This window comes from Phenylobacterium sp., assembly GCF_016124325.1.
Lineage (GTDB): Bacteria > Pseudomonadota > Alphaproteobacteria > Caulobacterales > Caulobacteraceae > Phenylobacterium.
Genome location: NZ_WGNY01000019.1, coordinates 111,546 through 225,330, shown reverse-complemented (window position 1 = coordinate 225,330; position 113,785 = coordinate 111,546). Strand labels below are relative to the sequence as shown.

The window sequence follows — 113,785 nt, the reverse complement described above, 5'->3', positions numbered from 1 at the left end:
CCGGGTCACCTCGGGCCGGGCGAGCCTGGCCGCCTCGGCCGCTTCGGGGCGCTCGCCGCGGGCCGCCTTCTCCGCCGCGGCCCGGGCCCGCCTGGCCTCCTTGTCGGTGAGCCAGCCCTCGTGGACCTCGACCTCGCCCTTCAGGCCCACGGCGATGAACACCTTGCCGCCCTGGGTCCTGGGCGTCTTCACGTGCTTCCAGCTGTAGAACGGCTGGCCGGCCTCCAGCACCTCGACCTCGCCCCAGCCCGCCGCCAGCAGGGCTTCGCGCCGGGCGGCCACGGCCTCGTTCTGGCAGCGCCAGAAGAGGCCGGCGTCCACGAAGTAGCTGTCCTCGCCGAACAGGTCGGCGCGGATCTGGCCGGGGTAGTCGTCGAGCGAGAAGAGCGCGTTCTTGGTCGGGATCGAGGCCCCGCCGAACAGCCAGGCCTTCAGCGACGAACCGGTGGGCGCCCGCTGCTCCGGATCGTCGAACAGCGCCAGCCAGGCCTTCTGCTGGGCCTTGCTGGCCAAGGTCAGGGCGCGGACCGTGGCCACGTCGATCGCCTCGCGGCGGTAGAGGTTGCGGAGCCGCGGCAGGAGCTGGCCCAGCGCCAGGGTGCGCTTCACCACCGCCTCCGACATCCCGAAGACCGCCGCGATCTGCTCGGCCGTCCGCCCGGACCTGACGAGGCGCGCGAAGGTCTCCCAGCAGGTCACCTCGTCGGGCGGCAGCCGGCCGAGGTTCTCGATCAGCGAGGCCTCGATCGCGGCCGCGTCGTCGCCCGCCTCGAGGATGCCGATCGGGACGGGATCGATCTCGACGCCCTCGGCGAGGGCGGCGAGCGCGGCCTTCCAGCGCCGCCGCCCCGCGACGATCTCGAAGCGGTCCTCGACGACGGCGCCCTCGGCGCGGACCTCCCGCACGAGCAGGGTCAGCAGCACGCCGCGCCGGCGGATCGACGGCAGGATGTCGGAGACGTCCGGATCGGGCCGGCCGTAGTGCATGTTGAGCGGCGAGAGGGTGAGGTTGCGGGGATCGGCGAATGCGAGTCTCATGGTCTAGCTCCTCATCTACGGGGGTGTGATCCGGTCCCGTCCGCGCTGTTGTGGAGACGGCGGACGGGCCGGGTTGCGCCAGGGCGGCGCGGGGTCCCGGACCAGGCCGGGGTCGTCCGCCGGCGGCCGCGGCCGCCGGCGAAAGGCGTGGGGGTCAGCGACCGCCGTCCGGCGTCCGGGCGAGGGTCCGCACGATGGCCTCGGCCTCGCGGATCGAGCCGCAGCGCCGGGCGATGTCGGCCCAGCGGGAGATCGGCAGCCGGCCTTCGAACGCGACGTCGCGTTCGAGGGTCAGGCCGAACGGCAGCGTGACCGCGGCGAGCTCGCCCAGGCTGACCGAGCCCAGCTCCGGGCAGCCCATGTCGAGGTCGCAGAGCCCGAACATCGTGTCGCCGTCGGCGTCGAGCTCGGTGATCAGCCAGGTCCCCGGCCCCACGGGATTGAAGAGCTTCAGCACGGGAACCGGGTCGCCGTCCGGCCGGGCGGCGTTGGCGCGCAGGGCCGGCAGGAGGGCCGCCGGCAGCAGGACCAGGCCGTCGTCGCGGGGCGCCTGGGATGGCGGGAAGGTCATGGAACAGGTCTCCGGGCCGACGGCCCGGACCTCCCGTCCGCCGCGCCCGCCCCGCCGGACCCTTCCTCCCCCTCCGTCCCGCGCGCCGCCGGAACCTCGTTCCAGTCCTGCCAGGGCGGCGGCGGCGGCCGCACCTCGGCGCCCACCCCCTGCCGCCGCAGGCCCGCGGCGAGCTCCGCCGCCGCCGCCTCGCCGGGGCGGCCGCGATCGGCGGCGATCACGACCGACGTCACGCCCTGAGGCGCCCGCCAGGCCCGCAGGCTGCGCGCGGAGAGCAGCGCCCAGGCCGGCAGGCCGAAGCGGTCCGCCGCCGAGAGGCAGCTGAAGACGCCCTCGCCGACCAGCAGCCGCGGCGCGGCGGGCCACAGCCGCACCGCCGCGCCGGACGGCGCCTGCCCGATGGTCTTGCGCGGGACGCGCAGGCGCGCGCGCTCGCCGTTCGGCGCGAGATAGGTCACCTCCACCCCGACCAGCGCGCCCGCGGCGTCCTCGATCGCCGCCAGCAGCGCCGGGCGCCGCGCTCCGGCGTCCGCGTAGACGGCGGCGGCGACGCCAGGGTGGTGGCGCAGCCCGCCCGGGGGGACGGCGACACCGCGACGGGCGAGATGCCGCTCGGCCAGCGTCGCCGCCACCGGCCGGGCCTCGGCCCACAGCCGCCGCGCGGCCTCGACCCGGACGCGGACGGGCAGCGTCGGCGGGGCCTCGGCGCGCCCCGAAGGGGCGCCCGAAGCGGCGCCCGGGAGGCGGCCGTCCGGCGCGACCAGCCCCCGCGCCGCCAGGTCGGCCAGCACGTCGCGCCAGTCGTCGCCGGCGAAGGCGTGGACGACGACCCGCCCGCCGGTCAGCAGCAGCGAGACCGAGCGGTCGTTCGGCCCATGTCCCGGGCCCGGCACATTGGCGCGCCGCCCGCCGGCGTAGAGGTCGCCACCGAGCGCGCGGACGATCGCCGCGAGGGTCCCGCCGCCGCTCACAGGAGCCCGAGCCCCCGGAGGCTGACCACCTTCCGGTCGGCGACCAGGAAATGGTCGTGGACCGCGATGCGCAGCACGCGTCCGGCGTCGATCACCTGGCGGGTGGCGGCGACGTCGGCGGCGCTCGGGACCTCCAGTCCGCCGGGATGGTTGTGCGCCAGCACCACCGCCGCGGCGTCGAGCTCAAGCGCCCGGCGAACGATCTCGCGGGGATACACCGGGACGTGGTCGATGGTCCCCTCGCCCAGGATCTCGTCCCGGATCAGGCGGTTGCGCTTGTCGAGGAAGAGGCCGCGCAGCTGCTCGCGGCCGCGCCCGGCCAGGACCGCGCGCAGGTAGTCGGCGACAGCCTGCGCGCCGCTCAGCACCGGCCGGGCGCGCAGCGGCGCGGCGAGCAGCCGCCGGGCCACGTCCGTCAGCAGCGCGATCCGGGCCGCCTGCGCCGCCGGGACGATCCGCGCCAGGGCCGCCGGCGCGGCGGCCAGCACCTGCGGCAGGGACCCGAATTCGGCGATCAGCGCGGCCGCCTCGGCCGGGCCGAGGCCGGCGGCCGCCTGCAGGGCCTCGGGATCGTCCAGCGCCTCCGGCCCGGACGCCAGAAGGCGCCCGGCAAGATCCGGATCCAGGGAAGGAGGTCGGGGCATGGCGGCGCTCTCCAGGGACATCGACCCCCGGCGCGGGGCCGCCCCGCCCGGCCCCCACTCCTCCCCTCCCTCGGCGCTCGCCGGCCCCCGCGGCCGGCGGTCCCGACGCGGGCCAGCCGGCCGGCGACGGTCGCGATGCCTGGCGCCGGGAGTTCGCCGACCCGCCGCCGCAGGAGGCCTGGGGGCGCATTGGCCCTCCGCGAGCCGGCTTGGCGGCGGCTCACCGGCGCCGACGGGCGCGCGGCCGTGGCCCCGGTCGCGGCGTCGCCGACGCAAGGCGGAGCGGCGGGACCGGGACGGCGGAGGACAGCGCCGGGATCAGGCCATGCGGCGCTTCAGCAGAGCCTCGAGGGAATCCAGCACGATCCGGCGGCCTTCGTCCTCGGCGGCGGGGCCGTCGCCGCGACGTACGGCCCTGGCGATCCTGCGCCAGGCGGCGGAGGAGGTCTTCTGGCGGGGCTTGTCGAACACGCCCGCCCAGGGGACGGCGATCTCGCGCTCGAACTCCAGCATGATGCGGCCGACATAGTCGTTGCCCGAGAGGCGGCTGACGAGTTCCCCAAGGCGCCGGCGCACCTGGATATAGTCCGAGACCGAGGCCTCGCTGGACCCCGCGATCGCCGCCAGCACCGAGGCGCCGGCCTGCAGGGCGTCGAGTTGGGCGGCGGACCGGTTCGGCGCTTCGGCCGCGCGGCGGATGTTGTAGGCGCTGAGCTCGGCGCGAATCTCGAAGATCGCCCGCAGGTCGTCGACCGAAAGGTTCCGGACGATCGCCCCCGCACGACCCTCGATCGAGATGATCCGGTCCCGCTCGAGAATCCGCAATGCGTCGCGGACCGGGCCGCGGCTGACGTCGAATTCGGCCGCCGTCGGGACCTCGCGGATCCGGTCGCCCGGCTTCAGGTCCCCGAACTGGATGCGTTCGCGCAGCGCCGCGGCGATCTGGGAGGGCAGGTCCGTGTCCCGGGCCGGTCGTCCCGAACCGACCAGCGGCGCCGACGCCCGGAGAAACGCCTCGGCCTCCGGGTTCATCGGCCGCCGCTCCGCACGATCTCGTGCTGGAGGGCCACCCGCTTGAGCAGATGCGCCAGCCGCGCGTTGCCGCCCTTGGCCGTGAGGCGGTCGATCTCCGCGCGCACGGCTGTCAGCCTGAGATAGGCGGTCTCGCCCGATGCGGCGGCGAAGGGTTCGCCGGACTTCCGTTCGAGCAGGCGTGCGAGAACCGCCCAGGTCTCGCCGACCTGGTCCGGATCGGCGTCGGCCGGACTGATGACCCGCGCGCCCCGGCGCGAGTCGAACCGCACGGCGCCGAGACTCTGCAGGGTCTGGATCACGTTCCGCGCGAAGGCGTGGGTGCAGGCGCACGCCTCGGTGATGTCGCGCTCGGTGAGGCGAGCGCCGGGCTCGAGCCTCCCCGCAAGGATCTCGCGCACGAAGAATTCCGCCGCCGTGTCGAAGTCCACCGGGGGTCCCGCCTAGGCCGCCAGGGGCCCCGCGCCCCTCGGCGCTCCGGCTGTGGTTCGAATCAAGAGGCCCCCTCCTGGCTGTGCTCCCGACCGAGCATCGAAACGAACCGGGGAAATGTCCAGCGAGCCGGGGGCGGCTCCAGCCGTGGAATGTTTATTATTGACATTCCGACCCGATCCACCTCTTTTCGCGGCCAATTCAAAAAAGGGGGAAACACAGAATGGATACGCGTCTCCTGACCGGCGCCGCGCTCGGCGTCCTGTGCGTCGCGGCCGTGGCGCAGCCGGCGATCGCCGAGGGCGTCGAGGACGCCACCCAGCTCGATGAGCTGGTGGTCACGGCCCGCCGACGCGAGGAAAGCCTCAAGGACGTGCCCGCCTCGGTGAGCGCGATCACCAGCGAGTCGATCACGCGCCGCGGCGGGATCCGCGACGTCACGGACCTGTCCTACATGCTGCCGGGCGTCGGGCTCGCCAACACCCACACGATCAACGCGGAGAACAACATCCGCGGCGCGGGCGCGGGCACGACGCGGACCAACAACGCCGACTCGCCGGTCGCCGTGCTCCGGGACGGCGCGAGCATCACGGGCGGAAACCTCGGCGGCCGGGTCTACACGCGCGCCGACCTGTTCGACCTGCAGCGGGTGGAGGTCATCCGCGGCCCGCAGGGCTCGCTGTACGGGGTCAACGCCGTCGGCGGCGTCATGCAGGCGATCAGCACCCGGCCGCGCCCGGACCTGGGCGGCAGCATCCGCGCATCCTATTCGCCGAAGATCGAGCGCACGCAGATCGATGCGATCGGAAACCTGCCGATCACAGACACCCTGGCGATGCGCTTCGGCGTCCAGGTGGTCGACAAGGACAAGGGCTACTTCTTCAACAAGGTCACCGACAGCTATGGCGACAAGGAGAAATACCAGGGCTTCCGCGCCTCGGCCCTCTGGACGCCGTCGGACCGGATCTCGGTCTTCACGGTCTACGACCGCTCCGACGAGCGGTCGTCGTCGAACTTCGTCAACACGACGAGCCAGGTGAACGACGTCACCATCCCCGCCAGCCAAATCTATCCGGCGGACACCGACGGGCCCTTCGTCTACGCGAACAACGCCTCCAACGACGTCAACCGCGACGTCAGCAACTGGCTGACCGAGATCAAGGTGGACCTGGGCGCCGGCAAGCTCACCTCGACGAGCCTCTACCGGCTGCGCGACACCAACTGGTCGCAGGACGCCGACCGCTCGGCCCCCGGGTTCGGCCCCGTGTTCCCGGCCAGCTGCGGCACGCAGTCGTGCTCGCTCTATTTCTACGACCGCACCAAGATCGAGAGCGAGGACCTCCGCTACCAGTGGCCGCTCACTGATCGGATCGACATGCAGGTCGGCGGCAACGCGACCTACAAGCAGTCGCTCGGAAACTTCATCTCCGATGGCCGGACCGTCTCGGCGACCAACCTCAATCCCAGCGCCGTTGCCAACACCGCCTCGGTGGGCAACGAGACGGAACACAGCTGGGGCGTCTTCGCCAGCGCCAGCGTCCGCGTCACCGACCGGCTGACCGTCGACGCCGCCGCGCGCTACGGCGAGGCCCACAAGGACTTCCTGAGCTATGTCACCAACCGGCAGGTCGGCGCCGTCCTCTGCCCCTACGAGACGCCCTTCGACGCGCTGGACGTCGGCGGGGTCTGCACCGCGGGCCTGGCCAGGCTGAGCGACACCTTCACCAGCTTCACGCCCTCGGTCTCGGTCCGCTACGCCATCGCGCCCGACTTCCGGGTCTTCGCGAGCGTCGCGAAGGGCGATCGCGCGGGGGGCTTCAACGGCAACACCGGCTTCGACGCCGGGATACCCGCCACCTTCGAACCCGAGACCACGCTGGCCTACGAGGCCGGCGCGAAGTGGGAGCTCCTGCACACCGCGTTCTCGGCGAGCGCCTTCTACAACGACTACCGGAAGCTCCTCGTCGGGCAGGTCAACTTCGGGCCCGACCTCGTCCCGCGTTCGTACCGGCTGAACGCCGGGGACGCGCACACCCAGGGCGTGGATTTCGAGGCCTTCGGGTCCGCCAGCTGGCCGGACGGCGGGCTGCTGTCCTACAGCCTCGGCGTCAACTACATCCACGGCAAGGTGGACAACGGCCCCTACAAGGGGCTCACCGTCGAGAACATCCCGGAGTGGATGGTGACGGCGTCGCTCTACTACGAGCGCCCCCTCTTCGCCGACTGGCGGGGCTTCGCGTCCCTGAACTACCGCGGAGAGCAGGGGGGCTATACCGGCTTCATCGGCTTCAACAACCAGGTCTCGGCGGCGCGGATCAACCTGTTCCGCGGCGGCGTGGGCGTGACCAACGACGCCCTGCGCTTCGAACTGTCGGCCGAGAACCTGTTCAACGACACCTACGAGGCCATTCGCGACACCAACCGTTCGATCTGGGGCGACAGGCGCGAGGTGAGGTTCACGATGAGCTACGCCCTGGGCAGCGAGCGGCGCGCCCGCTGACGCCGCGACAGACCGACAGACAGAACCCTCCGCTTTGGGGCGCCGGTTCGCGCCGGCGCCCCGATTTTTCGCGCCGCGCAGCCGGCCCGGCCGGCTCAGTCCAGCTCGGAGTAGACGGCGGCCTTGAGCCAGTCGCGGAGGGGGTAGGTTCCGGAGGGGCTGAGCTGGGTCATGAAGACCACCGCGAGGTCGCGGCTCGGCGCGGCCCAGAAGGTGGTGCTCGCCGCCCCGCCCCAGCTGTATTCGCCGACGACGCCCTCTTCGTGCGAACGGCCCACGTCGGTGACCACCGCGCCCAGCAGCCCGAAGCCCATGCCCGATCCGACGCCGCCCAGCCCGAAGGCGGCATGCCGCGCCAGGCCGGGCGCTGCGATTTCGGGAGCGACCTGATCCGACATCATCAGGCGCGCGCCGGCCGGGCTGAGGATCCTGACGCCCTCCGCCCGGCCGCCGCCGGCGAGCATGCGGGCGAACCGCCCGTAGTCGGGGAGCGACGAGACCAGACCCGAGGCGCCGGAGTCGGCGATGGGCGCCGCCAGATAGGGCGATCGCGCGCCCGTCTCAAGCGCCACCAGTCCGGACGCGCCGCGGCCGTAGAGCGTCGTCAGCCGCGCCGCCGAATCCGGCCGGACGAAGAAGCCGGTGTCGGCCATGCCCAGCGGGGCGAACAGCCGCTCGTGGAGGAAGTCGCCGAACCGCTGGCCCGAGACCCGCTCGACGACGAGACCAAGGACGTCGGGGCCGATCGAGTAGAGCCATCGGGACCCGGGCTGGAACTCCAGCGGAATACGTCCCAGCCGCGCGCAATAGTCCGCCAGGCCTTCGATGCCGGGGTCGCGCGCCCAGGACGCGGCAGCCAGCCCCGCCTGGCTGTAGAGGGGGGACATCGGGGTGCCGTTCCAGGAATTCGTCAGGCCCGAGGTGTGCGTCAGCAGGTGGATCAGGCGCATCGGTTGGGCGGGCGCGGTTTCCAACTCCGCCCCCTGGCCGGCGACGTGGACCCGGAGGTTCGCGAACTCCGGCACGTAGTCCGCCACCGGGTCGGTCAGCAGGAGCCGGCCGTCCTCGTAGAGCATCATCAGCGCCACGGCGACGACCGGCTTGGTCATGGAGAAGAGCCGGTAGAGGCTGTCCTCGGCGAGGGGTCGGCCGCTTTCCACATCGGCCCAGCCGGCCACGTGCTGCAACGCGACCTCGCCGCCCAGCGACACCTGCACGGCCGCGCCCGGCAACCGCTTCTGCGCGACGAGGCGATCGCACAGGGCCGCGACGCGCGCGAACAGCGGCGAAGCCTTGCCGGTCAGAGCCGAGGGCGCCGCGGCCGTTGCGCCCAGCCCGCCAAGCACGTCGCGCCGTCCCATCATGTCCGTCACCTCCCCGGCTGCCCGTTCGGCGGCGGCGTGGCCGTCCGCGGGTTGTATTCGGCCGTCTCGCGGGACGGCGGGCGTCGACAATCCCCGCTGGGAGCGAGCGTTGTCAATAATCGCCAAGACATACATCGGCGACCGACCGGCCGGCGCCTTGTCTTTTGTCGATTATCGACATACTGACCTGCGCATGACGTCCGACCGCAGAGGGTCCAAGGGACCCATGATCCGCCACGCCGCCGATCCGGGCCGCCCCTTCGAACACTTTCGGGCGTCTCGGTTGACCCCGCTGATCGGCGCGGAGATTTCCGGGCTGGACCTGCGCAAGCCGCTCGCCGCGCCGGTCGTCGAGGAGCTCCGCCTCGCCCTGGCCGACCACCTGGTGCTCTTCTTCCGCGACCAGGCGATCTCGCCCGAGCAGCACGTCGCCTTCGGCCGCAACTTCGGCGAACTGCACCGCCACCCGGCCGCGCCGCACGTGGAGGGACGGCCGGAAGTGATGATCATCGCGGCCGACGAGACCTCCGAACGCGCCAACGGCGAGGGGTGGCACACGGACGTCTCGTGCGATCCGGAGCCGCCCATGGGGTCGATCCTGCACATCAAGGCGTGCCCGCCCGAGGGCGGCGACACGCTGTTCGCCAACATGTACGCCGCCTACGACGCCCTGTCGGATCGGATGAAGGCCCATCTGGACGGGCTGGAAGCCGTTCACGACGGCGAGCACGTCTACCGCGGCCTGTATGCGAACCTGGGCGTCGCCGACAAGCCGAGCTACCCGCGGGCGCGTCATCCGGTGGTGCGGACGCATCCCTGGACGGGGCGCAAGTGCCTCTATGTGAACCAGGGCTTCACGACGCATCTGGTGGGCTTGCCGCGCGAGGAAAGCGCCGCGCTCCTCGGATACCTGTTCCGCCACATGGCCCACCCCCTGTTCCAATGCCGGTTCCGCTGGACCCCCGACGCCATCGCCTTCTGGGACAACCGCAGCGCCCAACACCATGCGATCTGGGACTACTGGCCCCACCGGCGGTTCGGCCGTCGCGTGACGATCAAGGGAGAGCGGCCGGTCGGGGGCTGACGGCCGGCGGCCTCGCCGACGCACCCGTTTCGCGGTCCGACCGGCCGGCTCCGGCAAGGTGGCCCAGGCCGGCGATCAGGAAATGATCGCGAATCGTGGATCGCGGATCTCGATGCGCGGCGCCCGCGCCGATTACTTGGCGGGCGGCGGCGATGTCGGCGGCGCTCGGGACCTCCGGTCGCCGGGATGGTTGCGCGCCAGCGCCACCGATGCGGCGTCGAGCTCGAGCGCGCGGCGAACGACCTCGCAGAGATAGCCCCCTCTCCTCGTCCTGCGGCGCTCGGGACCCGCCAGCACATCTCAGCCGGCATGGCGGCCGGACAACCGTTCCGGTGCGGCTCGCGCGGGAGGTGTGGATTTCGCGCATCACGACTTCGCCGTCGCTGCAACTGGCGCTCCCGGCCAAGTTCGACGCCCGCGGCCTGGCGTCACCCTGCTCAGCCGCGGCGTTGGGGGAACTTCATGATTAGCAAGAAGCTGGGTTTGGCCATCGCGGCGGCGTGCGCCGCGCTTTGCGGACCGGCCGACGCGACCACTATGCAGGCAGTCATGTCAGGCACCGTATCGCCGTCGGGGTACTTTGATTGGAATCCATTTCTCGGGAGCCGAAACGACTTCCAAATTGGATTTACGTACACAACAAATGGATATAATTTCTATTCCTCAGAGCTTGAATATTATATCTGGTACGCTCCAGCGCATGCGATGATCACGATTGCAGGTCACTCGAAAGAATTTGACTCTGCCGTAGTATTTAGCTCGGGTCATCTTGATTCACAGACGTACTTTCAGGCAGATATAAACACGACGATGGGGGAATATTTTACTGACCAAGCGAAATCGGATTGTGAAGCATGGGATGGATGTTTCGACTATTTTGGATTTGCAGACGTTCAGGGGACATTCTTCGGCGGCCAGATGCCTGTATCTGCTTTCCTCGATACAGAATTTGAGACAGATTTACTGAGCTCATCAAGCGCGCCAAACGTCGAGGCTCGCATTGTGCTAGTAGATAATCTCGGGTTTCCAGGTTCCAATGGAACTCTATTCCTAATTCCAGACCACTTCGAGGTTCGGGCGGTGCCCGAGCCGGCCACCTGGGCGTTAATGCTTGCTGGGTTTGGTGGGATAGGCGCCGTGCTCCGTACCCGCCGCAGACAGCCACCCGAGGGCGTCGCCTAGAGATTTTCTTCCCGCTGAGCTGCGCCGCGCTCGTCGCCGTGTATTTGAGCCTTGCCCCAACATGCTAGCGCGGAGCGGCGCGATGGGGTGCGGACCCGAAGTCGCGGAGGTCGGCGTCCCGCCGGCCCAACCCTGCTGCTATGTAGCGACCGGCTCCGGCGGATCGGCCTTGAGCGTCCCGGCCGACGGGCCCTTCAGCAGCGGCGCGTAGTCGGCGTCCAGATCCAGCCAGGTCTTCGCGCCGCCGCGGTCGAGGAACACCGGCTGGCGGTTGTGGAAGGGGTGCATGTCGTCGCCCGGCGCGGTGTTGATCATGACCATCGTATAGCTCTCGGTCGTCTCGCCCTCCCAGGCGTGGCGCGCCCAGAGCCCGGCGATGAACAGCGGCGCGCCGTCGGCCCGCGTGAAGAAGTGCTTGGTCTTCCTGCCCTGCGGCCCGGTCCACTCGCAGATCGCCGTCGCCGGCACGAGACAGCGGCGCGACTTCACCGCGTCGCGGAAGCTGGCCTTGGTCGCCATCTCCTCGGAGCGGGCGTTGTTGGTCGGGAACTTCCAGGTCTTGGCCGGGCCCTTGTGGAAGAACGGCACGACCCCCCAGCGGCCCACGGCCGGCTCGTAGCCCGCCGCGAGATTCGCAGCCTCGATGGGCCGGAAGAACAGCCCCTGGTACTTGGGATAGACCGTCGTCGCCCACGGCTGGTTGGCCAAGGTGTCGGGGCCGGCGGACAAGGTCAGGCGCTCGCCCAGGAACCGCTCGAAGTCCTCGGCCCAGGCGTTGAGCGTCTCCTCGATGGTGTAGAGGTTGCACATGGGCCAGAGTTGGCCCCGCAAGCGCGCGGGAGTCGAGCAGCCGCACGTTGCAATCCCGAGGGAGGAGCGGACATGAGACCTGGCGTGATCGTCGCCATCGCGGCGCTGGCGGCGTTCGGGAGCGCGAAGGCGGAAGTCTGCATGAAGTCCGGCGAGGAGACGTCGGGGTTCGGCAAGGTCTGCAGCTACCATTGCACCTTCGGCGAGACCTCGCAGAACGTCTCGGCGGCGCAGATGTGCCCGCTCACCGTACAAGCCAGTCCGACGGCGCCGGCGCCGGCGCGCCGGAGCGGGTCCGCCGGCGTCGCCTGCTTCAAGGTCGGCGAGCAGATGACCCAGATGACCAAGCAGTGCGTCTACGACTGCGGCGGCGCGCGCCGGGTCGAGACCGTCGGCGCCGCGCAGCTCTGCCCCATCACCGTGCGCTAGAGCCATACCCGGGCCTGGCCGGTCCGGCCGCACGCCCCGCACCGGAGCCGTCGGCGCAGGTCGGGCGGCGTCGTATCCGGGCCGCAGCGCGAGAACGCCTCCGGGCGGGTCCAGGCGACCCGCCGGCCGCAGGCGCAGGCGATGTTGAGCACCGCGCTCGGCTCCATCGTCCGCGCCAGGGTCTGGAACATCTTCATCGCCGCCGCCGCGCCGTGTCGCCCTCGGTCTTCGGCCAGACCAGCACCGCGAAGTCGCCGCAGACGCCGATCGGCCGGCCGCTGAACCGGTGCGCCGCCTCGACGGGCGCGACGCCCACCCGATAGTCGTCGCAGAGATCGGCGAGCGCCGCCGGCCGGTCGTCGGCCCGCCAGGCGGCCGCCAGGTCGAGCACCCGCAGGAACGCCGCCCGCGGTACGCCGAGCGCCCTCAGGGTGCGCGCGACGTCGCCACAGCCGCGGGCGCGCCAGGCGTCGCGCGGCGGCGCCGCCGCCTCGAGGCGCGCGCAGCGGGCGCTGTATGATCGGGGCCGGGACACTTCACGAACAGAAGCAGAACATCCGCTCGGACGCGAGTCCCTGTCCGCCCAATCATGATCGCCACAGCTGTAGCGGGGCCTGCCGGGCTCCGGCGTTCGCTGCTAGCATCGCCGCATGGACGACGGGTCGGGCTGGTTGGCTGAGGCGCTGAAGGCGCGCGCGTGCTTCAAGGCGCAGGACGACGACGGCGCGTTGCGGCATCTGGATCAGGCCGCGGCGCTCGGCGCGAACGACAGCGAAGTGACCCTCCTCCGCGGCCTCGCGCTCCTACGCCAGGGCCGCCTGGCCGAGGGTTGGCCTTGCTTCGAAGCCCGCCGCACGCGATGGAATTCGCCGATCGCCCGCAGCGGACTGCGGGAGTGGTCCGGAGAGCCGCTCGAAGGCCGCTCGCTCGTCGTCTGGGGCGAACAGGGGCTTGGCGACGAGATTCAGTTCGCCCGCTTCCTGCCGAAGCTCCGGACGCTCGGGGTCCGTTGGATCACGGCCGGCGTCCTGCCGCAAAACATCCGGCTCTTCCAGGCGCTGGGCGCCGATCTCGTTCTCCCACGCACGGAACGCCAGGACGTGCCCGTCGCCGACTACTGGGTCTGCCTCGCCTCGCTCCCGTACCGGCTCGGCGTTCGCGCGCCGTCCGACGTGCCCTCGGCCGCCTATCTGTCGCCGCGCTGGATCGGCGGAGACGATCGGATCGGGATCGTCTGGCGCGGCAACCCCGGCAACCCGAACGACAAGGCCCGTTCGCTGCCATCGCCCGAACCCCTGCTCGCGTTGCCCGGCGCGGTCGAGCTCGAGCCGGCCGGCGACATGCTGGACAGCCTGGAAGCCATCCGTCGCCTGCGCGCCGTCGTGACCGTCGACACCTCCTGGGCCCATCTCGCGGGCGCCATCGGCGCTCCCTGCATGGTGCTGCTCCCGCACGAACTCACGGACTGGCGCTGGGGTTTGTCCGACGACCGCTCCTACTGGTACGAGAGCCTCCGCCTGTTCCGGCAGTCGTCGCCGGGCGACTGGGCCGAGGTCGTGACGCGGGCCGGGGCGGAAGCGGCCGGGCGATGAGCGCGTCGACGGGTTGGATTCGCGGGCGCCGCCGACCTCTCCTGGCGCCTGCAACGGTCGCGGCCGGCGCGCCGAATGGCCGGACCGATGGAAGTCCTGCTAGGTGTCGCCGGTGACGGACGGACAGCATCCCCCAGGGCTCGACAGCGCCCGGGCGCGATACAGCGCCGGGCTCCAGGCGCTGCGGCTGGGTCGCTTCGAAGAGGGCTGGCCACTGCATGAGGCGCGCTACGACGCCGGCGTGGCGATCGTTCGTCCGACAACAGCGGCGCCGGAATGGATGGGCGAGGACCTGGACGGCAAGACCGTGGCCGTCTGTACGGAACAGGGGTTCGGAGATCACCTGATGTTCGGCCGCTTCCTTGGGCCGCTGCGATCCCGAGGCGCCGACATCGTCGTCCTCTGCCATCCGAAGATGGCCCGCATCTTCGAGCGGATCGGCTATCGGACGCGAATCTTCGCCGCGGAACGGCCGTTTCCACCCTGCGACTACTGGGTCGCGATCGGGTCGCTGCCGCTCCGCCTCGGCGTATTGGCCCCGACTGAGGCCGTCTACCTTCCCTTCGCCCGGGGCCGAGGCGGCGGCGTCGGGGTCGTGCCGACCGGCAACCCCGCTCATCCCAACGACGCCCAGCGCTCACTTCCGGACGGCGAAGCCGGCCGCCTGCTCCGCCTCGGGCGCGATCTGAGACCCGAGTCCACCGGCTGCTATGATTTTTCCGATACGGCCGACGTGATCGCGGACCTTGACCTGATCGTCTCGGTGGACACCTCCGTCGCCCATCTCGCCGCCTCCATGGGCAAGCCGACCTGGATCCTGCTTCCATTCAACGGGATGGATTGGCGCTGGGCCGATGGCGTCGCCTCGCCCTGGTATCCGAAAGCACGCCTCCTGCGGCAGACCAAGCCGGGTGAATGGTCGAAAGTGATCGATCAGGTGGAGGCCGAAATCACCGGGCTCGCGACGCGCTAGGCCCCGTTGCGAGCCGACGCGCAGGCGGCGAATTCCACCAAGGGGCATTGCCCGACCTGCGCCATACGCGGCGGGGTGGCGGGCGTTGGTCGCAGTAGCTCGCCCGACGCCGAACGCCGCGAGTGTGTGGCGATCCGCCGGCCGAATCCGGGGCCGACCGAACCTTGGGAGCCGCTTCCGCCCTTGGCGCGCGCCCGGCCCTCGGCTAGGCGGAGCCATGGCCGCAACACCGCCCGCCAAGGCCGTCATCCGCTTCGAACCCGACGGCTACGATGTTTCCCGCTCGTGGCTCATGGGCCGCCAGGTGGCCGGCCACGGATTCCTGCGCGCGGCGGTGGACGCCCGCGGCGACGCGGCGATGCACTGCTACACCGCCCACGAATCCTCTGCGAAGGCGTTCGCCGACACGGTGCATGGCATCGATCCGAAGGCGGTGTGCGGGTGGATCCGGCCGACGCGGCTCGGCGCCATCGGGGCGGCCGGCGGCATCCTCTACCTCGCCGACCCGAGCCTGCCCAACTTCGCTCGTCCGCGCCTCCGCGCCGGCCCGGCGGCCTATTCGCTCTGCGGCGTCACGCATACGACCGCCACGCCCGGGACGATGCAGCTCATCGCCGACCTGCTCACCAGCCCGGTCGCGCCCTGGGACGCGCTGATCTGCACCTCCCAGGCGGTCGCCGAGACTGTCCGGCGCATACATGAAGCCCACGCGGACTATCTGCGCTGGCGCCTCGGGGACGGCGTCCGCATCGCCGGCCCCCAGTTGCCGGTCATCCCGCTCGGCGTCCACTGCCGCGACTTCGACTTCACCGACGATCAGCGCCACGCCGCCCGGGCCGCGCTGGGCGTCGCGCCGGACGAGGTCGTCGCGCTGTTCGTCGGGCGCTTCACCTTCTCCGGCAAACACCACCCTGCGGCCATGTATCTCGGCCTTGAGGACGCGGCCCGCGAGACCGGCGCGCGGGTCGTGCTCGTGCAGTGCGGCTGGGCCCCGAACGAGGCCATCGACGAAGTGTTCCAGCACAGCCCAGGCCACTTTTGCCCGAGCGTGCGGACGATCACCGTCGATGGCCGCCTCGCGCCCGAGCGCAACCACGCCTGGGCGGCGGCCGACATCTTCGTGTCGCTGTCCGACGGCATTCAGGAGACCTTCGGCCTCACGCCGCTGGAGGCCATGGCCTGCGGCCTGCCGACGGTCGTGTCCGACTGGGACGGCTACAAGGACACGGTCCGCGACGGCGTCGACGGCTTCCGCATCTCGACCTGGGCCCCGGCGGCCGGCGCGGCCGGCGCCGACCTCGCCCGGGAGCTCGAAGTCTCCAAGATCGACTACGACTACTATCTGCTGGCCGCCGCCATGGCGACCTCCATGGACCACGCCCAACTGGTCGACCGGCTGGCCCTGCTGATCCGCGACCCGGCGCTGCGCAAGCGGATGGGCGCGGCCGGGCGCGAGCGCGCGCGAAGCCTGTTCGACTGGAGCCACGTCTTCCACCAGTACCAGGCGCTGTGGGACGAACTGAACGCCCGGCGCCTCGCGGCATCGACCGATCCCGCCGAAGCGGCATGGCTGGCGCGGGCGCCGTGGTCGGGCGCCGGCAATCTCGACCCCTTCCACGCCTTCGGCCACTATCCGACCGACCTCATCACCGGCCAGACCGTCGTCGCGCTGGCGTCGGACGAGGCCGACGCGGTCTACCGGAGGCGGCGGGCCCACGTGCTCTTCGCGGGCGCGCGGTTGCCCGAGGCGCTGGCGCTGGGCATCCTCGAGCGCCTGGCCGCCGGCCCGTCCACCGTCGCCGACCTCGCCGCCGTCGGCGGACTGTCGGCCGATGCCGGCGTCTATATCGTCGGCATGCTCGCGAAGATGAACCTCGTTCGCCTCCTCGCGGGCTGATCGGGCGCCGCTCGGGGGCCGTCAGGGCGACGCGGACGCCGGTTCGCCCGCCCGGACGAGCAGCCTCTAGCGCGTGTAGGGTCCCCGGGTCATGAAGCGGATGTAGAGAACGACCGCCGCCGCCACCGCCGCGGTGGTCATCGGCCGCATCTCGACCAGATCGATCACGTGCCTAATCAACTCCGGCACGACGGACTCCTACCGCAACGTCCCCGGAAAACCGTTATATTTCAGCGTGCTTGACCACGTCTCAAGCATGATCGTTAATTTCCGAGCGCCGCGCCGGTCGCGCGGCTTCCATGAGCCCGTTTCAATTGACCCGACCCACGGGACGTCCGCCGGTAGGCGCATGTCCCGTCGCCACGGCGCGCCGCTGCGCCTCGCCCTGTTCGCCGCCGCCCTCCTGGGCGCCGGCCCGGCCGCGCCGGCGCCCGCCGGCGACATCGCCGCGGGGCCCCCGGCCACCGCGACGGCGGGTGGACTCCAGACCCGCCTGGACGTGGCCCCGGGCGTCTGGGTCCTGGTCGAGACAGGATTCCAGGTCCAGCCGACGGGAAACGTGACGATCGTGGAGCAGGCCGACGGCCTGGTGCTCATCGACGCCGGCGGGTCGCCGGGCGCCGGCCGTCGCATCGTCGCCCAGGTGCGGGCCCTCAGCGCCAAGCCGGTGAAGGCCGTGGTCCTGACTCACTGGCACGGCGACCACGTCCAGGGGCTCTCGGAGATTCTCGCGGCCTGGCCGGCGGCCAGGACCCTGGCCACGGCCGCGACCCAGGCCCACCTGCGCGATCCAGGCGCCATGAATTCCCCGGCGTCGCCCGACCCGGCCGCCAACGCCGCCCTGCAGTCGAAGCTGCGGGGCTATTCGGACTACGCGCGGCGGATGGCCGTCTCGGCCCCGTCCGAGGCCGAACAGACCGGCTGGACCCGCGCCGCGGCGCTGTTCGACAGCTACCGCCGCGACATGGACGGCGCCCTCACCGTGGCCCCGCGCGAGGCGTTTTCGGAGCGGCTCGTCCTGCCCGACCGCGAGCGTCCGGTGGAGCTCGCCTTCCTCGGCCGCGCCAACACCGACGGCGACGCGGTCGCCTGGCTGCCGCGCCAGAAGGTGCTCGTCAGCGGCGACATCGTGGTGACGCCCGTCCCGTTCGGATACGGGAGCTATCCGGGCGCCTGGATCGCGACCCTGCGCAGGCTCGAAGCCTACCCCTTCCGGACGCTCGTCCCCGGACACGGCCCGCCGCAGCACGACGCCGCCGGCCTGCGCCGCCTGATCGACGCCCTGGCGGAGATCCGGGCCAAGGTGGCGCCCCTGGCGGCGACCGGCCTGTCCCCCGGCGAAATCCGCGCCCGGCTCGACGTCTCGGACCAGGCCGAGATGTTCGCCGGCGGCGACCCCTGGCTGCGGCGCTGGGTGGCGGCCTACTGGCTCGACCCGATCGTCGCCTCGGCGGTCCGCGAGGCGCGGGGCGAGCCCATCGTCCAGGGCCTCGGCGGCGGCTGATTTTTCCCCGGACGATATTGACGTCGGGCGCGGCGAAGCCCAGACCCGCCGCGACCGCCATGGACCGACCTTCGACCTTCACCGCCTTCCACGGCGCACGCCGCGTGGCGCACGGCGCCCTGGCCGAGGTGGCCCGCGGGCTCGCCGCCGCCGCCGCCGAACCCGGCGTCGGCGCCGGCCCGGTCGTCCTGCTCGAGGACGCCACCGGCGATGTCGTCGACCTCGACCTGCGCCTGGACCCGGACGCGGCCGCCGCGGCCTGGCGGGCCGCACGGACCCCGCCCCCATCCGCGCCGGCCGGCGCGCGGCCGGCCCGCGGCCGGCCCCGGCTGGGCGTGGTCGCGCGCGAGGTCACGCTCCTGCCGCGGCACTGGACCTGGCTCGCGGCCCAGCCGGGGGGCGCCTCGGCGGCCCTGCGCCGGCTGGTCGAGCAGGCCAGCCGCGAGCAGGCGCCGGCGGACCTGGCGCGCCAGGCCCGCGATGCGCGCTACCGCGCCATGGCCGTGCTGGCCGGCGACCGGCCGGGGTTCGAGGAGGCCGCCCGCGCCCTGTTCGCCGGGGACGCCGCGCGGTTCGCCGAATGCGTCGCCGCCTGGCCGGCGGACGTGGCGGCCTATCTGCTGCGCGACTGAGCGCGGCCGCGCCCCGGCGCGGTCATCGCCCCAGCCACCCCGCCGCGGCGGCCAGCAGGACGAGCAGCAGGAGCAGCGGCACGACGGCGACGCCCCAGCCCGTGGCGTGGGCCTCGAACCAGCGTGCGATGCGCACCGAGAGCATCGTGGATGCGGGTCTTCGTGTCATGGCCGCAGTCTGGCCGCGACCTGCGTCAGATCCGGTCGCGGGACCCGTCCCGGGGAGGGTGTTTCGGCCGCGATTGCGTCTCTGCGCCCGGACAGCTGGGGCGGGGCGCGGCATGGGACACGAAGGGGCGGACGGCGAGCTGTCCGACAGCGACCTCGCCGAAAGCGCCTGGGCGATCTCGGACTTCCTGCGCCTGCGCGGGCCCCACGTCCTGCCGCCGCGCGAGGTCGAGCGCCTGCGCGCCTGGCTCGTCGACCTCTTCTATCGGGGCGGGACCCTGCCCGCCCGGGGGCGGGGCTTTCGCTGGAACGTGATCGCCGAACGCTGCGATATCGACCTGGGCCGGCTGCGCGCGGGCCGCCGGGTGCTGGCCCCGGTGTTCCACGCCCTGCACCGGGCCCTGCGGGCGCGACGCGGCCGCCCGGTCCCGCCGCCGCCCGATCCCCCCGCCTCGCTTCCGCCCCGGCCCGACGGTCTCGGGAGCGCTCGGCTGCGGTCCGGTCCGCCCGCCGACGGCGCCCCGTTCCGCGAGGTGCTCGCCCGCGAGATGGCGCGCCGCGGCGAGACCGGCGCGAGCCTCGCCCGGACCCTGCGGGCGATGGGCTGCGGGGTGGGCGCCAAGGCTATCCGCCGGTGGGCCTTGGGCCTGGCGAGCCCCTCGGCCCCGGCCAGCCGCGCCGCCGTGGCCGGGCTGGAGCGCCACTGGGGCCTCGAGGCCGGCGGGCTGCTTTCGCGGCTGCCGCGGCCCTACCGGACACTGACCGGCTTGGCCCCCGCCCGGCTCGGCGGCCAGGAGCGGGCGCTGATGGCCTGGCACCTGCCCGACGACTTCGACCGTCGGCCGAAGGCCGAGCAGGACGAGATCGTGACCTGGATCCGCGACGTGGTCGTCCGCGGCGCCACCGACTACCGGCGCTTCCTGAGCGCGGCCCAGATCCGGCGCTTCGGCGTCCGCTTCCCGGAGCTGCGGGGCGTCCAGCGGACCTCCCCGCAGGCCCGCGCCCGCGACCGGCGCTTCAGCAACACGGTGCTGGCGCCGCCGGCGCTGGCGGCGGAGATGGCCGCGCTCGTGGCCTTCAAGACCAGCCCGCTCACCGCGCCCAGCCTGCAGCGCGCCACCGCCTGGAACCGGCACACGGCGGGCCTGTCGGTCGAGCACCTCAGCGTGGTGTTCGGGGCCCTGGTCGCCGCGCCCGACAGCCCGGTCGCCGGCGCCGGCGTCGACCCGGAGGCCCTGGGGCTCGGGCTGCTGGTGTTTCCGGCGGTCTGGGACTGGTACCTGGAATGGCGCCGCCGGCGACGGGGGTTCTTCACGACCTGGGAGGTGAGCCTCCTCGGCCTCGCCGCCAGCCTCGCCGCGCCCGAGGCCGGCTGGATCGCCCAGTCCCCGGGACTTTCGGCCCGCCTCGCCCCGGTTCCGGGGCTGGTCGGCGCCGAAGAGGTCGAGGCGGCCCGGGCCGACTGGGCCGGCGCCTGCGGCCGCTTCCATCGCTACGCCGCCGGGCGCCAACGCGACCTGCGCCGGTTGCGCCAGGTCCACCACGACCGCTTCGAGGCGGTCCGCGTCGTCCTGGAGGCCGACAGTCCCGTGGGCGTCTACGCCCGCATCGCCGAGGAGGCGCTGGCGCGACGGCCGAACCGCCGGGCCGATCCGCGCCGGGCGGCCGAGGCCACCCGCGACTTCCTGATGATCCGGCTGGGCCTCCACCTCGGCTTCCGGCAGCGCAATCTGCGCGAGCTGCTGGTCTGTCCCCGGGGCGCGGCGCTCAGCTCGGAACTTCGGCTGGAGCGGCTGGGGCGCGGCGAACTGCGCTGGAACGACCGGCGCCAGGGCTGGGAGGTGTTCGCGCCGGCCTGCGCGTTCAAGAACGCGGGCTCGTCCTTCTTCGAGGGGCGGCCCTTCGAATTGCGGCTGTCCGACGTGGGCGGCCTCTACGCCCAGATCGAGGCCTGGCTGGACCAGGACCGAGCCGTGCTGCTGGACGGCCGGGACGACCCGGGGACCTTCTTCGTGCGCCGTCCGCGCGGCCGCCAGAGCGCGGCCTTCGGCCAGGGCGCCTTCTACGTGGCCTGGCGGACGATCATCCAGCGCCACGGGATCTACAATCCCTACACCGGCCGCGGCGCGGTGGCCGGCCTGCTGCCGCACGGTCCGCACAACGTCCGCGACGTCGTCGCCACCCACGTCCTCAAGCAGACCGGCAGCTACCGCCAGGCGAGCTACGCCATCCAGGACGCGCCCCGGACCATCGCCGAGCACTACGGACGCTACATGCCGCTCGACAAGACCCGGATCGCCGCGGAGGTGCTGGACCGGGTCTGGACCGCGACCTGACCTTCCGTCCGTCGCGATTGGAGGGCAGGATCGCGCCCACGAACCGAATTGTCCGGAGGAGCCGGCGCTGCCCAGCGACGTTCCAGGCGATCCCCGCGCGCCCAAGGAGGGTCCGGCGCGCGATCGCGCCGCGGCGCGCTGGCTGGCGCTCGCCTGCGTCGCGCTCGCGCTTGTCTGTGTCGGCCTCGCGCTCGCCTGGACGCAGATGTCCGATGCGGCGGCGTGCTGGCGCGAGGTCGCCGAGGACGGCGCCTCGGCGGCTCAGCCCTGCCCCTAGGCGGCCGCCGCCCCGGCTACGGCCCGACGCCGCCGCGGCGAGGCGCGGGTCACGCGCTCGCCCCGCCTCCGGCCCGGCGATGGCGGCCAAGCAGCACCACGTTCGGCCCCTCCGGGATCGCCGGCGCGACCGGGGCCGGCCGCGCCAGGGGCGCGCCTGTCCGCCGCGCCCAGGCCTTCAGCTCCTCGGCCGCATAGACCACGCGCCGGCCGATCTTGCGGAACGCCGGCCCCACGCCCATCCAGCGCCAGGTCTGCAGCGTGCCCACCGTATTGCCGAGCTTGGCGGCGGCGGCCGGGGTGTCGAGCCAGCGCGCGCGCCGCACCTCGCCGATCACCGAGCCCGCGCGGGCGCTCGCCTCGGCCTCCCGCGCCTGGGCCTGCTGCGCCGCGCGTTCGGCCGGTTCGGGCAGGTCGGCCATCTCCGCGCCGATCAGCAGGGCGATCTCCTGGGCGATCCGGTCGGCGGCGGCCTTCACCGGATGGTCGGCCAGGTGGGCGTAACGCTGGGTGGTCTTGGCGCTGCGGTGGCCCAGCAGCGCGCCCACCACATAGAGGCTGTCGCCGTTGGCGACGCCGAGGCTGGCGAAGGAATGGCGCAGGTCGTGGATCCGCACGTCCTGAAGCCCCGCGGCCTTGCGGATGCGGTTCCAGGGGGTCTGGAGATTGATGAGGGGCCCTTCCCCGCCGCGACCGGGCAGCAGGTAGGGGTTGCCGGGGACCTCGACCAGGTCCTGGACGATCTTCATCGCCGCCGCGCCGAGATAGACGACCTTCGCGCCGGTCTTGCTGTCGGGCAGGCGCAGGCAGCGGTGGTAGGCGTCGAGCCAGGCCCGCCGGGCGGTCAGGATTTCGTTCTTGCGGCATCCGGTGAGGATCAGGAGGCGGATGGCGGCGAGCGCGTAGGGGCTCTCCACCCCCAGGGCCTCGGCCGCCGCCAGGGCCTCGCCCAGCCGGCCGAGCTCCTGCGGCGAGAGGAACCGTTCCAGCTTGCGCTCGGGGAAGCGGCGCACCCGCCAGGCCGGATTGTCGGGCCGCAGCTGGCGGCCGACCGCAAAGCCCAGGACGGCCGAGAAGGTGCGCACCGCCGAGTTGGCGGCCCCGCGGCCGCCGCGCACCCGCGAGAGCCCGCGCGCGCAGGTCCTGCGCCGGCGGGCGGTCCGGCCGGCGCTGACGTCCAGCAGCAGCCGCTCCACGTCCTGGCGCGCGATGTCGCTCGCCCGCCGGGCCCCGAGGAGGGGCTTGATGTGGTTCTCGATGTCGGACCGGGCCGAGGCGATGGAGGTGGGCTTGCGCGTCGCCAGGCCCTCGGCGAGGTAGAGGTCGCAGAGCCGGGCCACGGTGATGGCGCGGCGGTCGCAGGCCCGGTCGGCCTGCGGATCCTCGCCGGCGGCCACGCGTCCCAGGACGACGCGGGCCTGGTCGCGGGCGCTCTCCACCGTCCAGGGCGCTCCATGCGGCCCGATCCGGTAGCGCCGGGTGCGCCCGCCCACCCGATACTGGACCAAATAGATGCGCTGTCCGCTCGGCCAGATGCGCACGCCGAAGCCCCGGACGGCGGCGTCCCAGACGAAGGCCGCGGCGTCTCCGGCGGGCGCGCCCTCGACGATCCGGCGGGTGAGATTGACGCGGGCGCGGGCCACGGGATTCTCGGCTCCCAATCGCTTCCAGGGGGCCTCCAAAGTAAGCCCATAGGCAGCAGATTGTCAGAAACTCTGGTGTGGAGCTTCGTAGAGGCGGAAAATTAAGTCAATGATTTATCGTATGATTTCGTAGTTCTTCGTAGGTATAGCGGTAGTATATTACCGCTTGGTAAGGCTGAGGTCGGCAGTTCAATCCTGCTCTGACGGCCGCAGCTTCCCGCGAGGCCGCTGCATCGTGCCCGTGGACGCCTTCTACGAGTTCACGGGAGCCAAGGCGCCGAAGTCGAAGTGGCGCTTCACCTCGGCTGACGGTGCATTCCTGGGCGTCGCCGGGCTCGTGCGCGACGACCGGTTCACGCTGCTGACCTGCCCGCCGGGACCGGATATCGCGCCCTACCACGATCGCCAGGTCGTGATCCTCCCACAAGGCGACTGGTCCGCCTGGCTCGACCTCGCGCGCGCGGCCCCTCGCATCGCGCCGGCTCCGGCCGGCGCGCTCGCGGTGCTTCAGGTGCGCTGAACGCGCCTAGGGAAGGTCTTCGGCCAGAATGGCCATCTCGAACATGAACGAGCCATCCTCGTCCTCGTCCTCGAAGACCACGCCGATGAACTCCTCACCGATGTAGACCTCGGCGGAATCCTTCTGCTTGGGGCGCGGCACAAGCGTGATGCGCGCGTTCGCGAAGGTGCCGCGAAGATGGCCCTCGATCTTGCGGATGGTCTTCTCGTCCACGCCTAGGCTCCCTGGGAGTCGAATTCGGCGCGAACCTACAGAAACCGTCGCGCGGGGCAAACCTCAGATCACGTAGTCGTAGACCGCATCGGCCAGAGTGTGATCCATGCTCTTCGCCGGCTCGTCGCAGGTGGGGCAGTTCACGAGGCGCGCGGGCACGCCCGCCGCCGTGCAGTGCGGCGGCACCGGCTTCAGCACCACCGACCCGGACGCGATCTTGGCGTAGTCGCCGATCTGGATGTTTCCCAGCACCTTGGCGCCGGCCCCCAACAGCACGCCCTTGCCGATCTTGGGGTGGCGGTCGCCGCGTTCGGCGCCGGTTCCGCCCAGGGTCACGCCCTGGAGCATCGAGACGTCGTCGCCGATCACCGCGGTCTCGCCGATCACGATGCCGGTGCCGTGGTCGACGAACACGCCCCGCCCGATCCGCGTCGCCGGGTTGACGTCCACCTGGAAGAGTTCGCTCGAGCGGCTCTGCAGATAGAAGGCCAGGGTCTCGCGGCCCTCGTTCCACAGCCAATGGGCCACCCGGTGCGTCTGGAGCGCCAGGAATCCCTTGAAGAACAGGAAGGGCTGCACGTAGCCCCGGCACGCCGGGTCGCGCTCGAACACCGCCTTGAGATCGTCCTCGGCGATGTCGACGATCGACGGGTCGGCCGCATAGGCTTCTTCGATCGTGTCGCGCAGGCTCATGGCCCGCAGCTCCTGGTCGCCCAGCTTGCGTGCGAGCTGGTAGCTCAGCGCATCGCCCAGGGTCTCGTGGTTGAGGATCACCGCCGCCAGCAGGCTGGCAAGGGCGGCTTCGGTCTTGGCCGCGGCATAGGCTTCGTTGCGCAACGCGGCCCAAACGGGCGGCGGCGAAGCGGGGTTCACCACCTCCAGGCGCTGGCTCATCGGTTCCTCCCGGCCCATTAGGCGTCTCCCTAGCCTAACACGGCCCGCGCGAGCGCGGGCTCCAAAAGCCCTTTGGCGGCCATATGGTGAGCCTTCAGCAGCATCGCCACCGTCAGCACGTCTTGAATTTGGCCGTCCATCGCCGCCGCCAGCGCCTCGCCGAACGGCACGCGCGCGAGGGCGATCGCCTCGGTGTCGTCGGCGTGATGCTCTCCCTCGGCAGGCGACAGCCCCAGGGCCAGATAGCCGATCGCCCGCTCGTCGGAGACCGAGTTCGAAAGTTGCGCGCGAAGGATCTCGCGCCATTCGGCCGCCTGCAGTCCGGTCTCCTCGGCCAGTTCGCGGCGCGCGCTCTCCAGCGGATCCTCGTCGAGCGGGCCGCCGCCCTCGGGAATCTCCCAGCTGTAGTCGCCCAGCGGGAACCGGTGCTGGCCCACGAGCAGGGTCGTGCCATCCTCGAAGAGCGGCAGCACCGCCACGGCGTAGTTCTTGTAGCTGACCAACCCGTAGGTCGCCGGCCTGCCGGTCGGCGCGGTGGCGGCGTATTCGGTCACCCGGATCCACGGATTCTCATAGACCGGCCGCGCGGTTCCGCGGGACCAGGCCAGGCCGTGGGGGCGAAGCCAGGAGGGCCTTTCCGGCATCGTCGAAGGGTCCTCGTCTTGCGATCAGCTTTGGGCTCCCCATAAAGAGGTCCCCTATCCCGATCCTTAAAGGCGGTTCCGCGTTGAGCTCAGCCCTGCCCCCCGCGCCCGAGTTCGGCGCGTCGCTCCCCGTCTCATCGGCGCCCGAGGTTCTGCGCTTTCTCGCGCTGCGCCGCTCGACGTCGGCCATGACCCTCGGCGAGCCCGCCCCGGACGCCGCGCAGCTCGACGAACTGCTGCGCCTGGCGGCGCGCGTCCCCGATCACGGCAAGCTCGCGCCCTGGCGGTTCGTCGTCCTCGACCCGCAGGCCAAGCCGGCCTTCGTCGAACGCCTTGAAGCCATCGCACGCGGCCGCGGAGATCCCAGCCTCGTCGCCAAGCTGGCCAAGCTGAAGGCCCCGCCCCTCGCCGTCTTCGTGGTGGCGAGCCCCAGGCCCGCGGCCATTCCCGAATGGGAGCAGATCCTGTCCGCGGCGGCGGTCTGCACCAACCTGCTCTACGCGGCGCTGGCGATGGGCTTCGGCGCCAACTGGATCACCGACTGGTACAGCTACGATGCCGACGCGGGCGCGGTGCTGGGCCTCGGCGAGAATGAGCGGGTGGCAGGATGCATCCTCGTGGGAACCGCGCGCGAGACGCCTCTTGAGCGTGAGCGTCCATCGCTGGAGCCGCTGGTGACCCGTTGGCGGCCCCAGTAGGCCCCGGAAACACAGGCCCCCGAAGCATAGGCCCCGGAAACACAACGGCCGGACGGCGCGCCGCGCCATCCGGCCTGAGGTGACACGCCCGAGGAGAGATGGGCACTTTCACCTATAGGCCCGCACGCCGCTCTTGGAAAGCCCGAACAGTCCGCTCCGGATTGGCCGGGGGGCTCAGCCACGCCCCCGATAGGGCGCCACGCCCTGATCGGGCAGCCAGAGCCCTTCGGGCGGTTGGCCGCTCTGCCAGAACACGTCGATGGGAATGCCACCCCGGGGGTACCAATAGCCCCCGATCCGGATCCAGACCGGCGAAAGCTCTTCGTGCAGGCGTTTGGCGATCGCCAGGGTGCAATCCTCGTGGAAGGCGCCGTGGTTGCGGAACGAGCCCAGGTAGAGCTTCAGCGACTTCGACTCCACCAGCCAGTCGCCGGGGACGTAGTCGATGACCAGGTGGGCGAAATCGGGCTGGCCGGTCACAGGACACAACGACGTGAACTCGGGAGCCGCGAACCGGACGAGATAGGTCGTTCCCGGATGCGGATTGGGCACGCGCTCCAGCACCGCTTCGTCGGGATTCGCATAGCCGCGGACCTCGCGGCCCAGCTGGGTGAGTTGGGTCTCTTCCATATCGGCGGGTTTAGACGCTACTAGGCCTCAAACGACAAGCGAGAGGAACGCTATGGCTCAGGGCGACTATCAGGACTTCGTGGTCGTGGTGACGGGAGCGTCCACGGGGCTCGGGCGCGCCATCGCGGTGGAGACTGCCGCACGCGGCGCCCGCGCGCTCGTGATCAACTACGCGCACAACCGGACCGATGCGGAGGAAACCGCCCGCCTGTGTCAGGCGCACGGCGCCGAAGTCGTGCTCGTCCAGGGCGACGTGGCGAAGGACGCCGACTGTCGCGCCATCGCCCAGGCCGCCGAGCCCTTCGGCCGCATCGACGCCCTCTTCAACAACGCCGGAACGACCAAATTCGCCAATCACGCCGACATGGAAGCCGTGTCCGGCCAGGACTTCCTCGACCTCTACGCCGTCAACGTGGTCGGTGCGTTCCAGATGATCCGCGCCGCGCGGAGCCTCCTCGAGGCCGCGCCCCAGCCCGGCGCGGTGGTCAACACCGCCTCGATCGCCGGCGTGACGGGCATCGGATCGTCGGTGCCCTACGCCGCCTCCAAGGGGGCGCTGAACACCATGACGCTCTCCCTGGCCAGGGCGCTCGCGCCGAAGATCCGCGTCAACGCCATCTGCCCGGGCTTCATCGACACCCCGTGGTTCGGGAAGGGCATGCCCGAGACCGCCGTCGAGCGGATCCGCGCCAACGCCGCGGCGGGCACGCCGCTCAAGGCGGCGTCGAAGCCCGAGGACATCGCGGCGGCGGCCGTGTTCCTCGCTTCCCCCGGCTCGCGTCACGTCACTGGCGAGACGTTGCTCGTCGACGCCGGATCGCACCTGGGATTCGCCCCACTCGTCGCCCGGTGATTGTGACTGGAACACGAAAGTTGCCGACCCCGCGGGCTATTGCTCGGCAAGGCGCCTAAATTTTCAGCACTCACCCCGCACCTTAGCCATGCCCGCCAGCCTGCGTTGATCTGGGGGCCAAGCCCACGACGATGGCTGAGCCCGTCGGCTTCGGCTGGGCGGACGTGAGAGGGGATACTCAATGAGAACGCTGAAACTCGCGCTGGTGGCCGCTATCGGCTCGCTGGCGCTCGCTGGCGCCGCTCAGGCGCAGGACGAAGGACCATCCTTCTCCTTCAACATCGGAGCGAACACCGACTACGTGTTCCGTGGCTTTAGCCAGACCAACGAAGACCCGTCGGTGTTCGGCGGCATCGATGCCAGCCTCGGCATCGGCTACGCCGGCGTCTGGGCTTCCAATGTCGACTTCGGCAACGGCACCGATGCCGAAGTCGACCTGTACGCCGGGATCAAGCCCTCTGCGGGTCCGGTGAGCTTCGATATCGGGGTCATCTACTACGGCTACCTGGGCTCGTGCTGCCACCAGGCGTACTGGGAAGGCAAGGTCGCCGCCTCCGTGCCGGCCGGGCCGGCCACACTGGGCGCCGCGGTCTACTATTCGCCTGAGTTCTTCGGAAAGACCGGCGACGCGGTCTACTATGAGGCGAACGCTGCTGTTTCCATTCCTGAAACGCCGTTCTCGATCAGTGGCGCCGTCGGTCGGCAGAATATCGACAAGGCGGCCGACTACACGACCTGGAACCTGGGCGTGGGCTTCTCGCTGAACGACCACGTCGGCTTCGACGTTCGCTACTTCGACACCAACCTGTCCAAGGCCGCTTCCGGCGGCCTGGCCGACTCCCGGGTCGTGGGCGGAATTAAGCTCACCTGGTGACCCGCGGTTAGCCGCGTCTGTCGTATGAGAGCCGCCGCGCATGTCGCGGCGGCTTTTTCATTGCGTCGTCAGACGCTTGTTCCTAAGTTCCGGCCCTCGCCGCGCGCCTGGCTGACGCGCCCAGGGCGCCGGACCGCAGAAGCGCTCCGCCCGTTAAGTTTTGCTGGCCGCCCGGCCTCCGGGCCCTATGGTTGGGAATCAGATCGTGAGCGGAGTGCGGCGCATGGAGCGGATGGCCGTTCGAGCGCAGACCATCGTTTTCGACGTGGTGCTCGCGGCTCTGGCCTTCACTGTCGCCTTCTTCGTGGCGCCGACCCAGCCTGAACTGGGCCTGGGTCAGGCCGGCGCCCTCAACTTTTTCCAGCTGGTTTCGCTCTACGCCGCCATCGCGGGCGTCTTCGCCCTCATCTTCCGTGGCGAGCTCTCGCCGTGGCGCTACGTCTCGATCCCGGACGCCTTGGTGCTCGCGCGCAGCGCGATCCTGACCGTGGGCGTCTTCCTGCTGGCGGTGTTCGTACTCGACCGGGCCGAGGGCGTGCCGCGCTCCACCCTGGTCATGGCCCCTCTCTTCCAGATGGTGGCGTCCATGGGCGTGCGGATCCTTCGCCGCGCGCTCCATGAGCACGCGCTGGAGAGCATTTCACCGCTCAAGATCATCACCGACCGCGTCACCCAGGCGCCGTCGCTGCTGCTGATCGGTCCCCCGTCGCTTGCCGACACCTACCTGCGCGACGTCGCTCGCACTCACAATCCCACCTATACGCCGGTGGGCATCATCGGCACCGACCGGCGCGACGTCGGCGCCCAGGTGCGCGGCGTCTGCATCCTCGAGACGATCGACCGGCTGAACGAGGCGCTCGCCGATCTGCGCCGGTGGAACCGCTACCCGCGCGCCGTGCTGTTCCTGGAGGAGCCGGGCCGCCTCCGGGGCCTTACCGCCGACCTGCTGGGGCGTCTCAAGACCGATGGCATCCGCCTCCTGCGCTTGCCCTCCATCGTGGAGTTGTCCCAGCACGACGGGCTGACGCTCCTCCCGATGCGCGACATCAACATCGAGGAGCTTCTGGCGCGCGACCCGATCGAACTGGACCGGCGCGCGGTCGGCCGGCTGATCCAGAATCGGCGCGTGCTGATCACCGGCGCTGGCGGCTCGATCGGCGCCGAGCTGTGCCGGCAGGTGGCGGCCTTCGGTTGCGCCCAGCTCACCCTGCTCGACTTCTCCGAGACGGCGCTGTTCGAAATCGAGCGCGAGATGCGCGAAACCTACGCCTACGTCCCGGTGAAGGCCGTCCTCTGCGACGTGCGCGACGCGAAGCGTACGGCGGCGGTGTTCGCCGAAGAAAGGCCCGATCTCGTCTTCCACGCCGCCGCCCTCAAGCATGTCTCGATGGTGGAGCGCCATCCGGCCGAAGGCCTGCTCACCAACGTCGTCGGCACCTGGAACGTCACGGAGGCTTCCAAGGCCTGCGGCGCCGGCCAGATGGTGCTGATCTCGACCGACAAGGCCGTCGACCCCACCAACGCCATGGGCGCGACCAAGCGGCTCGCCGAGGCCGTGATCCAGGCCCAGCAGACCACCGCCGAGGGCACCCGCTTTTCGGCCGTTCGCTTCGGCAACGTCCTGGGCTCCTCGGGCTCGGTGGTGCCGATCTTCAAGTCGCAGATCGAGCGCGGCGGGCCGGTCACCGTGACCCATCCGGAGATGACTCGGTTCTTCATGACCATCCCGGAGGCCGCGCAGCTCGTCCTGCACGCCACGGCCGCCTGCGACGAGGACGACCGCCGCGACTCCCGCCTCTTCCTGCTGGAGATGGGCGAGCCGGTTTCGATCATGGACCTGGCGCGCCAGATGATCGCGCTGTCTGGCCGCAAGGACATCGAGATCGAGATCACCGGGCTACGCGCAGGCGAGAAGCTCACCGAAGCCCTGCTCGACGAGACCGAGCGCGCCCTGCCCGCGGCCCACAAGGTCATGGAGGTCGTCTCCAACTCGGCCCTGCGCGTCACACCGGACCACTTGGCGGCGCTGGCCGCGGTCGCCGAGACTGGCGACACCGAGGCGGTGCGGACGGCGCTCTTCGACCTGGTGTCCCAGGTCCGTGGCGAAAAGCCTGGCCCGGCCCCAAGCCTGCGAGTGGTCGCCGGCGGCTGAGCCCGCCGCCCCCAAAAGAAAAGGCCGCGGGCTTGCCGCGGCCTTGATCCCTTGCGCTGCAGCGGCGGCTTCTACTCCGCCGCCACCACGCGATCCGAGGCGCTCGCCGCTTCGAGACGCGCCACGAGGGCCTTGTACTCGGCCCACAGGCCTTCCGGCAGATGCTCGCCGAACCGCTCATAGAACTCGGGGATCAGCGAGGCTTCCTGCACCCAGATCTGCGGATCGACCGTCAGCAGGAGATCGAGCGCCGCCTCGCTGAGGTTGAGGCCCGAGGTGTCCAGGCTGACCTTGGACGGGACGCGGCCGATCGGCGTGTCGACCGCTTCGGCCTGGCCATCGAGGCGCTCGGCGATCCACTTGAGCACGCGGCTGTTGTCGCCGTAGCCCGGCCAGACGAACTTGCCCCGCTCGTCCTTCCGGAACCAGTTCACGAAGTAGATGCGCGGCAGCTTCGAAACGTCGGCCGCCGTCTCGCCCATCTTCAGCCAGTGGCCGAAGTAGTCGCCCATGTTGTAGCCGCAGAACGGCAGCATGGCGAAGGGGTCGCGGCGCAGCTCGCCGATCTTGTTCTCGGCCGCGGCCGTGCCTTCCGAAGCCACGTTCGAGGCCATGAAGACCCCGTGCTTCCAGTCGAGCGCTTCGGTGACCAGCGGCACCGCCGAGGCGCGCCGCCCGCCGAACAGGATGGCCGAGATCGGCACGCCGGCCGGATCTTCCCACTCCGGCGCGATGACCGGCGTCTGCGAAGCCGGCACGGTGAAGCGGGCGTTGGGATGGGCGGCCGGCGTGTCCGAACCGCGCGTCCACGGATTGCCGCGCCAATCGGTGAGGCGCTCCGGCGCCTCCGGCGTCAGGCCTTCCCACCAGACGTCGCCGTCCTCGGTCAGCGCTACGTTGGTGAAGATCGAATTGCCCCAGAGCGCGTCGATCGCATTCTTGTTCGTTTCGATGCCCGTGCCGGGAGCCACGCCGAAGAACCCCGCTTCGGGGTTGATCGCATACAGCCGCCCGTCGTCGCCGAAGCGCATCCAGCAGATGTCGTCGCCGATGGTCTCGGCCTTCCACCCCTGGAGCGTCGGCTGGAGCATGGCCATGTTGGTCTTGCCGCACGCGCTCGGGAACGCGGCCGCCACGTACTTCACCGCGCCTTCCGGCGAGGTCAGCTTCAGGATCAGCATGTGCTCGGCGAGCCAGCCCTCGTCGCGGGCCATCACCGAGGCGATCCGAAGCGCGAAGCACTTCTTGCCCAGCAGCGCGTTGCCGCCATAGCCCGAGCCGTACGACCAGATCTCCCGCGTCTCGGGGAAGTGGACGATGTACTTCGCTTCGTTGCAGGGCCAGGGCACATCCTTCGCGCCGTCTTCCAGCGGCATGCCCACCGTATGCACCGCCGGCACGAAGAAGCCGTCCTCGCCCAGTTCATCGAGCGCCGCCTGACCCATGCGGGTCATGATCCGCATCGAGACCGCCACATAGGCGCTGTCGGTGATCTCCACGCCGAGGGCGCTGATCTTCGAGCCCAGCGGGCCCATGCAGAACGGAACCACGTACATGGTCCGCCCGCGCATCACGCCCTTGAACAGGTCCTTCAGGTCCGCCCGCATCTCGGTCGGATCGAGCCAGTTGTTGGTCGGGCCGGCGTCCTCGGGATTCTCCGAGCAGATGAACGTGCGGCTCTCCACCCGGGCCACGTCGCGCGGATCCGAGGCGGCATAGAACGAATTGGGCCGCTTTTCGGAATTCAGCGGCTTCAGCGTGCCGGCTGCGACCAGTTCGGCCGTGAGCCGGTTCCACTCCTCTTCGGAGCCGTCGCACCAGACGACACGATCAGGTTCGGTCAGCTCGGCGATTCCACGCACCCATTCCACGAGTTTCGCGTGCTTGGTCGGCGCGGGCTCGAGCCCCTGTACGGTCGCTTGGCTCATAGACGGCAACTCCTTGGGCCTCGAAACGATATGCGGTCGCCCGCTACTCTCCCACCGTGGGTCAATTTCATAGAGGCTGAACGCGCATCTGCATACCGCGGGCCAAGCGATGCGCCTTCCCTATGGCGTGATCGCCTTGCCGGTCTGCGATTCCGGCGCCGCCGAGCCCGATTCGGCGTCGTCGGCGCGCCCGGCGATCGGTGGTCCGTAGCGAATCAGGCAGGCGTGGAGCGTGCGGACCGCTCCCCCGCGGCCCGCACGCGTTGACGCCGCACCCCCCGTCTGCGCCGACGCCGGCGCGACGAACCCTGCGGCATCCTAGTCTAGACGCCGCCCAAGGCCCGCGCCCCCCGCTCCGGCGGGAAGTTGGCGCATCCAACGGAATGAGGCATGTCTTTCGGCGAGCACTCTCCGGCGCACGATCCGTCCATGTATCGCCTTCGTCCGACCTACGTCGCCGACCGCATGGCGGGCCCGCCGGCTTCACGCGTGCCCGCATGACGGGCCGGACGGATCGCAATCCGGGCGACGCGCCCGCGGATCCGTTGCTCGAGCTCTATCTGGAGCGGCGCGGCAACCTCTTGCGGTTCTTCGCCGCCCGTTCGGGATCCCAGGCGACGGCCGAGGACCTGGCCCAGGAACTCTACGTCAAGCTTGCCGCGCGCGATCCCACGATCACGGCGGAGAACCCCGTCGCCCTCCTCTACCGGATCGCCACCAATGTCATGCTGGACCGCGCCCGGGGCGAGGCCCGCGCCGTGGCCCGCGAGACGGCCTGGCGACGGGTGGCGCATATGGAGATCGGCGGGGAGGACGTGGCGGAGGAGGTTCCCGCGGACGACACGGTCGCCTCGCGCCAGCGTCTGCGACAGCTCGTCGAGGCCGCGGCCGAGCTCCCGCCGCAGATGCAACGCGCTTTCCGGCTCCACAAGCTGGAGGGGCGCAGCCACGCCGAAACGGCCCGGATCATGGGAATCTCCGTGAAATCCGTCGAGAAGCACATCTCGGCCGCGCTCAAGGCCCTCACCGCGAGGTTGAGGCGATGAACTACTACAAATTGCATCGGGCGACCGGGGGGTTGGGCGGTTCGGCGCCGTCTATCTGTTCGACAAGCCGTCAGCGTGGCGGCTTCGGCGCGGACTCATGATCGACGCACGGCGACATTCCGACGAGGCGCGGCGCGAAGACGCCGCCCGCTGGGTCGTGCGCCTGGAAGCCGGCGATCTCAACGACGCCGAGGCCATCGCTTTCGACGCCTGGATCGGCGGGCCGGCCAATACAGCGGCCTTCGACGAAGCGCTTGCGGTCTCGCAGGCCTACGCCGCCGCGGCGGCTCCCGTGGCCCGCAACCTCACCGATCGCCCCGCAGGCCGGACGGCCGTGGGGCGGCGCGCCGTTATCGCCGTGGGCGGCCTCGCCGCGGCGGCGGCCGTCGCGGCCGTGGTGGCGCCCGAGCTGCTGCTGGACGCCGAAGCGGTGGACTACGCGACGGCCAAGGGCGAGAGGCGCACCGTCCGGCTGGCCGACGGCTCGACGATCGATCTCAACGCGGCCACCCGGCTGACGGTCGCCCTGACCCGCGACACCCGCAACGTGACGCTTCACGCGGGTCAGGCGGTCTTCGACGTGGCGCACGATTCACGCCGGCCGTTCCTCATCGGGGCCGGCGACCGGACCATCCGGGTCGTGGGCACCCAGTTCGACGTGCGACGGCGCGACGGCCGACTGTCGGTGACCGTCGCAAGGGGCGCCGTCGAGGTGCTGCCGGCGCAGGGCGCGCAGGGCCGCGCCTACCGCCTGCATCCCGGACAACGGCTCGACCATCGAGAGGGCGACGCGTCCGTCAAGGTCGCCGCCGTGAACTCGGACGAAGTCCTGAGCTGGCGTTCCGGCCGCCTGGTCTATCGAGGGCAACCCCTCGCCGAGGTCGTTTCCGACCTCAACCAGCAATTCGAGACCCCGATCCGGATCGAGGACGCCGAACTCGCCGCCACGCCGATATCGGGCGTTCTGGTGCTCGATGATCAGGCCTCGGTCATCCGCCGTCTGGCCTTGCTGGTTCCCATACGAGCGGCGCCTTCCGGCGCGGGCGTGGTCCTGCGGCGCGATACTGCGTCGGACCGCTGACGGGATCGGAAGGTCCTATCCCGGCGCAGCCTGTCTGGACGAGCCGTGGCGGTTGGCGCGACCCCCGGCTGCGCGGCGGGGCGGCTGCATCGACAAGGTCGGCCTGCGCGTCGCTTTCTGAACGAAAAGTAAAGCTTGGCTGGGGGGCGTTTCGTGCGGGCGGCGTCTTATTCCGTGACGGGTCGGGATGGGAGCGGGTCGGCGTGGTCAGGCTGTCGGCGCTTGTCTGTGCGCAAAACCAGGACGCACAACTTTCGGAATGCCTGCGCAAGCTGGCGTTCTGCGATGAGATCGTGGTCGTCGCCGATCGGTGCACCGACCGCTCGCAGGAGATCGCGCGGCGCCACGGCGCGGTGGTGATCGACGGGATCTTCCCTCTGGAAAGCCAACGCAAGGCGGCCGGGGTCGCGGCGTGCTCAGGCGACTGGATCCTCGAGGTCGAGCCGGACGAGATCGTCGACGCCGCCCTGGCATGGGAGATCCGCGCCGTCCTGCAAATCCACAAGGCGGGCGACTGGTACGACCTGCCGATCGACAACTACATCGGCGAGGCGCTGGTCCGCGACGGCTGGACGGGCGACCTCAGCGCCCGCCGCGAGGCCCGCCTCTATCGGCGCGGGCTGAAGGCCTGGGAGCCACGGCGCGTCAACGCCCCTTCGGCCCTGGCCGGACGTCCGGGCGGCGCGCTCAAGGGCGCGATCCGCCGTCGCCTCGGCGCGGACGTCGGCGGGCTCGTCGACCGGCTCAACCGCCTCGCGGCGCTGCGCGCCGAAGATCTCGCCGACAGTCAGGAGGCCGGCGGTCCCGCTCTGGTCGGGCTGTTCCAGGCGGTGGGCGTCTTCCTGGCGGCCTACGTCGTCCACGGCGGATGGCGCGAGGGCCGTCTCGGCTTCCTCTCCGCCAGCCTCGCGGCCATGCTGCCAGTGCTTTCCCAGACGCTGGCCGGCGAGATCGCCGAAGCGCGGCGCGCGGCCGTCGAAGCCGGCGCGCGCACCGCCCAGCCCCGTGCGGTGGTGGGACTGGCCGGCCGCTAGCGGGCGCCGCGGGTCGACTTCCGCCTCGACCCTGGTTACGGAGCGCAGTCGCGCGCTGGTGCGCGGCCAGCTTGGAACGCCGCCTTGACGATCCTGGTGACCGGGTCAGCCGGCTTCATTGGCTTCCATCTGAGCCGCCGCCTGCTCGAGCGCGGCGAGACGGTCGTCGGGCTCGACAATCTGAACCCGTATTACGACCCGACGCTCAAGGCCGCCCGGCTCGCGATCCTCGAAGGGAAAGCGGGGTATCGCCACGTCCATCTCGATCTGGCCGACCGCGACGGCGTCGCGGCCCTCTTCGCCGAGGCCCGGCCTGAAGTCGTCGTCAACCTCGCCGCCCAGGCCGGCGTCCGCTACAGCCTCGAGAGCCCGCGCACCTATGTGGACTCCAACGTCGTGGGCTTCCTCAACATCCTCGAAGGCTGCCGCGCGGTTCAGCCCCGGCACCTGGTCTTCGCCTCCAGCAGCTCGGTCTACGGCGCCAACGCCAAGCTGCCGTTCGACGTCCACGACCAGGCCACCCACCCCATCACCCTCTACGCCGCCACCAAGCTGGCCAACGAAGGCATGGCCCACGCCTACGCCCATCTGTTCGGCGTCCCGGCGACCGGCTTCCGTTTCTTCACGGTGTATGGACCCTGGGGCCGCCCCGACATGGCGCTCTTCAAGTTCACCGACGCGATCCTGAGGGGCGAACCGATCGACGTGTACGGCCAGGGCCGGATGCGTCGCGACTTCACCTACATCGACGACATCGTCGACGGCTTGGCCAAGGCGATGGAAACGCCGCCCGCCGCGAATCCGGACTGGGACGCCCAGGCCGCCGATCCCGCGACAAGCTCGGCGCCCTGGCGGGTGCTCAACCTGGCCGCCAACCGGCCGGTCGACCTGATGCGCTATATCGAGGTCCTGGAGGACAAGCTCGGTCGCAAGGCCCAGATCAACCTGCTGCCGATGCAGCCGGGCGACGTCGCCGCCACCGAAGCCGATGTGGCGGAGACGCGGGCCGTCCTTGGCTACGACCCCAAGGTCACCGTCGAGGAAGGCGTCGGCCGCTTCGTCGACTGGTATCGGGGCTACTACGGCGTCTAGACCGGTTCCTCGATCGACCGCGAAGGCTGACTGAACCACTTCGGGCCGGCTTCCGTCATGTGGAAGCAGTCCTCGAGGCGCACGCCGAACTCCCCGGGGATGTAGATTCCCGGCTCGTCCGAGAAACACATGCCGGGGGCGAGCTTCGTCGCCTCTCCACGCACGAGGTTGACCGGCTCATGGCCGTCGAGGCCGATGCCGTGGCCAGTGCGGTGCGACAGGCCGGGCAGCTTGTAGTCCGGCCCGTAGCCGAGCGAGACGTAGTAGCGGCGCACGGCGTCGTCGACGCTCCCAGCGGCGGCGCCCACCTGAGCGGCCTCGATGGCGATCTGCTGGCCCTTCTGGACCTGGCTCCAGACCGTCCGCTGGCGCGCCGTGGCCTCGCCGAACACGAACGTCCGCGAGATGTCGGACTGGTATCCCTGGACTGTGCAGCCACAGTCCATCAGCACCACCTCGCCGGGCTTCACCACCTGAGGCTTGCCCGAGCCATGGGGGTAGGCCGCCGCCTCTCCAAGCAGAACCAGCGAGAACTCCGGATCGCCGCCGAGCGCCGCCGTCGCGGTGTTCATGATCCGCGCGATATCGATGGGCCGCATCCCGGCCTCGACCTTCGGGATCGTGAGGCGATAGGCGGCCATGGTGATGTCCGAGGCGTGCTGCATCAGCGCGAGTTCGGCTGGCGACTTGATCATCCGGCATCCGCGCACGATCGCCGAGCCGTTGCGCAGCGTGGCCGTCGGCAGGTTCCTTGCGAGGCCATCGACGACGAAATAGCGCGTCGTCTCCTCGAAGCCGACCACGCCCGCCCCGGCCTTGCGGTCCCGCAGCCATCCCGCCACCAGCGCCAGCGGATCCTCGTGTTCTTGCCAGGTCCGAACCTCCGCCGGCACGGCAAGCGTCTCGCGCACCGACGGCTCCTCGAAGAAGGGCGTCACGATTCCGACCTCGCCCTCGGCGGGGATGATCGCGCAGGTCAGCCGCTCGCTGCGTCCCCAGCGGACGCCCGTGAAATAGATCAGGCTTGAGCCCGGTTCGACGATCAGCGCGCTCAGCCCCTGTCGGCGCATGAGTTCCTGGGCCTTGGCAAGGCGCGCCAGCCTCTCCTCCCGTGAGATCGGTGGCGGAGCCGGCATCCGTTGCAAGCGCGGTTGGGCCCCGGCGATCCGCGGACCAGCCAGGCAGCCGGCGGCGGCGAGGGTCAGGAGTCTACGTCTGTCCATGGGCCGAAGCTCGCGCGCCTTCCCGCGCCGCTCAAGGGGGCTTCGTCGCCATATTTCGCCCGCCTGCGGCTCCTACATCGGACCACGGTCGCGAAAGTGGCCCGTTCAGGCCTCCAGAGAGAGGCCCAGATCAAAAGGCGTCGGCGCCAAGCCGCCGGCGCGAGGAAGGAGTGAATTGAGATGAACCCCCTGATGACGACCGCGCTAGCGGCGCTGGCGCTGAGCGCGCCCGCGGCGGCCATGGCCACCCCCAGCCCGACCGCTTCCCGATCGGTCGCGGTGGCGACGGACGATCTGAACGCTCGGGACCCGCTGGCGGCGTCCGTGCTGTCCGGCCGGATCGATGCGGCTGCGGCCCAGGTCTGCGGCGCCGATCGAACGAGCGTCACCGACGTGCAGCGCGCGGCCCGGCGCTCGGCCTGCTACGAGCGCGCCGTCGAGAATGCGCTCGCTCAACTGGACCCGGCGACGGCCGACGCGGTCTCCCGCGCCCGCACGCCGCGCGTTCCGCCGCCCTGAAGCCGGCGTGAGGCCGCAACGGCGCCTCGCACGCCGCTGCGGCCTCGTCGCGACCCGATTTCCGCCTACTTGGCCGGCTTGGCGGCCTGAACCTCGATCTCGACCAGGGCGCCCGGCCGCGCCAGGCCGGCGATCTGCGAGGCGATCCGGGCCGGCTTGTTCTCCAGCGGCCCGAAGAACTGGTTGTAGCCTTCCATCATGCCGGCGAAGTCCATCTTGCCGCCCTTCGCCGGGTCGCCGACCAGCACCACTCGCATCATGACGACATCGCTGAGCGTGTAGCCCTGGGCTTCCAGGATCGCCTTGATCTTGCCCAGCACGCTGATCGTCTGGGTCTTCGTGTCGCCGAGCTCCGCCGTGGCGCCCGAGCCCGACACCGGATCGGCCAGCTGCCCGCTCACATAGATCGTCTCCGATCCCGCCGGCACCTTCACCGCCTGGGAGATGAAGCTCTTCGCCGGATTGATGTGCACGTTCTGCGCGTTCGCGGCCCCTCCCAAGAGGGTGCTGGCGGCGAGGGCGGTGAACAGGATCTTGCGCATGGATATCCCCTTGGTGAGCAATCGGTCCGCCGCAGCGACGGCGCCCGAGTTTGGCACGCGGCCCGTGATGCGGCCTAGGGGGCCGCGCTCACGCAAGTCGACAGACCGAACCCGGCCTTCAGGCCAGGCTCATGCTCAGTTGAACGTCAGTCGTCGCGTGAATTTTAAGCATTCAACATGCACGATGAAATCACCGACCACTTTTCGACGTGTGAGTCAAATTATACTGACGTGCGAATTCAGTCTTCATGACCCAACACTGTGCTTCCGTGGCGAAAATTTGGTCATCCACGTTGAGGACGCCGGCACAAGATTTTGATCTGCATTGACTTGGGGCGGAGGCAGGGCGGTCCTTTCGTCATTCGCGCAGGGTCGGGACAGCGCCTGAAGGACGACACATAGGGACTTGCCTTCAGTCTGCCCCCGGGGATGACGCGACGCGTGGAGTAACCGGCGCCCAAGAGGCGTCCACGCGAAAGGCTTGGAGGGGAACGTTCACGAGGGCCCAACGTCGAAAATGAGGGGGTCCGAAGTGAAGAAATTGAATGAATCCGCGCGCGAAATCGCGCGCAGCCGCGCGCCAGCGTGGCGTGGCCGGCGCGTATGGCTGGCTGGCATCTCCGCCGTCGCCCTGACCGCCATGGGGACCGACGCCGCGCTCGCGGCCGACGCCGATGCGGACGCCGGCACATTGCAGGAACTGATCGTCACGGGCTCGCGCGCCAAGCCCCGTACGGTTCTCGAATCTCCGGTGCCGGTCGACGCCTTCAGCGCCGACGACATCGCCGGCGTCTCGGTGACCGACACCCAGGACCTCCTGAAGACCCTGGTGCCGTCCTACACCCTGACCCGCCAGCCGATCTCCGACGGCGCCACCTTCATCCGCCCCGCTAGCCTGCGCGGCCTGCCGTCCGACAAGACCCTGCTCCTGGTGAACTCTAAGCGCCGCCACCGCGCCGCGCTGGTCGCCACCGGCGGCAGTGGCGTGCAGGCGCAGGACGCCTCGCAGATTCCCGCGGGCGCGCTGAAGTCGGTCGAGGTGCTGCGCGACGGCGCGGGCGCCCAGTACGGCTCGGACGCGATCGCCGGCGTCATCAACTTCATCCTGAAGGACGATCCGGAAAGCGGCAGCCTGTCGGTCCAGGCCGGCCAGTACTACGTGCACGACGGCGAGACCGTCATCGTCAGTGGCGACAAGGGCATCCATCTCGGCGAGAACGGCTTCGCCCACATCTCCTTCGAGTACACCACCGAGCAGCCGACCAGCCGCAACGGGCCGTTCTGCAACCGCAACATCCCCAACCAGAATGCCGGCTTCTGCGTGCCGCTGTTCTCGTCGGAAACCACCGGGCCCGGCACGGCCTACACGGCCAACTACGCCCAGACCGTCGACTACGATCATCTCTTCCAGAAGGTGCCGCAGAAGTGGGGCCAGCCTGAGGGCGAGGCCACCCGCGTGTTCCTCAACACCGGCTACAAGCTGCCGGTTGGCGAGCTCTACGCCTTCGGCAACTACGGCCACAGTCGTCAGAAGGAAGACTTCAACTACCGCAACCCGGTCGACGTCGGCGCCTCCACGAACAACCTCGACGACTATGTGCGGATGGCCAACGGCCAGCTCTTCCGCGCGAACGCGATCTTCCCGCTGGGCTTCACGCCGCAGTACATCGGCAAGATCACCGACTACAGCGCCGTCGGCGGCTACAAGGGCGACGTGGGGCCCTTCGGCTTCGACCTGAGCGCACGCTACGGCTACGACGAACTGTCGTATGACCTGAACGACACGGTGAACTTCTCGCTCGGCGAGAAGAGCCCGACCAACTTCCACCAGGGCGATCTGCGGTCGGACGAATGGGCCCTGAACGCCGACTTCACCTATGCGCTGTCGGGCTTCACGCCCCAGCCGATCGACGTGGCCTTCGGCGTCGAGTACCGCAAGGAAGGCTACAAGATCGTCGCCGGCGACGTGCCGTCCTACATCGCCGGCCCGTACGCCCAGCAGGATCCCTACGACTTCTGCACCAACGAGACCGACATCACCCAGCGCACGCTGCGGCCGACTGCGCCTCAGAACGCCGGCATCGTCTGTAACAGCGCCACCCAGGTGATCGACGGACGGACCTTCACCAACCCCGTCTATGCGATCCTGGGCGTGGGCTCTAACGGCGCCCCTGGCTTCACGCCGGACTACGCGGGTCGCCTGACCCGCAACTCCAAGGCCGCCTATATCGATGCGTCGACGGACCTGACCGACCGGCTCTTCGTTCAGGCGGCGCTGCGGGTGGAGGACTTCTCCGACTTCGGCTCCACGGTCGACTACAAGGTCGCGGGCCGGTTCAAGATCAATGACATCTTCGCCGTCCGCGGCTCGGTCGGCACCGGCTTCCGGGCGCCGACCACCGGCCAGAACTTCACGACCATCGTCTCGACGGTCGTGAACAACGGTCAGCCGGTGGCCCAGGGCCTGTTCCCGGCCACCAACCCGGTGGCCAAGTTCCTCGGCGCCCAGCCGCTGAAGCCGGAAGAGTCGACGAACTTCTCGTTCGGCATGACCGCCGAACCCCTGCCCGGCATGACCCTCTCGATCGATGCGTACTACATCGAGATCAAGGACATGTTCTACGCGATCACCCCGATCACGGTGACGCCCGCCGTCCAGGCGGCGCTGATCGCGGCGAACGTTCCGGGCGCGAACACGATCGGCCAGGTCAACTTCTTCCAGAACGCCTTCGACGCCCAGGTTCAGGGCGTCGACGTGGTCGGCACCTACGTCGCCGACTGGGGCAACGGCCAGACCACCAACTTCAGCCTGGCCTTCAACTGGAACCTGCAGGTCGTCGACAAGGTGAAGGTGGTCGTCGACACCACCGGCACCACCCGCCGCTTCTTCGACGGCGAATACGTCTACGACTTCAAGCACTCCGACCCGCGCTGGCGCGGCACGCTCACGGCGGTGCACAAGATGGGCGACCTGTCCGGCCTGGCCCGGGTGGGCGTCTACGGCCCGTACAAGAACATGTTCAGCGCCACGAACCCGGTGATCCAGAAGTGGGATCCGGAGGTCTTCGTCGACCTCGAGGGCAACTGGGACGTGTCCGACAACACTCGGCTCACGCTCGGGGTGCGCAACGTTTTCGACAACCACCCCGATCCCGACAAGATCGGCGAGTCGGCCACCAATGGGCGGATCTACCGGTCCGACGCCTCCGTCGACTGGCAGGGCGGCTACTACTACGCCCGAATCAACTACACGTTCTGAGGCCCGCAAGGGTTTCGGCGGCGGGCGGCCTGCGAGGGCCGCCCGTTTCCGTTTGGGGCGAACTCGCCGCAAACAAAAAGCCGCGCCGTTGCGGGCGCGGCGAGTTCAGGGAGGAAACGCCCCGAAGGGCGCTTTGACCTTGGCCGTACTCGCGGGCCCCTAGAACCCTTCGACGCCGCGACGGCGCGATCCGCCGGCCGGGCGCCGTGTTTTCGTGCGCCATGCTCAAGACATGGGCGCCGTTGCTAGAGGCGCAGGTCCGACGCGGCCTTGGGAAACATGCCCTTCACGTCGAACAGCACCGCCCCCGGCCGCCCAAGCGCACGGGTCCGCTCCGGCCCGAGATCGACGAACTGGCGGTGGGCCACCGCCGCCACGACGCCATCGTAGGCCCCCTCTTCCGGCCGCTCCGCCAGCTCGAGCCCGTATTCCGCCCGGGCCGTCGCGGGGGCGATCCACGGGTCCCAGACGTCGACCCGCGCGCCGTACTCCGCCAGCTCGCGGACGATATCGATGACGCGCGTGTTGCGCAGGTCGGGCGTGTTTTCCTTGAACGCCAGGCCCATCACCAGCACACGCGCGCCCTTCACCGCGAGGCCCCGCCGGATCATCTCCTTGACCAGTTCGCGCGCCACATAGCCGCCCATCCCGTCGTTGATGCGCCGTCCGGCCAGGATCACTTCGGGGCGATAGCCGGCCGCCTCAGCCTTGTGGGTCAGGTAGTAGGGGTCGACGCCGATGCAGTGGCCGCCCACGAGGCCCGGCCGGAAGTTCAGGAAGTTCCATTTGGTGGCGGCCGCGGCCAGCACCTCCTGGGTGTCGATCCCCAGCCGATGGAAGATCAGGGCGAATTCGTTGATCAGCGCGATGTTCAGGTCGCGCTGGGTGTTCTCGATCACCTTGGCGGCCTCGGCCACGCGGATCGAACTGGCGCGGTGCGTCCCCGCCCGCACGACCGAGGCGTAGAGCGCGTCCACGAAATCGGCGGCCTCCGGGGTCGAGCCGGCGGTGACCTTCACGATGTCGGCGAGCCGATGGCCGGGGTCGCCCGGATTGGCCCGCTCGGGGCTGTAGCCCGCGTGGAAATCACGGTTGAACGCCAGGCCCGAGACCTCGGCCACGACCGGGACGCAGTCGTCTTCCGTCGCGCCGGGATAGACGGTGGACTCATAGATCACCACCCCGCCCGGCCGGATGGCGCCGCCCACGGTGCGGCTGGCGGCCATCAAGGCGCCGAGGTCGGGGCGCTTGTAGGCGTCGATCGGGGTCGGGACGGTCACGATGAAGACGTTGCAGCCGTCGAGAGCCGCGGGATCGGCGCTGAATGTCAGCCGCGTGGCCGCCCTCAACTCGTCGGCCGTCACCTCGAGGGTGGCGTCCCGTCCTCGCTCGAGTTCGGCCACACGATCGGCGTTGATGTCGAACCCGACGACGTCGTGCGCCTGCGCGAACGCCACGGCCAGCGGCAGCCCGACATACCCCAGACCGATGACCGCGATCCTGCTCGGCGAGCGCGTGAAAGGGTTCTGCACCATGGTGTCGCTGACTATCACGGTTCGCGCGCAAGCCGATCGGGTTCCCGCCGTCGACGTCCGCCGTTGCGCCTTGCGATACCGGCCGGCGGCGGCGAGCCAGGGGCGGCGGGACGACCGAGAGACGGCGACGGTCGCATTGACCGCCCCCCTCGTGGACGGTTAAAACGCGCTAAATATTGGGGACGAGTGGGCTTTTCGGCCTGGTGAAGCGAGGGCGCGGGCGCTTCAGGTCAACAGAGCTCGCAAGCCGAGACCGATGCAGGCCCATAGGGCGATGGAAGCACACGCGCCGACGGAAAGGCCGATGCCGATCGGCAGTCGACGGGCCGGTGCGGCTTCCGCCACTGGGCTCGCGATGTCGACGGACAGATCGGACGGCATATTCCCACTCCGGCAACGCCCTTTTCTTGGGCGGTGTCACATTAGGTACCCGCGAACGTGAAAAGTTCGTTTGGGAAATTGGCTAACGAGACGCCAATGGAGACGCGGGAGGACGTCTTCAGGACGCGTGGTCAGTTTGAGGCGTAACTTTTGATGACCGATGTCATCGCCAGACCCGCAACGCCGCCTTCCCCAGCGGAGGCCGTCGAAGACGGCCTGTCGCGCATTGCCGAAATTCCGGGCGCGGAGGCGGCTCAGCCCGCCACCAGCTGGGCCAAGCGGGCGATCGACATCATCGGCGCCAGCCTGGCGATCCTGGTCTTCCTTCCATTGCTGTGCTGCATTGCGCTGGCCATCAAGCTCGAGACCGGCGGCCCGGCCATCTTCAAGCAGCGGCGGACGGGGCACCTCGGCCGCATCTTCACGATCTACAAATTCCGCACCATGACGGTGGCGGAAGACTGCGCCAACGTCCGGCAAGCCACCAGGAACGACAGCCGCGTCACGGTCGTCGGCGCTCTGCTGCGGAAGCTCAGCCTCGACGAACTGCCTCAGTTCTTCAACGTGCTGCAGGGCGACATGTCGATCGTTGGCCCCCGACCGCACGCCCTGGCCCACGACGCCCAGTACAGCACGCAGATCGACGACTACGCCGACCGCTTCCGCGCGAAGCCGGGCCTGACCGGCCTCGCCCAGGTGAACGGCCTGCGCGGCGAAATCCGCGACCTGCGCTGCATGCGCGACCGGATCGCGGCGGACAATCTCTATATCGACAGCTGGTCGCTGGGCCTCGATATCGCGATCCTGGCCAAGACCGTGCTCGTCATTTTCCGCGATCCGCAGGCCTACTGACGGTTCCGCGCCGGCGGATTGAGATTTTATCAACCCTAACTGCAACCGAACCGCCTTCCCGGCCGAATATGGTGAAGGTCACGTGATGTTCCTGGGGCGACCGCGGTGGCGCGGCTCTTGCTTCGAGTGTCACGTGTTCGACGGGACGGTCGGGGATGTCCGGATTTGAAACGCGGTTTGGAGCGGACGACGACGCGGAGCGGATCCGCTCGGCGTTCTACGGTTTCATTACGACGCACGCATCAAGCGTCGATGGCGACGCCCATATACGAACCGAAATCGACCACGGCGGATCCCATCTCCTCGTGCGCCTCTGGAGCGCCGAAGCCATGGCCGCCTTCCTCCGCGAACTCCCCTTCGGCGACGAACGCCCCAACCGCAGGCGCTGCTATGAATAGTCTGGCGGACACTCAGGGCGCCGTGCGGACTCAGCGCTGGAGCGAAGCTGGAGCACCTTCCGTGGCGCCGATCACCGCCTCCGCGCCGCCGGCGGCCGTAGCATCCAGCCGCCGCAAGCGCGCCTTCGACATCGTCTTCGCCTTGGTGGCGCTGACGCTCTTCCTGCCGCTGCTGCTGACGATCGCCGCGCTGGTCCGGCTCGAAACGCCTGGCCCCGCGCTCTTCCGCCAGCGCCGCACGGGCCTTAACGGGCGGATCTTCACCGTCTTCAAGTTCCGCACGATGACTGTCGCCGAGGACGGCGCAAGCATCCGCCAGGCCACCAAGAACGACGCGCGCGTCACGCCGCTCGGCGGCGTCCTGCGCAAATTCAGCATCGACGAACTGCCCCAACTCCTCAATGTGCTCCGCGGTGAGATGTCCCTGATCGGGCCGCGTCCTCACGCCGTCGCCCACGACGAGACCTGGGGCAAGATGGTTCCCGGCTACGACCGCCGCTTTCGCGCCCGGCCGGGCCTTACGGGCTATGCGGCCATCTGCGGCTTCCGCGGCGAGGTCAAGGAGCTCCAGGCGATCATCGACCGCGTCGAATCGGACAACGAGTACATCGACATCTGGTCGTTCGGGCTCGACATGAAGATCGTCTGGCGGACGATCCCGCTGATCTTCGACGACACCCGGGCGTACTGACCCTTCGCCATGCGATCTTAACCGATCGCTCAGGCGTCTGTCCTAGGGTCCCGCCGAAAGGTGGGGATGCCAGAATGGCGGACGATACGGGCGCGCACAGCGCCATCGCGGACATCGAGATCACGGAACCGCAGCACCGTCGCGGACCGCTCCGGCCGGAACGCCTGCAAAGCGTCCGCTCGCGTGTTTCGGGCGCGGGCCTCGCACGGCTGTTCCAGCTGGGCGACCTGACCGGCCTCGCGCTCGCCTCCTTCGTCGCCGGCCAACTGATGCCCCTGCCCGGCGCGATGCTGATCGGGGCGCCGTTGCTCGCGATCACCCTGCTCGTCGCCACGGGCGCCTACTCCATGAGCTCCCGGGAACGCACCCGGCGACGCTTCGGCCGTCTGCTGATCGCCGCGGCCGCCGCCGCCGGCGGCGCCGGCACCGTCTGCGGACTGCTCGACCCGACCTTCCCGGCCATCGGTTGCGCAATGTGGTTCGCGGCCGGCTCGGCGGCGCTGATCGCCACCCACAGCGCGTGGGGACTGGTTCTGGACGGCCTGCGCAAACGCGGGCGCCTCACGCCCAATCTGATCATCGTGGGCGGCACCCCGGCGGCCCAACGCCTGATCCGCCGCGCCATCCGGACGCGCGACGTCAACATACTGGGCGTCTTCGACGACCGTCGCGACCGCGTCGGGCCGGACATCTGCGGCGTCCCGGTGCTCGGCAAGACCTCGGACCTCATCGACCACCGGATCCTGCCGTACGTGGATCGGATCGTGATCACGGTGCCGCCGCGCGCCAGCGCCCGCATTTCGCAACTCCTCGAACGGCTGGCGCCGATCCCCAACCCGATTTCGCTGCTCCTCGAAGACACCGATCTCGACACCGAGGCCCAGGCCGTGGGCCGCATCGCCGACTTCGACCTGATGCAGATTTCCGGCCCGTCCGAACGGTCCGGCTACCTGCTCGCCAAGCGCATTCTCGACGTGACGCTCAGCATCGCGGGCCTCATCGCCCTGGCGCCGCTGATGACCGCGGTGGCGATCGCCATCAAGTTGGACAGCCCTGGGCCCGTCTTCTTCCGCCAACGTCGCCACGGCTACATGAACGAGGAGATCGTGGTCTGGAAGTTCCGCTCCATGCGGAGCGAGGCTTCCGACTTCAAGGCGGCCCGTCAGGTCACGGCCGATGACGATCGCGTCACCCGCGTCGGCCGCTTCATCCGCAAGACCAGCCTCGACGAACTGCCCCAGATCTTCAACGTCCTGTCCGGAGAGATGTCGCTGGTGGGCCCGCGGCCCCATGCGATCGGAATGCTGAGCGGCGGGGCCGAGGCCTCAAAGCTGGTCGAGACCTACGCCCACCGCCACCGGATCAAGCCGGGCCTCACCGGCTGGGCCGCCGTGAACGGCTCGCGCGGTCCCGTCGATACGGCCGAGGATGTGCGCCGGCGCGTCGCGCTCGACCTGGAATACGTCGAGCGGCGCTCGTTCTGGTTGGACGTGTCGATCATCCTGCGAACGGCGCCGTGCCTGCTCGGAGATTCCGGCGCCGTGCGTTGAGGCCCGGTCGGGCGCGCCCGACCGCCGGCCTAGCGGCGGGGGAACTTGAGCCCGAAGGGCTTCAGCACGAGGGCGATGTAGACCAGAACGCCCAGCACGATCAGGAACGAGATCAAGCCCTGGCCCTGGTTGCCCACGTAGTTGGCGACCGCGCAACCGACAGCGGGCGGCAGGTAGTGCAGGATGGTGTCCTGCGGCTCGCCCGGCTGCACCGAGCGGTGCAGGAACAGCACGACCAGCCCGCCGAAGATCGCCACCGTGATCCAATCGTAGACCGTTTCCACGTGGTTGCTCCGTCCCTCGACCGTCCGGCTAACTACCATCCGGGCCACTATCCGCAAGAGCGCGTGATCCACGCGCCCGGCTCAAAACCACACGCATGGTGCGCTACTTCGAGGCGTGGAGCAAAGGTCATGCCGGAACCTTGGCGGACGGTCAGTCGGAGAGCGGCGGCGCTCGCGGGACGCACGAATTGTCCCGCCGGCCCACATCGAGGATGGGCATCTACCGCCCCGCGGGCCTAGACGTCATTCTGACACGCCCGTCGCCGGGCGGAGCGGAAGAGGAGCAGCGCGCGTGCCGATCCGATGGCTGTGGACGATGGCGATCGGCGCCGCCGCCTGCCTCGGCGCCTGCGACAAGGTGTTGTCGTCCGACCTGACCGGCGCCCAGGCCCCGGCCACGGCCGCCCACTGGGTCTCGCTGTCCGACGGACGACGGTTGAACCTCCAGTGTTCCGGACGCGGCGCGCCCACGGTCCTGTTCGAGGCCGGCTATGGCGCCACCGCCGCCGCCTGGACCTCGGTCCGCCTGCGCCTTGCCCGGACCACGCGGCTTTGCGCCTACGATCGGGCCGGATCCGGCCTCAGCGACCCGGGGCCGCTTCCGCGCGACGGGGAAGCGATCGCGCGCGACCTCGACGAAGCGCTGCGCGCGGAGGGGATCGGGGGGCCGTACATCGTGGTCGGCCACTCTGCGGGCGGCCTCTATGGGCGCGTCTTCGCCGCCCGGCGCGCGGGCGAGGTGGACGGGCTGATCCTGCTCGATCCCACCGTGGAGCACCGCGCCGAGCCTTCGGCCGACGGCCTGGACGGCCAGCGGCAGCGCGCGCGGCGTTGCCAGGCCGTCGCCGAGGCCGTCGCGCCCCAAGGCGATCCGCGCTGGAAGGGGTGTATTCCCGACAACCTGACCGCACAGGCCTTCCAGTTCGCCCGGCAGCCGGGCGCTTGGCTCGACCAGCTGTCGGAACTGGACAATCTCTTCGGCCGGACGTCCGAGGAGGTCGCCCGGGCCAGACCCGCCATCGCCGCCATCCCGGCCTACGTGATCACCGCGTCCGACACCGCAGCGGCCAGCTATCAGCCCGATATGCCCCGCTCGATGTGGGAGCTGCAGCACCAGATGCTCGCCGGCTCCTTCCGCACCGGCTGGCAGCAGACGGTCCTCTCCTCGCACCTCATCATTATCGACCGCCCGGAGGTGGTCGCGGCCGCCGTGGAGCAGATGGTGGCCGCCAGCCGCGAGAAGCGGCTGCCCGAACCGCTGCCGCCCAGCGAGGATTGGGGCCCGCAGCGCGACGATCCGTTTGCGCCGCCAGACGCCGGCGACGCCGGCCTGACGTCCTCGCAGCTGTTCCGGCTGGGCCGCGAGCAGGACTGATCTGGCCGCGCCACGTCCGGATGAGCTAAGGTCGCGGCCTCAAGTCGGGGCACATGCATGGCTCGCCAAGGCCGATCGCTTTCCGTTTCCGTCGCGGCTCTCGGCCTGCTCGCCGTGGGCGCCGCTCCCGCGGCGGCGCAGGTGCTCACCATCGGCGACGACGGCAGCGTGACGACTGTTTCCGCCCCCTCGATCTTCACGGACGCGGGCGTCCAGCCCATCGCGCCACCGGCCGAGGCGGCCCGGTTCGCGCCGGCCGAGGTCGCCAGGGCCATCGAGGAATCGGCCGCCCGCCACGCCGTGCCCACCTCGCTGGTCGAGGCGGTCGCCTGGCAGGAGTCACGTTTCAATCAGGCAGCGGTTTCGCGAAAAGGCGCCCGCGGTGTCATGCAACTGTTACCTAAGACCGCTAGCGACCTCGGCGTGGATTCCTCCGACCTCAAGTCCAACGTCGATGGCGGCGCCGCGTACCTGGCCCAGATGATGCGCAGGTTCGGAGACGTGAAGCTGGCCCTGGCGGCCTACAACGCCGGTCCCGACGCCGTCGTGCGCTATGGCGGCGTGCCGCCGTTCGCCGAAACCCAGACCTATGTGCGCGCAATCCTGGCGCGCCTGGCGGCCGCTTCGGCCCTGGGCGCCAGCGCTGAGTGAGAACATGAAGAAAGCCAATCCCTCCGCCCTCCTCGCGCCGCCCCTTCTCGCCGCGCTTTCGGCCGCACCGGCCCACGCCCAGGTCGCCGCCGATCCGGCGGGCTCCTCGCCGCTGCTCGCGGCTCTCAACTGGGTGCAGGGCACTCTGCTCGGCAACGTGGCCACCAGCGCCGCCGTCATCGCCGTGGCGGTCGTCGGCTTCATGATGCTGACCGGTCGCATCGAGTGGAAGCGCGGGCTCACGGTCATCGTCGGCGCCTTCATCATCTTCGGCGCCGTGTCGATCGTCGCCGGCATCCGCTCGCTGGCCCAGGGCTTCTGACCGATGAGCCGCCTCGCCTCCGACCCCGTCTTCGCCGCCCTGACCCGGCCCCAGATGATCGGTGGCGTGACGTATTCCTACATGGTGCTGAACCTGATCGTGACGCTCGAGGCGTTCCTGATCACCCGGTCGTTCTGGACGCTTCTGATCGCGGTGGTGATGCACGCGGTCGGCTACGTCGGCTCATTGCGCGAGCCCCGCTTCTTCGATCTCTGGATGACGAAGCTGCGGACCTGCCCGCGCGTCCGCAACTTCGCCTTCTGGGGCGCCAACTCGTACCGGCCGTGACCGCCAGCTTCCTCACCACCGCCGCGGCCAAGATCCTGGCCCCCCGCGAGGTCGCCATCGGCGACCGCCTGCCCTATGTGGCCCACGTCGACGACGTCACGCTTAGCACGCGCGACGGCCTCCTCGTTCAGACGCTGCACCTCGCCGGCTTCCCGTTCGAGACGGCGCCCGACGAGGAACTGAATTATCGCAAGACCATCCGCGAGACGGTGCTGCGCGGCGCGGCCAGTTCGCGGCTCGCCGTCTATCACCACGTGGTTCGCCGCCGGGTGACGCCCGCATTCCCGCCGCCGCCCGAGGAGCCGTTCTGCTACGGCCTCGACATGCGCTGGCGCGAACAGCTCGCCAGCCGCAGGCTCTACGTCAACGACATCTTCCTGACCGTCGTGCTGCGGCCGACCCAAGGCCGGGCCGGCGTCATCGAACGTATCCTCAAGGGCGCCCGCGCGCGCAGCGCCGACGTCAGCCGCGACCTGCGCGAGCTCCACGCCACCCGCGAGGCCTTCGCCGCGGCCCTGGCGCCCTATGGCGCGCGGACGCTGGGCCTCTACGCCGCAGCCGGCGGCGCGCAGCGCTCGGAACCCGCCGAGTTCCTGGGCCTGCTGCTGAACGGCGAGCTGCGCCCCGTGCTGGCGCCCAGCGGCGACTTCTCGCACGCCATCGCCACCCGTCGCCTCAGCTTCGGCCTCGACGCGCTGGAATTCGGCCCGGGGACCTCGGGCGCCCCGGCCTTCGGGGCGATGATCTCGCTGAAGGACTACCCCGCGCGCACCGCCCCAGGGCTGCTGGACGGCGTGCTGCGCCTGCCCACCGAAATGGTGCTCACCGAGAGCTTCTGCTTCGTCGATCGCCAGGAGGCGCTGGACCGCATGGGGCTGGCGCTGCGCCGGCTGCGGGCCGCCGAGGACGACGCCTTCAGCCTGCGGGGCGAACTGGCCCAGGCGCGCGACGACGTGGGCGCCGGCCGTGCGGCCTACGGCGAACATCACCTGACGATCATGGCCAAGGCCGACACCTTGGACGATCTCGACGCGGCGATGGCGGACGTCCAATCGGCGCTGGCCGAAGCGGGCGGTGTCGCGGTCCGCGAGGACGTCAACACCGAGCCGGCCTTCTGGGCCCAATTCCCTGGCAACTTCAAATATATCTCGCGGAAAGCTCTGATTTCGGCCGGCAACTTCGCGGGCCTCGCCAGCTTCCACAACCACCCGATGGGCCAGGCCGACGGCAACCATTGGGGGCCGGCCATCGCCGTGCTCGAGACCACGGCGTTCGGCCCCTACCACTTCAACTTCCATCACGGGGATCTCGGCAACTTCACGGTCATCGGGCCGTCGGGCTCGGGCAAGACCGTGCTGCTGACCTTCCTGCTGGCCCAGGCCGAGCGCCTGAAGCCGCGCATCGCCTATTTCGACAAGGATCGCGGCGCCGAGCCGTTCATCCGCGCGGTGGGCGGGCGCTACGACGTGCTCTCGCCGGGCGAGCCCACCGGCTTCAACCCGCTGGCGCTGCCCGACACGCCAGCGAACCGCGCCTTCCTGGCCGAATGGGTCGCCCAGCTGCTCACCACCGAAGGCGAGACGCTCGATTCCGAAGACCGGGCGATGATCGCCGACGCGATCGACGCCAACTTCGCCCAGGACCCGGCCCACCGCCGCCTGCGCTATCTGCGCGAACTGTTCCGGGGTGCGCGGCGCCCCAGCATGGGCGACCTCTCCGCCCGCCTGGCCGCCTGGTGCGAGGGCGGCGACCACGCCTGGCTGTTCGACAACCCCGAGGACCACCTCGACATCGAGACCCGCATCCTGGGTTTCGACATGACCAAGCTGCTGGACTCCCCGGCCATCCGCATCCCGGCGATGATGTACCTGTTCCACCGTCTGGAGCAGCGGCTGGACGGCAATCCCGCCATGTTCGTCGTCGACGAAGGCTGGAAGGTGCTGGACGACCCCGTCTTCGTCCGCCGGATCAAGGATTGGGAAAAGACCATCCGCAAGCGCAACGGGCTCGTGGGCTTCTGCACCCAGAGCGCCTCGGACGCGCTCGACAGCCGCATCGCCTCGGCGATCATCGAGCAGGCGGCCACGCAGATCTTCTTCCCCAACGCCCGGGCGAAGGCGGCCGACTATGTCGACGGCTTCGGCCTGACCGAGCACGAGTTCGAGCTGGTCCGCAGCCTGCCGGACACCTCGCGCTGCTTCCTGATCAAGCGCGGCGACCACAGTGTGGTGGCGCGCCTCGACCTGACCGGCCTGTCGGGCGAGTTGGCCGTGCTCGCGGGCACCGAGCGGGCGGTCCGCCGGCTCGATGCCCTTCGTCAGCAGTTCGGCGACGAGCCCTCGGCCTGGCTTCCGAGCTTCATGGAGGGGCGGAACGCGGCATGAGCAGCGCCTGCGCCACCCTCGTCGACGCGGGCGTAATCCGGGGCGTCCTGGCTACGGTCGACTGCCAGACGCGAGCCTACGCCCAAGGCGGCTATCTGGCCCTGACCCAGGGGTCTCCGGTCTTCCAGACCGCGCTGACGGCCCTGCTGACCATCTACGTCGCCCTGTTCGGCTACCGGATGCTGTTCGCCCAGGGGAATACGCGGCTGTCCGACGCCCCTCGGATCGCGCTGGCGGTCGGCGCGATTCTCGCGCTGGCGACAAGTTGGTCCACCTTCCAGGCGCTGGTGTTCGACGTCGCCGAGCGCGCGCCGCTCGAGATCGCCGCCATCGCCTCGTCGCCATGGCAGGAAGGCGGCCGCTCGTCGCTCGCCTCGGATCCGGTGGCGGGCCTGGAGACCACCTATCGCGAACTCAGCATGACCGCGGCGAGCTACGGCAAGGTCGCCGGCGTCGACGCCAAGGCCTACGCCAGCCCGCAGGCCGCGGCCGCCGAGGCGGTGTCGCTGGCGAGCGGCCTGCTCTTCTTCTCCAGCGTCGGCGTGATCTCTGCGGCCACGCTGGCCATCGGCATCCTCACCGCCGTCGGCCCGGTGTTCATCGCGCTGGCGCTACTGCCCGCGACGCGCGGCGTGTTCGTAGGCTGGGTGCGGGCCCTGCTCGCCGCGGCCCTCACGCCGCTCGTGGGCTGGTTGCTCCTTGTCATGATGCTGACGGTCATCGAGCCCTGGCTGACCGCGCTGGCCGACCAGCGCGCGGCCCAGCAACTCCAGCCCCAGACCGCCATCAGCACGGCGGCGCTCGTGTTCGTCTTCGGCGCCGCCCAGGCGGCGCTGGTCCTGGGCGCCTGTGTCATGGCGCTGGGTTTCCACCTGCCACGTAGCGCGCAGAGCCGGGGCGGCGGATCCGCCGAGCCGGGCCGCGCCATCCCAGCGCCGGCGCTTGCCGGCGCGGCCGTACAGCCCTCGCGGGCCGAGCGGCTGGCGTTCGACCTCCAGCGCGACGTGGCCCAGAGCGCCGCCCGCACCCGCGCCGCGTCGCTGGCCGCCACGGCCGGCGCCCAGCGCACCGCCGTCTCCGTCAGCCTGGGCGATGCGCCGGCGCGGCTCGGCGACACCTATCGCCGCCCGTCCGTGAACGGACGGCCTGCCGGAGCGGCCCGATAATGCGTATTCCCGCCCTCGCCTCCTCGGTTGTCGTCGCCATCGCGCTCGGGGTCGCCAGCCCCGCGGGCGCCGTGCTTCCGCGTCCGGGCCCTGGCGACCCGCGCATCTATGTGGTCGACTACGAGCCCTCGCAGGTCGTCGAGGTCCACGGCGTCCTCGGCTTCCAGCTATCGCTGGAGTTCGATCCCGCCGAGCGCATCGAGAATGTCGCGATCGGCGATTCCCTCGGCTGGCAGGTGACGCCCAACAGGCGCGCCAACCTCCTGTTCCTCAAGCCGATGTCGCTGCGCCCCGACACCAACATGACGGTGGTGACCAACCTGCGGCGCTACAACTTCCAGCTCAGTGTGGCGCGCAAGGCGCCCAGCCGCGTGATCCCCTTCACCATCCGCTTCATCTATCCGGCGCCGGCCGTGGCCTATGTCGAGCCGCCGCCGCCGCCCGCGCCGCCGATGGAGGCGAACACCGCCTACTCCTACGCTGGCTCGCCCAAGAACCTGCCGGTGAAGGTGTTCGACGACGGCCGCGACACCTATTTCACCTTCGGCGTCCAGGACGACATGCCGGCGATCTTCGCGATCGACGCCGACGGCGGCGAGGCGGTGGTCAATACGCGGCAGCGCGACGGCTATGTGGTGATCGACCGGATCGCTCGCGGCTTCGTGCTGCGGCGGGGCAAGGAAGTGACCCGCATCTATAACGACGGCTTCCGCGTCGAGGAGGCCAGCACGCTCAAGGAGCGCAAGAAGGAACCCTGGTGGCGGCGATGACGCGCAAGGAACCCCCGAAGGAAGTCAGCCCCGTGTTCGCCCGCGCCGCCACGGCGGCGCCGCGCGTGCGGGCCGGCGAGTCGTCGTGGAGCCTGTGGGCCGGCGTGGCGGGCGCGGGCGTCCTGGGCTTCATGGTCTTCAACGGCCTGAACAGCGGCCGCATGGCCAACGCCCAGACGCCGGCCCCTGCGCCGCAACCGACGCCGGCCGCCGCGCCGGCGGCGCCCGTCCCCGCGCCGACCCCGGCTCCGGCCCCGCCGCCGCCCGCGCCGATGCCCATGGCGCCGCTCGCCCCCGCGACCGATCCCAACGAGGCGCACTGGCGCGCCCCGACGGTGGTGGTCGACATGGGTCCGGCCCAGAGCGGCGCGGCCCTGCAGGTCGCCCAGGCCGCGACCACCCCGCCAGGGCCCGTGGCCGCGGCCGCCGGCGGCGCGCCGGAATCTGCGGACGAGCGCTTCGTGGCCCGCCTGACCGGCAACAACAGCGACGTGGCCCGCGCCACCCAGATGTACAATCTCGGGCTGGTGGTCCCGCAGGGCACGGTCATCGACGCCACGCTCGAGACGGCGATCGATTCCGACCTGCCCGGCTCGGTCCGCGGCGTCGTCAGCCGCGACGTCCGCAGCTTCGACGGCTCCCGGGTGCTGATCCCGCGCGGCTCCAAGCTTATCGGCCAGTACAAGAGCGCCGTCGCCGCCGGCCAGACCCGCGCCTTCGTGGTCTGGACGCGGATCATCGACCCCTCCGGCGTAACCATCGACGTCGCGTCGCCGGCTACCGACCGCCTGGGCCGCGGCGGCCTCGACGGCAAGGTCGACACCCACTTCTTCCGCCGGTTCGGGGCCTCCATCCTGCTGTCGGTCGTGAATGCCGGCGCCACCGCGCTGGCCAACAGCGCCTCCGACCGCAACACCACGCTGGTGATCACCTCGCCGACCCAGGCGAACCAGGTGGCCGAGGCCGCTCTGCAGAAGCAGATCGACATCCCCGACACGATCCGGGTCGCCCAGGGCGCGGCCGTCCAGGTGTTCGTCGCCCGCGACCTGGACTTCTCCGGCGTGGCCCGATGACCGCCAACGTCTATCTCAGCGCCTACCTGGCGCCGCTTTCGCCATGGCTTTCGCGGCCCGACGTCACCGACGTCCTGGTGAACCGGCCGGGCGAGGTCTGGGTCGAGACGATCGGTGGCGCCATGCAGCGCGAGGCGGCCGAGCAGCTCGACGAGGTGGCGCTCCAGCGCTTGGCGCGACAGATCGCGGCCGCCAGCCACCAGGGGGTCAACCGCGAACAGCCCCTGCTGTCCGCCACCTTGCCGGATGGCGCGCGGGTCCAGGTGGTGTCGCCGCCGGCCACGCGCGGCGGCCTGGCGCTGGCCGTGCGCAAGCACCAGATCTCCGACCTGTCGGTTGGCGATCTCGCCCGCGACGGCCTCTTCGATGTGGCCCACCGCACCGACGCCAACCGCCAGGCCGCGGCCGACGCCGAGCTCGAAGCCATGCTCGAAGCGGGCGACCTCGAAACCTTCCTCAAGGCGGCGGTGCGCCGGCGCAAGACAATCGTCATCTCGGGCGGCACCGGCAGCGGCAAGACCACGCTGCTCAACGCCCTGGTCAAGGAAATCGATCACGGCGAGCGCTTGCTTGTGATCGAGGACGCCCCCGAAGTCCGTCTCGACCATCCCAACAGCGTGGGTCTGGTGGCCGTGCGCGGCGAACTGGGCGAGGCGCGCGTCGACGCCGACACGCTGCTGGCGGCAGCCCTTCGGATGCGCCCCGACCGCATCATGCTGGGCGAGCTTCGCGGCAAGGAGGCCTTCGCCTTCCTGCGGGCGGTCAACAGCGGCCACCCAGGCTCCCTGACGACGGTGCACGCCGACAGTCCGGCCGGCGCGCTCGACCAGATCGCGCTCCTGGCCCTGACCTCCGGCGTCGACCTCGGCTGGGACAAGGTCCAAGCCTACGTCGACCGCGTGATCGACGTGGTGGTGCAGATCGAGCGCGCCGACGGCGCGCGGAGGGTCACGGAAGTGCGGTTCCGCCCGCGCTGATCTCGGCGACCGGGCGCGGACTCTTTCGTCCAGAGGAACTTCTTATAAATCTCAATAGGCTACGAACAGCGGGATGGCAGACCCCGCACGCCAATACATCGAGAGGCGCTCAGAGCCGCGCGAACCGGTCCGACAGCCGGCGCGGGTGCTGCATGGCCCGAAGCTGGCGCTGTGGGCCGACTGCACCATCCGCGACCTCAGCCGCAGCGGCGCGAAGCTGGAGATCTCGCACTTCTACAAGCTGCCGCCCCGTTTCGTGCTCATCCAGTTCCAGGAAGCGCGCGCAATCGAGGTGGTGCTGAAGTGGCGCCGAAGCGACCTCGCCGGCGTGGCGTTCGAGCGCATCCACCCGCTGCAGGAACTTGAGGACCAGCGCCTGGCGCCCGCGCGCGAAGCCTGGCTCGCGCTGCAGTCGGGCCTGTCGCGCTGAGCTAGCTAGACGAACCCCAGATAGCGCGTCGGGAAATTGCCCAGGCGCGGGAAGATCGCGTCGATCTGCGCTTCCGACGCGCCGAACCACCGGCCGAGCGTCGCGCCGAACTGATCCACCGAGGTGGTCGGGATGAGCGCGCCGCCCACATTGTCGGGGTTGTCGAAGCCGCCCACGTCGACGCCGAGCGTCGGATACTGGCCATAGATGTCGCCGCCGCGAACCGCGCCGCCCAGGATGAAGTGGTGCGAGCCCCAGGCGTGGTCGGTGCCGTCGCCGTTCGTCGTGAAGCCCCGGCCGAAATCCGACGCCGTGAAGGCCGTCACCTGGGCCCGCCGGTCGATCCCGCCCACATTCGAGAGCGCGGCGTCGAGGTAGGAGAGCCCGTGCGCAAGCTTGGCCAGAAGGACCGGCTGGGCCGCGTTCTGGCCGTTGTGCGTGTCCCATCCGCCGATGCCCACGAAGAACACCTGGCGGCGGACCCCGAGCGCCGAGCTTGCCGCGACCATCCGCGCTACGGTCTGAAGCTGTAGCGCCAGGGCGTTGGCCTCGGTCTGGCCGCTCAGCGGATTGACGAAGTCCGGAGGCCCGGCGACGCTGGCCACGACGCCCTCGGCGAAGGCATCGTTCACGGTCGAAGCCGCGTTGATCGAGCGCATCACCACATCCGAGTAGTCAGCCGCCATTTTCCCCGACGACCCGTCGGCGATCAGGGCCTTGAGAAGCGACGGGCCTTCGGTCGAGCCGAAGAGCGATCGTCCCTCGAGGCCCCGGATCGTTTCGGCGGGTTCGATGTCGGTCGACAGCTGGTACTGGACGACCGACCGGCCCGACAGGAACACGGCGTTGCCGCTCGTCGATATGGCGGTGAAGACCGTATTGAGCCCGTTGGAGCCCACGATGGTGTCTGCCAGCCGCCCGCCCCACCCGTACCTTGCGCCCTCCGTGGATAGCGCCTGCCACGTCGACTGCTGGTCGTTGTGGGAGAAGAGGCTCGTCGGAAGCGGGACGGACTTGGCGAGGTATTGCGCCTTGGTCGTGGGCTGGATCAGCGTGCCCACATTGGCCAGGATCGCCAGTCGCTTCTGGGCGAACAGCGTCTGCAAGGGCTCCAAGAAGGGGTGGAGGGCGAAGGTGCGGGCGCCCGCGTTGGTGCCGGCCGGTATCGCCTGGCGGGTGCGTGGCGTGATCGGCAGCACGCCGCCCCATCCCTCCGGCGACGCCGACGAGGCCGCGCGACCGGTGACGAGGTTGGTTTGTCCAGGCGCGGTGGGCGCGACGCCGGGCGGCATCAGGGCGATGGGATCCACACCCGTGTTGCGCGCCGCGAAGTAGCGGCCCCAGGAATCGTTGTCGGTGGCCAGGACGGTGTTGTGCGCGTCGTTGCCGCCGTAGAGGAACACGCAGACCAGCGCCTTGTAGTCGGGCGCGGATTGTCCGGCCGCCGATCCCGCCGCCGCGAGCTGCATGGCGAACGGCGCGGCCGCCCCCAGCGCCGTGAAGGCGCCGCCGAGCCCGAGGAGGCGTCTGCGGTCCATCCCCCGGCTCATCGCTGCACCAGATACTCGGGAGAGGCCATGGTCAGGTAAATACCGACCCAGACGCGGCCACGAAGCGCATTGGTCGCCTTGGGCTCGGCCGCGTTCGGCGGGAGGCGCACATCCTCGACCGCCTCAATGATCTGACGGCGCAGCTGGCTCGACATGCGTCCGCTAAGGAGCAACAGGTTCAGGCGATCCGCCAGCGCCCCCGGATCGCGCGCAAGGTCCAGTTCGGTCGCGTAATCGCTCTTCACGTCGTGGGCCCCGCCGATACCGAAGGCGATGGTCGCTTGCATGGTGTTGAGATAGCCCGCGACCGTCACCTCATCGACGATCTGGAATTCCGGCGCGACCCGCCCATCGGCGCTGAGGCGCGTGCCCGGCGGCGAGTAGCCCGGGCGATAGAAGTTGAACACTGACGGCGACATCAGCGGCGCTTGTCCCAGCGAGGTGTTCGCGCTTGTCGAGGGGATCAGCCATTGGCCCGATTTCGAGGTGGCGTTGAAGGCTCGGGCCCAGTTGGCCAGGCGCACGATGGGCTCGCGGACCTTGCCGAAATCGGGATCCTGCGCGATCGCCTCGTCCCGCGCCTCCGGATCCAGCAGGATCGCGCGCACCACAGCCGCCATGTCGCCCCGCACGCCCTTGCCGTTGTCGTTGAAGACCGCGGCGACCCGGCCGACGTAGGCCGGACTGGGGTTGCTGGTGACCAGCCGCTGGATCAGCTGCTTGCCGATGAACGGCCCGACATTCGGATGATTGAACAGCGTGTCGAGTGCGATCTTCAGGTCGCCCTGCGGATCCGGCGTGTCGGACGCCGAGATGACCACGCCGAGGAAGGCCTTCTCTCCAGTCGAGTGATAGGTCGGATAGGGGATCATGGCGTGCGTCCACGCCTCGGTGTCCCGCAGGCCGCCGCGGAAAGTCACTCTGGACGGGTTCGGCGAATAGTAGCTGTAGCCGGTGAGGACGCGCGACAACCCGCCAATGTCGTCGGCGGAATAGGTAGGGATGGGCTGGCCGGCCTTGTCCAACTTCAGCGTGCCGTCCAAGTTCAGATGATAGAGCCCGATGGTCATCAGCTGCATGATCTCGCGAGCGAAGTTCTCGTCCGGATTTCGCCCGGTGGCGGGATCCTCCTTCTGGTTGCCCAGCCAGGTCAGATAAATCCCCATCATCGGGTGCAGCGTCACGTCTTCGAGCAACGTCCGGAAATTGCCGAACGAGTCGTCGCCCAGCATGTCGTAGTACGAGGCGGCCCCCTGGGCCTGGATGCTCGAGTCCACCAGCGAGATCACGAAGATCTCGGAAAGGGCCAGCTTCATCCGCTGGCGAAGCTGGTCGGGCGCTGTGATCGCCTGGTCCCAGTACGAATAGATGAAATCCTGCGGGTTGAAGTTGGTCTTGCGCTGGGCGATCCGCTGGGTCGTCTCCTCGAGGTGGCTGCGCGACGGCAGCGCCATCTGTTGATCAAGCCACTTGGCGTAGCCGCTGGCGCGGAGTTGGCTGATCGTCGCGTCCGTGGGGCCGTAGGTCGCCTGTGTCAGAAACCGCGAGGCTTCCGGCGCCGTGGGAAGGCGCTCGACCACAAGACCGTCGGCCGCGCGCGGCGCCTTGGCGGCGTCCGGCGCGTCGGAACCGCTGCATGCCGCAAGGCTCGCGGCCACGCAGACCGCGGCGACCGGCCCGGGCCAGCGCGCAAACGCACGAAATAGCGGTCCTATCGTCAGCAAGACCCCCTCCCCACCCGACTCTGGGCGTGCGTCTCCGGAATGTCCACCGGATGCGCGTAAGCCGCGAGTCGCGCCGACCGGCCTATACGTCGGCCAAGCGCTGCAGCTCGGCGATGGCGAGATGGAGGTGGTAGAACGATGTGGCGGGAGCCGCCTCCTCGACGAAGCTGCCGTCGGGACGCATGCGGTCGCGCCAGACGCCGCGGACGGGCGTTTCGAGGTATCGCCGCAGGGCGTTGCAGGCCGTCAGCGCGTCTTCCGTCTCGCCTAGGATCAGCGCCGCCTTCAGGAACTCCGTCTGCGGCCAGAGCCGCGCGACCGCGTCGCGTGGCGTGAAATCCTCCCACACGGCGTTGATCGCGACCCCGCGACGGAGATCGACCCCGCGCCGACCCAATTCGTACAGCCGCCGGGCCGCGCCCAGCGCGCCGCCGTGATCGCGGGCCGCGCCCCATCGGGTCAGCAGCCAGGCCCATTCGAAATGGTGGCCCGGTTCCACCAGGCCGGCGTCGCCCGTCAGCGGCGTCCAGTCCGCGTCGAAGAATTCGCTGAGCATTCCTGTCCGGGAGTCGATGAAGCGCGCGAGCGCGAGCTCGGCGACCTCGTCCGCCAGCGCGTCCCATCCGCCCTCTGGATCGCGCGCCGCCCAGGCCTGCGAGGCCTCCAACAGATGCATGTGCGCATTGGCCTGGAATGGATTCGGCCCGGTCTCCCGGAAGCCGCCGGCGTCGTGACGCCACGCCGAGAGACGGGCCTTGATGTCGCGGGCCTGTTCGAGGACGCCAGGCTCGCCCAGGCCGTGCATGGCGCACAGCGCCTGGAGCGCGAAATCGTGCTCGTAGAGCCGGGGCGTGTCGTCGATCATCGCGTCGTCGGCGCCCAACCGGCTCACGAACAGCCCGTCGGAGCGCCGCGCCCGCGCCTGGAGATGGGCGAAGCCGCGCCGCGCCGTCTCCGCCCACGGTCCCGGCCGTCCCTCCGCGCTCGAAAGGGCGTAGACCATCACCTGCCGGGTGAGGGTCCGTATCCGGCGATAGGGGTCGTGCGCGGCGCCGGCGATCGACAGCCCCTCGCGGAACGCACCGGCTTCGGGATCGACGCCGAGGGTGGCCCACACGGGAAGCGCCGCCGTTTCCAGCCAGCTCCGGAACCAGTCGGCGGCCTCCCGCAGGCTGGTGAGCGTGCGGGCCTCGGGCGCACCGGGCGCCGCGGCCTGGGCCGCGCCCTTCACGGCCTGGGCCTTGTCCAGCGCGCAGACGAGCACGGCGTCCGGCTCGACGACGACCGCGAGGCGCGAGGTCCCGATCACCGCGACTCTCACGCCGGCCGGCGCGCGGACGAGCACGTCGGTCGCGTCGATGGCGTGGGCCGCCGGCGGCAGGCTGTTGCCGTGCGCGTCCTTGGCCGATGCGGACCAGATGGCGTCCCATGCCCCCAGGTCCGACCAGGCGAAGTCGACCGGCAGGACCGCCGCGCGGGTCGTCTTCTCCATGACCGCATAGTCGAACGAGATCTTCGGCGCGGCGCGGAAGGCGTCGCCCAGCCGCATAGCCCCCGCCTCGTCGACGGAATCCGACAGGCCGCTCCGCACGGCCGACAGCACGTCGGGGGCATGCGCCTGTAATTCGTCCAGCAATGTCCGGGCGCTGGCGACGAAATTGCCGCTGTTCCAGAGGAAGCCCTGGGCGACGTACTGCGCCGCGCGCTCGGCGTCCGGCTTTTCCACGAACGCCTCGACCGAACGCACGCCCTCGCCAGGCGTGGGGTGGATATAGCCATAGGCGGTCGCGGGCCCTGCCGGGCGCACGCCCAGCGTCACGATCGCCCCCTCGCGGGCCGCTCCGACCGTCGCCTCGACCGCATCCCGGAAGGCGGCGTGGTCGGGCACATGGTGGTCAGAGGCCACGATGACGGCGACCGCATCGGGATCCTGGCCTCCGATCCAGGCCGCCGCGATGGTGATGGCCGCCGCCGAGTCCCGCGGCTCAGGTTCGAGGATGATCGTGGCGTCCGCGCCGATCTCGGCCAACTGGGCCTGGATGGTCGGGCCGTGCGCCGCGCCCGCGACGATCACCAGCCGCCCGCCGCCCGCCGCCAGTGCGCCAACGCGGGCCACCGTTTCCTGCAGGAGCGACCGCTCGCCAACCAGTGGAATGAACTGCTTGGGGCGCGATGGCCGCGACGCCGGCCAGAGGCGCGTGCCCGAACCGCCGCACATGATCACGGGATAGACCGGCGTCTGACGCATCCCTGTTTCCTAGGCAAAACATGCTACTCAAAGCTTTCGCGCCCGCGGGCTGGGCAGCCGGCTCGCGGTGGCGCGCCGCTTGCTATTCTCGGCTATGGATTGCCCCGGCAATCCTTTAGTAGGGCGCCATCTGCAAAAGAACCCTCTATCTGGCTCCCGACTCGGAGGTTTTTGCGTTGCGAATCCTGATCTACGGCCTCGGCTATGTCGGCTTGACCGCCGCGGGCTGCCTCACGAAAGAAGGCCACGTCGTCACCGGTATCGACGTCAACGAAGACAAGATTCGCGAGATCAACAGCGGCATCTGCCCGATCACCGAGCCGGGCCTCGCCGAGCTGCTGTCGGAAGCGCGGTCGCAGGGCCGCCTCAGCGCCGCCCAGGCCGCAGGCGAAGAGCTGAACAAGGCCGACCTCGCCCTCGTCTGCGTGGGCACGCCCAGCTCGCCCGAGGGCGCGCACAACATGAGCTTCATCGCCGAGGTCTCGCGCCAGATCGCCGTGGGTCTCGGCCGCAACCGCGAGAAGCCGCTTACCGTGGTCTACCGCTCGACCATGCGGCCCGGTTCGATCGAGGAGCTGATCCTGCCGGTTTTCCGCTCGGTCCTGGGCGCCGACGCCGCGCGGCTCGTCGAGATCGTCTACAATCCGGAATTCCTCCGCGAGGCGACCGCGATCAAGGACTACTTCGCCCCGCCCAAGATCGTCGTCGGCACGCGCGACGCCCGCCCGTCCGCGAACGTCGAGGAGATGTACAAGGACATCGAGGCCCCGCGCTTCCACGTCGGCTTCCGCGAGGCCGAGTTCACCAAGTTCGTCGACAACACCTGGCACGCGGTGAAGGTGGCCTTCGCCAACGAGATCGGCCGCATCTGCACCATGCTGGACGTGGACCCCGCCACGGTTCACGACATCTTCGTGTCGGACACCAAGCTGAACATCTCGGCCTACTACATGCGCCCGGGCGGCGCGTTCGGCGGCTCGTGCCTGCCCAAGGACGTGCGGGCCCTGCAGCATCTGGCCAGCGACGTCGGGGCCAACGCCACACTGATCGACTCGGTGCTCCGCTCGAACGCCGCCCACAAGCACTTCATCTACGAGCACTGCGTGCAGGATCTGGCCCCCAATGCGCGCATCCTGCTGGTCGGCCTGGCCTTCAAGCGCAACAGCGACGACCTGCGCGAAAGCCCCAACGTGGACCTGGCGGGGCGGCTGCTGCGCGCCGGTCACCGGCTCGACGTCTTCGACGAGTCCATCGATCCGGCCAAGCTGGTGGGTCAGAACCTGGGCTACGCCTACGCCCACCTGCCCAACATCAACGAGCTTCTGGTCTCACGCGAGGCGGCCGAGAAGACGGCCTACGATCTCGTCATCGACGCCAGCGGCGGCGCGAAGGAGCTGTCGTTGCAGGCGGCGCGGACGGTGAACCTCCAGGCCCTGACGCCCAAGCGCGAGGCCCCAGCCCTGGCGGCGCAATGACGGCCGAGACCAAGCCCCAGGATGGGGCGGCCGAGGCCGAACGGATCGCCAGCGAACTGCTTGCGACCAAGCCGCTGGCCGGCCGCAAGATCCTGATCATCGTCGAGAACCTGCCCGTGCCCTTCGACCGGCGCGTCTGGCAGGAGGCCACGACGCTGGCCGCGGCCGGCGCGGAGGTCAGCGTGATCTGCCCGACGGGCAAGGGCTTCACCGAGCGGCGCGAGACGCTCCAGGGCGTGCACATCTACCGCCACACCCTGCCGATCGACGCCAAGGGCGCGCTGGGGTACCTGCTCGAATATGGGGCCGCGCTGTTCCACCAGACGCGCCTGGCCTGGACCGTGTTCCTGACACGCGGAATCCACGCGATCCACGGCTGCAATCCGCCGGATCTGATCTTCCTCGTCGCCCTGCCGTTCAAGCTGTTCGGCGTGCGCTACCTGTTCGACCACCACGACATCAACCCCGAACTCTACGAGGCCAAGTACGAGAAGCGCGGCTTCTTCTGGTCGCTGATGGTGCTCTTCGAACGGCTGACCTTCGCCTCGGCCCGCGTGGTGATCTCAACCAACAACAGCTATCGCGAGATCGCGCTCACCCGCGGCGGCAAGAAGCCCGAGGATGTCTTCGTGGTGCGCTCGGGCCCCGACCTGCGGCGCCTCAAGATGGTCGAGCCCAACGAGGCGCTGAAGAACGGCCGCAAGCACCTCGTCGGCTATGTCGGCGTCATGGGCGACCAGGAAGGGATCGACCTGCTCCTGGAGGCGATCCGCCATCTCGTCTTCGACCTCGGCCGCGACGACATCCAGTTCTGTCTCGTCGGCGGCGGTCCCAGCCTGCCCGCCCTGCAGGCGCTGGCCACGGAACTCGGGATCGACGACTACGTGACCTTCACCGGCCGGGCGCCCGACGACGTACTGTTCGGCGTCCTGTCGACGTCGGCGGTGTGCGTGAACCCCGACCGGGTCAATCCGATGAACGACAAGTCCACGATGAACAAGATCGTGGAGTACATGGCCTTCGGGAAGCCGATCGTTCAGTTCGACTTGACCGAGGGGCGCGTGTCGGCGGAGGAAGCATCGCTCTACGCGGCCGCCAACGACCCCAAGGATCTCGCCGCGAAGATCGTGCAGCTTGTCGACGACCCGAAGGACGGCGCCCGCCGCGGCGCGCTGGGTCGCGAGCGCGTGCGCAACCACCTGTCCTGGAACCACGAGGTTCCCAAACTGGTCTCGGCCTACCAGCGGCTCTTCGGCAAGCGCTGAGGCTTTCGCGACGTCAGAACTTCTGGCGCCCCAGATCTGACGGATTCGTCAGGCTCCGATGCCGCGTATACTGGGCCAGCAGGTGCATCAGCGACTGGTGGATATCTTCGACCACGCCGTAGTTCTCGCCTGCCACGTGGAGGCTGACGTCCGCGATCTCAGCTGACGCCCCGCCTGAGAATCCGGTCATGGCGAGCGTGCGCAGCCCGTTGTCCTTCGCCCAGGTCAACGCCTTGACGATGTTGGGCGACTGACCCGACGAACTGATGGCGACGAGCAGGTCGCCCGGCTTGGCGAGCGATTCGAGCTGGAAGGCGAAGACGTCATCGTAGCTGATGTCGTTCGCGATCGCCGTGATGAGCTCGACCGTCGTCGACAGGCTGAACACCTTCGGGCGCAGGAGGGTGCCGGTCCGGATTCCCTTGAGGCAGTCGCAAGCCAGGTGGTTGGCGATCGCGGCCGAGCCCCCGTTCCCGCAGGAATAGATCGCGGCACCTTCAGAAATGACCTGCCCGACCAACTCGCCCGCGCGGCGCAAAGCCTCCTGATCCACCGATGCGGCAGCGGTGCGATACTGTTCGAAATACGCCGTCGCATAGGATCCGGCGTCGTCGAAGAGGCGATCGGGAAAGTAGGTCATCTGCGCAACCTCATTGATAGAATACGATGCTGGAGCCCAGGTTTTCGAACCCGAACTCCACATGGCGCATGTGGGACAACGCCCGGATCACGTCGGCGTGTCGAGCTTTGGGGGCCGAGAACACCATGAAGCCGCCGCCGCCCGCGCCAAGGAGCTTTCCGCCCCGTGCGCCGGCCGCCCGCGCTGCTTCGTAGTTGTCATCGATTTGCGCGCTGGAAATCGCGTCCGTCAGGCCCTTCTTCAGCATCCAGTTCTCGTGCAGGATTTCCCCGAGAGCCTCCGCGTTGCCCCGCGATATCTCGTCTCGCAGCACCTCGACCAGCTCGGTCATCCGTCGCATGGCCCGCTTCTTTGCGGGGTCCGCCTCGACTTCCTCGGACTGTTGCTTGAGCACGCCGGACGCTGAACGGACGATGCCCGTATAGAACATCAGGAGTTCCGACTCGATGGTTTCGACCACACCGGCCGGCGCGATCACCGGTTCGACGGTCACGCTGTTGTCCGGAAAGAACTTGATGATGTTCAGCCCTCCAGCGGCGGCCGCATACTGGTCCTGCTTTCCGATCGGCTCTCCGCACAGGTCGATCTCGACCTCACAGGCTTCCTCGCCCAGCGAGAGCTTCGAGCGGTATTGTCCGAGATAGGCGTAGAGTGCGTGAAGCAGACCCACCGTGAACGAGCTCGATGAGCCAAGCCCGCTGCCGCGGGACGGGATGTCGGCGACGGAGGTGATTTCCACACCGCCATCGACACCGAGCTTCTTCAGCGTCGCCTTGACGATCCGATGCTCGATTTCGTCGACCCGCTCGACCTCTTCGGTCTTGGAGTAGCTGAGGCGGATGCCTGGCTCGAACCGCTTGTTGATCGTCACGTAGACGAACTTGTCGATCGACGTGCTCAGAACGGCGCCTACGTTCTCGCGATAATACGATGGGAGGTCGCTGCCACCGCCCACGAAGCTCAGCCGCATCGGCGTCTTACTGATGATCATCGAGCCCCCTGCCCCCAAAGATCGAAGCGACGACGTCCGCAGCTTCGATACGGCCGCCGACTGACGCTAGGCGCTTTCCGTTGCGATCGTCTGAACCCGTTTGCGCTCAATTCGCCCGCGCCTCGGCCGCTCGTGGACCGAGGATGATGTCCACGGCTTCGGACAGATCGCGTGCGGTGAGCGTCGACGCGCCGGGGAACCGGCCGTCGCGGCCGCCATGGCCCGTCTCCACCAGGATGAACTGAAGGCCGCACCGACGGGCCAATTCCATGTCGGTGGTCGTGTCGCCGATCAGCCACGAGCGGCCGAGATCGATCTGAAGCTCCTCGGCCGCCTGCAGCACGAGCCCCGTCGCGGGCTTTCGGCAGTCGCATTCGAACTTCAGGTGCGCGACTTCGCCGGGGAAGCCTTTGTCGGGATGATGCGGACAGTAGTAGAGCGCGTCCACATAGGCGTGGTCCCGCGCAAGCAGCGTGTCGAGACGGGCATGGATCCGTCCCAACTCTTCCACGGTGCAGTCGCCTCGCGCGATGACAGGCTGATTGGTCACCACGACCGACCGAAAGGTCGACCGGTTGATCCGCGCGACCGTCTCGCCGACGCCAGGATAGAGTTCGAGATTCTCCGGCCGCGAGATCAGGCCGACTTCGCGGTTCAGAACGCCGTCCCGGTCGAGGAAGATCGCCGGGGCCTTGCTGCGCAAGGACAGCGCCGAGACTTTTCCTGATGCGATATCGCGGCCGGTCTTGGCCAGTCGCTCCGGCGTGCCCGCGTCCTTGATGTACTCTGGGCTGCGGTAGCCATAGAGGCTCGCTCCCTGATCGAGCATGGCGGCGAAGACGTGCTTGCCGAAGTCGGGCTTGGGCGGCAGGCCCGTCAGCTCCGCGAGCCCCCGACGCTCCAGCACATACAGGCCGGCGTTGACCAGGTTGGGAAGATCCTCGCCCTCCGGGTGCGGATAGCCGCGGATGCGCGTCACCATGCCCTCCGCATCGACCTCAACGATATCCGAATCAAAGGGGTGGTCGTTGGGATGGACGAGGATCGTCCCGCTTGTTGCGTGGGTCCGGTGCGCGTCGACCAGGCGGTCCAGATCGACATCGAGCACCACGTCGCCATACATCACGATGAAGGTGTCTTGCAGTGCGTCCAGGGCGTCCAGGACCGCGCCGGCGGTGCCACGGGGCTGGGCTTCGGCGATGCAGCGGACGCTGAGGCCCCATTTCGAGCCATCGCCGCAGTAGTCGGCGATCAGATCGGCGCGATATCCCGACAGGATCACCACGTCGGTCAGGCTGGACGCTGCGATGAGATCGAGCTGCCGGCCCAGGAGGGTTGACCCAGCGATAGGCGCCAGTGGCTTCGGCAGGTCGCCCGTGATCTCGCGTAGCCGGGTTCCCATGCCCCCGGCCAGAATCACCACTTGCATCATACAAAGCCCCACTGAGCCGCCACTTCCTCGATCGCCCGGCCGACGGCCTGTTCGGACGACATCGTCGGCCGCCATCCCAGCCGCGTGATCTTTTCCACCGAGTAGACGACGCGCGGGACATCCCCGACCCAACCGCGGTCGCCGCCTGTATAGCGGATGCGCGCGCCCGTCTTCGACGCCGCCACGACACCCGCGGCGATCCCGGCGACATCGAAACCGTCGTCATGCGGTCCGATGTTGAAGACCTGCCGCCGGTCGTCGCCGCCGTGGGCGACGATGAACAGCATCGCGTCAATCAGTTCACTGACATGAACATAGGGCTTCTTCTGCCGTCCATCACCCAGAACTTCGAGCTCTTCGGGATCACGCCGGAGCTTGAGGAACAGATCATTGATGACACCATGTGTCGCGCGGCCGCCCACGACGTTCGGGAACCGGAAGATCCAGGCCTGCGCCAGGGCCGACTCGACGGCAGCGCTGATGAGTCCCTCCGCCGCCAGTTTCATCGCCCCGTAGTTCGAGATCGGCAGCATCGGCCCGTGGGTCTCGGAGAGCGGCACCGGGACATCGCCATAGACCGCCGACGTCGACGCGAACGCCAGCCGTCGCGCGCCTGTGGCCTTGGCGATCTCGATGGCGCCGTGGGTGGTCAGGAACGTGTCGCGAATGTCGATCCGGCTGTCGGCGACGCCGGCCGCGATGTCCGAGTTCGCCGCCAGGTGCCACACGATATCGGCGCGTTGCCCGGGACCCAGCACCGCCAGCGTCGCATCGGAATCCGACAGGTCCGCTTCGACCAGACGAAACGCGGGGTTGGCGAACGCCTGTTCAAGGTTTTCCTGAACGCCGCGGCTCATGTTGTCGACGCCCACGACCTCGTGTCCGCCGGAGAGAAGTCGGTCGACCAGGTGACTGCCGATGAAGCCGGCCGCGCCCGTCACGATGATTGCCATACTGCTCCTCGTCGGGGCTCACGCGTCGTCCAAAAGCAGCTTTCGGGATAGCAGTAAAGGAAAGCTCGCCACGAGGGAGGCCGCGAGCATTGACCGGCGCGCCCATCATTGCGATCCAATTGGCGCTCTTTTAATCCTGGGCGCGGACGCCTTAAGGCGGTCGTAGGAGTTCCTCGAAGAGAAGGCTCCAATCCGGAAGACCCGTAAGGCGCTATGAAGACCATTGTCCATGTCACGGCCGACTTTCCCGATCCGATGGCCGGCGCCAAGACGCGGTCCGTCCTCAATCTGATCGACAACACCGGCGAGTACCGGCACGTCGTCTATTCGCTCAACCGCGCCAACTGGAAGACGAGCTTGGTGGCCCTGCCGTTCGCCCCGGACCGCACGGCGCTGGCCTATGGGGCGCCGCCCAAGGGGTTCCTCCACGCGACGCGGCTGAAAGGGGTCGCCGATTGGATCCTGTCGGATCTGGCCGCGAAGGGGATCGTTCCCGACCTGATCCACGCCCACAAGTTTTCGGTCGAGGGCCTTGTCGCGTTGGACATCGGCCGGGAGCTGGGTCGCCCCTTCGTCTGCGACATCTGGGGCGATACGGACCTTAGGATCACGGAGGTCCGCCGCGATCTTGCGCCCAAGTGGCGGGAGATCCTTAGAGAGGCCAGAGCGATCTTTGCCTGCGCCCCCTGGGCGACCGACAAGTTCGAGGCCCGGCTGGGACTGGACCGTGCGAAGACCACGGTGCTGCCGCCGATCGTACAGGACGATAGCTTCACGCCTTCCGCCGCCATCGGGCAGCCGCGGCTGATGACGCTCTTCAACCTGAACGTCCACAAGCGGAAGAACTTCGGCGGCCTCGCCCGCGCGATCATGACGGCGGCGAAGACCGTTCCCGACATTTCGTTGGACGTATGGGGAGTCGGGACGGCCGAGGCCTTCTGCGAGGTCACCGAAATAATCCACGGCGTCCGGGGTGACGACCGAATTCGATTGAAGGGGCGTTTGCCCGAAGGCGAATTCACAAAGACCCTGGGCGGCTACGCTGCGTTCGTGATGCCGACCCTGCGCGAAACCTTCGGCATGGTTTTCGTCGAAGCCCTCTTCAGCGGTTTGCCGATCCTTTACACCAAGGGATGGAGCGTCGACGGCCTGTTCGACCCCTCGGAGGTCGGCTACGCCTGCAACAGTTCCGACGACGAGGACATCCGCCGCGGCCTGCTGCGCCTGGTTTCCGACGAGGCGGAGCTAAAGGCGAGCATCGCCGAGTTGGCCGCGCGTGGCGGCCTAGCGCCCTACACGCGCGCCGGTGTGGTGGCGACCTACCGGCAGGTCATCGAAGCCGCGCTCTAGAGGCCTTCCCACTCACGATGAGGCATCGTGAGCGGATAAGAAGGCCTCAGAACCCAAAGTGGTGCGCACGTTGATCCCGCCCGGCTTGATTCATGCTTGGCGGGACGTGCTCCGGGACTGTCCGAGCAGCCCGAAGCATTCGCGCGAACGCCACAGCCTGGACTTGTAGAGCGTCCTGAGGGCACCCCACCTCGCATCCGAGGTCCGCAACGCCGGACTGAGCAGCGCAAGCGGCGTGTGCACGATGGCCGACGGCGGAAGCGCGAGGGCATACAGCAGCCACCGCAGCTTGCCGAAGGGCTGTTCGAGCATGAGGGCGTAAGTCTCGGACGTCAGGCGGACGAGCTTGCGTTCGAGTTCAGGCCAGCTTCGACGCGCCGGATGGGTGACGATCGCGCCGGCCGCATAACCCAGGCGAAATCCGGCAGCGGTCGCGCGCCGGCACCACTCGACATCTTCCGAGACCTGGCTACGGAAGCCGCCGGTCTTCTCGAACATGTCGCGGCGGCAGATCAGGTTGGCTGTGACCGTGAAGCCCTTGCTGCGGACGTACGCCTTGTTGTGAAACGCGAAGACCAACTCGAAGGCTTCCACCGGCGACGGAGAGCTTGGGTCGGTCACCGAGACACGCATGGCGCCTCCCACGAAGTCGTGGTCGGCCAGCGCAGCGACCCCGGCCGCAAGCCAGGCCGGATCCGGAATGCAGTCGGAGTCGGTGAAGGCCAGCAACTCGCCCGTCGCCCGAGCCACGCCGCCGTTCCGCGCCATCCCGGCGCCCGGTTCGACGACCCGAACCAGTTTCGCACGGCCGGCGACGGCCCGCGCGACCTCCGCCTCGCCGACGGGCGAGTTGTTGTCGGCGACGATGATCTCGAAACGGTCGGCGGGATAGGTCTGCCGCTCAAGCGCCGAAAGGCAGACCTTCAGGCCTTCGAGGTCCTGAAAGTGCGGCACGACGACCGTCACGAACGGGGCCCCGGCCATGGGAATTAATCCAAGACCTGCACAAACTCGACGGTGAGGCCGCGGGTGTAGAGAGGGCTCAGGAAATTGCAGAGGAAATTGCCCGCGCCCTTTACGTGCTGGGGCTCCAGCAGGCGCATGTCCTGCTCGGCCAGTTCCGACGCCAGCGCTTCGAGATCGGGCACCTGAAGCGCAATGTGATGCAGGCCGCCAGCGCCCTTGTTGAACTTCACGAGCGGGCCACCGCTGGGCACGACGAACTCGACGGGCGAGGCACCGCGCGGATGGGTGAAGATGCACAGGGCGTGCCACTCCGGCACGAACCCTCGATAGTCTTCCTCCAGGCCGAGGAGCGCCATCATGGCGGCCGCGTCCTCTTCGGTCGCCTGGACAATCCCGACATGGTGCATCGGCGCGTTGGCTAGGCTTGGCGCCGTCAGATCGGCGATCACGGATTCCCTCCCGGCGCGCCGGCCGCGCCCATCGCAACGAGTTGGCCCGCCAGCCAGTGCGACACGAGCGTCGATCCCGCAGTGTCGACATGCCCGTAGTTGGCGTAAAGCTCCGGCCGATCAACCAGGAATTCGGCCGTCACCACCTCGCCGAGCTGACGATAGAACTGCAAATCCGCCACGTTGCGCGTATCGCTATAGATCGGCAACCGCAGGAAGATGATCCGGATGTGCCGCTTCGCCGCCATCTCGGCGATCTTGCGGGTGTAGGTGCGCTCGATCGGATATTCGTAGTTGGCCAGCGCACGGGGCAGCAGCCGACCCATTCCGCCGTTGATCACTCGCTCGGCGTCGATATCCAGCTTCGGACGCGGCGAGGGTGTGTCCTGATCCACCACCTTGCCACTCGGGAGACGGAAGGTCCGGGTGGTGTCGAGGAGCGGCCCTTGATACCCGGGCGCCAGCGTCCGGCTCACGCCGAACGCCCCCGGCGCAAGCGTCTGAGCGAACAGTGACATCTGGCGATAGGGCAGAACCGCTAGGTCTCTGCCGTAGTCCGGGTTGATAAGGATCGGGGCGGTCGCGACGTCGCCAGCGTCCGCTAGGTCGCGGAACGCCGGATGGCCGATGCGCGGCATCGTCTCGACCAGCGAAACGACGACAGTCTTCACCTCCGGGTGGGCATCCAGCAGCCGCTTGAACACGACGTAGTGGATGTTGCGGCCCTCTTGGGGGAACGCAAGGTTCGCCACATGGACGTCTGATCCCGTCTCAGCTCTGAGCGCCGCCTGCAGCTTGGGCGCGCTCACCCCCGACATCACCCGCGAGTTGCCGATGATGGCGACGTCGATCGGCGTGGGATCGAGGGTGATGCGCTCGTATACCCATTGCGCCCTGAATTGGATCGTGTCGCGGAGCTGCTGAAACCGGATGTACGGATCGTGCGGCAGAAGCACAGCCAGAACGGCAAGGGCCGCCGACGTCGCCAGGAAGAGGCCCAGCATGACGCCCGCCCGGACCGGCCCGAGTTGTTCCTCGGTAGGATCAGGCGGCAGCGGCGTGTCCTGGTTCATCGGCGTCGCCCTAGAAATTGAAGTAGATGAACTCGGTGGTGCCGCGCATGATGAACGCCACCCCCAGGAAGAAGAACGCTGCGGCCGCACAAATCCACGCCGGAGTAGGCCGCCATGCGATCCGGACGGGTGGCGTATCGACCTTGCTCCACTTCGGCCATTCGAGCGCAGGCTCGACGCGCGTCATGAACTGCTGGGTGTTGGGCAGCAGTGAGACGATCGCATAGCCTACGACCGCGGCCGCCACCGCGCCGGTGGCGCCGAACGGAACGGCCGCCTGCCAGTCAAAGGCGCGGTCTGACCGGGTGAACGGCAGCAGCATGTCGCGGAAGAACTCCATGGTGACGCCTACGTTCTTCGCGCGGAACGGCACGGTCGCGAACACGAAGGCCGTCACCGTCAGGATGCGTGCGAAGACGATCTGATACTGCGGTCTCTCGACGCCCTTCTTGCGCTTTCGCCGTCGCAGGTGGGTCCAGAGCTCGGTCGAGCAGACATACGCGCCGTGCAGGACCCCGAAGATGAGGAAGTTCCAACCCGCGCCGTGCCAGACGCCGATGATCACCATCGACAGGAACGTCGGGGCGAGCGTCGAGACGGCGAACATGCCCAGACGCGACCGAGTCCGCTCGGCCGCGAAACGCGTCATCGGCACCTGTATGGGCTGGAAGATGTAGTTCTGGACGAAGCGGCTGAGCGTCATGTGCCATCGACGCCAGAGCTCGGCCATGTTGTTCGAGCGCAGCGGCGAGTGGAAGTTCAACGGCAGCCAGACCCCGAACATGCGGGCAAGGCCGATCGCCATGTCCGAATATCCCGAGAAGTCGAAATAGATCTGCAGCGTGTAGATGAATGCTGCTGTCCAGGCACCGACGAACCCGGGAGAGGTGCCCGCGGCCGATGCATTGAAGATCGGCGAGGCGTAGAGCGCGAAGGTGTCGGCCAGAACCGTCTTCTTGAAGAGGCCGATGCCGAACAGGATCATGCCGATCAGAATGTGCCTGAACGTCGCGTTCAGCTTCGGCGACAGCTTGAGCTGGGGCGCGAGCTCCGAATAGTGCACGATCGGGCCGGCAATCAGCTGCGGGAAGAAGAGCACGAAGGCCGCGTAGTCACCGACCGAACCTAGGGTGACTCGACGCCGGTACAGGTCGAACAGAAAGGCGATCTTCTGGAACGTGAAGAACGAGATCGCCAGCGGCAGCAGGATCTTGCCGACTTCGATCTGGACGCCGGGCAGATGGTTCAGATTGTCGATGAAGAAGTTGAAATACTTGAAATAGAACAACAGACTAAGATTGAATAGGAGTCCAGCCAGCACGGATCCTCGTCGCAAGTGCTCATGCTCGCGGTAATGGCGGATCGCCATCCCCAACAGGTAGTTCACCGTCATCGAGAACAGCAGCAGAAGGACGTACTTGGGCGCCCAATAGCCGTAGAAGAAGAGCGAGGCCGCCGCGAGGAACCACATGCGCACGCGACGGATCGGCGAAGCGCAGATCAGGTAGTAGCCCACCAGCACGGCTGGCAGGTAGGCGAAGATGAAGACGATCGAATTGAACAGCATGCGCTAGCGTCGCCCGCCCGACGGATCCCGGGGTGTCACGCCGGTTCTGCGATGATCGAGCAGGTGACCGCGGTCTTCTGCTTCAGCGCCTTGGAAAGCGTGACGGCCTGGGTGGTGTGAGAGCCGATCTCGAGGACCCTGAAGCCGCCGGCCGACAGCATCTCTTCCGCATCCCGCGGCGCCTCGAGAAGAACGAGGTGGTCCGGCATCGGGGCGTTGAGAGGGACATTCACGTAGAGCAAGCCGCCCTTGGCCAGTAGCGGTTTCAACCGCTTCAGAGCATCAACCGGCTCTTCGAGGTGTTCGAGAAGATGGCTCAGGATGATGAGGTCGAACGAGTCCTGCCCCGGCTCGGCCTTGTGCATGTCCTGGACCGCGAATTTCGCACGGTCGAGCGCTCCGAGGCGCGCCAGAGCATCGCGCGTCTGATCGAGCGACACCTGGCTCAGGTCCCACGCAACCGCCTCGGCCATGCCCAGGTCGCGCAACGCCAGGAACAGAAGCAGGCCGTGGCCCGAACCCACCTCCAGGACGCGTCCGCCTGGCTTCACTCGCGCCGCCAGCCGCTGCGAGAAGAAATACAGGCTGGAAATGTGCATGAACCAGAGGACGTGGCTGTAGAGCAGCCCGTGCATGTAGCGGCGCATGAAATCGCCGTCGGAATAGACGTTGGCGTTGGTCTCGGCGAACCTCGAGTAGCGGTAGTGACCCGTTCGGACGAAGTTGAGCTCCTCCTCGCGGATCTGGTCGCATAGCCAACGATAGTCGCGCGCGTGTTGCGCCACATCGCTTGCGGCGAGCTCCAGTACAGCGGCGGCCATCCGGTCGCTGGTTTCGAGCAGCGCATCGGTGCGGACTTCCATGCTCTTCGAAAGGAAGCCGACGTGCTCGGGCCATACCGCCAGAACGGCGTCGATCAACCGCCCGAGGGCCGGGTAGCGTTCCGCAATGCCCTTGAGGCCCGTCTCATGCGTGGCGCTCGCCATTTTCCTGCCCCTCAGGCCTTAGCTGCTCGTCCGTCGCGCCGCCACGGGCGTGACCGCCGGATCGTCAATGATCATGGGAAGGTCGGGCGATTCGTAGGATGAGAGATCAAGCTCCCATGTCGTTTCGCCGGACGGGTCCTCGCTGACTTTCGCGAACCCCAGCCCCGCGTAGTGATCCTTCACCATCGCGTTCTTGGGCGAGGGGACATAGCGGCCCACCAACGAGCGGGCGCCTTCGGCCAACGCCGCCCTGGCCAGGTGGTCCAGCGCCGCTTCCTGCACGCGACGCCCCAGCACCCGGCAGCTCATCAACCAGGTGTCGATCTCCCAGCGCCGCCCTTCGTGCTTGTCCGCGATGAGCACGCAGATGATGCCGTTGTCGCCGAACTTATCGACAAGCCGGATCTGGACTGCGTGCTTGCGCGGGTCGCTTTCGGCGGCTTCGACCTGGCCCTCGGTGTAGCGACGCGTCGTCAGATTGAACTGGTTCGACTTGTTGATGAGCTGGGCCACCCGCGGCCTGGAAGTCGCGTCGACCTCGCGGATCGTGCAGACCATGTCCAGCGAGGCGAGATAGCTGTCGAGGTCGCCCGAGGCCTGCACCGCCGCGGCGCGCGCCGCGTTCGCCTGATACTGTTCCGCGCGAACCCGGTCGTCATCGGTGAAGGCGACGGACTCGAAGTATCCGGCGGCCATCAGCATCCTTGGGTACAAGGCGGGATCGTCGGGGAGCTCGGGCACCGCCACGAGCGGCAACTCGCGCCTCACCTGTTCGCGCTCGGCCGGGTTGTCGTCCAAGAAGACGAGCGCATCTATGCCGATGTTCAGGGTCGCGGCGATCGCGCGCAGATTGGCGGCCTTGTCCGTCCAGTTCGCCTGGAAGACCGCAATGTGGCTTTCCTTCAGCAGCATGTCCGGATGTTCGCGGAACGGAAGCAGCGCCGCCGCCTCTTCGTTTTTCGAGCAGACCGCTAGCAAAACCCCCCGGCGCCGCAACTCCAGCGCCGTATCCTGGATCGCCAGGAAGGCTTCGCCCGTCCCGGAACCCTGACCCAGCTGTATCCCCGCCACGCCGTCGTCGCCGATCACGCCGCCCCACAGCGTATTGTCCAGGTCCAGGACGAGGCACTTGCGCGAACGTCCCCGAAGCGCCGCAAGCGTCCGCGCCACGACGTCGCCGTAGGCCGGCGCCATGTCCGGCGCGAAGGGGAGCTTCGACGCGTGCCAGTGTCCCGGCGCTTCCCATCGCTCCAAGCCTACTGTCTCAGCGAGACGGGCGATGTCGACAAGTACGATGGCGCCCGTCGCGGCCCAGTCGCGCAGGCGTGCATTCAGCGCCTCGACCATGGCATAGGCCGACGTGCGCTCCACCCGGTCCAGGCTGCCGAACAGGGCGTCCAGGGGTGGTACGACGGTTTGAACGAGCACTGCGGCGGCGACCGAGGGTCTGAAGCCTTCGACGACCATCTTGAGGCCATTGAACGCAGCTTCGATGCGTGCGTCCGCGTCGCTTTGGGACTCGGCCGCGCGGCTGAGTCCGAGGCTCCGGACGTCACTGGAGACCAGCAGCATGTCCAGGCCCGCCGCGTGCAGCGGGCTGGTCGGATCCATCGCCTGCTGTACGGCACTGCCATAGGCGCCCTCGATCACATCGACCGCAAGGCCATGGCGAACTCCGCTGCCCGTGACGACCGGCGCCAGCAGCGACAGCGTTCCGTCGCCTACGAGCCCCAGCCGCAAGGTCGAGAACTGCGCGGGAGCGGCGGCGTCCGAAATCAGTCGCCGGACGATCTTGGCCAGCTGGCCGAGCTGGTTCTCGTCGAGACGCGCCGCGCCCAGCCGCACGAGACGGTCGAAGTAGCCTTCGCCCTGGGCTCCCGCTTCGTCTCGCAGGCTGCGGACCGCTTCACGGAAATCGGCCCGGGGCGCGGGAAGCCACGGCAGATCGGACAACATCGGACAGCCTCCCGAGAACCGCTCAGGCCGCTCGCGCTTCGATCAGATTCACGAGATCGCCGACCGTCTTGAGGCCTTCGATCTCGGAGTTCTTGAACTTGAGTCCGAAGTGGCGCTCGACCGCCACGACCAGGCGCACATGGCTGAGGCTGTCCCACTCCTCCACATCCTCGGCGGTCGTTTCAGGCGTCAGCTCGAGCTCATCGATGTCGAGCACGTCGATCATAATCTCGCGAAGCTGCTGCAGAATCGCGTCAGCGGACATGAAGCTCACCATTCGTCAGAATTGCCGACGCCTTCCAGTTTCTGCGGCGCCCTCGGACCGTTATACTCCCGCCCGTAAATGACAGGTTTCATGCGCCGCCGGATCGGAACTCCAGGTCTCGGCGGTCGGACCGGTCGCGTCAGGTTGCGCACCGCCCCAAAGCGCGAGGCCACTGGTATGCCACAACACCTCGGGCGGACTCTGTCTATAGCATGGCCATCGGCGATCAAGCACCGAGGGGCGACCAGCCCCACGAGGCGGGCATTTTTCCTGCCCTCCAGGCGCTGATCGTTGCACGCATCTTGCAGGCTGCTAGCCTGCCGAAATCCGCGCGAGACAAAGCGAGCTGGGAGTGAGTGCGTGAATGCAACCGGAGCCTCGTCCGAGGCCGTCGCCCTGCCCGCGGCAGGCGAACGCGCCGCGCCCTATCCGGCCCAGATCGACTCGTTGACCTCCCTTCGCTTCCTGGCGGCGTCGTGGGTCGTATTCTTCCATCTCCGCGAATACACCCATTCGATCGCGGTCCTGAACTCCCCGATGATGACGTTCGGCTATCTCGGCGTGGACTTCTTCTTCGTGCTTTCCGGCTTCGTCTTGACGCACGTCTACAAGCGCGACGTCGACGCCGGCCGCTTCAACTATTGGGGCTTCATCTCCAAGCGCTTCGGTCGAATCTACCCCATGCATTTAGCGACGCTCGCCGCCTTCATCGTGCTGGGCGCGGTGTCGAGCAGGCTCGGGTTCGCCTACAGCATCTGGGATCCATCGGCGCCGTTTCAGATGGAGCGCGGCGCGTTCTTTCGCGGCCTCATCACCCATCTCACGCTGATTCAAGCGTGGGGCTCCACCGATGGCCTTTTGTTCAACCTTCCGTCCTGGTCGATCAGTGCGGAATGGTTCGCCTACCTCATCTTCCCCATCTACATGCTGGTGTTCCGCAGGTTCCGCGTCGGGCCGCTGATCCAGCTCGCGGCAGCCGCCCTGATCTTTGTAGTGATGGCTGCCGTATGCAACGTGGGCATGCGCCTCAACCTCACCGCTATGACGTGGAACGTCGGCATCCTCCGCATCTTTCCTGAGTTCCTGTTGGGCGTGGGCCTCTACAATTTCGGTCAGCGTTGGTCGGCGGGCGCCTTGGGCGCGCGGATCGGCTTCGGGCTGAGCGGCGTGCTCGTCCTGCTCGCTTTATTTGCAGCGGGCGCCGATGAGCGCCTTGTAGGCGCCTCGACCGCGGTGGCGGTGCTCGGCCTCGCCGGCCTCGTCCTGTTCGCTGCGGACGCCACCCGCGCCGGCGCCTTCCGAATGATGTCCGCGCCGTTCTTGGTCCTTCTCGGAGAGATCTCCTATTCGGTCTACATGCTTCATCTGCTCGTCGGCATCGTCGTGTTCGACCTCGTGACGCCGGCCTTCCGGCCGGCGAGCGCGGTCGGCGCGATCGCTGCCATCTGCGGCATGCTGGCTCTGATCACCTTCTTGTCGTGGCTGAGCTATCGATTGATCGAGGTGCCGGGGCGGCGTGCGGTCGTCGGCTGGGCCCGCCAGCTGGACCGGCCGGCCGAGTAGTTTCCGCGTTCCGCTGGAGGCCGCACCCGCGGCCCCTACATTCCAGACGCTCCGCGGTCGTTCCGACGCGATTCGCGAAGCGTTCAGCATTCGTCTGAGATCATCCGCCGCGTGCAAAAGGGCATGAAATCCTACTTCGCGGCGTCCGTGGTCAGTCAGATCGCAGCGCTTCTCCGTTTCATCGTGCTGAGTCGCGTGGTGGGGCCGAGCGAGCTCGGCCTGGTCACGCTGCTGATCCTCACCTCGCAGTTCTTCGAGCTGGTCACCGACGCGGCCAGCGACCGGTTCATCATCCAGGACCCTGATGGCGACGCGCCCCGGCTGCAGCAGGTCGTGCAGTCCGCGATGTTCGCGCGCGGGCTTGTGATCGCCGCGGGTCTTGTCCTCAGCGCTCGCATGGTGGCCGGCCTCGTCGACGCGCCGGAGATCGCGCCGGCGCTCATGGCGATGGCTCTGACCCCGCTGATCGGCGGCCTAGTGCATATGGACGTCTATCGGGCCCAGCGCGCTAACGAGTTCCGTCCGGCGAGCATCCTCATCGCCTCCAGCGAGGTTGCCGGGCTGGTCGGTACAGCGGTTGCGGCCCTGCTGCTGCGCGACCATACCGCCATCATCTATGGGCTGGTCCTCAGGGCGGCCACGCTCGTGGGCGTCTCTCATCTCCTGGCCAAGCGCCGGTATGCGTGGGGGTTTTCCCGGGCCGAAGCACACCGCTTCATCGCCTTCGCCGTCCCCTTGTTCTTCAACGGCCTGCTGCTGTTCCTGGGCACCCAGGGAGATCGGATCCTGGTCAGCGGCCTCGGCAAGGAGGTTCTCGGCCGATACAGCGCCAGCCAGCTCCTCATCTTCTATCCGGCGGCGATCCTGCTGCGCTTCATGGTCAACACCCACCTTCCGGGACTGGCGGGCCGAAGGGACGAGCCGGCCGCCTTCTTCCAGGCGACGGAAAAGCTAGCCGGTCGCACCGCCCTGCTTTGCATCGGCATGGCGCTCGGTTTCGCTGTGGTCGGTCCGTTCGCCGCACCGCTGCTCTTCGGCAAGGCGTTCCAGCAGCTGCCGATCGTGTTCGCGTTGCTCGCGACGCTGCAGACGATCCGAACGGTGAGGCTCTGGCCGTCGACCGTGGCCCTCGCGCTCGGCCGCAGCACCTTGGCGGCGGCCGACAACGCAGCGCGGCTGATCGCTCTGCCAGTGGCCTTCGCGGTAAACCAGGCTCACCCTGGCCTCATCTCGATACTGGCCGGCTTTGTCGTGGGCGAGATCACCGCCCTCGTCGCGACGATGTTGCTGGTCAACAGAGCGTCGGGCATGCCGAACAGATCCGGCGTGATCCGCGTGATGCTCTATGTGACGGTTTGCGCGCTGATAATCGGCGTGTCCTGGGCGGCGGAGCAAGGACGCGTCCTTTGGACAGGCCTGACGGCGCTTGGGGCGACGGCGCCGCTCGCAGCGTTGCTCTACAAGGAACGCCTCATCCTATCGGAGGCCGTCGAAGCGGCCAGCAGATTAGTCGCGCGGGGTGGTCGGGCAAACACCGGCGGAAAGTCCCCGTCATGAGCGAGAGGGAGGGCCTGCTTTGCGTGTGAGCGTGGTGATCGTCACATTCCGCAATGCCGATGACCCTTTACGGTGCCTCGAGGCGCTCGCGCGCTCGACCCACCGCGATTTCGACGTCTGCCTGGTCGAGAATGGAGGGCAAGAGGCCCATGCCGCCCTCGCCCAGCGGCTCCCGGCCACATTGCCGGGCGGCCAAAGCGTCCGGCTCGTGCTGGCGCCAGGGAACCTCGGCTTCGCCGCGGGCGTCAATCTCGGCATGGCGTCCACGCCCGACGCGGAAGCGTGGTGGATTCTCAACCCTGACACGCAGCCGGAACCTGAGGCGCTGGCGGCGATGGTCGATCGGCTCGATCGCGGAGATTGCGGCGCGGTGGGCTGCACGCTCTTCCGCGAGGACGGGCGGATCCAGTCTTACGGCGGCGCCTGGCGTCGCTGGTTGGCCCGTCCGATCTCGCTCGGCAAGGGGCGCGACGCCGACGCCGCGATCGACGCGCAATGGGTCGAGCGGTCCCAGAACTATCTGAACGGTGCCTCCATCCTCGTGAGCCGCACGTTCCTCGACGCGGTCGGACCGATGAAGGAGGACTACTTTCTCTACTGCGAGGAATCAGAATGGTTCCTGCGCGAATCTGCGCGCCGCATTGGCATCGGGTTCGCGCCGGGCGCCCGTGTCCAGCATGCGCAGGGCACCACCACAGGCGCAGGCGCGGCCATTCGCGCTCAGCCCCGGATGCCCATCTACCTCAACGAGCGCAACAAGATCCTCCTGACGAAGGACCGGTATCCCCTGCTGCTGCCTATCGCGGCGCTCGCCGTGTTGGCGCATCTGTTCGCGCGGTATGTGCGCCAACGAGCGTGGCTCCAGTTCGGGTACGGGCTCGAGGGGTGGCTGGCCGGCCTCGTCGGCGAGCGCGGACCGCCCTCGCGATTACGCCGTTCCGCCCGCTCGGCACGCTGCGATCCCCGGAATCTCGAGCGCGATCCGCAAGAATAAGCGCCGGCTTTGCGATCAGATCGAGCTCGCGCTCCTGGCTCAGAGCCGTCTTGTCCCGTTCAAACGATTTCATTCGAACGGGAAGTCCTCAGGGTGTTGCGGCGGCTTAATCGGGGCGGGCGGCGCCCCGTCCGGCTCACGCCGTCTTCAATGCGGCTGATAGTGCGCTTCCGATCATCGCCGGGCGCTGAGCGGCCGCCACGTGCTTCATGAACGGCGGAATGAATTGCATCAGCCGTTCGAACGAGCGCTGGCTGTCTCCCAACATCGAAACGCGGACCAGGATGCCGTCGGCCACAAAGCCATGCAGGGCGTTCGAGAACCTGGCCTCCTGCTGCTCCTTCGCGCTCTGGGGCAGTTGCTCGCCCATCCGGGTCCAGTAGACGATGTTTTCGGTCCGGCTCTGCGTGGTCGCGACCACCTGGCGGACTGGTATGAACAGCCCATTGCCGAGGGGCGCCTCTGCGGGCGTCGAGGAAACGACATCGAAGCCCACGGCGGCGTAGCAGATCTCGGGCCGGTGGACCTGGAGCAGGTCGCTTTGGGTGTCGCCATAGGCGGCGAGCAGCATGACCGCATCACCCGCCGCCGTGTCATAGTAGATTCGTGACACGATCTCCTTGTAGAGCGCCCGCGCGAGCTTCCCGGCCTGCTCAGGGGTGACAATCCCTTGTCCGGTATCGGCGACCCAGGATCCGAACTTCTTGGGCATACTGGCGTCGAGCGTGCCGCCCTTCAGGAGGATCAGGCGCCGACGCGGCCGCAGCGCTTCGGCAACCGCTGCGGCGCCCAGGCCCAGGCCGGCGAGCGCGAGGTGACGACGACTGATCATCGCACGACCGCTCGCTCACGGAAGGCAAATCGCCCGATTCCGTTGTCGATGAGGAACATCAGTCCGAGAGAGAGGCCGAACAGGAACAGTCCCGCCGTGATGTGAAGGAAACCCTGCCCGACCGAGTCGCCCATGAAATAGGTCAGCAGGATGAGCGTCACGATCCGTAGGACGTTGGCGAGGATCGCCACGGGAACGATGAGCGCCGTGAGGAACAGTGAATAGCGCCAGCCGGCGCCGCGCAGCAGGTAGACGTAGAACAGGGTCACCGCGATGAGCCCAACAAGCGAGTTCAGCCCGGAGCAGGCGTCCTCCACCAAGAGCTGGTAGGGCCCCACCGTCATCGTCACGCCTTCGCGGATGATGGGCAGCCCAAGCGGATCGACGACTGCCGTCGCGAGATACGAAACGAGGAGTTTCAGCGGCGCCGTGACCCGATCGAGGATCCAACCGGGAATCGGCAGCGCGAAAGCCAGGTAGAAGAGCGGAAACCAGCTCCGCATCAGCGTGCGCAGGCCGAACCGGTCATACAGTAGCGCCAAGGCGAATCCATAGAAGCCGCCAGCCTCGATGCTCAGGAAATCGTAGGCGCGGCCGAACACATAGGCCGCGAGGGAAAACGCCGAGACGGGAATGGTGATGCGCAAGTCGCCGCGACGGCCTTCCTCGCACATGGCGTCCCACCGTCGGGACAGCAGCCAAGCGCCCGTCATCAGCACGATCGGGCCGTGGGCGCCTATCTCTTTGGTCCAGGACTGTTCGCCAAGCCGAATGAGCGTCGGAATGCCAAGGACGAGCAACGCCAGTATGACGGGCGAATACCTGACCATGCCGCTTAGGCCGGCAATCGGCGGCTGGCTATCTTGAAGTGCGGCCATTCTACGCCTCGTTCAGCACCGTACCGACGAGTTCCACGCCATCCTCCCACATCTGGGCCGCAAGCGCCTTCACGTCACTCGTCAGCGTCACGTCGCTGCGCACGACTATCATTGCATACCCTACCAGCGTGTTCACGCGGCGTGCGTCGGCATAGTCGTTGGAAGGCGCAGTATCGAAGATGGTGATGTCGTAGTCGCGAAGACAGTCATCGACGAGCCCCTTGAATACGCCGGCGCCAAGCAGCTCCTGCGCATGTTCTTCGGCGCCGCCGGCGTAGATGATCGACAGTCCCGGCAGGACGTCATTGTGTACGAAGTTCTGCGATGTCGGGCCGTCCGCCTGCAGGATCTGTTTCACGCCGATCGTGTTCGGCGGCGGTCGGATGTAATCCTGCACGCCGGGCGCACGAAGGTTGGCGTCCACGAGCAGGGTGGACAGCCCCACCTGGGCCAGCGCAACAGCGAGATTCACGGCGACAAAGGTGCAGCCCGCGCCGGTCGTCGGCGCGCATAGGGCGAGACCACGACGGCCGCCCTTAATGTGCCGCGCGGTCACATGGGTACGGATCGTGCGGATCGCTTCCGCCTCGAGCGGCCGGGACTCCGACAACACGACGACGTCGGACGACACCATGTAGCCGTCCATGGGCTGCGGTGCGGCCGCTTCCGCCTGGGCTTGAGATCCGCTCACGCCTCGGCTCGCTTCAAAGGCGGCGCGGCCACCCGACGCGTAATCCGCCGCCCGGTCGCGACGCGTTGCTGCGGCGTGCGGCGAACGATGGCCAGCACGGGCGCGTCCACGAGCGATTCAAGGTCTTCCTTGCAGCGGACCCGCCGCGCGAGGATCTCGAGCGCGAGCGCGAGCACGATGCCGCCGCCCAGGCCGCCGGCCAGCGCGCCTCCCAGCACGAGCGGCTTGTTCGGAAACACGGCCTTCTGCGGTGTGATCGCATTCCCGAGTGTCGTCACGCCGGCTTCGACGACCTCCGCTTCCTGGTGGAGCTCGGCCGCGCGGCTTGCCGACTTGTTGTACTGATCACGCAGCAGATTCACGTTGTCCTGCAGCAGCTTCAGCTTCTCGACCTTCTCGCGCTGCGCCATCACCTTGGCTTTCTGCGCGTCCAGCAGGCCGGCGGTCGAACGCATGGCGCTCGCTGCTATGCTGGCGGCCTGCGACGCCGCCACGCGGTCCTTGTCGATCTGTTGGATCAGGAGCTCGCGCTTCCGCTTCAGATCGATGATTTGCGGGTGGTTCGGCCCGAGCATCTTTGAGGCCTGGGCGAGGTCAGCTTCGACCTGTGCAAGTTCCAGCTGGGCGGCCGTGGACCCCATCGGAGCCTGGGTCAGGACGGGCGTGGCCGCCTGGCTGGCGAGGGCGGCCAGGCGGGCCGTATCCACGTCGGTCTGGTCATCCTGCAAAAGGACGCCGTTCTCACGCTCGAACTGCGCCTTGGCCGCCTCTGCGTCGGCGAGCGCCGCCCTGGTCTTCGCCGCCTGGTCGTCGTACCAGCTGGCGTTCCGGCTGGCGCTGTTGCGGCGATCCTCGAGACTCGCGGCGATGTACGCCTCGCGGAGGGCGTCGGCGATGCGCCTCGCCTTCTCTGGCTCCCTGGACGTGTAGCTGATCTGGATGATGTTGCTTCCAGGAATGATTGCGGCGTCGCTGTCGTCGATGATCTTCTGGGCCGTCCAGTGGGCGAAATCGCGATCGTCGCTGGATTTCCGCTCCTGATAGGCCTTCTGCATTTCCGGATCGTCGGCCAGGTGCTGGTCGGCGACGACGCGTCCCGCGACGCCGAAGTCCTTAATGAGCTCGGTCTGGTTGCTCATGTAGGCGCGGAGGAACGGAGACGACAGAATCTGCCCCGTGACCGGATCGGGCTTGATCACGTCGAGGATCACCCGTGTCTCCGCCTTGTAGCGCGGCGGAACCACGAGGATGACCAGGACGCCCAGGGTGAGCACGGCCACGGTCGTCATGACCGTGACCCACCGCCTTGCCCAGAGTATTCTGAAGAACTGAAAGATACTCATCGCTCGTCTCCGGGAGCGGCCGTCAAAACAGCCGCTCCTTCACATAGATCACGTCGCCCGGCAGTATATTGTCGCCGAGTTCGATCTTCATTTTCTTACCCGCGCGATTGACGGTGAGGCCGTGATCCGTGCCGGATTCAGTGAGGCCGCCGCCGCTGGCGATCGCTTGTCGAGCCGTCATGTGGCTGGTCACTGGATAGCCGCCGGGTGAATTGACCTGTCCGTAGATGTAGAACAGCTCGGCGTTGGGCACGTAGATCTTGTCGCCCGCGGCCACGAGCGGGTCCTGTTCCAGGCCGCCCGTGGCGATGTCGCGAACGAGAATCCGCCGCTCGTCGCCCTTTTCGGACCGAACCGTGACATAGTCGGCCGCGCCGTCGCGCACGCCGCCGACCCGGGCCAGGATTTCCGAGAGATGGTAGGGACGGTTGATCGGCACGAGGCCTGGGCTATTGACCGCGCCGAGCACCACCACATAGCGGCTCGCGTAGCCGACGACCTCGACGCTGACGATCGGATTCGAGAAGAAGCCGCCGTCCTTTAGCTGCTTGGCGATGTCGTCGGCGACTTCCTCGGTGGTGCGATCCGCGGCGGCAACCTTGCCGATGAGCGGAAGCTGGATCTGCCCATCGGCCTGGACCCGGACGCGAGCGTTGAAGCCGCCGGTGCCCACAAGGCTGACTTCGATCGTATCGTCGCGTCCGAGCACATACGCGCTGGACGCGCCTTCGGCGACCGTCGGGCCCGAAGGAGCCGACTGTGCGGTCGCCTGCTGAGCCTGCGCCGTCTGCGCGACCAAGCTGAGGAAGACCGCGGCGCAGAACGTCGCCAGAAGCGCCACAAACCTGTCGATCCGCATTTCGTTTCCTGCCGTCAGAATTGAGCCTCGAGGGTCATCATCGCCCGCGTATCACGATAGTCGTAAGCGGACTTATCGGTATTTCGGTCGTCCTGTCGCAATTCCAGTGCCAAAGAACCCAGCTTCGCGCGCTGATACCGGATCGATCCGTAGATCGAGTCAGTCCGCGCCTTCGTGTAGATCAGGAACGAACTGGACCCGTCGGTGTTCGATGCAAGATCGTCCCGGCTCGCGCCCAATGTTATGAGGAGACGGGTGCCGAGATTGTGGCGAAGTTCGATCTCGGAGCGGGTCTCTTTATCGTACAGTTTGCCCACCGTATTCGACGGCTTGACCGAGCGCTCCGCGCTGACCTCGAGCTGGGTCCGGGACGTGAACTTGTAGATCATGTCGCCACTATAGGTCGTGGAGGAGAACTTCGGCTTCACGCCGTTTGGCGGAGCGCCTCTCTTCAGCCGCGTGAGCGCAACCGATCCAGCGACATTCAGCTTGCTTCCGATCGTCTTCTGATACTCGACGCCTACGTTGCGGATGATGACCGTCTCGCCGAGACCGAGCGCTGAAAGCTGCAGCGTCTGACGGTTCGGATATCGCGACTCCACGTAGCTGCCCTGAACCGCGATCGTGCCCAGCCCCTTGTTCTGGTAGCGGACCGCCGCCTGCAAAGTGTCGGTGGTCGAGTTCGCTTCCTTGATGGTGGTCGCGCTGTTGCGCGCCCAGGATCGATTCGCGCTCAACGACCCGCCGAAGCCCACCGGCCGGCCGCAGTTCACCTGGGCTCCGACCGAACGGGTGGTGCGCAGATTCTTCACGATCGGTCCGACAATGTCGCCCAGTTCGGACTGCGAAACGGAATACGTGCCGGTGCCCGCCACCTGGCAGGATCCCAGGTTCGACACGCCGCCGCCGCTCACGTTGATGGTCCGGCTGTCGAGCCGGGTGTTATTCTTGTGAAACAGGTATCCACCGTCCGCGTTGACGAAGAGGGCGTTGCGCCCTAAGGGCTGAAGCACCCTCACCTGCACGACGGGCCGCACCGTCCAGTCGTTGCGCTCAATGCCCCGGCTGGCCGCCGTCGCAGCGTCGGTCTGAGCGATGTTCGTGTGGTGCTCGGTGATTACCCCGACACGCGTTTGGATCTCACGCTTCGACTTGGCGGCGGGCAGTTGCACCGATCCGGCGTCTTGAGCGGCCGCAGACGTGAAAGCGCCCATGCCGAACAAAATCGGCAGGGCGAGCATCGCCGTCCGCATTCAATTCCCTCCACTGTTCCCGGTTTTCCTAACCCGCCGACATCAGGTAGCACCCTGCGCGCAAGCGCGAAGTTATCACAACCGCGCTGTCGAGGAAGGACACCACCTGATAGCTTCAAACGTCCAAGGGCGTAGCAGATGAGTCTTAAGCGAAATGACCAGAAAGCGCAGCGCAAGCCGCCGCGGCGTTTTGCTTTGCCGCGCTTTCCGAAGCGGCGCAGCCAGCAGACCGCAGGCGAGGAGGACGCCTCGAGACGGCCAGCCTCGAGGATGGGACCCACCGACGCCTTGACGCCCTTCTACCGGCGGCGGACGGAGACTCCACGCCTCAAGCTGCTCGCCTATGTGGCGCTGTTCGCCGCCAGCGTGGCGTACGGCGCGGCGTTCGCGTATGGCGCGCCGCACTATGTCGTCGTCTTCGCCCTTCCCGTGGCGATCATCATCGTGCTCGGGATCTGGGCCTTGCCTTCGGGCGACTATGCGCCGGTAGGCGTGATTCCGTGGCTGTTCTTCGGGTACTTCGCCGCGTTGATCCTATGGCCGATCTACCTGGCCATCGCGCTGCCCGGCCTTCCGTGGATCACCCCCCTGCGCCTGACAGGCGTGCCGCTCCTGCTGGTGATGTTGATCTGCGCTTCGGTGTCGAGCGACTTTCGAAGGCAGGTCGGCGAAGTTCTGAAGGCCGATCCTTGGATCATTCGCTGCCTGCTGGGCTTCGTCCTGTTGGAGGGACTGTCCCTCATGTTCTCGCGGACGCCGGGCACATCGGTGAACCGCTTCATCACTTCACAGATCAACTGGACGGGCATCTTCTTCGCTGCGTGCTACATCTTCCGAAAGCCGGGGGCGGCGTCCGCATGGGCCAAGCTGCTACTCAGCGCCGGCCTGCTCCTGTGCGTCCTAGGCGTCTGGGAATCGCGCGCCGGCGCGGTCCTCTGGGCCAACCACATCCCGTCGTTCCTGCGCATCGAGGACGAATCGGTGCTGAAGGCGTTGGCGGGAGTGCAGCGCGCCTATGGCGGGTTCCATCGGGTCCAAGCGACCGCGGGCACTCCTCTTGGTTTCGCCGAGTATCTCGGGCTGACCATGCCATTCGCCATGCACTTCGCGCTGAATTCGAGATCGATCGCCTTCCGGATCATTTCCGGAACCTACGTCCCGCTCGCGATCTACGTGATCATCCTCACCGATTCGCGGCTGGGCATCGTGGCGAGCCTTGTCTCGGCCATGCTTTATCTTTTGCTCTGGTCGATCCGGCGGTGGCGGATGGCATCGTCCAGCATCCTGGGGCCGGCGTTGGTCCTTGCCTATCCGGCGATCTTCCTCACCGGCATCGCGGCTACTTTCCTAGTAGGTCGTTTGCGCAAGAGCGTCTGGGGCGGCGGAGCGCAACAGGCGAGCACCGACAGCCGCAAAGACCAGTGGGCCATGGCTATCCCGAAGATCCTGCATCAACCCATGGGTCATGGCCAGGGACGCGGCGGTCAGACACTCGGCTACGTCGCGGCCGACGGCTCGCTCACCATCGACTCGTACTATCTTACTCTGCTTCTGGAGTTCGGCGTTCTGGGTTTCGCCCTGTACATGGCGCTCTTCCTGCGCACGTCCTGGACAGGCGGTGTTAACGCGTTCAGCGCCAAAACCGACAACGACCTGCTACTCTTGATGCCGCTCTCCGTGGCTCTCTTCGACTTTGTGGTGGTGAAGGCGGTGTTAAGTCAGGACCACAATCATCCGCTGGTGTTCATGATGTTGGGCGCCACCCTGGCTCTTGTCTATCGCTCAAAGATTGCCAATGCCGAGACCGAGAAGCTTGCGATCCGTCGAGCGGTGACGAGCTGATCTGAGAGGTTCGCCGTGCCCGTGCCCTCTTCATCCCCCGCGTCCCACACCAACAACTTCGGTGCTCTGCGCTTGCTCTTCGCGAGCCTCGTGATCGTCTCCCACTCGCCGCAAATCCTCGAGGGTTCGCTCGCCAACGAGCCGCTCACGAGGCTGTTCGGCACGATCACGCTCGGTGCGTTCGCGGTCGACTTCTTCTTCGTGATCAGCGGCTACCTTATCTCCGGGAGCTATCTTTCCAGCCGCACGCTGACATCGTTCCTCCAGAAGCGCGTCCTGCGCATTTATCCAGCCTTCGTCGTCGCCTATCTCGCCAGCGTGTTCCTGGTGGGTCCTTTCGTGGGCGGGCGCCTGGATGAGCTCGGCTTCGGCGGATATCTCAAGCTGTTCGCGCGGATGTTGACGCTGGATGTTCCCCTCCTCGACGGCGCATTCGCTCGCCTGCCCGAGGCGAAGCTGAATTCGCCGATGTGGACCATCTCGTATGAGTTCCGCTGCTACCTCCTGGTGCCGGCGCTTGGCGTGCTTGGCCTCTTGCGCCGCCGCTGGCTGGCCCTGGGGCTCACAGTCGCCCTGCTCGCGGCGCATGCCGCGATCGTTCACTTTCAGCTCCAGCCCACCTGGGGCCCGCTCTCGGACCTGCCTTCGAGCAAGGCCATATTCCGCGAACCCGCGGCCATGATCCGCCTCGTGGCCATGTTCATGAGCGGGGTGTCCCTAAGGTTGTTTCGGGACGAGATCCGCTTCGACGGCCGCATCGCCGCCGGGTGCGCGGCCGGCGCCGTGCTGTTGCTCTTCGTGCCTGCGCTGGCGGAGCTGGGCCTCGCGACGCTCGGAGCGTACGCCGTGTTCTGGGTCGCGTTCACCAAGCGGCTGCCGTTCCTGCGGCACGTCAACAACGACTGGGATGTGTCTTACGGCGTCTATCTCTACGCGTGGCCGGTGGCTTGCGTGATCGCCCTCTACGCGCCGCAGATATCGCCTCTCACCCTGACCTGCGTCACCTTCGTCGTGGTGTGTGGACTGGCGGCCCTGAGTTGGCGTCTCGTCGAGGAACCGTGTCTTAAACTGAAGCGTCGCGGCGTGGCGCGGGCCGTGGCAAGGCCGGATGTCGGCGGCGAGACCGCAGTGCCCGAGGGCAGAACCCCTCAATAGGAGCCACCGAGCCGTCATGACCGCGTTCATACTGCCGGGACTGATGGTCGCCGTGTTCGCGTTCGCCATCTGGGGAGTGCGTCAGGTGCGCGAGGAGCCCTCACAGGGCGATGCCGGCGAGGCCAACCCCGCTCCGGCGCCGCCAGGTCGCCGGCCTTCTCGGCAAGTTGGCCGCAGACGCCCCTAGAGTGCGCTAGGCGAAAGTGTGAGCGGCTTCGCCGCTCGAACGCGCTCTAAGCTTTGGATTCCAGAGCACGATTCAGCGGTCAGGTGACTCCACATGAGCCCATCGTGCTTTCGAACCTTCCTGGATCAAGTGGAATCACCTGATCTAAGAAAGTTCGATCTTCAAAGACTTCGAGCCCGTCCGCCGCTTGAGCCGAGACCAAGTCCCGCCGCGAACGGAATGGCGCCAGATCCCGTCTAGGATTCGATGAGGATCGCCCCGAGGACCGTCGCATTGGCGCCCGAAATGGAGCGAGCGAGGGTCGCCACGTCGTCCATGTAGCTCAGGTCACGGCGCGCTACGACGATGGCGGCCCCGACAGCGCTGACGATCTCGATCGCATGGGTCGTTCGATTGGCCGGCGGCGTGTCGATGATCGTGAACTCGAAGTTCAGCATGCAGTCGGCGACGAATGCGGAGAACCCTGCCGTCGACACGAGGTCGGCCGACCCTTTGCCGCCGGCGCCGGCGTGCACGACGGACAGTGGCGGCAGCCCGACGATGGGTTGCATCACGTCCGCCACCGACACGCGTTCGTCGGCCAGCAGGTCAGCTAAGCCGAGCGCCGTCGGGTCAGAGGAAATGAAACTGGGAAGTCCGGGCTCCTCGAGGTCGGCGTCGACCAGCACCGTCGAATAGCCCAAGGCGGCAATCGCCGTCGCAAGGCCCGCCGCGGTGAGGCTGGCGCCGTCACCCCGCGCGACGGCGCATACGGCCAAGCCCAATCCGCTGCGCTTGGATCGTAGGGTGACAAGCCGACCCGCGATCGCGTCCAGCGCTTCGATCTGTTCGCTCGTCATGGCCTTTGCCGCCGGCGGCGAGGCGGCCGGATCGGTGCTCAAGGGACGTTCGCCGGGGCGATCCCCTTGAGCGAACGCTTCCGCTCCCGACGGGGTTTGCCGCGAGCGGCCCTGGCCTTTTTCGGTCTTGCGATCCGCAGGCGTGGCGAGCGGGACGCCGCGAGCCGGAAGACACCAAGAACCGGCGCGTCGGTGGCGGCCGCCAGGTCGGTCACCCCCCGGACGCGGCGCGAGAGCAGCTCGACGAACAGCGCCAGCGTCACGCCGAGTGCGGTGCCGAAAACCGTCGTGCCGCCGAGGATCAGCCCCGGGTTCGGGAAGTAGGGATGCTCGTCGGCCTCCGCCGCGCCGACGGGCAAGCGCTCGGTCTCGGAGATGTTGGCGGCCTGCCGCAGGTCGTCGGACCGCGCGATCAGTTCGTCGTACAAGCCGCGAAGAACGGTGATTTGGTCCTGTATCTGGCGAAGCTCCGCCAGGCTCTGGGCTTGGCTTCCGACCCTGAGGCGCTGTAACTGCAGGTCCGCGTTGAGCGCCTGAGCCTGGGAAATCGCGCTCAGCATTGCGCTGTCGAGCGCCCGCCGCTCATCCGCCGCCGACAGCGCGACCGCCGCCCGCTTCTGACGGAGCGCGACGAGTTGAGGGTTATTTGGGCCTAGCGTGGCGCTCAGCTGCGCGATCTGCGCGTCGAGGGCGCTCAACCTCTGGTCGGCGAGGCCGGGTCCCGGTCGTCGCACGGCGACGGGAAGCTGCGGAATGCCGTTCAGGCGCTTGAGCTTGGCGCTTTCCAGATCCTTGGTGTCATCCTGAAGGACGATGCCGGTCTCGCGCTGAAGCCGCTCGCGCTCCGTCACCAGCGAGCCCAGTTCCGCAAGCAGCTTCCGCGCCTGGCCGTCGAACCATGCCTGGTGCTCGCGGGCGCTCTCTCGCCGCTCGTCGAGGCCCGCCTCCACGAACGCCTGTCGCAAGAGGTCGACAATGACGCGGGCCGCCTCCGGGGAATAGGATCGATAGGTGATCTCCAGCACGTTGCTTTCCGGCAGGAGATAGCCGCTCGAAGCCGAGGCGATCGTGTCTCCGGCCCACGTGCGGAGATCGCGCTCATCGTTTGCTGCCCGGTTTTCGTATTGGGCGACGTAGTCGGTGTTGGCCAACCATCCAAGGCTCTCGGCGACGCGGCCCGTCACTTGAGCGTCCTTGAGGAGATGGAGCTGGCTTTCGATGTAGGGCTCGGCGAAATCCTTCGAGATAGGAGAGCCGGTAAGCTCGTCGAGCCTGACCAGGTCGAGCACCACGCGGGCGCGCGCCATGTAGAGGCTGGGGGACGTGACGATCACGGCCACCCCTCCGGCGATCGCGCCGACGACCGAAAGCGCCACGATCAGATAGCGCGCTCTCAAGATCCGCAGCAGCTTGGCCACGAGGCCCAGGAACGTCGGGGGAAGTGAGTGGCGCACGGCGGAAGAGATAGCGTTGTCCGCGCTGCAAACAAAGAGCACGGCTGCAATATCGCCGCGATGTCGGGCCAACGTCGCCGGCATTGCTGGCGATGGTCTCGAATCCCGACCCACGCCGATTGTGTTTAAGCAACCAGAAGGCATACGTGGAATATGATGCGGACGCCGAGCAGGATTTGTGACCGCCTTCAGGTCGCAACTTGGCGCATGGAGGTGGCATGGCGAGGTTCTCGCTGACGGGTGGGCTGTTCGGGCGCAAGGGAGCCAAGAAGGCGGCCCCCGCGCGGAGCGCCGAAATGACCGTCCTGCGGCCCACCACGCGCGAACCGGCGCGCGGAAGCGGAGCGCCGGTCCTGCCCCGCTTCAACACCACGGCGAACGACCAGCTGTCTCCGAGACGCGGCGACCGCTTTTCGGTGTTGAGGTCGAAGATCCGCCGCGCCTTCACGCCTTCGCAGCCCGTGGCGGACCCGCGGATGTTCGCCGGACGCCAGCAGATCCTCAAAACGATCATCAGCTCGATCGAGGACCAGCGGCTGCATCTCGTGCTCTACGGCGAGCGCGGGATCGGTAAGACTTCGCTGTTGCACATGCTGGCTCAGGCCGCCCACGAGGCGCGCTACATCGTCGTCTACACGTCGTGCGGCGCGAACTCGAACTTCGACGAGACCTTCCGCGCCGCCGCCGCGGATATCCCCCTGTTGTTCCACAGCAGCTACGGACCGACGACCAGCGAGGCGGAAGGCGGAGCCACGCTGTCCGACCTGCTGCCCTCCACCCCGATCAACCCTCAGCAGTTCAGCGACCTGTGCACCAAGCTGCGCGGCACCCGGGTGCTGATCATGCTTGATGAGTTCGACCGGTGCGAGAGCGCCACGTTCCGGCGTAACATCGCCGAACTGATCAAGAATCTCTCCGACCGCCTCGGCCGCGTGCAGCTGCTCCTCGCCGGGGTTGCGGGCGACCTGTCGGAGATCGTCGAGCACATCCCCTCGATCCGACGCAACATCCTGGCGATCGGACTTCCGCGCATGACTGATGCGGAGGTGCTGCAGCTGGTGGCGCAAGGCGAGCGGGAGTCCGGCCTGACTTTTGAGCCGGCCGCGTCCAAGCTCGTCGTCTCGGTCGCGCAAGGGTCTCCGTACATCGCCAGCCTGCTAAGCCATCATGCGGCCCTGGCGGCGCTGGACGACGAGCGGACGTCGGTGCTCGCCCAGGACGTGGCCTACGCCGTCGACCAAGCCGTCGAAGAGTTTGAGAATCGCATCGCCCGCCTCAGCCGCAGTCAGGTGGACGCCCTCATGGAGGGCGGCCGCGCCGAAGACCTGGCGCTGGCCGGCCGGGTCGCGCTGTCGCTCAACGGCGCCTTCGCCGAGAAGGACCTCGTGGCCACCGGAGAGGCGGACGAGGCTCGCGCCCGTTCGATCATGAAGCTTCTGAAGGACAACGATCTCATCCGGCCGGCCGACCTCGCCCGCCCCGAGGCAAAGACCGTGAGCTTCGTCGAAGAAGGATTGCCGACATACTTCTGGATCTCGTGGACCCAGAAGACCCTCGCCGCCGCGCCGCCGCAATCGCCCCGAACGGCCGCCGGCTCCGCCGGCTGACTGTCCGCAAGGGGCAAGGTCGAACAAGAAGGCCCCGGGGCCGGACGCTGGATGCGCCGGCCGCGGTTCCATTTCAGCAGACTTTCGGACTTTGTTCGCTAGAGCGCGTTAGGCGAAAGTGTGAGCGGTTTCGCCGCTCGAACGCGCTCTAGCTTTGGAGCCTGGAGCACGATTCAGCGGTCAGGTGATTCCACCTGACCCCATCGTGCTCTAGCAGGCCTTCCCGCTCACGATGAGGCATCGTGAGCGGGAAGGCCTCCAAACTCAAAGAAGCGAGCACGTTGATCCCGCCAGGCTTGATTCAAGCCTGGCGCGACGTGCTCTAGGGAGCTTTCGTCACAGGCGCGGCCGCGGCCGGGGCGGCCGGGGTGGTGGGCGCGGCCGGAGCCTTCGCCGCATCCGCCTTCGCGTCCGTGGGTTTCAGGTCCTTGAACGAGTCCGCGTAGACGATCGAGCCCTCGGCCGCCTTCCGAAGCCCCTCGATCTGCTTGGCGACGGCCTCGCGCGTGCGCTGCTGCTGGAGCATCGAGGTCGCCATGGATACCGCCACATCTCCGCGGATGGGCAACGTCCTGGCGTCCCGCACCTGGTTGAACACCAGCCCTCCGCGCTGCGGGACGACGAAGACCTCTCCCGGGGGCAGCTTGGTGATCTGCTGCGTCATCCGAGGATCGGTCGAAACGGTGTCGATCGTCGAGACGCTTTCCTGGTAGGCGGCGCCGTCGGTGTTGAGCATGGCCTTGACCTCATCAAGGCTCTTCAGCGGCCGGTATTTCTCGGGTTCGAACTTTTTCGGCTGCGCGATCACCTGGTCCACGACCATGACCTGTCGATTTGCGAACATCTCCGGGTGCGCCGCCACGAAGTTCTCCGCATCCGTGCGGCTGGGCGTCTGTACGGACTGGGCGATCTTCCGTTCGAAGAGTTGCGCGAGGACGCGCTTCTTCCCGTCTTCGACCCGAAGGTTATAGTCGACCGACTTGTCCAGCTTCTGCTTCTTGGCCTCCTGGGCGACGACGTCCTGAAGGATCAGCCGGTTCAGCGCCGCCTGCCGGGCCCGCTTCATCGTCTCAGCGTCGCGCGACGAGAACCCGCCGAGCTGGTTGCGAAGCTCCAGTGTGGTGATCTCTTCCCCGCTAACGGTGGCGACCACCTGTCCGGAAGGCTTGCGGCCCAACAGACCTTTGACCTTGTCGCATCCCGCCAGCGTCATCGACGCCACAACGGCGACCGCTACGAGGGTCACGCCCTTCGTCTTCAATTGCCTTCCTCCACGATCCCGGTCCCGGCCATGCGCATCGGGGCCCATCTGCTCAGCTTTGTTTATATCGAACCCCATCTTCCGCAATCTTAATCGGCGTCAGGCCTACACCGTGAAAACCTTCGCTGTACGGCTCCATCAAGCCGCAGCCACGCGTCGACTACATCTCAAGAGAGCGGCGCCAATCGCCGAACATTCACATCTAGATACAAAGTCTTTACCACGTTTGCGGGCCAGTTATTAATCGATGCGCCCGTATGGTGACTTCGATTCGGGGTGTCGGCGCCAGCTTAATTGGGCTCGCGCTACCAAGTAATTCGAAGGAGAATGGCGTTGTCGATCGCAGTCAACAGCGTTTCCGGCCTAAATGCCGCCCTTAATACTGCCAAGGGCGGCGAAACTATTGTGCTTTCGGCCGGAAACTACGAAGGCCTCACGATCAGCGGGCTGCACTTCGACAGCGCGGTCACGATCACATCCCTCAGCGATACAAACGAAGCGGTCCTGAAGGCGCTCTCCATCAAGAATTCGTCCGGGCTCCAGTTTCAAAACCTGGAGTTCGTGACAGACGCCGAAAAGAATCCCTACTTCAATTTCCGCGTCGAAGGGTCGTCCGACATCACGTTCGACCACCTGGACGTGCATGGAAGCCTGGACGGCAACCCGCAGAACGACGCGTTCGCCTTTGCGATCACCGCCAGCAACAATATCAAGGTCACCAACTCCGAGTTCCACGAAGTCGGGGTGGGCATCAATCACTTCAATTCCAACAACCTTACCATTGCCGACAACAATTTTCACGGCATCAGATGGGATGGCATCGATGGTGGCGGATCTTCGAACGTCACGATTTCCCGCAACGCATTTTCAGATTTTCACCCGCGCGAGGGCGAACACCCGGACGCCATTCAATTCTGGACGACGAACACCACCGTCTCGGCCAGCAACATCGTCGTCAATGACAACCTGATCGAACGCGGCGCGGGCATCCCGATCCAGGGCATCTTCTTTCAGGACGAAGTCGGCAACCTGCCGTTCCACGGCGTGACGATCACCCGCAACCTCGTCGTCGGCGAGAGCTACAACGGCATCGTGGTCAAGCACGCGACCGACGTCACCGTCGAGAACAATGAGGTCGTCGCCCTACCCGACCAAAGCTCCTACATCACGATCCGTGACGTGGAGGGAGCCATGATCACCGGCAATCGCAGCACGTTCCTGCAGTACCTCAACGACACGGCGGTTCACGACTCCGGCAATCTCAAGACCACGACCACGACCGACGGCGGGGCGGCCGCCGTTGGCAGCTGGCTTGCGGCGCATGCCATCGGGCCTCAGATGGTGACGTTCGCCGGTGTCGAGACGGCGGGTCCGGTCGCGTCCCTGGATTCCTCGGTGACCGTCAACCTCGTGTCCACGGTCGCCCAGACGACGAGCATCGCTGCGACCGCCGTGGTGGCCGGCGACGCCGCCAACAACCTCATCGTCGGGACCGCCGCCGACGACAAGCTGAGTGGTATGGGGGGCGCTGATACGCTGAAAGGCGCGGCCGGCAACGACGTGATCTCCGGCGGCGACGGCGACGACCTCATCTACGGCAACCAGGGCGCCGACACCCTTTCGGGTGGTGCCGGCGCGGATCGCCTGACCGGCGCCGAGGGCGACGACTACCTTTCAGGTGGCGCGAGCGCGGACACGCTTGAAGCGGGCGCCGGCGCCGACCTGATGTCCGGCGGCGAAGGCGCCGACATCTTCATCTTCCGCGAGGGCGACACCCTGGCCAGCGCACCGGACCGCATCCTCGATTTCGCGCACGGGGACAAGATTTCGCTGACGATGGTCGATGCGAACGTGAACGCCTCGGGCGACCAGGCCTTCACCTTCATCGGCGCCCAGAGCTTCCACCACAAGGCGGGCGAACTCCACTACGAAGTCGCGAACGGCGGCATCTACCTGTCGGGCGACACGAACGGCGACGGGATCGCCGACATCAAGCTGTTCCTCGACGGCCTGAAGTCAATCTCCGTCGGAGACATGTGGATCTGAGCGGCGCGCGCCGCCGCTCACGGCGTGGCGGGATCGAACGGCATCGCCGGGTTGCCCGCCACGTGGGCCCCCGGGGGTACGTCCTTCGTGACCACCGCACCTGGCGCGACAACGGCTCCGGCTCCGACCGTCACGCCGGGCATGATGATTGCGCGCGGCCCCAGGTTGCTTCCGGTCTCGATCCGCGTGTCGACGTAGATGCCCCGCGTGCGATCATGCGTCAGGATCACCACGTACTCGCCGACCACCACATCCGCCTCGATGTGGATGCCGCGCGGCCAGGTGCGGTCGATGAGGGCGGAGCTCGCGATGCGCGCGGTACGGTGGATGTCCATGCCCCAGACGCGCGCCTGAATGACTCGCTGTATCCAGCGCCGAAGGGATTCAAACAACTGATCGCCCGCCCAACCCTGTGTCCCCAGACGTGGACCTCGCCGCGCGGCGCACTCTATAGAATGGTTCGGTTTCGTCCATGCCGCTGAAATCGCTCAATCAATTCCATGATTTCCGCAACCTTCTGATTCGCGGTCGCAATCTTTGGCTGCGACTGCGGCGAGGCGTGACGGCGCCCACGGACGCCAGCATATCGCTCTCTGCTCAGTTCGCGGCGGGCAAGCGCGGCCACATCACCCTGGGGGACCAGACCCTCGTGGCCTTCCACACCTACTTCTACACGCGCGATCCGCTGACCGGGGAGACGCGGCCAATCCGCGTTGGCTCCCGCTGCTTCATCGGCGGCGGCAGCGTCATCGGGCCCGGCGTCACGATCGGCGATGAGTGCATCGTGGCCGCAGGCGCCGTCGTGCTGGATGATGTTCCAGATCGGGCCATCGCCGCGGGAAACCCGGCGCGGATCATCCGGCGCGAGATTGAGGTCGGCCCTTACGGTCGCCTCAAAGGCGCGGACGACAACTCCCGCAGGATGTACACGGACTAGCGGGCGCGGAGCCGCCCAGCCTATTAGGTTCGGTCAACCACCAGGCCAAAAAACCGCCGCCCGGAGGGCGGCGGTTTCCAACTCTACCGTTCGGTGTTCCGCTTAGGCGGCGGTGACCGAAAGCTGGCGACGCGAGCGCAGCATGGCGCCCGCGCCACCGAAGCCGAGGATCATGAGCGCCCAGGTGCCCGGCTCGGGAACCGAACCGCCAAAGGTGCCCGCCAGGCTGTCGGCGTCGAAGCTTTGCAGTTCGTCACCGTTTTGGCCGAGGCTGAAGATCGGGTGCACGTTCGAGAACGTGAACGACGCGTTGAAGTGCGTCAGGTACGACAGATCCACGATGTCGGAGTCCAGGATGACCTGGCCGAGCTGGTCCGTGATGTTGCCCGTCTCACCGCCGGGAAGACCGGTCAGCCAGAGGCCCGTGAAGACGCCGTGCAGCAGCTTGGTGTCGTGAGCCGCGTTCCAGAAGGTGAATTCACCGTCCAGACCCGTCTGGGTGAAGTTCGGGCCCGGCGTCGTCGAGAGCGAGCCGTTCGCCGTGGCGGTCAGGGTCAGGAAGGCCTCTTGACCCGCGCCGTCGTTGACGAGCGCGTTGTTGAAATTGATGTAGGTCGCCAGGTCGTCGACGAGGAGGTCACCCGAACCGGGGCCCGTGCTCGTCCACGAAATCTGGTCGGCGCCGGGATCGCCCGACGTCGCGATGGAAACCAGCGTGGTTGCGCTGGCGGCAGTCGCTGCCAAGGACAGCGAGAGCGTGGCGAACGAAGCCGCCACAATCTTGGTGATAGCCCGCATGATCAAAACCCCTGTTAACTTCTCTTTCACCGTAGGGCGGCCGTTTCGGGCTGTCACCTCACTTCCCCTACTAGGCGAGTTCGAAAAACCCACCAGGAGAGATTTGAGGCGAAACGCCTGAAAAGCCGCTGCGCAAGCGATCAGCGCCCGCGCCGACCCAAAGGAAAGTCAACAAACTCTTAACATGAAAATGCCGAGCTTGACCAGCCAGTGCGTCTTGGACGGATCACTGCACATATCGGGCCAACTCCCCACATCACCTGAGGAAATTGGTTAACGCGCGTGATTCGGCGCGACCGCGCCTAGCCGCCGGCCAGCTGCCGCAGATAGCGGCCGTACTCGCTCTTGCCCTGGAATTCGGCGGACTTCATCAGCTCGTCGCGATCGATCCAGCCGTTCTCGAAGGCGATCTCCTCGAGACACCCGATCCGCAGGCCCTGGCGCTGTTCGTAGGTGCGGATCAGCTCGCCCGCCTGGATCAGGCTGTCGTGCGTGCCGGCGTCTTCCCAGGCGAATCCGCGTCCCAGCAGCTCGACGTGCAGGTCGCCCTGCTGAAGATAGACGTCGTTGAGCGCGGTGATCTCGAGCTCGCCGCGGGCCGACCGCGTCAGCGTCTTGGCGATCTCGCTGGCGCGGCCATCGTAGAAATAGAGCCCCGTGACCGCGAAGTTGGACTTCGGCTTGGCCGGCTTCTCCTCGATGGACAGCGCGCGGTTGTCGGGCGACAGCTCGACCACGCCGTACCGTTCCGGATCGTGCACCGGATAGCCGAACACCGTCGCCCCGCTCGTCCGCGCATCGGCCGACTTGAGCATCTGGACGAAGTTCTGGCCGAAGAAGATGTTGTCGCCCAGGATCAGGACGCTGGGCTCACCGCCGACGAATTCCTCACCGAGGAGGTAGGCTTCGGCCAGCCCGCCGGGGGTCGGCTGAATCACATATTCGAAGCGCACTCCGAACCGCGACCCGTCGCCGAGCAGGCGTTTGAATCCGGCCTGGTCCTCGGCGGTGGTGATGATCAGAATCTCGCGAACGCCGGCCAGGAACAGCACCGACAGCGGATAGTAGATCATCGGCTTGTCGTAGACGGGGAGCAGCTGCTTCGAGACGGCGATCGTCAGGGGATGCAGCCGCGTGCCGGCGCCGCCGGCGAGGACGATGCCGCGCCTCACGCCTTGACGAGCCCCAGCCGCTCCGAGTGGAAGCCGCGGTCGCGGATCCGTTCCACCCAGGCGTAGTTGTCGACATACCAGCGCACGGTGTCCTCCAGGCCCTTGTCGAGGGGCATGCGAGGCGTCCAGCCCAACTCGGCCTCCAGCTTCGAGGCGTCGATGGAATAGCGGAAGTCGTGGCCAGGCCGGTCGGTGACAAAGCTGATCTTGTCGGCGTGCGGCGTATTGGCCGGCGCCATGGCGTCGAGGTGGGCGCAAATGATCTTCACCACCTCGAGGTTCCGCTTCGTCGCGTCGCCGCCGATGCAATAGGTCTCGCCCAGCCGGCCCTTGTGGAGCACCAGGAGCAGGGCCTCGGCATGGTCGTCCACGTGCAGCCAGTCGCGCACCTGGCGGCCGTCGCCGTAGACGGGGATCGTCTTGCCCTCGAGCGCCCGGGTGATCACCGTCGGGATCAGCTTCTCGGGGAACTGGTAGGGTCCGTAGTTGTTCGAGCAGTTGGTGATGACCACCGGAAGCTTGAACGTGTGGCCCCACGCGCGGACGAGGTGATCGGCCGAGGCCTTGGACGCCGAATAGGGCGACTTCGGATCGTAGGGCGTCGTCTCGGTGAAATCGCCGTCCTCGCCCAGCGCGCCGAAGACTTCGTCGGTCGAGACGTGGTGGAAGCGGAATGCGTCCTTGCGGTCGCCTTCCAGCTTGGACCAGTACGCGCGCGCCGCTTCGAGCAGCACCGCCGTCCCCATGATGTTGGAGCGGACGAAGTCGAGCGGCCCTTCGATCGCACGGTCGTTGTGGCTCTCCGCCGCCAGGTGCATCACAGCGTCGGGTTGGTGGCGTTCGAACACGGCGTCGAGCTTCTGACGATCGCACACGTCGACGTGCTCGAACGCGTAGGCCGGGTTGTCCGCCACGCCGGCGACATTGTCGAGGTTGGCCGAATAGGTCAGCGCATCGAGGTTGACCACCTGATGACCGTCCCGGACAGCCGTGCGCACGACGGCCGAGCCGATGAACCCGGCGCCTCCAGTGATGAGGATTTTCATTGGGCCTTCCTGTGGGGGACTCGTCCTGGCGTCAACCGCCGATGTGCAATGATCGTGCCTATTCGAGACAAGCTCAGATCATGTCACCCGCCGCCGCATCCAGAAGCAGGAAGATGCGCCCGCCGGAATCGGCCAGCAGCTCGGCCAGGACAAAACCCTGGGGATCCCGCATCGCCGCATCGTCCATCAGCGTCTTGTATCGCCGCAGGTAGATCTCGGCCCGTCGCTTCACCGCGTCGTCCGTGAAGAGCCGCCGCGCGATCCTTCGGGTGGCGGCCGGCGCGAGCTTGCGGACGACCGCGCGCCCCCCCTCCAGGTCGCCTGCCTGAATGGCCGCCGCCACCTCCTCGACCCGAGCCTTGGGCAAGAGCTTGACCGTGTCGACGCCCATGGCCGCGAGTTCATTCGCCAGGGCGTCCTCCAGGCGCTCGCCGTCGCCGTCCTCGCCATCGAGCGAGGCCAACAGGTCCTTCCAGGTCCAGGTCTCGCCCGTCTCGCCGCTGTCCTCCGGCTCGGCCGGCGCCTGGCCCCCTGCGGCCTGGAAGACGGCCGAGAACTCGCGGTCGGTCGCGGTCGGCGTCAGTCGGATGCGGTCGCGCAGCCCGATGCTGTCGGCAAGGTCGGCCGGCGGGGCGGCCGCGCGCCTGACCTGGTCGGCCAGCGCCGGCGGGGCGGGTTGAGGCGGCGGCTGGGGCGGTGGCGTGACCGCCGCGACGCCCATCAGCCGGATGGCCTCCGACAACATTTCGAAGTTGCGCTTCACTCGCTCCTGGAACGCCTGATCGATCGCCTCGGCCTCCTCGGCCGTGCGGCGGGCCTGCGCCCGCAACTCGTCCATGCCCTCGCTCAACGCCGCCCGAACCTGTTCGGCCTGGGCGCGCGCCGAATCCGGCAGCCGCACCGAACGCTGCTCGATCTCGCCGAGCAGCGCCGAGAGTTCGCCAAGCGTCGCGCGCGCGGCTTCAGCGCCGTCGGCCAGCTTCCGGGCGGTGGTCGCGCCCGCGTCCTCCACCATCCGGGACGACTGTTCCACCAGGGCCTTGGCCTCTTCGAGCCTCGCCTCGAAGACCTGGTTGGCCTTCTGGCCGGCGTTGAAGGCGGCCTCGGACAACTGATCCACCTGCTCCCGCGCGGTGGCCGCATGACGTGCGGCGGCGGCGCGCGTGTCCTCCGCGGCGGCGGCCAGCGCATCGACCGCGGCCCGCGTCTGGGCCTCGAGCCTCGCCCGCTGATCCGCGGCGGCCGCCGAAACGGCCTCCAGCGCGTGCAACGTCGACTGGCCGAACTCCTCTCGCTCCGCCTTGGCGGTCTCGGCGAGATCGCGGAACTGCAGGGCCGCGTCCGACATCAGGCGACGCAGGGCCTCGCCGCCCGAGATCGCCCGCTCGCTCATCTCGTCGGCCGAGACGCGCGCCGTCTCGATGAACTCGCGCAGCGACTGCGCGTGAAGCTCGGCCTGGACGGCGAACGCTTCATGATCGCCCTTCAGCGCCTGGCTGAGAGCGACCAGCGCGGTTCGTTGCTCGGACAGGCCGCTCTCGACGGCGCGGACCTGGTCGGCCACCCCGCTTCCTGCGGTTTCCAGACGCGCGATATGGCGGGTCAGGTCCTCGCCGGCCGTACGGGCTGCGCCGGCCGCCTCGCCGGCCGCCGCCGCCAGGTCGGCCGCCCGCGCGGCCAGGGCGCCCTCGGCCTCGCGGATCTGCGTCTCGGCGACGCCCGTCGCCTCGGTCACCATGCGCGCCTGCTGCGCGATCGCGTCCGTGACCTTCGCGGCCTGGGCGTCGAGCATCTGGGCGAGACTGCTCATCTCGCTCCGCTCGCGCCCCAGTGTTCCCGCCAGCTCGTGCGCCGTGCGGACCGACTGGGCCGTGGCGCCCGTCAGCTTGTCGGTCTCGAACGCGAGGGCGTCGCGGAGCGCAGTCAAGGTCTCGCGCGCCTCGTCGGCGGCCGCGCCTGCGCGCGCGATCTCCTCCCTCACGGCCTGGGTCACGTCGCCGGCCCGCGCCGCCGCCAGCACCACCGGCGCCAGCATCTCCTCGGCCATGGCCTGCGCCCTGCGTCCCTCGAACGAGAGCTTCTGGGCCTGGCGGATCATGTAGGCGACACCAAGGACCAGCGCCGCCGGCCCGATCGACAGCAGCGCGAAGACCGCCAGGGCGAACGGCTCGTTCTGCAACGGCGCGACATTGTTGCGGTAGCCGATGGCGTAGGCGATGGGCGCGAGCGCCCAGAGCGCCGCGACCGCGAACGCGATCAGCCAGACCGGCCAGCCCGAAGGGGGATCTTCATCGAACACGCCCGCCACCTCACGCACCTCGGTCTGCAGGTCAGGGTGCGCGGCCTGCGAGCGCGCGCGACGGATCGGCAGCGTGTGACCGAGATTGGCCGGGTCCAGGGTCCGGAAGCCGGCCTGCAGGGCGTCGGCCGCGCCTTCGGCTTCATAGGGATCCTCTTCCTCGCCGCCGAAATCCATCGGCTTCGGCCGTTTGGAAAGCGTCATGAAAGCGCGTCCCTTCCTCCGCGAATTGGGCCGCGGCGGACAGCCCGCCCTCGCGGCCGCCTCATCAATCAAGGCGCCGCCATGAGGATTACCCTTGGCGACGGCCGACGCAAACAGCTCCAGGCCAAATTCACCGCCTGCGCGGCGTATTGTCGTGGATAGCCGGGACGGCCGGCGTCTAGGTCTTCACCAGTTGGCTCGCGGAGCCCGACGGACAATTCGAGGCCCGCTCGACCATCGCATCTCGTGAAGCCGCGCGAGGAGACCGGGCCACGATCCGCTCATCGGCCGGATGGGCTTTCTCGATCCGGGCCGCCTCCAGCGTCACGCCGAAATGGGAAAACGCCACGGCGGACGAGTGAACGACGACCGCCGCCACCATCTCCGTCAATGTCGCCATGGCCCGCCCCCGACGATTCCGCCAACCGCGGGTATACGATGCGCCGCGGCCTCGCGGGAGGCCGGCGAAGATGAAATCTTGGTCATGTCCCGCCCGCCGGCCGCGGGGCCAGGGTGACGATGACCGGATAGTGGTCGGAGCCCAGCGCCGGTCCGCGCCGGACCTCCACCGTCGCCCATCCGGGCCCCGCGTAGACGTGGTCGATGGGCAGGTACGGGAACGGCGCCGGCAGGCGGTTGTGGCTCAGCTGCCCGGCGGGCCAGGTGAACAGCGCCCGCGTGCGGCGGATGAGGCCGAGGTCCCGGTCTTCGCGCCGGCGCGCGAACGACCACGGCGTTGAATTGAAGTCGCCGGCCAGGATCAGCCGTCCCTTGGGTAGCTCCGCAAGATAGGCGTGAAGGTTGGCCGTCTGCATCCGGTCCTTGGCGAAGCGGATCGGCCAGTGGCGATGCACCGCCACGACCGTGAAGGCGCCCTGCGGGCCGTCGAACGTCGTCGACGAGATGTAGCTGGATTTCCCGGTCCGCGGGGGCTCGGCGTAGGTGGCGACGGGCGTCGCCTTGGAGAAGACGGCCGCGCTGCAGCGGCCGCACGAGATCTGGTAGCCGGCCGCCAGCAGCTTGTCGCGCAACCGGCTCGCCTCCTGCAGCACGATGATGTCGGCGTCCTGCGCCAGCAGCCAGCGCACCGCGTCGTCGGGCCGCGTATTGCCGCCCCAGGCGTTGAACTGGATCAGCTTGAGCTCGCCGGGTCCGTGGTCGGCGCGCGGCGACGGATCGCGCGACAGGAACTCCGGCGCAATGAGCGCCGCGCTCGCGACGGCGGCCAGGAGGGCGACCGCAAGGAGTCCGGCGTTGCGGTAGGCCGCCAGAGCGACGGCAAGGACCGCGCACGCCGCCGCCAGGTAGAACGGCGCGAAGTGTGTCAGCACGTCGAGCCTGGCGCTGAAGCGCCCGCCCTGGGCGAGGCATGACGCCGCCAGCGCGCCGAGCGCCGCAAGCCACAGGGTCGCCGCCAGCCCGAAGCGAAGAAGGGTCATCGGCCAGCGCCTAACACGCGTCGCGCCGGCCGTCGCCGTGGTTCAGGCCGCCAGCGGGGCCGCCGCGCCCTCATGCTCCAGAAGCCAGCGCTTGCGGTGCAGCCCGCCGCCGTAGCCGGTCAGCGATCCGTTCGAGCCGATCACCCGATGGCAGGGCACGACGAGCGCCACGGGATTCGACCCGTTGGCGAGGCCCACCGCGCGCACCGCCGTCGGCCGTCCGATCCGCTGGGCGAGAACGGCGTAGCTGATGGTCTCGCCCGCCGGGATATCGCATAGGGCGCGCCAGACCTCGCCCTGAAACGCCGTGCCGGCGCCGTCCCACGCCACGCGCTCCAGCGCCTCGATCTCGCCGGCGAAATAGGCGTCGAAGGCCGGCCGGAGCGCGCCCCTGCCCTCGACCTTCTTCGCCGAGGGATATTTCCGGTCGATCCGGGCCGCCATCTTGGGTTCGTAGTCGGTCCAGTCGAACGCCCGCAGGACGCCGGCCTCGTCGGTGACAACCAGCGCCACGCCGATCGGTGTCGGGATGCGGTCGAGGGTCAAGGTGTCAGGCTGCGCGGCGCGCATCGGTCTTCGTCCCCTTCTTCGGCTGGGCGAACGCCGGATCGGCGGCCCACAGGTGCTGGGCGGCGTAGGCGCGCCAGGGACTCCAGCCCTGGCTGCGGGCAAGGAGCTGTTCCGGCGACGGCCGTCTGCCCGCCTCGTCGGTCATCGCGCGCAGGAGGCCGATGTCGGCCTGCGGAAAGGCGTCGGGCTCGCGCAGTTCGCGCAGGGCGATGTACTGCGCCGTCCATTCGCCGACGCCCGGCAGCGCCTTCAGCGCGGCGATGGCGCTCTCGAGGTTGGAGCGCGGCGTGAAGATCGCCGGATCGTCCGCCACGGTCCGGGCCAACGCCTCAAGAGCCGCGCCGCGAGCCCGCGGCATGCCCAACGCCGCGATGTCCTGCCCCACGAGACGCTCGGGCGCGGGGAACACCCGGGTCAGGCCCAGTTCGGCAGCCGCGGGGTCGTCGATCGGCTCGCCGTAGGCGGCCACCAGCTTGCCGGCCAGCAGGCGTGCGGCGCTCACGGTGATCTGCTGGCCGAGAATGGCCCGCACGGCGAGTTCGAAACCGTCCCAGGCGCCCGGCGCCCGCAGGCCCGGTCGCGCCTCGACCAGCGGCGCGAGCGCTGGATCCTGGCTGAGGTGCGCTCCGATCAGGGTGGGGTCGGCCGACAGATCGAACACCCGGCGCACCCGCGCGATGACCGAAGGCAGCGCCTTGAGCTTGGGGAAGCGGATTTCGGCCGAGAGGGCGCCGTCCCGTCGCGGCGTGACGATCACCACCCCCCGTGCGCCGTCGACGGCCAGCGTTCGCGCGTAGCGCCGGGGCTCGACCCGCTCCACCCCCGCGATCGCGCGATCGCCGAGGAACCGGACTATGGCGTCCCAGTCGTAGGGCGGCTTGTAAGGCAGGCGCACCGTGATGCCATCGGCCGCTGGCGTCTCGGCCTGGCGGGACCGGCGCAATTCGCTCGGCGGGCGACCGAAGAGCTGCTGGAAGGTCTCGTTGAACCTTCGGACGCTCCCAAAGCCCGACGCAAGCGCCACCTCGCTCATCGGCAGGCGGGTTTCCTGGATCAGTTGCTTCGCGAGCAGCACCCGCCGCGTCTGGGCGACGGAGACCGGCGAGGCGCCGAGATGCTGGCGGAACAGGCGGCGAAGCTGCCGCTCGCCGACGCCGAGGCGCGACGCGAGCGCATCGACGTCGCCGCCGTCCAGGGCGCCCGCTTCGATCAAGGCCAGCGCGCGCGAGACCGTGTTGGAGGTTCCGCGCCAGGCCCCGAGATCAGGCGAGGCCTCCGGCCGGCAGCGCAGGCAGGGCCGATAGCCGGCCTCCTGCGCCGCGGCGGCGCTCGGAAAGAACTCGACGTTCCTGGCGTTCGGCGTCCGCGCCGGGCAGATCGGCCGGCAATAGATGCCCGTCGTCTTCACCGCGCAGAAGATGCGCCCGTCGAACCGCGCATCGCGGGTCTGGAACGCTCGCCGGCAGGCCTCGAAGTCCATGTCCATGCGCCAAGGATGAGCGCTGCCGCGGTCCGCGTCTCGCGGTTTTCGGACATCCATGGCGTGCGGCGGGCTCGGCGCAAGCCAGCGCTCGGCAGCTGGTTCCTGTCATAAAGGCTGGCGGCGGGGCGAGAAATCCTGCAACCGCCGCAACTTGCGCGGCTATTGGCCGACCGCTAACTCAACGGCGCTGGCCCCGCGCGGCAGGCGGCGCCACAAGCGACTCTATAGTAAGGTCACTACATGGACGCGCGCGTCCTCTCCCAATCATCCAATACATCAGGCGACGTGTCCGTTCCGACCCTCACGCACCTTCAGCGCCTGGAAGCCGAGAGCATCCACATCATGCGCGAGGTCGTCGCCGAGTGCGAACGGCCGGTCATGCTCTATTCGATCGGCAAGGACTCGGCCGTCATGCTGCATCTGGCGGCCAAGGCCTTCTATCCGTCGAAGCCGCCCTTCCCGCTCCTGCACGTGGACACGACCTGGAAGTTCCGGGCGATGTACGAGATGCGCGAGCGGATGGCGAAAGAGCTCGGGTTCGAGCTGCTGGTCCACCAGAACCCCGACGCCATCGCCCAGAACATCAACCCGTTCGACCACGGCAGCGCCAAGCACACGGACATCTGGAAGACGGAAGGGCTGAAGCAGGCGCTGGACAAGTACGGCTTCGACGCCGCGTTCGGCGGGGCCCGCCGCGACGAGGAAAAGTCGCGCGCCAAGGAGCGCATCTTCTCGTTCCGTTCGGCCCAGCACCGTTGGGACCCCAAGAACCAGCGCCCCGAGCTTTGGCGGCTCTACAACACCCGCAAGAACCCGGGCGAGAGCATCCGCGTCTTCCCGATCTCGAACTGGACCGAGCTCGACATCTGGCAATACATCCACCTCGAACAGATCCCGATCGTGCCGCTCTATTTCTCCGACGTGCGCCCGGTGGTGGAGCGCGACGGCACGCTGATCATGGTCGACGACGACCGCATGCCCCTTAGGCCGGGGGAAGAACCGATGATGAAGTCGGTGCGGTTCCGCACCCTGGGCTGCTACCCGCTGACCGGCGCGGTGGAGAGCACGGCGGCGACGCTGCCCGAGATCATCCAGGAAATGCTGCTCACCACGACGTCCGAGCGTCAGGGGCGGATGATCGACCACGATCAGGCCGCCTCGATGGAGAAGAAGAAGCAGGAGGGCTACTTCTGATGGCCCACCAGTCCGCGCTCATCGCCGAGGATATCGGGGCCTACCTCCATCAGCACGAGCACAAGTCGCTGCTGCGCTTCCTCACCTGCGGCTCGGTGGACGACGGCAAGTCCACCCTGATCGGGCGGTTGCTGTACGACTCCAAGATGATCTTCGAGGACCAGCTCGCGGCCCTCGAAGCCGATTCCAAGAAGGTGGGCACCCAGGGCGGCGACATCGATTTCGCCCTGCTGGTCGACGGCCTGGCCGCTGAGCGGGAACAGGGCATCACCATCGACGTCGCCTACCGCTTCTTCTCGACCGACAGGCGAAAGTTCATCGTCGCCGACACGCCCGGCCACGAGCAGTACACGCGCAACATGGTCACCGGCGCCTCGACCGCCGACGCCGCCGTGATCCTGATCGACGCCCGCAAGGGTGTGCTGACCCAGACCCGCCGCCACAGCTATCTCGTCAGCCTGCTCGGCATCCGCCACGTGGTCCTGGCCATCAACAAGATGGACCTGGTCGATTGGAGCCAGGAGATCTTCGACGCCATCGTCGGCGAATATCGCGACTTCGCCGCCCAGATCGGGATCAACGACTTCACGGCGATCCCCATGTCGGCGCTGAAGGGCGACAACATCACCGAGGTCAGCGCCAAGGCGCCATGGTATTCCGGCCCGCCGCTGATGCGCTGGCTGGAGGACGCGCCGGTCGAGGACGATCTGCAGGCCCGGCCGTTCCGCATGCCCGTCCAGTGGGTGAACCGGCCCGACCTCGACTTCCGTGGCTTCTCCGGCCTGATCGCCTCGGGCGTCGTGCGCCCCGGCGACAAGCTCAAGGCCCTGCCCTCGGGACGCGAGAGCACGGTGGACCGCATCGTGACCTTCCGGGGAGACCTGCCCGAGGCGGTGGCCGGCCAGTCGGTGACGATCACCCTGAAGGACGAGATCGACGTCAGCCGCGGCGACGTGCTGGCCGCTTCGGCCCGCCCGCCCGAGGTCGCCGACCAGTTCGAGGCGACGCTGGTGTGGTTCGACGACGAGCCTCTGCTGCCCGGCCGCCCCTATCTGATGAAGCTGGGCGCCCGGACGGTCACGGCGCAGGTCCACGAGCCCAAGTACAAGGTCAACGTCAACACCTTGGAGCACCTCGCGGCCAAACGCCTGGAGCTCAACGAGATCGGCGTCTGCAACCTGGCGCTTTCGGCGCCGATCGCGTTCGACCCCTACGCCGAGAACAAGGACCTGGGCGGCTTCATCCTGGTCGACCGGCTGTCCAACCGCACCGTCGGCGCGGGCATGCTGCACTTCGCCCTGCGGCGCAGCCACAACATCCACTGGCAGGCCACCGACGTGGGCAAGGCCTCCCGCTCCGCCGCCAAGGGCCAGAAGGCCCGGGTGGTCTGGTTCACGGGCCTCTCCGGCGCCGGCAAGTCGACCATCGCCAACCTGGTGGAGAAGCGCCTGCACGCCGAGGGCCGCCACACCTACCTGCTCGATGGCGACAACGTGCGCCACGGCCTGAACAAGGACCTCGGCTTCACCGAGGAGGACCGCGTCGAGAACATCCGCCGGGTGGCCGAGGTCTCCAAGCTGATGGTCGACGCGGGGCTGATCGTCCTGGTCTCGTTCATTTCGCCGTTCCGCGCCGAGCGGCGCATGGCGCGCGAACTGATGGGCGAAGGCGAGTTCGTCGAGGTGTTCGTCGACACGCCGCTGGCCGAGGCCGAGAAGCGCGACGTGAAGGGCCTCTACGCCAAGGCCCGCGCCGGCCAGCTCAAGAACTTCACGGGCATCGACAGTCCCTACGAGGCCCCGGAAGATCCCGAGATTCGCGTGAACACCGTCAGCCTCACGGCCGAGCAGGCCGCCGAGCAGATCGTGGAGTGGCTGCACGCCGACCAGGCGCGCGACGCCGCCGGCTAGCCGACGGCCGGGCGCGCGGGTGATCCCGCGGGCCTTCTTCGTTCAGATTTCGGCGCCCGCACGAGGAACCTCGAAACGATGGACCCGGACTTCTGGCTCTTCGGCGCCGTCGGCTTCGCGGCCCAGCTGGTGGACGGCGCCCTGGGCATGGCCTACGGCGTCATCTCCACCTCGGTGCTGCTGAGCTTCGGCGTCACCCCGGCCAACGCCTCGGCCAGCGTTCACGCCGCCAAGATGTTCACGGGCGTCGCGTCGGGCGTCTCGCACATCGTCTACGGCAATGTGGACTGGAAGCTGCTGGCCCTGCTGGCCGGCGGCGGCGTGCTGGGCGGCGGCCTGGGCGCCTATGTGCTGACCTCGATCCCCGGCGAGGTGGTCAAGCCCTACGTCGTCGCCTGGCTGGGTTTGATGGGCCTGGTCATCCTCTATCGCGCCTGGCGCCAGACGCGGCCGAAGGTGTTCTCGTGGCGCTCACCCCTGCCCCTGGGCCTGCTGGGCGGCTTCTTCGACGCGATCGGCGGCGGCGGATGGGGCCCGGTGGTGACCAGCTCGCTGATGGGCGCCGGCGCCGATCCCCGCAAGGCCATCGGCACGACCAACGCCGCCGAGGTGTTCGTCGCGGTGGCGACCTCGGTGACCTTCCTGGCCAGCCTGCTCAGCGGCCACTGGGCGACGGAAGGCCTGCGCGGCCTGCTCTGGTCGCTCGCCGGCCTGATCGCCGGCGGCGTGATCGCCGCGCCCGTGGCCGGCTGGATGACCAAGGTCCTGCCGCTGCGCCTCCTGACCTGGCTGGTCGGCGGCGTCGTTGTGGGGCTCGCCGTCTGGCAGGCCGTCCTGCTGTTCTAGAGGCCTCAGGCGGGCCCGGCGCCCTAGAACTCCAGGACGATCTTGCCGAAATGCTCGCCCGCGGCCATCGCGGCGAACGCCGCCTTCGCCTCGATCCACGGGAACACCTTATCGACGACCGGCTCGATCCGGTGCAGTTCGATCGCCCGGCACATGGCTTCGAACATGTCGCGCGAACCCACGGAAAGACCTTGTAGTTTCGCGGAATTCGCGATCAGGGCCGCCGGGTTGAAGGGTTCGCCGGCGCCGGCGACCACGCCGATGATCGCGATGTGCCCACCGATGCGGACGGCCTTCATGCTTTCGTGGATTGTGCCGGCGCCGCCGACCTCCATGATGTAGTCGGCTCCGCGCCCAGAGGTGACCTCGCGAACCGCCTTCGACCACTCCGGCGCGGCGCGATAGTTGACCACGTGGTCGGCGCCCAGCGCACGGGCGCGCTCCAGCTTCTCGTCGGAGGAAGAGGTGATCAGCGTGCGGTAGCCCGCCGCCTTGGCGAATTGCAGCCCGAAGATCGAGACCCCGCCCGTGCCCTGGAGCACCACCGTGTCGCCCGGCTCCAGGCGCGCGTCGTGGAAGAGCCCGCGCCATGCGGTCAGGGCCGCACACGGCAGGGTCGCGACCTGATGATCGGTAAGGAATTCCGGGACCTTGGACAGGCCTTCCTCACTGAACACCTGAAGTTCCGCGCCAGCGCCCGGGATCGGAAAGCCAAGCGCGCTCACCAGCTTCTCCAGCGTCGGCGGCCCGGACACCCAGTTCTGGAAGAACAGCGTCGAGACCCGTTCGCCGGGGCGGAACCGCGTCACCCCATCGCCCACCGCTTCGACCACGCCGCAGCCATCGGAAAAGGGCGTGATCACATCGCTCGTATTCGCGGCGCCGCGGCCGTACATGCCGTTGACCATCAGGAGGTCGCGATAGTTCAGCGACACGGCCTTCATCCGCACCAGGACCTGGCCCGGTCCGGGCCTCGGGTCGGCGACTTCGACCACCTGAAGGGCGTCCACGCCCCACGGGGCGGACACGTTCAACGCACGCATGGGCTTCCTCCTGGACCCATCATAGGCGCCCAGGCTGGGAGGCCTGCAAGCGTGTCGCCACGTCAGGCCCGGGCGGAAGGAAGCACCGCGTCGGCGCCCCACTGGTCCGGATCGTGGCCATAGACCATCACGGTTCCGGCGTCGCGCCGGGCCAGGAGGCCGTCCAGGGAGCGGTTCATCAGGGCG

Annotated in this window: 107 protein-coding genes (2 of these 107 only partly in view); 50 read left to right on the top strand and 57 right to left on the bottom strand. The window is 68.4% G+C overall.

The features are described from left to right. The 6 genes from GC203_RS11885 to GC203_RS11860 form a co-directional block, all read right to left on the bottom strand. Positions 1-1,038, bottom strand: the 5' portion of a protein-coding gene (locus GC203_RS11885; RefSeq protein ID WP_293454531.1) for a ParB N-terminal domain-containing protein. The gene continues 759 nt to the left of window position 1, outside the view; the window shows 1,038 of its 1,797 coding nt (coding positions 1-1,038); its start codon is at positions 1,036-1,038; its stop codon lies off the left edge, out of view. Between the two features lie 154 nt (positions 1,039-1,192). After that, a complete protein-coding gene (locus tag GC203_RS11880; RefSeq protein ID WP_293454529.1) occupies positions 1,193-1,609 on the bottom strand; it encodes a DUF2958 domain-containing protein in 417 nt (138 codons plus the stop codon). Continuing rightward, on the bottom strand, positions 1,606-2,580 hold the full coding sequence (locus GC203_RS11875; RefSeq protein WP_293454527.1) for a toprim domain-containing protein: 975 nt from the start codon (positions 2,578-2,580) through the stop codon (positions 1,606-1,608). The genes GC203_RS11880 and GC203_RS11875 overlap by 4 nt, the downstream gene beginning before the upstream one ends. After that, entirely contained in the window at positions 2,577-3,224 is a 648-nt protein-coding gene (gene radC, locus GC203_RS11870; protein ID WP_293454524.1) for a DNA repair protein RadC, read from the bottom strand. The genes GC203_RS11875 and radC overlap by 4 nt, the downstream gene beginning before the upstream one ends. A 318-nt stretch (positions 3,225-3,542) precedes the next feature. Continuing rightward, complete coding sequence (locus GC203_RS11865) at positions 3,543-4,256, bottom strand: GntR family transcriptional regulator (RefSeq protein ID WP_293454522.1); 714 nt, start codon at positions 4,254-4,256, stop codon at positions 3,543-3,545. Beyond that, on the bottom strand, positions 4,253-4,687 hold the full coding sequence (locus GC203_RS11860) for a GntR family transcriptional regulator (protein ID WP_293454520.1): 435 nt from the start codon (positions 4,685-4,687) through the stop codon (positions 4,253-4,255). Before GC203_RS11860 ends, GC203_RS11865 begins: the two co-directional genes overlap by 4 nt. A 224-nt stretch (positions 4,688-4,911) precedes the next feature. Here GC203_RS11860 and GC203_RS11855 point away from each other — a divergent pair, with 224 nt between their 5' ends. After that, positions 4,912-7,188, top strand: coding sequence for a TonB-dependent receptor (locus GC203_RS11855; protein WP_293454518.1), 2,277 nt, complete (start codon positions 4,912-4,914; stop codon positions 7,186-7,188). Positions 7,189-7,283: 95 nt separating this feature from the next. Here GC203_RS11855 and GC203_RS11850 read toward each other — a convergent pair whose 3' ends face one another. Beyond that, positions 7,284-8,552 (bottom strand): serine hydrolase domain-containing protein, encoded by a 1,269-nt coding sequence (locus GC203_RS11850; protein WP_293454517.1) that lies wholly within the window; start codon positions 8,550-8,552, stop codon positions 7,284-7,286. Between the two features lie 283 nt (positions 8,553-8,835). Here GC203_RS11850 and GC203_RS11845 point away from each other — a divergent pair, with 283 nt between their 5' ends. Then, positions 8,836-9,636, top strand: a complete 801-nt coding sequence (locus tag GC203_RS11845; protein WP_293454516.1) for a TauD/TfdA family dioxygenase — start codon at positions 8,836-8,838, stop codon at positions 9,634-9,636. A gap of 462 nt (positions 9,637-10,098) precedes the next feature. Further along, positions 10,099-10,818: a PEPxxWA-CTERM sorting domain-containing protein gene (locus GC203_RS11840; RefSeq protein ID WP_293454515.1), complete on the top strand. Its 720-nt coding sequence runs from the start codon at positions 10,099-10,101 to the stop codon at positions 10,816-10,818. A gap of 138 nt (positions 10,819-10,956) precedes the next feature. On the opposite strand, the gene GC203_RS11835 is transcribed toward GC203_RS11840, so the two are convergent. Then, entirely contained in the window at positions 10,957-11,628 is a 672-nt protein-coding gene (locus GC203_RS11835) for an SOS response-associated peptidase (RefSeq protein WP_293454514.1), read from the bottom strand. Between the two features lie 72 nt (positions 11,629-11,700). Here GC203_RS11835 and GC203_RS11830 point away from each other — a divergent pair, with 72 nt between their 5' ends. Then, positions 11,701-12,057, top strand: a complete 357-nt coding sequence (locus GC203_RS11830) for a hypothetical protein (RefSeq protein ID WP_293454512.1) — start codon at positions 11,701-11,703, stop codon at positions 12,055-12,057. Here the strand turns inward: GC203_RS11830 and GC203_RS11825 are convergent. Together GC203_RS11825 and GC203_RS11820 are read right to left on the bottom strand one after the other, a co-directional pair. Continuing rightward, a complete protein-coding gene (locus GC203_RS11825) occupies positions 12,054-12,254 on the bottom strand; it encodes a hypothetical protein (protein ID WP_293454510.1) in 201 nt (66 codons plus the stop codon). The genes GC203_RS11830 and GC203_RS11825 overlap by 4 nt on opposite strands. Continuing rightward, positions 12,251-12,592 (bottom strand): hypothetical protein, encoded by a 342-nt coding sequence (locus GC203_RS11820; protein WP_293454508.1) that lies wholly within the window; start codon positions 12,590-12,592, stop codon positions 12,251-12,253. The genes GC203_RS11825 and GC203_RS11820 overlap by 4 nt, the downstream gene beginning before the upstream one ends. A gap of 115 nt (positions 12,593-12,707) precedes the next feature. Here GC203_RS11820 and GC203_RS11815 point away from each other — a divergent pair, with 115 nt between their 5' ends. The 3 genes from GC203_RS11815 to GC203_RS11805 all read left to right on the top strand — a co-directional run bounded on the left by GC203_RS11815 (position 12,708) and on the right by GC203_RS11805 (position 16,519). Further along, a complete protein-coding gene (locus tag GC203_RS11815) occupies positions 12,708-13,649 on the top strand; it encodes a hypothetical protein (protein WP_293454506.1) in 942 nt (313 codons plus the stop codon). 103 nt (positions 13,650-13,752) lie between these two features. Further along, complete coding sequence (locus tag GC203_RS11810) at positions 13,753-14,622, top strand: glycosyltransferase family 9 protein (RefSeq protein ID WP_293454503.1); 870 nt, start codon at positions 13,753-13,755, stop codon at positions 14,620-14,622. Between the two features lie 217 nt (positions 14,623-14,839). Next, on the top strand, positions 14,840-16,519 hold the full coding sequence (locus GC203_RS11805) for a glycosyltransferase family 4 protein (protein WP_293454500.1): 1,680 nt from the start codon (positions 14,840-14,842) through the stop codon (positions 16,517-16,519). A 66-nt stretch (positions 16,520-16,585) separates the two neighbouring features. On the opposite strand, the gene GC203_RS11800 is transcribed toward GC203_RS11805, so the two are convergent. Beyond that, on the bottom strand, positions 16,586-16,708 hold the full coding sequence (locus GC203_RS11800; protein WP_293454498.1) for a hypothetical protein: 123 nt from the start codon (positions 16,706-16,708) through the stop codon (positions 16,586-16,588). Between the two features lie 160 nt (positions 16,709-16,868). Between GC203_RS11800 and GC203_RS11795 the strand changes: the two genes are divergently transcribed. Beyond that, positions 16,869-18,023, top strand: coding sequence for an MBL fold metallo-hydrolase (locus tag GC203_RS11795; protein WP_293454496.1), 1,155 nt, complete (start codon positions 16,869-16,871; stop codon positions 18,021-18,023). A 59-nt stretch (positions 18,024-18,082) separates the two neighbouring features. After that, complete coding sequence (locus GC203_RS11790; protein WP_293454494.1) at positions 18,083-18,655, top strand: DUF2239 family protein; 573 nt, start codon at positions 18,083-18,085, stop codon at positions 18,653-18,655. 22 nt (positions 18,656-18,677) lie between these two features. On the opposite strand, the gene GC203_RS11785 is transcribed toward GC203_RS11790, so the two are convergent. After that, a complete protein-coding gene (locus tag GC203_RS11785) occupies positions 18,678-18,824 on the bottom strand; it encodes a hypothetical protein (RefSeq protein WP_293454492.1) in 147 nt (48 codons plus the stop codon). Between the two features lie 112 nt (positions 18,825-18,936). Between GC203_RS11785 and GC203_RS11780 the strand changes: the two genes are divergently transcribed. Continuing rightward, positions 18,937-21,159 carry a hypothetical protein gene (locus tag GC203_RS11780; protein ID WP_293454490.1) on the top strand — a complete coding sequence of 741 codons (2,223 nt, stop codon included), beginning with the start codon at positions 18,937-18,939 and terminating at the stop codon, positions 21,157-21,159. A 326-nt stretch (positions 21,160-21,485) separates the two neighbouring features. On the opposite strand, the gene GC203_RS11775 is transcribed toward GC203_RS11780, so the two are convergent. Continuing rightward, positions 21,486-23,078 (bottom strand): tyrosine-type recombinase/integrase, encoded by a 1,593-nt coding sequence (locus GC203_RS11775; protein ID WP_293454487.1) that lies wholly within the window; start codon positions 23,076-23,078, stop codon positions 21,486-21,488. A gap of 166 nt (positions 23,079-23,244) precedes the next feature. Between GC203_RS11775 and GC203_RS11770 the strand changes: the two genes are divergently transcribed. Continuing rightward, positions 23,245-23,598, top strand: coding sequence for an SOS response-associated peptidase family protein (locus tag GC203_RS11770; protein WP_293454485.1), 354 nt, complete (start codon positions 23,245-23,247; stop codon positions 23,596-23,598). Positions 23,599-23,604: 6 nt separating this feature from the next. On the opposite strand, the gene GC203_RS11765 is transcribed toward GC203_RS11770, so the two are convergent. From GC203_RS11765 to GC203_RS11755, 3 genes are all read right to left on the bottom strand, one after another. Continuing rightward, a complete protein-coding gene (locus GC203_RS11765) occupies positions 23,605-23,811 on the bottom strand; it encodes a DUF3126 family protein (protein ID WP_293454483.1) in 207 nt (68 codons plus the stop codon). 63 nt (positions 23,812-23,874) lie between these two features. After that, on the bottom strand, positions 23,875-24,705 hold the full coding sequence (gene cysE, locus GC203_RS11760) for a serine O-acetyltransferase (RefSeq protein WP_293454481.1): 831 nt from the start codon (positions 24,703-24,705) through the stop codon (positions 23,875-23,877). A gap of 29 nt (positions 24,706-24,734) precedes the next feature. Continuing rightward, a complete protein-coding gene (locus tag GC203_RS11755) occupies positions 24,735-25,259 on the bottom strand; it encodes an NUDIX hydrolase (protein ID WP_366501733.1) in 525 nt (174 codons plus the stop codon). Positions 25,260-25,432: 173 nt separating this feature from the next. Between GC203_RS11755 and GC203_RS11750 the strand changes: the two genes are divergently transcribed. Continuing rightward, positions 25,433-26,047, top strand: a complete 615-nt coding sequence (locus tag GC203_RS11750; protein WP_293454477.1) for a nitroreductase — start codon at positions 25,433-25,435, stop codon at positions 26,045-26,047. Between the two features lie 174 nt (positions 26,048-26,221). On the opposite strand, the gene queF is transcribed toward GC203_RS11750, so the two are convergent. Continuing rightward, on the bottom strand, positions 26,222-26,677 hold the full coding sequence (queF, locus tag GC203_RS11745) for a preQ(1) synthase (RefSeq protein WP_293454475.1): 456 nt from the start codon (positions 26,675-26,677) through the stop codon (positions 26,222-26,224). 52 nt (positions 26,678-26,729) lie between these two features. Between queF and GC203_RS11740 the strand changes: the two genes are divergently transcribed. From GC203_RS11740 to GC203_RS11730, 3 genes are all read left to right on the top strand, one after another. Then, entirely contained in the window at positions 26,730-27,530 is an 801-nt protein-coding gene (locus tag GC203_RS11740) for an SDR family NAD(P)-dependent oxidoreductase (RefSeq protein ID WP_293454474.1), read from the top strand. A 181-nt stretch (positions 27,531-27,711) separates the two neighbouring features. Then, complete coding sequence (locus GC203_RS11735) at positions 27,712-28,404, top strand: TorF family putative porin (protein WP_293454472.1); 693 nt, start codon at positions 27,712-27,714, stop codon at positions 28,402-28,404. A 223-nt stretch (positions 28,405-28,627) separates the two neighbouring features. Further along, positions 28,628-30,556 (top strand): nucleoside-diphosphate sugar epimerase/dehydratase, encoded by a 1,929-nt coding sequence (locus GC203_RS11730; protein WP_293454471.1) that lies wholly within the window; start codon positions 28,628-28,630, stop codon positions 30,554-30,556. 71 nt (positions 30,557-30,627) lie between these two features. On the opposite strand, the gene GC203_RS11725 is transcribed toward GC203_RS11730, so the two are convergent. Continuing rightward, a complete protein-coding gene (locus GC203_RS11725; protein ID WP_293454470.1) occupies positions 30,628-32,484 on the bottom strand; it encodes a phosphoenolpyruvate carboxykinase (GTP) in 1,857 nt (618 codons plus the stop codon). Positions 32,485-32,981: 497 nt separating this feature from the next. Between GC203_RS11725 and GC203_RS11720 the strand changes: the two genes are divergently transcribed. The 4 genes from GC203_RS11720 to GC203_RS11705 all read left to right on the top strand — a co-directional run bounded on the left by GC203_RS11720 (position 32,982) and on the right by GC203_RS11705 (position 36,737). Then, the gene (locus GC203_RS11720) at positions 32,982-33,530 is read left to right on the top strand and encodes an RNA polymerase sigma factor (protein ID WP_293454469.1); all 549 of its coding nucleotides are present in this window, start codon (positions 32,982-32,984) and stop codon (positions 33,528-33,530) included. A gap of 97 nt (positions 33,531-33,627) precedes the next feature. After that, complete coding sequence (locus GC203_RS11715) at positions 33,628-34,611, top strand: FecR domain-containing protein (RefSeq protein WP_293454466.1); 984 nt, start codon at positions 33,628-33,630, stop codon at positions 34,609-34,611. A 203-nt stretch (positions 34,612-34,814) separates the two neighbouring features. Next, a complete protein-coding gene (locus GC203_RS11710; RefSeq protein ID WP_293454464.1) occupies positions 34,815-35,645 on the top strand; it encodes a glycosyltransferase family 2 protein in 831 nt (276 codons plus the stop codon). A gap of 84 nt (positions 35,646-35,729) precedes the next feature. After that, the gene (locus tag GC203_RS11705; protein ID WP_293454461.1) at positions 35,730-36,737 is read left to right on the top strand and encodes an NAD-dependent epimerase; all 1,008 of its coding nucleotides are present in this window, start codon (positions 35,730-35,732) and stop codon (positions 36,735-36,737) included. On the opposite strand, the gene GC203_RS11700 is transcribed toward GC203_RS11705, so the two are convergent. Next, positions 36,734-37,960, bottom strand: a complete 1,227-nt coding sequence (locus GC203_RS11700) for a Xaa-Pro peptidase family protein (protein WP_293454459.1) — start codon at positions 37,958-37,960, stop codon at positions 36,734-36,736. The genes GC203_RS11705 and GC203_RS11700 overlap by 4 nt on opposite strands. Positions 37,961-38,140: 180 nt before the next feature. Between GC203_RS11700 and GC203_RS11695 the strand changes: the two genes are divergently transcribed. After that, positions 38,141-38,479, top strand: coding sequence for a UrcA family protein (locus GC203_RS11695; RefSeq protein ID WP_293454457.1), 339 nt, complete (start codon positions 38,141-38,143; stop codon positions 38,477-38,479). Between the two features lie 65 nt (positions 38,480-38,544). On the opposite strand, the gene GC203_RS11690 is transcribed toward GC203_RS11695, so the two are convergent. Then, positions 38,545-39,021, bottom strand: a complete 477-nt coding sequence (locus tag GC203_RS11690; RefSeq protein ID WP_293454455.1) for a RidA family protein — start codon at positions 39,019-39,021, stop codon at positions 38,545-38,547. A gap of 640 nt (positions 39,022-39,661) precedes the next feature. Here GC203_RS11690 and GC203_RS11685 point away from each other — a divergent pair. After that, entirely contained in the window at positions 39,662-42,280 is a 2,619-nt protein-coding gene (locus GC203_RS11685; protein WP_293454453.1) for a TonB-dependent receptor, read from the top strand. Positions 42,281-42,525: 245 nt separating this feature from the next. Here GC203_RS11685 and GC203_RS11680 read toward each other — a convergent pair whose 3' ends face one another. Next, positions 42,526-43,737 carry a nucleotide sugar dehydrogenase gene (locus GC203_RS11680; protein WP_293454451.1) on the bottom strand — a complete coding sequence of 404 codons (1,212 nt, stop codon included), beginning with the start codon at positions 43,735-43,737 and terminating at the stop codon, positions 42,526-42,528. Between the two features lie 31 nt (positions 43,738-43,768). On the opposite strand from GC203_RS11680, the gene GC203_RS11675 reads away from it, so the two are divergent. Further along, complete coding sequence (locus tag GC203_RS11675) at positions 43,769-43,978, top strand: hypothetical protein (protein WP_293454449.1); 210 nt, start codon at positions 43,769-43,771, stop codon at positions 43,976-43,978. A gap of 62 nt (positions 43,979-44,040) precedes the next feature. On the opposite strand, the gene GC203_RS11670 is transcribed toward GC203_RS11675, so the two are convergent. Continuing rightward, positions 44,041-44,196 (bottom strand): hypothetical protein, encoded by a 156-nt coding sequence (locus GC203_RS11670; protein ID WP_293454446.1) that lies wholly within the window; start codon positions 44,194-44,196, stop codon positions 44,041-44,043. A 153-nt stretch (positions 44,197-44,349) separates the two neighbouring features. Here GC203_RS11670 and GC203_RS11665 point away from each other — a divergent pair, with 153 nt between their 5' ends. The 4 genes from GC203_RS11665 to GC203_RS11650 all read left to right on the top strand — a co-directional run bounded on the left by GC203_RS11665 (position 44,350) and on the right by GC203_RS11650 (position 47,687). Further along, on the top strand, positions 44,350-45,048 hold the full coding sequence (locus GC203_RS11665; protein WP_293454444.1) for an exopolysaccharide biosynthesis polyprenyl glycosylphosphotransferase: 699 nt from the start codon (positions 44,350-44,352) through the stop codon (positions 45,046-45,048). Positions 45,049-45,203: 155 nt separating this feature from the next. Continuing rightward, a complete protein-coding gene (locus tag GC203_RS11660; protein ID WP_293454441.1) occupies positions 45,204-45,446 on the top strand; it encodes a hypothetical protein in 243 nt (80 codons plus the stop codon). Between the two features lie 61 nt (positions 45,447-45,507). Beyond that, on the top strand, positions 45,508-46,137 hold the full coding sequence (locus tag GC203_RS11655) for a sugar transferase (RefSeq protein WP_293454438.1): 630 nt from the start codon (positions 45,508-45,510) through the stop codon (positions 46,135-46,137). A 74-nt stretch (positions 46,138-46,211) separates the two neighbouring features. Next, positions 46,212-47,687 carry an exopolysaccharide biosynthesis polyprenyl glycosylphosphotransferase gene (locus GC203_RS11650; RefSeq protein WP_293454436.1) on the top strand — a complete coding sequence of 492 codons (1,476 nt, stop codon included), beginning with the start codon at positions 46,212-46,214 and terminating at the stop codon, positions 47,685-47,687. Positions 47,688-47,716: 29 nt separating this feature from the next. Here GC203_RS11650 and GC203_RS11645 read toward each other — a convergent pair whose 3' ends face one another. After that, positions 47,717-47,971, bottom strand: coding sequence for an XrtV sorting system accessory protein (locus tag GC203_RS11645; protein ID WP_293454433.1), 255 nt, complete (start codon positions 47,969-47,971; stop codon positions 47,717-47,719). Between the two features lie 292 nt (positions 47,972-48,263). Here GC203_RS11645 and GC203_RS11640 point away from each other — a divergent pair, with 292 nt between their 5' ends. The 10 genes from GC203_RS11640 to GC203_RS11595 all read left to right on the top strand — a co-directional run bounded on the left by GC203_RS11640 (position 48,264) and on the right by GC203_RS11595 (position 57,407). Next, a complete protein-coding gene (locus GC203_RS11640; protein ID WP_293454430.1) occupies positions 48,264-49,346 on the top strand; it encodes an alpha/beta hydrolase in 1,083 nt (360 codons plus the stop codon). Positions 49,347-49,403: 57 nt separating this feature from the next. Next, positions 49,404-49,997, top strand: coding sequence for a lytic transglycosylase domain-containing protein (locus GC203_RS11635; protein ID WP_293454428.1), 594 nt, complete (start codon positions 49,404-49,406; stop codon positions 49,995-49,997). Between the two features lie 4 nt (positions 49,998-50,001). After that, positions 50,002-50,319, top strand: a complete 318-nt coding sequence (locus GC203_RS11630) for a TrbC/VirB2 family protein (RefSeq protein ID WP_293454425.1) — start codon at positions 50,002-50,004, stop codon at positions 50,317-50,319. A 3-nt stretch (positions 50,320-50,322) separates the two neighbouring features. Continuing rightward, entirely contained in the window at positions 50,323-50,607 is a 285-nt protein-coding gene (locus GC203_RS11625; protein ID WP_293454423.1) for a type IV secretion system protein VirB3, read from the top strand. Then, complete coding sequence (locus GC203_RS11620; RefSeq protein ID WP_293454421.1) at positions 50,604-52,991, top strand: VirB4 family type IV secretion system protein; 2,388 nt, start codon at positions 50,604-50,606, stop codon at positions 52,989-52,991. The genes GC203_RS11625 and GC203_RS11620 overlap by 4 nt, the downstream gene beginning before the upstream one ends. Continuing rightward, positions 52,988-54,157: a type IV secretion system protein gene (locus tag GC203_RS11615; RefSeq protein ID WP_293454419.1), complete on the top strand. Its 1,170-nt coding sequence runs from the start codon at positions 52,988-52,990 to the stop codon at positions 54,155-54,157. Before GC203_RS11620 ends, GC203_RS11615 begins: the two co-directional genes overlap by 4 nt. Continuing rightward, entirely contained in the window at positions 54,157-54,927 is a 771-nt protein-coding gene (locus GC203_RS11610) for a TrbG/VirB9 family P-type conjugative transfer protein (protein ID WP_293454417.1), read from the top strand. The genes GC203_RS11615 and GC203_RS11610 overlap by 1 nt, the downstream gene beginning before the upstream one ends. Next, entirely contained in the window at positions 54,924-56,000 is a 1,077-nt protein-coding gene (gene virB10, locus GC203_RS11605) for a type IV secretion system protein VirB10 (RefSeq protein ID WP_293454840.1), read from the top strand. Before GC203_RS11610 ends, virB10 begins: the two co-directional genes overlap by 4 nt. Next, positions 55,997-56,977 carry a P-type DNA transfer ATPase VirB11 gene (gene virB11, locus GC203_RS11600; RefSeq protein WP_293454415.1) on the top strand — a complete coding sequence of 327 codons (981 nt, stop codon included), beginning with the start codon at positions 55,997-55,999 and terminating at the stop codon, positions 56,975-56,977. Before virB10 ends, virB11 begins: the two co-directional genes overlap by 4 nt. 73 nt (positions 56,978-57,050) lie before the next feature. Continuing rightward, entirely contained in the window at positions 57,051-57,407 is a 357-nt protein-coding gene (locus GC203_RS11595) for a PilZ domain-containing protein (protein ID WP_293454413.1), read from the top strand. Between the two features lie 5 nt (positions 57,408-57,412). Here GC203_RS11595 and GC203_RS11590 read toward each other — a convergent pair whose 3' ends face one another. The 3 genes from GC203_RS11590 to GC203_RS11580 all read right to left on the bottom strand — a co-directional run bounded on the left by GC203_RS11590 (position 57,413) and on the right by GC203_RS11580 (position 62,929). Continuing rightward, complete coding sequence (locus GC203_RS11590) at positions 57,413-58,945, bottom strand: DUF1501 domain-containing protein (RefSeq protein WP_293454411.1); 1,533 nt, start codon at positions 58,943-58,945, stop codon at positions 57,413-57,415. 8 nt (positions 58,946-58,953) lie between these two features. Then, positions 58,954-60,615 (bottom strand): DUF1800 domain-containing protein, encoded by a 1,662-nt coding sequence (locus tag GC203_RS11585; RefSeq protein WP_293454409.1) that lies wholly within the window; start codon positions 60,613-60,615, stop codon positions 58,954-58,956. Between the two features lie 148 nt (positions 60,616-60,763). Further along, positions 60,764-62,929 (bottom strand): AGE family epimerase/isomerase, encoded by a 2,166-nt coding sequence (locus tag GC203_RS11580; protein ID WP_293454407.1) that lies wholly within the window; start codon positions 62,927-62,929, stop codon positions 60,764-60,766. A gap of 176 nt (positions 62,930-63,105) precedes the next feature. On the opposite strand from GC203_RS11580, the gene GC203_RS11575 reads away from it, so the two are divergent. Together GC203_RS11575 and GC203_RS11570 are read left to right on the top strand one after the other, a co-directional pair. Continuing rightward, positions 63,106-64,404, top strand: a complete 1,299-nt coding sequence (locus GC203_RS11575) for a nucleotide sugar dehydrogenase (protein WP_293454405.1) — start codon at positions 63,106-63,108, stop codon at positions 64,402-64,404. After that, positions 64,401-65,669 (top strand): glycosyltransferase family 4 protein, encoded by a 1,269-nt coding sequence (locus GC203_RS11570; protein ID WP_293454403.1) that lies wholly within the window; start codon positions 64,401-64,403, stop codon positions 65,667-65,669. Before GC203_RS11575 ends, GC203_RS11570 begins: the two co-directional genes overlap by 4 nt. Before the next feature lie 13 nt (positions 65,670-65,682). On the opposite strand, the gene GC203_RS11565 is transcribed toward GC203_RS11570, so the two are convergent. The 4 genes from GC203_RS11565 to GC203_RS11550 form a co-directional block, all read right to left on the bottom strand. Continuing rightward, a complete protein-coding gene (locus GC203_RS11565) occupies positions 65,683-66,309 on the bottom strand; it encodes an SIS domain-containing protein (protein ID WP_293454402.1) in 627 nt (208 codons plus the stop codon). Positions 66,310-66,319: 10 nt separating this feature from the next. Next, positions 66,320-67,300 (bottom strand): kinase, encoded by a 981-nt coding sequence (locus GC203_RS11560; protein WP_293454401.1) that lies wholly within the window; start codon positions 67,298-67,300, stop codon positions 66,320-66,322. Between the two features lie 106 nt (positions 67,301-67,406). Then, positions 67,407-68,729, bottom strand: a complete 1,323-nt coding sequence (locus GC203_RS11555) for an HAD-IIIA family hydrolase (protein WP_293454399.1) — start codon at positions 68,727-68,729, stop codon at positions 67,407-67,409. Further along, complete coding sequence (locus GC203_RS11550; RefSeq protein ID WP_293454397.1) at positions 68,729-69,685, bottom strand: NAD-dependent epimerase/dehydratase family protein; 957 nt, start codon at positions 69,683-69,685, stop codon at positions 68,729-68,731. The genes GC203_RS11555 and GC203_RS11550 overlap by 1 nt, the downstream gene beginning before the upstream one ends. 213 nt (positions 69,686-69,898) lie before the next feature. Between GC203_RS11550 and GC203_RS11545 the strand changes: the two genes are divergently transcribed. Continuing rightward, positions 69,899-71,035, top strand: coding sequence for a glycosyltransferase family 4 protein (locus tag GC203_RS11545; RefSeq protein ID WP_293454396.1), 1,137 nt, complete (start codon positions 69,899-69,901; stop codon positions 71,033-71,035). A gap of 90 nt (positions 71,036-71,125) precedes the next feature. Here GC203_RS11545 and GC203_RS11540 read toward each other — a convergent pair whose 3' ends face one another. From GC203_RS11540 to GC203_RS11510, 7 genes are read right to left on the bottom strand one after another with little or no spacing between them, the layout of a single operon-like run. Then, positions 71,126-72,019: a glycosyltransferase gene (locus tag GC203_RS11540; protein ID WP_293454394.1), complete on the bottom strand. Its 894-nt coding sequence runs from the start codon at positions 72,017-72,019 to the stop codon at positions 71,126-71,128. Positions 72,020-72,024: 5 nt separating this feature from the next. Beyond that, the gene (locus tag GC203_RS11535) at positions 72,025-72,450 is read right to left on the bottom strand and encodes a VOC family protein (protein WP_293454393.1); all 426 of its coding nucleotides are present in this window, start codon (positions 72,448-72,450) and stop codon (positions 72,025-72,027) included. Next, positions 72,447-73,523: a hypothetical protein gene (locus GC203_RS11530; RefSeq protein ID WP_293454391.1), complete on the bottom strand. Its 1,077-nt coding sequence runs from the start codon at positions 73,521-73,523 to the stop codon at positions 72,447-72,449. The genes GC203_RS11535 and GC203_RS11530 overlap by 4 nt, the downstream gene beginning before the upstream one ends. A 10-nt stretch (positions 73,524-73,533) precedes the next feature. Further along, positions 73,534-75,090, bottom strand: a complete 1,557-nt coding sequence (locus GC203_RS11525) for an MBOAT family O-acyltransferase (RefSeq protein ID WP_293454389.1) — start codon at positions 75,088-75,090, stop codon at positions 73,534-73,536. A gap of 35 nt (positions 75,091-75,125) precedes the next feature. Further along, positions 75,126-76,076, bottom strand: coding sequence for a class I SAM-dependent methyltransferase (locus tag GC203_RS11520; protein ID WP_293454387.1), 951 nt, complete (start codon positions 76,074-76,076; stop codon positions 75,126-75,128). Between the two features lie 18 nt (positions 76,077-76,094). Continuing rightward, positions 76,095-78,032, bottom strand: coding sequence for an HAD family hydrolase (locus GC203_RS11515; RefSeq protein WP_293454385.1), 1,938 nt, complete (start codon positions 78,030-78,032; stop codon positions 76,095-76,097). A gap of 22 nt (positions 78,033-78,054) precedes the next feature. After that, positions 78,055-78,297, bottom strand: a complete 243-nt coding sequence (locus tag GC203_RS11510) for an acyl carrier protein (RefSeq protein WP_293454382.1) — start codon at positions 78,295-78,297, stop codon at positions 78,055-78,057. A 360-nt stretch (positions 78,298-78,657) separates the two neighbouring features. Here GC203_RS11510 and GC203_RS11505 point away from each other — a divergent pair, with 360 nt between their 5' ends. The 3 genes from GC203_RS11505 to GC203_RS11495 all read left to right on the top strand — a co-directional run bounded on the left by GC203_RS11505 (position 78,658) and on the right by GC203_RS11495 (position 82,411). Continuing rightward, positions 78,658-79,860: an acyltransferase gene (locus tag GC203_RS11505; RefSeq protein ID WP_293454380.1), complete on the top strand. Its 1,203-nt coding sequence runs from the start codon at positions 78,658-78,660 to the stop codon at positions 79,858-79,860. A gap of 123 nt (positions 79,861-79,983) precedes the next feature. Next, complete coding sequence (locus tag GC203_RS11500) at positions 79,984-81,417, top strand: oligosaccharide flippase family protein (protein ID WP_293454378.1); 1,434 nt, start codon at positions 79,984-79,986, stop codon at positions 81,415-81,417. Between the two features lie 25 nt (positions 81,418-81,442). Further along, entirely contained in the window at positions 81,443-82,411 is a 969-nt protein-coding gene (locus GC203_RS11495; RefSeq protein WP_293454375.1) for a glycosyltransferase family 2 protein, read from the top strand. 136 nt (positions 82,412-82,547) lie between these two features. Here GC203_RS11495 and epsI read toward each other — a convergent pair whose 3' ends face one another. Genes epsI through GC203_RS11465 form a run of 6 tightly spaced genes read right to left on the bottom strand, consistent with a single transcriptional unit; the run spans position 82,548 to position 88,267 of the window. After that, entirely contained in the window at positions 82,548-83,243 is a 696-nt protein-coding gene (gene epsI, locus GC203_RS11490; RefSeq protein WP_293454374.1) for an exosortase-associated protein EpsI, V-type, read from the bottom strand. Beyond that, positions 83,240-84,121 (bottom strand): exosortase V, encoded by an 882-nt coding sequence (gene xrtV / locus GC203_RS11485; RefSeq protein ID WP_293454373.1) that lies wholly within the window; start codon positions 84,119-84,121, stop codon positions 83,240-83,242. The genes epsI and xrtV overlap by 4 nt, the downstream gene beginning before the upstream one ends. Position 84,122: 1 nt before the next feature. Then, the gene (locus GC203_RS11480) at positions 84,123-84,767 is read right to left on the bottom strand and encodes a CpsD/CapB family tyrosine-protein kinase (protein WP_293454370.1); all 645 of its coding nucleotides are present in this window, start codon (positions 84,765-84,767) and stop codon (positions 84,123-84,125) included. A 41-nt stretch (positions 84,768-84,808) separates the two neighbouring features. Next, complete coding sequence (locus GC203_RS11475; protein ID WP_293454368.1) at positions 84,809-86,155, bottom strand: Wzz/FepE/Etk N-terminal domain-containing protein; 1,347 nt, start codon at positions 86,153-86,155, stop codon at positions 84,809-84,811. 22 nt (positions 86,156-86,177) lie between these two features. Then, the gene (locus GC203_RS11470) at positions 86,178-87,014 is read right to left on the bottom strand and encodes a polysaccharide biosynthesis/export family protein (RefSeq protein WP_293454366.1); all 837 of its coding nucleotides are present in this window, start codon (positions 87,012-87,014) and stop codon (positions 86,178-86,180) included. Between the two features lie 14 nt (positions 87,015-87,028). After that, positions 87,029-88,267 (bottom strand): hypothetical protein, encoded by a 1,239-nt coding sequence (locus GC203_RS11465; RefSeq protein ID WP_293454364.1) that lies wholly within the window; start codon positions 88,265-88,267, stop codon positions 87,029-87,031. Positions 88,268-88,537: 270 nt separating this feature from the next. On the opposite strand from GC203_RS11465, the gene GC203_RS11460 reads away from it, so the two are divergent. Both GC203_RS11460 and GC203_RS11455 read left to right on the top strand, forming a co-directional pair. Next, entirely contained in the window at positions 88,538-90,109 is a 1,572-nt protein-coding gene (locus GC203_RS11460; protein ID WP_293454362.1) for an O-antigen ligase family protein, read from the top strand. Positions 90,110-90,181: 72 nt separating this feature from the next. Further along, on the top strand, positions 90,182-91,264 hold the full coding sequence (locus GC203_RS11455) for an acyltransferase (RefSeq protein ID WP_293454360.1): 1,083 nt from the start codon (positions 90,182-90,184) through the stop codon (positions 91,262-91,264). Between the two features lie 423 nt (positions 91,265-91,687). Here GC203_RS11455 and GC203_RS11450 read toward each other — a convergent pair whose 3' ends face one another. Next, on the bottom strand, positions 91,688-92,332 hold the full coding sequence (locus GC203_RS11450; protein WP_293454359.1) for a hypothetical protein: 645 nt from the start codon (positions 92,330-92,332) through the stop codon (positions 91,688-91,690). Next, positions 92,329-93,708, bottom strand: coding sequence for a hypothetical protein (locus tag GC203_RS11445; protein WP_293454357.1), 1,380 nt, complete (start codon positions 93,706-93,708; stop codon positions 92,329-92,331). Before GC203_RS11445 ends, GC203_RS11450 begins: the two co-directional genes overlap by 4 nt. A 512-nt stretch (positions 93,709-94,220) precedes the next feature. On the opposite strand from GC203_RS11445, the gene GC203_RS11440 reads away from it, so the two are divergent. Then, on the top strand, positions 94,221-95,351 hold the full coding sequence (locus GC203_RS11440; protein ID WP_293454355.1) for an ATP-binding protein: 1,131 nt from the start codon (positions 94,221-94,223) through the stop codon (positions 95,349-95,351). A 322-nt stretch (positions 95,352-95,673) separates the two neighbouring features. Here GC203_RS11440 and GC203_RS11435 read toward each other — a convergent pair whose 3' ends face one another. After that, positions 95,674-96,612 carry an EpsD family peptidyl-prolyl cis-trans isomerase gene (locus tag GC203_RS11435; protein ID WP_293454354.1) on the bottom strand — a complete coding sequence of 313 codons (939 nt, stop codon included), beginning with the start codon at positions 96,610-96,612 and terminating at the stop codon, positions 95,674-95,676. A gap of 333 nt (positions 96,613-96,945) precedes the next feature. On the opposite strand from GC203_RS11435, the gene GC203_RS11430 reads away from it, so the two are divergent. Beyond that, positions 96,946-98,658 (top strand): right-handed parallel beta-helix repeat-containing protein, encoded by a 1,713-nt coding sequence (locus tag GC203_RS11430; RefSeq protein ID WP_293454352.1) that lies wholly within the window; start codon positions 96,946-96,948, stop codon positions 98,656-98,658. Positions 98,659-98,675: 17 nt separating this feature from the next. On the opposite strand, the gene GC203_RS11425 is transcribed toward GC203_RS11430, so the two are convergent. Continuing rightward, a complete protein-coding gene (locus tag GC203_RS11425; RefSeq protein ID WP_293454351.1) occupies positions 98,676-98,993 on the bottom strand; it encodes a DapH/DapD/GlmU-related protein in 318 nt (105 codons plus the stop codon). A 137-nt stretch (positions 98,994-99,130) separates the two neighbouring features. Between GC203_RS11425 and GC203_RS11420 the strand changes: the two genes are divergently transcribed. Next, complete coding sequence (locus GC203_RS11420) at positions 99,131-99,595, top strand: acyltransferase (RefSeq protein WP_293454350.1); 465 nt, start codon at positions 99,131-99,133, stop codon at positions 99,593-99,595. 102 nt (positions 99,596-99,697) lie between these two features. Here the strand turns inward: GC203_RS11420 and GC203_RS11415 are convergent, their stop codons facing one another. From GC203_RS11415 to GC203_RS11380, 8 genes are all read right to left on the bottom strand, one after another. Then, positions 99,698-100,393, bottom strand: coding sequence for a PEPxxWA-CTERM sorting domain-containing protein (locus tag GC203_RS11415; protein WP_293454348.1), 696 nt, complete (start codon positions 100,391-100,393; stop codon positions 99,698-99,700). A gap of 302 nt (positions 100,394-100,695) precedes the next feature. Next, entirely contained in the window at positions 100,696-101,565 is an 870-nt protein-coding gene (gene rfbA, locus GC203_RS11410) for a glucose-1-phosphate thymidylyltransferase RfbA (RefSeq protein ID WP_293454347.1), read from the bottom strand. Beyond that, positions 101,562-102,611, bottom strand: a complete 1,050-nt coding sequence (gene rfbB / locus GC203_RS11405; RefSeq protein WP_293454346.1) for a dTDP-glucose 4,6-dehydratase — start codon at positions 102,609-102,611, stop codon at positions 101,562-101,564. The genes rfbA and rfbB overlap by 4 nt, the downstream gene beginning before the upstream one ends. Positions 102,612-102,684: 73 nt before the next feature. Next, positions 102,685-105,114 carry a polar localization protein TipN gene (locus GC203_RS11400; RefSeq protein ID WP_293454345.1) on the bottom strand — a complete coding sequence of 810 codons (2,430 nt, stop codon included), beginning with the start codon at positions 105,112-105,114 and terminating at the stop codon, positions 102,685-102,687. Positions 105,115-105,292: 178 nt separating this feature from the next. Further along, entirely contained in the window at positions 105,293-105,514 is a 222-nt protein-coding gene (locus tag GC203_RS11395; protein ID WP_293454343.1) for a hypothetical protein, read from the bottom strand. Positions 105,515-105,596: 82 nt separating this feature from the next. Continuing rightward, positions 105,597-106,553, bottom strand: a complete 957-nt coding sequence (locus tag GC203_RS11390; RefSeq protein ID WP_293454342.1) for an endonuclease/exonuclease/phosphatase family protein — start codon at positions 106,551-106,553, stop codon at positions 105,597-105,599. Positions 106,554-106,595: 42 nt separating this feature from the next. Then, entirely contained in the window at positions 106,596-107,123 is a 528-nt protein-coding gene (locus GC203_RS11385) for a methylated-DNA--[protein]-cysteine S-methyltransferase (RefSeq protein ID WP_293454340.1), read from the bottom strand. Beyond that, positions 107,104-108,609 (bottom strand): AlkA N-terminal domain-containing protein, encoded by a 1,506-nt coding sequence (locus tag GC203_RS11380; RefSeq protein WP_293454338.1) that lies wholly within the window; start codon positions 108,607-108,609, stop codon positions 107,104-107,106. The genes GC203_RS11385 and GC203_RS11380 overlap by 20 nt, the downstream gene beginning before the upstream one ends. 237 nt (positions 108,610-108,846) lie before the next feature. On the opposite strand from GC203_RS11380, the gene cysD reads away from it, so the two are divergent. From cysD to GC203_RS11365, 3 genes are all read left to right on the top strand, one after another. Further along, the gene (gene cysD / locus GC203_RS11375) at positions 108,847-109,800 is read left to right on the top strand and encodes a sulfate adenylyltransferase subunit CysD (RefSeq protein WP_293454337.1); all 954 of its coding nucleotides are present in this window, start codon (positions 108,847-108,849) and stop codon (positions 109,798-109,800) included. Next, complete coding sequence (gene cysN / locus GC203_RS11370) at positions 109,800-111,710, top strand: sulfate adenylyltransferase subunit CysN (protein WP_293454336.1); 1,911 nt, start codon at positions 109,800-109,802, stop codon at positions 111,708-111,710. The genes cysD and cysN overlap by 1 nt, the downstream gene beginning before the upstream one ends. 78 nt (positions 111,711-111,788) lie before the next feature. Beyond that, positions 111,789-112,556 carry a sulfite exporter TauE/SafE family protein gene (locus GC203_RS11365; protein WP_293454335.1) on the top strand — a complete coding sequence of 256 codons (768 nt, stop codon included), beginning with the start codon at positions 111,789-111,791 and terminating at the stop codon, positions 112,554-112,556. Positions 112,557-112,579: 23 nt separating this feature from the next. On the opposite strand, the gene GC203_RS11360 is transcribed toward GC203_RS11365, so the two are convergent. Together GC203_RS11360 and GC203_RS11355 are read right to left on the bottom strand one after the other, a co-directional pair. Next, a complete protein-coding gene (locus GC203_RS11360) occupies positions 112,580-113,599 on the bottom strand; it encodes an NAD(P)-dependent alcohol dehydrogenase (protein ID WP_293454334.1) in 1,020 nt (339 codons plus the stop codon). A gap of 62 nt (positions 113,600-113,661) precedes the next feature. Beyond that, on the bottom strand, positions 113,662-113,785 hold the end of the coding sequence (locus tag GC203_RS11355; RefSeq protein ID WP_293454333.1) for an N-acyl homoserine lactonase family protein. 638 nt of this gene lie beyond the right edge of the window; 124 of the gene's 762 nt are visible here — the last part of the coding sequence; the start codon falls outside the window, past its right edge; it ends in the stop codon at positions 113,662-113,664.

Bases quoted from the DNA above. Each gene is read 5' to 3' on its own strand.
- GC203_RS11610 (WP_293454417.1), top strand. From the start codon at position 54,157: ATGCGTATTCCCGCCCTCGCCTCCTCGGTTGTCGTCGCCATCGCGCTC.
- GC203_RS11555 (WP_293454399.1), bottom strand. From the start codon at position 68,729: ATGCAAGTGGTGATTCTGGCCGGGGGCATGGGAACCCGGCTACGCGAG.
- GC203_RS11855 (WP_293454518.1), top strand. From the start codon at position 4,912: ATGGATACGCGTCTCCTGACCGGCGCCGCGCTCGGCGTCCTGTGCGTC.
- xrtV (WP_293454373.1), bottom strand. From the start codon at position 84,121: ATGGCCGCACTTCAAGATAGCCAGCCGCCGATTGCCGGCCTAAGCGGC.
- GC203_RS11630 (WP_293454425.1), top strand. From the start codon at position 50,002: ATGAAGAAAGCCAATCCCTCCGCCCTCCTCGCGCCGCCCCTTCTCGCC.
- radC (WP_293454524.1), bottom strand. From the start codon at position 3,224: ATGCCCCGACCTCCTTCCCTGGATCCGGATCTTGCCGGGCGCCTTCTG.
- GC203_RS11385 (WP_293454340.1), bottom strand. From the start codon at position 107,123: ATGCGCGCCGCGCAGCCTGACACCTTGACCCTCGACCGCATCCCGACA.
- GC203_RS11515 (WP_293454385.1), bottom strand. From the start codon at position 78,032: ATGTTGTCCGATCTGCCGTGGCTTCCCGCGCCCCGGGCCGATTTCCGT.
- GC203_RS11525 (WP_293454389.1), bottom strand. From the start codon at position 75,090: ATGCTGTTCAATTCGATCGTCTTCATCTTCGCCTACCTGCCAGCCGTG.
- GC203_RS11565 (WP_293454402.1), bottom strand. From the start codon at position 66,309: ATGACCTACTTTCCCGATCGCCTCTTCGACGACGCCGGATCCTATGCG.
- GC203_RS11550 (WP_293454397.1), bottom strand. From the start codon at position 69,685: ATGGCAATCATCGTGACGGGCGCGGCCGGCTTCATCGGCAGTCACCTG.
- GC203_RS11685 (WP_293454453.1), top strand. From the start codon at position 39,662: ATGGGGACCGACGCCGCGCTCGCGGCCGACGCCGATGCGGACGCCGGC.
- virB10 (WP_293454840.1), top strand. From the start codon at position 54,924: ATGACGCGCAAGGAACCCCCGAAGGAAGTCAGCCCCGTGTTCGCCCGC.
- epsI (WP_293454374.1), bottom strand. From the start codon at position 83,243: ATGATCAGTCGTCGTCACCTCGCGCTCGCCGGCCTGGGCCTGGGCGCC.
- GC203_RS11530 (WP_293454391.1), bottom strand. From the start codon at position 73,523: ATGAACCAGGACACGCCGCTGCCGCCTGATCCTACCGAGGAACAACTC.
- GC203_RS11520 (WP_293454387.1), bottom strand. From the start codon at position 76,076: ATGGCGAGCGCCACGCATGAGACGGGCCTCAAGGGCATTGCGGAACGC.
- rfbB (WP_293454346.1), bottom strand. From the start codon at position 102,611: ATGAAAATCCTCATCACTGGAGGCGCCGGGTTCATCGGCTCGGCCGTC.
- GC203_RS11510 (WP_293454382.1), bottom strand. From the start codon at position 78,297: ATGTCCGCTGACGCGATTCTGCAGCAGCTTCGCGAGATTATGATCGAC.
- queF (WP_293454475.1), bottom strand. From the start codon at position 26,677: ATGGAAGAGACCCAACTCACCCAGCTGGGCCGCGAGGTCCGCGGCTAT.
- GC203_RS11625 (WP_293454423.1), top strand. From the start codon at position 50,323: ATGAGCCGCCTCGCCTCCGACCCCGTCTTCGCCGCCCTGACCCGGCCC.
- GC203_RS11480 (WP_293454370.1), bottom strand. From the start codon at position 84,767: ATGGACGGCTACATGGTGTCGTCCGACGTCGTCGTGTTGTCGGAGTCC.
- GC203_RS11650 (WP_293454436.1), top strand. From the start codon at position 46,212: ATGGCGGACGATACGGGCGCGCACAGCGCCATCGCGGACATCGAGATC.
- GC203_RS11380 (WP_293454338.1), bottom strand. From the start codon at position 108,609: ATGGACATGGACTTCGAGGCCTGCCGGCGAGCGTTCCAGACCCGCGAT.
- GC203_RS11795 (WP_293454496.1), top strand. From the start codon at position 16,869: ATGTCCCGTCGCCACGGCGCGCCGCTGCGCCTCGCCCTGTTCGCCGCC.
- GC203_RS11390 (WP_293454342.1), bottom strand. From the start codon at position 106,553: ATGACCCTTCTTCGCTTCGGGCTGGCGGCGACCCTGTGGCTTGCGGCG.
- GC203_RS11420 (WP_293454350.1), top strand. From the start codon at position 99,131: ATGCCGCTGAAATCGCTCAATCAATTCCATGATTTCCGCAACCTTCTG.
- GC203_RS11440 (WP_293454355.1), top strand. From the start codon at position 94,221: ATGTTCGCCGGACGCCAGCAGATCCTCAAAACGATCATCAGCTCGATC.
- GC203_RS11635 (WP_293454428.1), top strand. From the start codon at position 49,404: ATGGCTCGCCAAGGCCGATCGCTTTCCGTTTCCGTCGCGGCTCTCGGC.
- GC203_RS11460 (WP_293454362.1), top strand. From the start codon at position 88,538: ATGGGACCCACCGACGCCTTGACGCCCTTCTACCGGCGGCGGACGGAG.
- GC203_RS11690 (WP_293454455.1), bottom strand. From the start codon at position 39,021: ATGCGCAAGATCCTGTTCACCGCCCTCGCCGCCAGCACCCTCTTGGGA.
- GC203_RS11675 (WP_293454449.1), top strand. From the start codon at position 43,769: ATGACCGCGATCCTGCTCGGCGAGCGCGTGAAAGGGTTCTGCACCATG.
- GC203_RS11720 (WP_293454469.1), top strand. From the start codon at position 32,982: ATGACGGGCCGGACGGATCGCAATCCGGGCGACGCGCCCGCGGATCCG.
- GC203_RS11400 (WP_293454345.1), bottom strand. From the start codon at position 105,114: ATGACGCTTTCCAAACGGCCGAAGCCGATGGATTTCGGCGGCGAGGAA.
- GC203_RS11500 (WP_293454378.1), top strand. From the start codon at position 79,984: ATGAAATCCTACTTCGCGGCGTCCGTGGTCAGTCAGATCGCAGCGCTT.
- GC203_RS11580 (WP_293454407.1), bottom strand. From the start codon at position 62,929: ATGCGTCAGACGCCGGTCTATCCCGTGATCATGTGCGGCGGTTCGGGC.
- GC203_RS11425 (WP_293454351.1), bottom strand. From the start codon at position 98,993: ATGGACATCCACCGTACCGCGCGCATCGCGAGCTCCGCCCTCATCGAC.
- GC203_RS11660 (WP_293454441.1), top strand. From the start codon at position 45,204: ATGTCCGGATTTGAAACGCGGTTTGGAGCGGACGACGACGCGGAGCGG.
- GC203_RS11785 (WP_293454492.1), bottom strand. From the start codon at position 18,824: ATGACACGAAGACCCGCATCCACGATGCTCTCGGTGCGCATCGCACGC.
- cysE (WP_293454481.1), bottom strand. From the start codon at position 24,705: ATGAGCCAGCGCCTGGAGGTGGTGAACCCCGCTTCGCCGCCGCCCGTT.
- GC203_RS11790 (WP_293454494.1), top strand. From the start codon at position 18,083: ATGGACCGACCTTCGACCTTCACCGCCTTCCACGGCGCACGCCGCGTG.
- GC203_RS11780 (WP_293454490.1), top strand. From the start codon at position 18,937: ATGGGACACGAAGGGGCGGACGGCGAGCTGTCCGACAGCGACCTCGCC.
- cysN (WP_293454336.1), top strand. From the start codon at position 109,800: ATGGCCCACCAGTCCGCGCTCATCGCCGAGGATATCGGGGCCTACCTC.
- GC203_RS11700 (WP_293454459.1), bottom strand. From the start codon at position 37,960: ATGGACAGACGTAGACTCCTGACCCTCGCCGCCGCCGGCTGCCTGGCT.
- GC203_RS11695 (WP_293454457.1), top strand. From the start codon at position 38,141: ATGAACCCCCTGATGACGACCGCGCTAGCGGCGCTGGCGCTGAGCGCG.
- GC203_RS11665 (WP_293454444.1), top strand. From the start codon at position 44,350: ATGACCGATGTCATCGCCAGACCCGCAACGCCGCCTTCCCCAGCGGAG.
- GC203_RS11545 (WP_293454396.1), top strand. From the start codon at position 69,899: ATGAAGACCATTGTCCATGTCACGGCCGACTTTCCCGATCCGATGGCC.
- GC203_RS11725 (WP_293454470.1), bottom strand. From the start codon at position 32,484: ATGAGCCAAGCGACCGTACAGGGGCTCGAGCCCGCGCCGACCAAGCAC.
- cysD (WP_293454337.1), top strand. From the start codon at position 108,847: ATGGACGCGCGCGTCCTCTCCCAATCATCCAATACATCAGGCGACGTG.
- GC203_RS11715 (WP_293454466.1), top strand. From the start codon at position 33,628: ATGATCGACGCACGGCGACATTCCGACGAGGCGCGGCGCGAAGACGCC.
- GC203_RS11415 (WP_293454348.1), bottom strand. From the start codon at position 100,393: ATGCGGGCTATCACCAAGATTGTGGCGGCTTCGTTCGCCACGCTCTCG.
- GC203_RS11395 (WP_293454343.1), bottom strand. From the start codon at position 105,514: ATGGCGACATTGACGGAGATGGTGGCGGCGGTCGTCGTTCACTCGTCC.
- GC203_RS11805 (WP_293454500.1), top strand. From the start codon at position 14,840: ATGGCCGCAACACCGCCCGCCAAGGCCGTCATCCGCTTCGAACCCGAC.
- GC203_RS11840 (WP_293454515.1), top strand. From the start codon at position 10,099: ATGATTAGCAAGAAGCTGGGTTTGGCCATCGCGGCGGCGTGCGCCGCG.
- GC203_RS11670 (WP_293454446.1), bottom strand. From the start codon at position 44,196: ATGCCGTCCGATCTGTCCGTCGACATCGCGAGCCCAGTGGCGGAAGCC.
- GC203_RS11835 (WP_293454514.1), bottom strand. From the start codon at position 11,628: ATGTGCAACCTCTACACCATCGAGGAGACGCTCAACGCCTGGGCCGAG.
- GC203_RS11735 (WP_293454472.1), top strand. From the start codon at position 27,712: ATGAGAACGCTGAAACTCGCGCTGGTGGCCGCTATCGGCTCGCTGGCG.
- GC203_RS11850 (WP_293454517.1), bottom strand. From the start codon at position 8,552: ATGATGGGACGGCGCGACGTGCTTGGCGGGCTGGGCGCAACGGCCGCG.
- GC203_RS11865 (WP_293454522.1), bottom strand. From the start codon at position 4,256: ATGAACCCGGAGGCCGAGGCGTTTCTCCGGGCGTCGGCGCCGCTGGTC.
- GC203_RS11570 (WP_293454403.1), top strand. From the start codon at position 64,401: ATGACGGCCGAGACCAAGCCCCAGGATGGGGCGGCCGAGGCCGAACGG.
- GC203_RS11560 (WP_293454401.1), bottom strand. From the start codon at position 67,300: ATGATCATCAGTAAGACGCCGATGCGGCTGAGCTTCGTGGGCGGTGGC.
- GC203_RS11615 (WP_293454419.1), top strand. From the start codon at position 52,988: ATGAGCAGCGCCTGCGCCACCCTCGTCGACGCGGGCGTAATCCGGGGC.
- GC203_RS11880 (WP_293454529.1), bottom strand. From the start codon at position 1,609: ATGACCTTCCCGCCATCCCAGGCGCCCCGCGACGACGGCCTGGTCCTG.
- GC203_RS11465 (WP_293454364.1), bottom strand. From the start codon at position 88,267: ATGCGGACGGCGATGCTCGCCCTGCCGATTTTGTTCGGCATGGGCGCT.
- GC203_RS11470 (WP_293454366.1), bottom strand. From the start codon at position 87,014: ATGCGGATCGACAGGTTTGTGGCGCTTCTGGCGACGTTCTGCGCCGCG.
- GC203_RS11540 (WP_293454394.1), bottom strand. From the start codon at position 72,019: ATGGCCGGGGCCCCGTTCGTGACGGTCGTCGTGCCGCACTTTCAGGAC.
- GC203_RS11825 (WP_293454510.1), bottom strand. From the start codon at position 12,254: ATGAAGATGTTCCAGACCCTGGCGCGGACGATGGAGCCGAGCGCGGTG.
- GC203_RS11360 (WP_293454334.1), bottom strand. From the start codon at position 113,599: ATGCGTGCGTTGAACGTGTCCGCCCCGTGGGGCGTGGACGCCCTTCAG.
- GC203_RS11475 (WP_293454368.1), bottom strand. From the start codon at position 86,155: ATGAGTATCTTTCAGTTCTTCAGAATACTCTGGGCAAGGCGGTGGGTC.
- GC203_RS11740 (WP_293454474.1), top strand. From the start codon at position 26,730: ATGGCTCAGGGCGACTATCAGGACTTCGTGGTCGTGGTGACGGGAGCG.
- GC203_RS11815 (WP_293454506.1), top strand. From the start codon at position 12,708: ATGGACGACGGGTCGGGCTGGTTGGCTGAGGCGCTGAAGGCGCGCGCG.
- GC203_RS11365 (WP_293454335.1), top strand. From the start codon at position 111,789: ATGGACCCGGACTTCTGGCTCTTCGGCGCCGTCGGCTTCGCGGCCCAG.
- GC203_RS11730 (WP_293454471.1), top strand. From the start codon at position 28,628: ATGGAGCGGATGGCCGTTCGAGCGCAGACCATCGTTTTCGACGTGGTG.
- virB11 (WP_293454415.1), top strand. From the start codon at position 55,997: ATGACCGCCAACGTCTATCTCAGCGCCTACCTGGCGCCGCTTTCGCCA.
- GC203_RS11830 (WP_293454512.1), top strand. From the start codon at position 11,701: ATGAGACCTGGCGTGATCGTCGCCATCGCGGCGCTGGCGGCGTTCGGG.
- GC203_RS11590 (WP_293454411.1), bottom strand. From the start codon at position 58,945: ATGGACCGCAGACGCCTCCTCGGGCTCGGCGGCGCCTTCACGGCGCTG.
- GC203_RS11595 (WP_293454413.1), top strand. From the start codon at position 57,051: ATGGCAGACCCCGCACGCCAATACATCGAGAGGCGCTCAGAGCCGCGC.